At 72.3% G+C, this 106412-nt stretch carries 90 protein-coding genes, 1 tRNA gene and 5 pseudogenes; 48 read left to right on the top strand and 48 right to left on the bottom strand.

The window, feature by feature from the left end; genetic code table 11:
* Positions 1-49: 49 nt before the first annotated feature.
* Together ACFWBB_RS13090 and ACFWBB_RS13085 are read right to left on the bottom strand one after the other, a co-directional pair.
* Entirely contained in the window at positions 50-457 is a 408-nt protein-coding gene (locus ACFWBB_RS13090) for a hypothetical protein (RefSeq protein WP_385270172.1), read from the bottom strand.
* Positions 458-629: 172 nt separating this feature from the next.
* Positions 630-1412, bottom strand: a complete 783-nt coding sequence (locus ACFWBB_RS13085) for a hypothetical protein (RefSeq protein ID WP_385270170.1) — start codon at positions 1410-1412, stop codon at positions 630-632.
* Between the two features lie 540 nt (positions 1413-1952).
* Between ACFWBB_RS13085 and ACFWBB_RS13080 the strand changes: the two genes are divergently transcribed.
* The 3 genes from ACFWBB_RS13080 to ACFWBB_RS13070 all read left to right on the top strand — a co-directional run bounded on the left by ACFWBB_RS13080 (position 1953) and on the right by ACFWBB_RS13070 (position 4411).
* Positions 1953-2720, top strand: a complete 768-nt coding sequence (locus ACFWBB_RS13080) for a transglycosylase family protein (protein WP_385270168.1) — start codon at positions 1953-1955, stop codon at positions 2718-2720.
* Positions 2721-2817: 97 nt separating this feature from the next.
* Positions 2818-3810: a helix-turn-helix transcriptional regulator gene (locus tag ACFWBB_RS13075; RefSeq protein ID WP_385270166.1), complete on the top strand. Its 993-nt coding sequence runs from the start codon at positions 2818-2820 to the stop codon at positions 3808-3810.
* A 385-nt stretch (positions 3811-4195) separates the two neighbouring features.
* Positions 4196-4411: an I78 family peptidase inhibitor gene (locus tag ACFWBB_RS13070; protein ID WP_385270164.1), complete on the top strand. Its 216-nt coding sequence runs from the start codon at positions 4196-4198 to the stop codon at positions 4409-4411.
* A gap of 139 nt (positions 4412-4550) precedes the next feature.
* Here the strand turns inward: ACFWBB_RS13070 and ACFWBB_RS13065 are convergent, their stop codons facing one another.
* Entirely contained in the window at positions 4551-5579 is a 1029-nt protein-coding gene (locus tag ACFWBB_RS13065; RefSeq protein ID WP_385270162.1) for a phosphatase PAP2 family protein, read from the bottom strand.
* Positions 5580-5804: 225 nt separating this feature from the next.
* Positions 5805-7025, bottom strand: a complete 1221-nt coding sequence (locus tag ACFWBB_RS13060; RefSeq protein ID WP_385270160.1) for a hypothetical protein — start codon at positions 7023-7025, stop codon at positions 5805-5807.
* A gap of 361 nt (positions 7026-7386) precedes the next feature.
* On the opposite strand from ACFWBB_RS13060, the gene ACFWBB_RS13055 reads away from it, so the two are divergent.
* Positions 7387-8988 (top strand): MFS transporter, encoded by a 1602-nt coding sequence (locus tag ACFWBB_RS13055; RefSeq protein ID WP_385270158.1) that lies wholly within the window; start codon positions 7387-7389, stop codon positions 8986-8988.
* A gap of 169 nt (positions 8989-9157) precedes the next feature.
* The gene (locus ACFWBB_RS13050) at positions 9158-10348 is read left to right on the top strand and encodes an acyl-CoA dehydrogenase family protein (protein WP_385270156.1); all 1191 of its coding nucleotides are present in this window, start codon (positions 9158-9160) and stop codon (positions 10346-10348) included.
* A gap of 43 nt (positions 10349-10391) precedes the next feature.
* Here the strand turns inward: ACFWBB_RS13050 and ACFWBB_RS13045 are convergent, their stop codons facing one another.
* Positions 10392-10829, bottom strand: coding sequence for a cell division protein SepF (locus ACFWBB_RS13045; protein ID WP_310435202.1), 438 nt, complete (start codon positions 10827-10829; stop codon positions 10392-10394).
* Between the two features lie 313 nt (positions 10830-11142).
* On the opposite strand from ACFWBB_RS13045, the gene ACFWBB_RS13040 reads away from it, so the two are divergent.
* The 9 genes from ACFWBB_RS13040 to ACFWBB_RS13000 all read left to right on the top strand — a co-directional run bounded on the left by ACFWBB_RS13040 (position 11143) and on the right by ACFWBB_RS13000 (position 26603).
* The gene (locus ACFWBB_RS13040; RefSeq protein WP_385270154.1) at positions 11143-12351 is read left to right on the top strand and encodes a DUF5685 family protein; all 1209 of its coding nucleotides are present in this window, start codon (positions 11143-11145) and stop codon (positions 12349-12351) included.
* 1020 nt (positions 12352-13371) lie between these two features.
* The gene (locus ACFWBB_RS13035) at positions 13372-13968 is read left to right on the top strand and encodes an ATP/GTP-binding protein (protein ID WP_385270152.1); all 597 of its coding nucleotides are present in this window, start codon (positions 13372-13374) and stop codon (positions 13966-13968) included.
* A 449-nt stretch (positions 13969-14417) separates the two neighbouring features.
* Complete coding sequence (locus tag ACFWBB_RS13030; protein ID WP_385270150.1) at positions 14418-16202, top strand: FAD/NAD(P)-binding protein; 1785 nt, start codon at positions 14418-14420, stop codon at positions 16200-16202.
* Between the two features lie 43 nt (positions 16203-16245).
* Entirely contained in the window at positions 16246-17322 is a 1077-nt protein-coding gene (locus ACFWBB_RS13025; protein WP_385270148.1) for an LLM class flavin-dependent oxidoreductase, read from the top strand.
* A complete protein-coding gene (locus tag ACFWBB_RS13020; RefSeq protein WP_385270146.1) occupies positions 17319-18689 on the top strand; it encodes an NtaA/DmoA family FMN-dependent monooxygenase in 1371 nt (456 codons plus the stop codon). The genes ACFWBB_RS13025 and ACFWBB_RS13020 overlap by 4 nt, the downstream gene beginning before the upstream one ends.
* A gap of 582 nt (positions 18690-19271) precedes the next feature.
* On the top strand, positions 19272-20180 hold the full coding sequence (locus ACFWBB_RS13015; RefSeq protein WP_385270144.1) for a S1 family peptidase: 909 nt from the start codon (positions 19272-19274) through the stop codon (positions 20178-20180).
* Between the two features lie 326 nt (positions 20181-20506).
* Positions 20507-21589: a S1 family peptidase gene (locus tag ACFWBB_RS13010; RefSeq protein WP_385270142.1), complete on the top strand. Its 1083-nt coding sequence runs from the start codon at positions 20507-20509 to the stop codon at positions 21587-21589.
* A 461-nt stretch (positions 21590-22050) separates the two neighbouring features.
* Entirely contained in the window at positions 22051-25638 is a 3588-nt protein-coding gene (locus ACFWBB_RS13005) for a DNA polymerase III subunit alpha (protein ID WP_385270140.1), read from the top strand.
* Positions 25635-26603, top strand: coding sequence for a hypothetical protein (locus ACFWBB_RS13000; RefSeq protein ID WP_385270138.1), 969 nt, complete (start codon positions 25635-25637; stop codon positions 26601-26603). Before ACFWBB_RS13005 ends, ACFWBB_RS13000 begins: the two co-directional genes overlap by 4 nt.
* Before the next feature lie 21 nt (positions 26604-26624).
* Here ACFWBB_RS13000 and ACFWBB_RS12995 read toward each other — a convergent pair whose 3' ends face one another.
* Positions 26625-26999: a cupin domain-containing protein gene (locus ACFWBB_RS12995; protein ID WP_385270136.1), complete on the bottom strand. Its 375-nt coding sequence runs from the start codon at positions 26997-26999 to the stop codon at positions 26625-26627.
* A gap of 130 nt (positions 27000-27129) precedes the next feature.
* Between ACFWBB_RS12995 and ACFWBB_RS12990 the strand changes: the two genes are divergently transcribed.
* Entirely contained in the window at positions 27130-27573 is a 444-nt protein-coding gene (locus ACFWBB_RS12990) for a MarR family winged helix-turn-helix transcriptional regulator (protein ID WP_385270134.1), read from the top strand.
* 173 nt (positions 27574-27746) lie between these two features.
* Positions 27747-28634: an esterase/lipase family protein gene (locus ACFWBB_RS12985; protein ID WP_385270132.1), complete on the top strand. Its 888-nt coding sequence runs from the start codon at positions 27747-27749 to the stop codon at positions 28632-28634.
* A gap of 75 nt (positions 28635-28709) precedes the next feature.
* Here ACFWBB_RS12985 and ACFWBB_RS12980 read toward each other — a convergent pair whose 3' ends face one another.
* Positions 28710-29768 (bottom strand): lytic polysaccharide monooxygenase, encoded by a 1059-nt coding sequence (locus ACFWBB_RS12980; RefSeq protein ID WP_385270130.1) that lies wholly within the window; start codon positions 29766-29768, stop codon positions 28710-28712.
* A gap of 152 nt (positions 29769-29920) precedes the next feature.
* Between ACFWBB_RS12980 and ACFWBB_RS12975 the strand changes: the two genes are divergently transcribed.
* Complete coding sequence (locus ACFWBB_RS12975; RefSeq protein ID WP_385270128.1) at positions 29921-30382, top strand: GNAT family N-acetyltransferase; 462 nt, start codon at positions 29921-29923, stop codon at positions 30380-30382.
* A gap of 40 nt (positions 30383-30422) precedes the next feature.
* Here ACFWBB_RS12975 and ACFWBB_RS12970 read toward each other — a convergent pair whose 3' ends face one another.
* Complete coding sequence (locus ACFWBB_RS12970) at positions 30423-30560, bottom strand: hypothetical protein (protein ID WP_385270126.1); 138 nt, start codon at positions 30558-30560, stop codon at positions 30423-30425.
* A 140-nt stretch (positions 30561-30700) separates the two neighbouring features.
* Here ACFWBB_RS12970 and ACFWBB_RS12965 point away from each other — a divergent pair, with 140 nt between their 5' ends.
* Positions 30701-31315 carry a class I SAM-dependent methyltransferase gene (locus ACFWBB_RS12965; RefSeq protein WP_385270124.1) on the top strand — a complete coding sequence of 205 codons (615 nt, stop codon included), beginning with the start codon at positions 30701-30703 and terminating at the stop codon, positions 31313-31315.
* A 126-nt stretch (positions 31316-31441) separates the two neighbouring features.
* Here the strand turns inward: ACFWBB_RS12965 and ACFWBB_RS12960 are convergent, their stop codons facing one another.
* Together ACFWBB_RS12960 and ACFWBB_RS12955 are read right to left on the bottom strand one after the other, a co-directional pair.
* Positions 31442-31945 (bottom strand): DUF402 domain-containing protein, encoded by a 504-nt coding sequence (locus ACFWBB_RS12960; RefSeq protein ID WP_385270122.1) that lies wholly within the window; start codon positions 31943-31945, stop codon positions 31442-31444.
* The gene (locus ACFWBB_RS12955) at positions 31926-32855 is read right to left on the bottom strand and encodes a GNAT family N-acetyltransferase (protein ID WP_385270120.1); all 930 of its coding nucleotides are present in this window, start codon (positions 32853-32855) and stop codon (positions 31926-31928) included. Before ACFWBB_RS12955 ends, ACFWBB_RS12960 begins: the two co-directional genes overlap by 20 nt.
* Positions 32856-32951: 96 nt before the next feature.
* Between ACFWBB_RS12955 and ACFWBB_RS12950 the strand changes: the two genes are divergently transcribed.
* Positions 32952-33320: a GntR family transcriptional regulator gene (locus ACFWBB_RS12950; protein WP_385270118.1), complete on the top strand. Its 369-nt coding sequence runs from the start codon at positions 32952-32954 to the stop codon at positions 33318-33320.
* 275 nt (positions 33321-33595) lie between these two features.
* On the opposite strand, the gene ACFWBB_RS12945 is transcribed toward ACFWBB_RS12950, so the two are convergent.
* The 5 genes from ACFWBB_RS12945 to ACFWBB_RS12925 all read right to left on the bottom strand — a co-directional run bounded on the left by ACFWBB_RS12945 (position 33596) and on the right by ACFWBB_RS12925 (position 38241).
* On the bottom strand, positions 33596-34369 hold the full coding sequence (locus ACFWBB_RS12945; RefSeq protein ID WP_385270116.1) for a DUF72 domain-containing protein: 774 nt from the start codon (positions 34367-34369) through the stop codon (positions 33596-33598).
* A gap of 15 nt (positions 34370-34384) precedes the next feature.
* The gene (locus ACFWBB_RS12940; protein ID WP_385270114.1) at positions 34385-35479 is read right to left on the bottom strand and encodes a DUF5925 domain-containing protein; all 1095 of its coding nucleotides are present in this window, start codon (positions 35477-35479) and stop codon (positions 34385-34387) included.
* Between the two features lie 154 nt (positions 35480-35633).
* Entirely contained in the window at positions 35634-36419 is a 786-nt protein-coding gene (locus ACFWBB_RS12935; RefSeq protein WP_385270112.1) for a polysaccharide deacetylase family protein, read from the bottom strand.
* Positions 36416-37414: a glycosyltransferase family 2 protein gene (locus ACFWBB_RS12930; RefSeq protein WP_385270110.1), complete on the bottom strand. Its 999-nt coding sequence runs from the start codon at positions 37412-37414 to the stop codon at positions 36416-36418. The genes ACFWBB_RS12935 and ACFWBB_RS12930 overlap by 4 nt, the downstream gene beginning before the upstream one ends.
* Positions 37411-38241: a glycosyltransferase family 2 protein gene (locus tag ACFWBB_RS12925; protein ID WP_385270108.1), complete on the bottom strand. Its 831-nt coding sequence runs from the start codon at positions 38239-38241 to the stop codon at positions 37411-37413. Before ACFWBB_RS12925 ends, ACFWBB_RS12930 begins: the two co-directional genes overlap by 4 nt.
* 502 nt (positions 38242-38743) lie before the next feature.
* Here ACFWBB_RS12925 and ACFWBB_RS12920 point away from each other — a divergent pair.
* Together ACFWBB_RS12920 and ACFWBB_RS12915 are read left to right on the top strand one after the other, a co-directional pair.
* The gene (locus ACFWBB_RS12920; RefSeq protein ID WP_385270176.1) at positions 38744-38878 is read left to right on the top strand and encodes a hypothetical protein; all 135 of its coding nucleotides are present in this window, start codon (positions 38744-38746) and stop codon (positions 38876-38878) included.
* Between the two features lie 174 nt (positions 38879-39052).
* On the top strand, positions 39053-39859 hold the full coding sequence (locus tag ACFWBB_RS12915) for an SGNH/GDSL hydrolase family protein (RefSeq protein WP_385270106.1): 807 nt from the start codon (positions 39053-39055) through the stop codon (positions 39857-39859).
* 4 nt (positions 39860-39863) lie between these two features.
* Here ACFWBB_RS12915 and ACFWBB_RS12910 read toward each other — a convergent pair whose 3' ends face one another.
* The 4 genes from ACFWBB_RS12910 to ACFWBB_RS12895 all read right to left on the bottom strand — a co-directional run bounded on the left by ACFWBB_RS12910 (position 39864) and on the right by ACFWBB_RS12895 (position 46761).
* The gene (locus tag ACFWBB_RS12910) at positions 39864-41492 is read right to left on the bottom strand and encodes a serine/threonine-protein kinase (protein ID WP_385270104.1); all 1629 of its coding nucleotides are present in this window, start codon (positions 41490-41492) and stop codon (positions 39864-39866) included.
* Positions 41493-41552: 60 nt separating this feature from the next.
* Positions 41553-43268 carry a nickel transporter gene (locus ACFWBB_RS12905; protein WP_385270102.1) on the bottom strand — a complete coding sequence of 572 codons (1716 nt, stop codon included), beginning with the start codon at positions 43266-43268 and terminating at the stop codon, positions 41553-41555.
* A complete protein-coding gene (locus ACFWBB_RS12900; RefSeq protein WP_385270100.1) occupies positions 43265-45103 on the bottom strand; it encodes a tetratricopeptide repeat protein in 1839 nt (612 codons plus the stop codon). The genes ACFWBB_RS12905 and ACFWBB_RS12900 overlap by 4 nt, the downstream gene beginning before the upstream one ends.
* A 149-nt stretch (positions 45104-45252) precedes the next feature.
* A complete protein-coding gene (locus ACFWBB_RS12895) occupies positions 45253-46761 on the bottom strand; it encodes a DUF4331 domain-containing protein (RefSeq protein WP_385270098.1) in 1509 nt (502 codons plus the stop codon).
* Between the two features lie 210 nt (positions 46762-46971).
* On the opposite strand from ACFWBB_RS12895, the gene ACFWBB_RS12890 reads away from it, so the two are divergent.
* From ACFWBB_RS12890 to ACFWBB_RS12880, 3 genes are all read left to right on the top strand, one after another.
* Positions 46972-47514 (top strand): sigma-70 family RNA polymerase sigma factor, encoded by a 543-nt coding sequence (locus ACFWBB_RS12890; protein ID WP_385270096.1) that lies wholly within the window; start codon positions 46972-46974, stop codon positions 47512-47514.
* Complete coding sequence (locus ACFWBB_RS12885; protein ID WP_385270094.1) at positions 47511-48329, top strand: anti-sigma factor domain-containing protein; 819 nt, start codon at positions 47511-47513, stop codon at positions 48327-48329. The genes ACFWBB_RS12890 and ACFWBB_RS12885 overlap by 4 nt, the downstream gene beginning before the upstream one ends.
* A gap of 126 nt (positions 48330-48455) precedes the next feature.
* The gene (locus tag ACFWBB_RS12880; protein ID WP_385270092.1) at positions 48456-48737 is read left to right on the top strand and encodes a hypothetical protein; all 282 of its coding nucleotides are present in this window, start codon (positions 48456-48458) and stop codon (positions 48735-48737) included.
* 35 nt (positions 48738-48772) lie between these two features.
* Here ACFWBB_RS12880 and ACFWBB_RS12875 read toward each other — a convergent pair whose 3' ends face one another.
* From ACFWBB_RS12875 to hmgA, 4 genes are read right to left on the bottom strand one after another with little or no spacing between them, the layout of a single operon-like run.
* Positions 48773-49981 carry a CaiB/BaiF CoA transferase family protein gene (locus ACFWBB_RS12875; RefSeq protein ID WP_385270090.1) on the bottom strand — a complete coding sequence of 403 codons (1209 nt, stop codon included), beginning with the start codon at positions 49979-49981 and terminating at the stop codon, positions 48773-48775.
* 10 nt (positions 49982-49991) lie between these two features.
* Positions 49992-51137 (bottom strand): type ISP restriction/modification enzyme, encoded by a 1146-nt coding sequence (locus tag ACFWBB_RS12870; protein ID WP_385270088.1) that lies wholly within the window; start codon positions 51135-51137, stop codon positions 49992-49994.
* A gap of 25 nt (positions 51138-51162) precedes the next feature.
* Positions 51163-51912, bottom strand: a complete 750-nt coding sequence (locus ACFWBB_RS12865) for a GntR family transcriptional regulator (protein WP_385270086.1) — start codon at positions 51910-51912, stop codon at positions 51163-51165.
* Between the two features lie 26 nt (positions 51913-51938).
* Complete coding sequence (hmgA, locus tag ACFWBB_RS12860) at positions 51939-53291, bottom strand: homogentisate 1,2-dioxygenase (protein WP_385270084.1); 1353 nt, start codon at positions 53289-53291, stop codon at positions 51939-51941.
* 175 nt (positions 53292-53466) lie between these two features.
* On the opposite strand from hmgA, the gene ACFWBB_RS12855 reads away from it, so the two are divergent.
* The 5 genes from ACFWBB_RS12855 to ACFWBB_RS12835 all read left to right on the top strand — a co-directional run bounded on the left by ACFWBB_RS12855 (position 53467) and on the right by ACFWBB_RS12835 (position 59874).
* Complete coding sequence (locus tag ACFWBB_RS12855) at positions 53467-53982, top strand: hypothetical protein (RefSeq protein WP_385270082.1); 516 nt, start codon at positions 53467-53469, stop codon at positions 53980-53982.
* Between the two features lie 97 nt (positions 53983-54079).
* Positions 54080-54697, top strand: coding sequence for a TetR family transcriptional regulator (locus tag ACFWBB_RS12850; protein WP_385270080.1), 618 nt, complete (start codon positions 54080-54082; stop codon positions 54695-54697).
* An 82-nt stretch (positions 54698-54779) separates the two neighbouring features.
* Positions 54780-57017 (top strand): molybdopterin oxidoreductase family protein, encoded by a 2238-nt coding sequence (locus ACFWBB_RS12845; RefSeq protein ID WP_385270078.1) that lies wholly within the window; start codon positions 54780-54782, stop codon positions 57015-57017.
* A gap of 141 nt (positions 57018-57158) precedes the next feature.
* Positions 57159-58607, top strand: coding sequence for a CitMHS family transporter (locus ACFWBB_RS12840; protein WP_385270076.1), 1449 nt, complete (start codon positions 57159-57161; stop codon positions 58605-58607).
* Between the two features lie 19 nt (positions 58608-58626).
* Positions 58627-59874, top strand: coding sequence for an MFS transporter (locus ACFWBB_RS12835; protein ID WP_385270175.1), 1248 nt, complete (start codon positions 58627-58629; stop codon positions 59872-59874).
* A 667-nt stretch (positions 59875-60541) separates the two neighbouring features.
* Here the strand turns inward: ACFWBB_RS12835 and ACFWBB_RS12830 are convergent.
* Positions 60542-60799 (bottom strand): annotated as a pseudogene (locus ACFWBB_RS12830) (hypothetical protein); the annotation flags it as partial.
* Between ACFWBB_RS12830 and ACFWBB_RS12825 the strand changes: the two are divergent.
* The 4 genes from ACFWBB_RS12825 (at position 60798) to ACFWBB_RS12810 (ending at position 65887) form a co-directional block, all read left to right on the top strand.
* Positions 60798-61517 (top strand): class F sortase, encoded by a 720-nt coding sequence (locus ACFWBB_RS12825; RefSeq protein ID WP_385270074.1) that lies wholly within the window; start codon positions 60798-60800, stop codon positions 61515-61517. The pseudogene ACFWBB_RS12830 and the gene ACFWBB_RS12825 sit on opposite strands and share 2 nt — an antisense overlap.
* 306 nt (positions 61518-61823) lie before the next feature.
* Positions 61824-63161, top strand: a complete 1338-nt coding sequence (locus ACFWBB_RS12820; RefSeq protein WP_385270072.1) for an ABC transporter ATP-binding protein — start codon at positions 61824-61826, stop codon at positions 63159-63161.
* Between the two features lie 239 nt (positions 63162-63400).
* Entirely contained in the window at positions 63401-64789 is a 1389-nt protein-coding gene (locus tag ACFWBB_RS12815; RefSeq protein ID WP_385270070.1) for an aldehyde dehydrogenase family protein, read from the top strand.
* Positions 64790-64804: 15 nt separating this feature from the next.
* The gene (locus ACFWBB_RS12810) at positions 64805-65887 is read left to right on the top strand and encodes a Zn-dependent alcohol dehydrogenase (RefSeq protein WP_385270068.1); all 1083 of its coding nucleotides are present in this window, start codon (positions 64805-64807) and stop codon (positions 65885-65887) included.
* Between the two features lie 22 nt (positions 65888-65909).
* Here ACFWBB_RS12810 and ACFWBB_RS12805 read toward each other — a convergent pair whose 3' ends face one another.
* The 4 genes and pseudogenes from ACFWBB_RS12805 to ACFWBB_RS12790 form a co-directional block, all read right to left on the bottom strand.
* Positions 65910-66914: a DMT family transporter gene (locus ACFWBB_RS12805; RefSeq protein ID WP_385270066.1), complete on the bottom strand. Its 1005-nt coding sequence runs from the start codon at positions 66912-66914 to the stop codon at positions 65910-65912.
* A 103-nt stretch (positions 66915-67017) separates the two neighbouring features.
* Positions 67018-67302, bottom strand: a pseudogene (locus ACFWBB_RS12800) (transcriptional regulator); the annotation flags it as partial.
* Between the two features lie 339 nt (positions 67303-67641).
* Positions 67642-68097: pseudogene (locus ACFWBB_RS12795) on the bottom strand (ArsR/SmtB family transcription factor); the annotation flags it as partial.
* Positions 68098-68131: 34 nt separating this feature from the next.
* Complete coding sequence (locus ACFWBB_RS12790) at positions 68132-68764, bottom strand: TetR/AcrR family transcriptional regulator (RefSeq protein WP_385270064.1); 633 nt, start codon at positions 68762-68764, stop codon at positions 68132-68134.
* 89 nt (positions 68765-68853) lie between these two features.
* Between ACFWBB_RS12790 and ACFWBB_RS12785 the strand changes: the two genes are divergently transcribed.
* From ACFWBB_RS12785 to ACFWBB_RS12775, 3 genes are all read left to right on the top strand, one after another.
* Positions 68854-70005 carry an acyl-CoA dehydrogenase family protein gene (locus tag ACFWBB_RS12785; protein ID WP_385270174.1) on the top strand — a complete coding sequence of 384 codons (1152 nt, stop codon included), beginning with the start codon at positions 68854-68856 and terminating at the stop codon, positions 70003-70005.
* 103 nt (positions 70006-70108) lie between these two features.
* Entirely contained in the window at positions 70109-70396 is a 288-nt protein-coding gene (locus tag ACFWBB_RS12780) for a YiaA/YiaB family inner membrane protein (RefSeq protein WP_020128241.1), read from the top strand.
* A gap of 72 nt (positions 70397-70468) precedes the next feature.
* Positions 70469-71095 carry a TetR/AcrR family transcriptional regulator gene (locus ACFWBB_RS12775; RefSeq protein WP_385270062.1) on the top strand — a complete coding sequence of 209 codons (627 nt, stop codon included), beginning with the start codon at positions 70469-70471 and terminating at the stop codon, positions 71093-71095.
* A gap of 18 nt (positions 71096-71113) precedes the next feature.
* Here the strand turns inward: ACFWBB_RS12775 and ACFWBB_RS12770 are convergent, their stop codons facing one another.
* The gene (locus tag ACFWBB_RS12770) at positions 71114-71575 is read right to left on the bottom strand and encodes a MaoC family dehydratase (RefSeq protein WP_385270060.1); all 462 of its coding nucleotides are present in this window, start codon (positions 71573-71575) and stop codon (positions 71114-71116) included.
* Positions 71576-71704: 129 nt separating this feature from the next.
* Here ACFWBB_RS12770 and soxR point away from each other — a divergent pair.
* Positions 71705-72202: pseudogene (gene soxR, locus ACFWBB_RS12765) on the top strand (redox-sensitive transcriptional activator SoxR); the annotation flags it as partial.
* A 546-nt stretch (positions 72203-72748) separates the two neighbouring features.
* On the opposite strand, the gene ACFWBB_RS12760 reads toward soxR, so the two are convergent.
* From ACFWBB_RS12760 to ACFWBB_RS12750, 3 genes are all read right to left on the bottom strand, one after another.
* The gene (locus ACFWBB_RS12760; protein WP_385270058.1) at positions 72749-73816 is read right to left on the bottom strand and encodes an RNA ligase (ATP); all 1068 of its coding nucleotides are present in this window, start codon (positions 73814-73816) and stop codon (positions 72749-72751) included.
* 252 nt (positions 73817-74068) lie between these two features.
* Positions 74069-74779, bottom strand: a complete 711-nt coding sequence (locus ACFWBB_RS12755) for a 3-keto-5-aminohexanoate cleavage protein (protein ID WP_385270056.1) — start codon at positions 74777-74779, stop codon at positions 74069-74071.
* 168 nt (positions 74780-74947) lie between these two features.
* Positions 74948-75550, bottom strand: a complete 603-nt coding sequence (locus ACFWBB_RS12750; RefSeq protein ID WP_385270054.1) for a hypothetical protein — start codon at positions 75548-75550, stop codon at positions 74948-74950.
* Positions 75551-75758: 208 nt separating this feature from the next.
* Here ACFWBB_RS12750 and ACFWBB_RS12745 point away from each other — a divergent pair, with 208 nt between their 5' ends.
* A complete protein-coding gene (locus ACFWBB_RS12745) occupies positions 75759-78545 on the top strand; it encodes a penicillin acylase family protein (RefSeq protein WP_385270052.1) in 2787 nt (928 codons plus the stop codon).
* Between the two features lie 24 nt (positions 78546-78569).
* On the opposite strand, the gene ACFWBB_RS12740 is transcribed toward ACFWBB_RS12745, so the two are convergent.
* A complete protein-coding gene (locus ACFWBB_RS12740; RefSeq protein ID WP_385270050.1) occupies positions 78570-79874 on the bottom strand; it encodes a serine-threonine protein kinase in 1305 nt (434 codons plus the stop codon).
* 222 nt (positions 79875-80096) lie between these two features.
* On the opposite strand from ACFWBB_RS12740, the gene ACFWBB_RS12735 reads away from it, so the two are divergent.
* The 4 genes from ACFWBB_RS12735 (at position 80097) to ACFWBB_RS12720 (ending at position 84163) form a co-directional block, all read left to right on the top strand.
* On the top strand, positions 80097-80861 hold the full coding sequence (locus tag ACFWBB_RS12735; RefSeq protein ID WP_385270048.1) for an SDR family oxidoreductase: 765 nt from the start codon (positions 80097-80099) through the stop codon (positions 80859-80861).
* Complete coding sequence (locus tag ACFWBB_RS12730) at positions 80858-82531, top strand: class I adenylate-forming enzyme family protein (RefSeq protein ID WP_385270046.1); 1674 nt, start codon at positions 80858-80860, stop codon at positions 82529-82531. The genes ACFWBB_RS12735 and ACFWBB_RS12730 overlap by 4 nt, the downstream gene beginning before the upstream one ends.
* A 124-nt stretch (positions 82532-82655) precedes the next feature.
* Positions 82656-83249: a TetR/AcrR family transcriptional regulator gene (locus tag ACFWBB_RS12725; protein ID WP_385270044.1), complete on the top strand. Its 594-nt coding sequence runs from the start codon at positions 82656-82658 to the stop codon at positions 83247-83249.
* Positions 83250-83515: 266 nt separating this feature from the next.
* Positions 83516-84163 carry a tetratricopeptide repeat protein gene (locus ACFWBB_RS12720; protein ID WP_385270042.1) on the top strand — a complete coding sequence of 216 codons (648 nt, stop codon included), beginning with the start codon at positions 83516-83518 and terminating at the stop codon, positions 84161-84163.
* Between the two features lie 374 nt (positions 84164-84537).
* Here ACFWBB_RS12720 and ACFWBB_RS12715 read toward each other — a convergent pair whose 3' ends face one another.
* The 3 genes from ACFWBB_RS12715 to ACFWBB_RS12705 all read right to left on the bottom strand — a co-directional run bounded on the left by ACFWBB_RS12715 (position 84538) and on the right by ACFWBB_RS12705 (position 87294).
* Positions 84538-85752 carry an acyl-CoA dehydrogenase family protein gene (locus tag ACFWBB_RS12715; protein ID WP_385270040.1) on the bottom strand — a complete coding sequence of 405 codons (1215 nt, stop codon included), beginning with the start codon at positions 85750-85752 and terminating at the stop codon, positions 84538-84540.
* Positions 85753-85757: 5 nt separating this feature from the next.
* Entirely contained in the window at positions 85758-86789 is a 1032-nt protein-coding gene (locus ACFWBB_RS12710; protein WP_385270038.1) for a phosphotransferase family protein, read from the bottom strand.
* A 208-nt stretch (positions 86790-86997) separates the two neighbouring features.
* A complete protein-coding gene (locus ACFWBB_RS12705) occupies positions 86998-87294 on the bottom strand; it encodes a hypothetical protein (RefSeq protein ID WP_385270037.1) in 297 nt (98 codons plus the stop codon).
* Positions 87295-87408: 114 nt separating this feature from the next.
* Here ACFWBB_RS12705 and ACFWBB_RS12700 point away from each other — a divergent pair, with 114 nt between their 5' ends.
* Positions 87409-88368, top strand: a complete 960-nt coding sequence (locus tag ACFWBB_RS12700) for an NADP-dependent oxidoreductase (protein ID WP_385270035.1) — start codon at positions 87409-87411, stop codon at positions 88366-88368.
* A gap of 228 nt (positions 88369-88596) precedes the next feature.
* On the opposite strand, the gene ACFWBB_RS12695 is transcribed toward ACFWBB_RS12700, so the two are convergent.
* The 4 genes from ACFWBB_RS12695 to ACFWBB_RS12680 all read right to left on the bottom strand — a co-directional run bounded on the left by ACFWBB_RS12695 (position 88597) and on the right by ACFWBB_RS12680 (position 90923).
* Positions 88597-88947, bottom strand: coding sequence for a DUF202 domain-containing protein (locus ACFWBB_RS12695; protein WP_385270033.1), 351 nt, complete (start codon positions 88945-88947; stop codon positions 88597-88599).
* A complete protein-coding gene (locus ACFWBB_RS12690) occupies positions 88944-89336 on the bottom strand; it encodes a YidH family protein (protein WP_385270031.1) in 393 nt (130 codons plus the stop codon). Before ACFWBB_RS12690 ends, ACFWBB_RS12695 begins: the two co-directional genes overlap by 4 nt.
* Before the next feature lie 84 nt (positions 89337-89420).
* A complete protein-coding gene (locus ACFWBB_RS12685) occupies positions 89421-89936 on the bottom strand; it encodes an NUDIX hydrolase (RefSeq protein ID WP_385270029.1) in 516 nt (171 codons plus the stop codon).
* 87 nt (positions 89937-90023) lie between these two features.
* Positions 90024-90923, bottom strand: coding sequence for a DMT family transporter (locus ACFWBB_RS12680; RefSeq protein WP_385270027.1), 900 nt, complete (start codon positions 90921-90923; stop codon positions 90024-90026).
* 934 nt (positions 90924-91857) lie between these two features.
* Between ACFWBB_RS12680 and ACFWBB_RS12675 the strand changes: the two are divergent.
* Both ACFWBB_RS12675 and ACFWBB_RS12670 read left to right on the top strand, forming a co-directional pair.
* Positions 91858-92577, top strand: a pseudogene (locus ACFWBB_RS12675) (molybdopterin-dependent oxidoreductase); the annotation flags it as partial.
* A complete protein-coding gene (locus ACFWBB_RS12670) occupies positions 92561-93184 on the top strand; it encodes a cytochrome b/b6 domain-containing protein (RefSeq protein ID WP_385270025.1) in 624 nt (207 codons plus the stop codon). The pseudogene ACFWBB_RS12675 and the gene ACFWBB_RS12670, both read left to right, overlap by 17 nt.
* A gap of 149 nt (positions 93185-93333) precedes the next feature.
* Here the strand turns inward: ACFWBB_RS12670 and ACFWBB_RS12665 are convergent, their stop codons facing one another.
* Genes ACFWBB_RS12665 through ACFWBB_RS12650 form a run of 4 tightly spaced genes read right to left on the bottom strand, consistent with a single transcriptional unit; the run spans position 93334 to position 97146 of the window.
* Positions 93334-94362 (bottom strand): L-idonate 5-dehydrogenase, encoded by a 1029-nt coding sequence (locus ACFWBB_RS12665; RefSeq protein ID WP_385270023.1) that lies wholly within the window; start codon positions 94360-94362, stop codon positions 93334-93336.
* 29 nt (positions 94363-94391) lie between these two features.
* Complete coding sequence (locus tag ACFWBB_RS12660) at positions 94392-95150, bottom strand: SDR family oxidoreductase (RefSeq protein ID WP_385270021.1); 759 nt, start codon at positions 95148-95150, stop codon at positions 94392-94394.
* A gap of 31 nt (positions 95151-95181) precedes the next feature.
* Positions 95182-96579 (bottom strand): gluconate:H+ symporter, encoded by a 1398-nt coding sequence (locus ACFWBB_RS12655; protein WP_385270019.1) that lies wholly within the window; start codon positions 96577-96579, stop codon positions 95182-95184.
* Between the two features lie 48 nt (positions 96580-96627).
* The gene (locus ACFWBB_RS12650) at positions 96628-97146 is read right to left on the bottom strand and encodes a gluconokinase (protein ID WP_385270017.1); all 519 of its coding nucleotides are present in this window, start codon (positions 97144-97146) and stop codon (positions 96628-96630) included.
* A 130-nt stretch (positions 97147-97276) separates the two neighbouring features.
* Between ACFWBB_RS12650 and ACFWBB_RS12645 the strand changes: the two genes are divergently transcribed.
* Positions 97277-97978 carry a FadR/GntR family transcriptional regulator gene (locus tag ACFWBB_RS12645; RefSeq protein WP_385270015.1) on the top strand — a complete coding sequence of 234 codons (702 nt, stop codon included), beginning with the start codon at positions 97277-97279 and terminating at the stop codon, positions 97976-97978.
* Between the two features lie 13 nt (positions 97979-97991).
* On the opposite strand, the gene ACFWBB_RS12640 is transcribed toward ACFWBB_RS12645, so the two are convergent.
* From ACFWBB_RS12640 to ACFWBB_RS12625, 4 genes are all read right to left on the bottom strand, one after another.
* A complete protein-coding gene (locus tag ACFWBB_RS12640; protein ID WP_385270013.1) occupies positions 97992-98438 on the bottom strand; it encodes a YchJ family protein in 447 nt (148 codons plus the stop codon).
* Between the two features lie 137 nt (positions 98439-98575).
* Positions 98576-99928 carry a M1 family metallopeptidase gene (locus tag ACFWBB_RS12635; protein WP_385270011.1) on the bottom strand — a complete coding sequence of 451 codons (1353 nt, stop codon included), beginning with the start codon at positions 99926-99928 and terminating at the stop codon, positions 98576-98578.
* A gap of 80 nt (positions 99929-100008) precedes the next feature.
* Positions 100009-103878, bottom strand: a complete 3870-nt coding sequence (locus ACFWBB_RS12630) for a Pls/PosA family non-ribosomal peptide synthetase (RefSeq protein ID WP_385270009.1) — start codon at positions 103876-103878, stop codon at positions 100009-100011.
* Between the two features lie 403 nt (positions 103879-104281).
* Positions 104282-104366, bottom strand: a tRNA-Leu gene (locus tag ACFWBB_RS12625).
* A gap of 207 nt (positions 104367-104573) precedes the next feature.
* Between ACFWBB_RS12625 and ACFWBB_RS12620 the strand changes: the two genes are divergently transcribed.
* Positions 104574-105902: a M20/M25/M40 family metallo-hydrolase gene (locus ACFWBB_RS12620; RefSeq protein ID WP_385270007.1), complete on the top strand. Its 1329-nt coding sequence runs from the start codon at positions 104574-104576 to the stop codon at positions 105900-105902.
* Positions 105903-106068: 166 nt separating this feature from the next.
* Entirely contained in the window at positions 106069-106302 is a 234-nt protein-coding gene (chpH, locus tag ACFWBB_RS12615) for a chaplin ChpH (protein ID WP_385270005.1), read from the top strand.
* Positions 106303-106412 lie beyond the last annotated feature (110 nt).

Raw genomic sequence — 106412 nt, 5'->3', positions numbered from 1 at the left:
CAGCACGGGTGCCGCCCTCCAGTCATGACCCTCCAGTCATGACCGGTGGTCAGAAGGTCCTGCGGGATCCCGGCGGGAGCGCCGCCGGGATGTGGTGCGTCGCGGTGGGTGCGGGCTGCTGGCCGAGCTGCCCCACCCGCTGCCACTGGGACTGCTGCCCGCTCCCGTGCCGTGCGCTCTGCGCCCCCGCGCTGTAGGCGCTGTACGTGCTGCTGAACGACCCCGGGCGGGGTGCCGGGTAGGAGCTCGTGTGGTGCGGGATGTTCCCGAAGGCGGTGAACCCCAGTTCGTCCTCGCCGCTGCGGTCACCCGGCAGTGAACGGAACGTCTTGACGTACTCGGCGTAGAGCGCGTCGTAGATCGGCGTGGCCGATGGGCCGCCCTGGGAGTCCTGCGCCGGGCGCGCGGACGGGATCGACTGGAAGGACGGGCGGCGGGAGACGTCGTAGGTGTGCACGTATGTCCAAACGACGTGGCACTGGAAGAGATGCGGCTGGACGGTCGGCCTGAGGGGTGCGGGGGCTGCGTTCGGACACGGCTCGCCGCGCCGGCGCGACCGGCTTCGACCGCCGTCCGCTCACGCCCTTTCCGCCGCCGTGCGACCGCAGTCCCCGCCCCGGTGGACGAACTCAGGTGCCGGCGAGCGGAAGGGCCGCGCCGACCAACTGCCCGTTGGCCGCGGCCTTGTCCAGCGCGTCCCGCAGCAGGTCCTCCCGGGGCTGACGGCCGATGGAGCCCACCGGCGCCGCGAACATCAGCACCTGCTGGTGCTTGTTGGCGGCGGCCCGCCATCCCTCCGTCACCTGCAACGGCTGGTGCGCCTGCCACCAGGCGATCGGCTGCCCGCCGTTCGCCGAGGGCTGGAGCACCGCGTGCAGCTGTCCCATCGCGAGCAGCACGGACCAGCCGTGCTGCACCGGCGGCACCTCGGTCAGCTGGGACAGGGGCATGAAACCCTGCTCGATGAGCAGCGGCAGGAAGTCGTCACCGGCGCCGGTCGTGCCGGGCCGCACGATGGGCGCGGTGGGTTCGACGACCAGGGCCGGGTGCAACTCCCCTGCGATGAGGACGAGTCCGCTGGTGACACCGAGCACCGCCTGCTCGGGCACGACCTTGTCGGGGTGCAGGTCGACGGTGTCGCCGCTGATGGAGCGGACCGCGCCCTGGAGCTGCTCCTCGGTGACCTGGACGACCTGGGAGGGCAGGCAGGTGGAGTGGGCGAAGGCGAGCACGGCGGTCTCGTCCCCGATGAACAGGACGGTGCTGGTGTGCTCGTTCTCGGAGTCGCCCGGGGTGCGGCAGGACGTGCAGTCGTAACTGCCCGGGGCGTTGTCTCCGGCGAGCAGCCGGTCGGCTTCTTCGTCGCCGATCTCGGCGCGTACCTCGTCGCTGACGTCGAGCATGCGCGGCACGGGTGACTCCCTCGGATGCGGTGCGTGGGCGAGGCGGGTGGCTCCCGGCTCGGTGACCCGGGGCGGTCCCCGGCTCATGAAGAGACAACGGGCGATCTGTGGCCAGGGTCACGCTGGACGGCGAACAGAATCGAACCATCCTGCGCGCGCGGTCACGAAGGGTGCGGAATCCGACACTCAAAGTCAAGTAACGAGGAGGTTACGGGAGTTGATTCGGTGAGCTGACTCACAGGCGATGTGAGCGCCTGGTCGACAAATCAGGAAATGAGCGAACGTAGTGGGTGGCCTGAAATCGTCGCTACCCACGGTAACCATGAACTGGCCTGCGACAACGGGCGGTTGGTTGATAACGACCCGTCAGCTGCCTAGATTGCTCCGCCGTGTGCAACGAGCACCGCCCGGGTACGTCCGCCGGCCGCGCAGAGCCAGACATCGCGCAGCACCACCGCCGGCGGACGGGGCGGAGCGCGCCGACCGCGTCCTTGCGCGGCCGACGTGCCCCGGCCAGGGGGAGACCCGGGTCCGTAGAGAGGGATCTACATGTCCGGATGTGCCGATATCCACACCCGCAGGTCGTCGCGCAAGACTGCGGTCCTCGCCGGGGCGATACTGCTCGCCCCCCTCGGACTGCTGTCCGCGACCGGCGGCGCCTCGGCGGCCGACAGCGGAGTGTGGGACCGCATCGCCCAGTGCGAGAGCGGCGGCAACTGGTCGATCAACACCGGCAACGGCTACTACGGCGGGCTCCAGTTCTCCGCCGGTACCTGGCGCGCGTACGGCGGCACCGCGTACGCGTCGACCGCCGACAAGGCCAGCAAGGCACAGCAGATCTCCGTCGCCACCAAGGTGCAGAACGCCCAGGGGTGGGGCGCGTGGCCGACCTGCTCGGCGCGCGCCGGAGCGTCCGGCAGCGCACCGGAGGGCGGATCGTCCTCCGGCAGGTCGGGTTCCACCGAGTCGAGCTCCGCCAGGTCGAGCTCCTCGAAGTCCGGTTCGTCGAAGTCCGGTTCGTCGAGCTCCTCGAGCTCCTCGAACTCGAGCTCCTCGAACTCGAGCTCCTCGAACTCGAACTCCTCGCGGTCCGGCTCCGGCTCTTCGCAGTCGGGTTCGTCGAACGCGCCGGAGCGCTCCTCGAACCAGACCTCCCGCAGTACGACCCGTGGCGACTACACCGTGCGCGCGGGCGACACCCTCAGCACCATCGCGGCCCGCAACGGGCTGACCTGGCAGCGGGTGTACGCGGCCAACAGGGCCGTCGTCGGTGGTGACCCCGACCTGATCGTGCCCGGCCAGCGCCTCACGCTCTGACTGTCCCCCTCCGCGCCGTCCCCCTTCCGGGACGGGCGGCCCCACCCGGCGGGACGGCCGGGTGGGGCCGCCCCGCCGGGTGGGACACACTGTGCGCATGCTGGAGACCTCCGCCCGCCTGCTGCGCCTGCTGTCCCTTCTCCAGGCCCACCGCGAGTGGTCCGGCGCCCAACTCGCCGACCGGCTGGGCGTCACCGCGCGCACCGTCCGCCGGGATGTGGACCGGCTGCGCGAGCTGGGCTACCCGGTCAACGCGAGCCCCGGCACCGGAGGCGGCTACCAGCTCGGCGCCGGCGCCGAACTGCCGCCGCTGTTGCTGGACGACGACGAGGCCGTCGCCGTCGCGGTGGGACTGCGGACGGCCGCCGGGCAGGGCATCGAGGGCATCGGTGAGACCTCCGTACGGGCGCTGGCGAAGCTGGAGCAGGTGCTGCCGTACCGGCTGCGCCGCCGGGTCGGCGCCCTGAACGCCTTCACCGTGCCGATGCTGAGCGGCCCGCGGTCCTCCGCCGTCGACCCGGCCGTCCTGACCGAGGTCGCCAATCTCTGCCGGGACGCCGAACGCCTCCGCTTCGACTACCGGGGGCACGACGGTACGGCGACCCGCCGTACGGTCGAACCGCACCGCCTGGTGTGCACCGAACGCCGCTGGTACCTGGTCGCCTGGGACCTCGACCGCGCGGACTGGCGTACGTTCCGCATGGACCGCCTCACGCCGAGGCCGCCGCACGGGCCGCGCTTCGAACCGCGCGAGCCGCCCGCCGAGGACCTCGCCGCGTACGTCTCGCAAGGTGTCTCCACGCGCGCGTACGCCACCCGGGCCACCGTCCGGCTCCTCGTGCCGCTGGCCGAGGCCGCCGAACGGATCTCGCCCTCGGCCGGGACGCTGGAGCCCGACGGTGACCGGGCCTGTGTTCTGCGCACCGGGGCCGCGAGCCTCGACGTGATGGTGATCCACGTGATGATGACGGGCTTCGCGTTCGAGGTCCTGGAGCCCGTCGAGCTGGTCGAGGCGATCAGGGCGGCCCGTGACCGGCTCGACGGCGCTCTGACCCGGGCCGCGGCGGCCGGGCGGTCCGGCCGCGCCTAGCCGTACCGGCGCCGCCCACCGGCCCGCGTCCGCCCCTTCGCCGACCCGGTCCCGGGCCCGTTGCCGTCCTGGTACCCGTACGGAGGATGTGTGGGGGAGCCGTGCATTTCCTATGGGCAGTCAGCTCCCGTGATCTTGCCCGGAATCGGAATGCGGTGAGGCCGGGAACGGTTCTCCGCGAACTGCCCGCCGGGTTATTCGGGGAGACCGGACAGCACGCGGGAATTGCGTTCGAATACACGCGGAAGATGCACGGAACCGCTCGTACGTGTGACGGAGTTCGACCGAAACGTATGTCGTGATCCTGTGACAGAAGTGTGACCCGAGTGATCCGTTTCGCCGGCCCGGGGTTCCCGGGGCGGGGCTCGCGGCCTAGCGTTGCGGTATGGCACCGAATCCCACTCCGCCAGCGGAGCCCCAGGACAATCCGGACGGGTATGTCGGCCTCGAGGCCGATCGGGCCGAGCGGCTCGCACGTGAACGGGGGTGGTCGACGGTGCGCTCGCTGGCGCCCGGCACGATCGTCACCATGGAGTACCGCTTCGGGCGGCTGAACTTCGAAGTACGCGACGGGCAGGTGGTCCGCGCCTGGAAGGGCTGAGCCCCCCGAGGTGGTCGAGGCGGGCACGACGAAGGCCCCGGTTCCCGTGTTCGGGAACCGGGGCCTTCGGCTGCGGAACCGGGTTGTGCGTACCGGGGTCCCGCCGTTCGGGAGGCCTGCGTGGAGGCGTCCGTGCAGGTCAGCCGCCGGTGAGGGGGCGGGCCGCCGAGGCCGCCGTACCGCGCGGTAGGCGGTCGGAGTGCGGTGGGCGGCGGCTGCCGACCGGGGTCACCGGCATGCGCTCCGAGCGGGTCGTGTGCGGGCCGGGCGCCAGATAGACCGGCGCGCGCGGCGAACGGGCCGGGGCGGCCGGCTCGCGGACCGCGGAGGCCTCGTCCTGGGCCGTCGCGCCCGCCTTGAACGGTACGGGTACGGCGACGGGGGCGGCCGGAGCCGGGACCCGGCCGTCGTGGCGCTCGCGCCAGCGGTCGCGCAGGTCGAAGATCGCGACCTCGGCGCGGGCGATCAGCGGCTCGCACCAGGGCAGCGCCAGCAGGATCAGCAGACCCGCGGCCCAGCCGAGCACCACGTCGCTGAGCCAGTGCGTGCCGAGGTAGACCGTGGCGAGGCCGACGCCGAGCGAGGTCACCGCGGAGAGTGCGGACAGCCAGCGGCGAGCTCTCGGAGTGGAGGCCAGATACGCCAGGATTCCCCAGGTCACGACCGCGTTGGCGGTGTGGCCGCTGGGGAATATATCGCCACCCAGGCCCATCTCGTTGGAGCCGATGGTGGTCGCGTAGTGCGGTCCGAGCCGGCCCATGCCGAGCTTGGCGGCGCCTACGGTGATGTTCAGCAGCAGCAGCGAGGCGCCGAGCGTGAGCAGCGGGCGCAGGGTGTGCTGCCGCCAGGATCTCCAGCCGAGCCAGGCGGCGACCATCACCGCGGTCGGACCGCGCTGGCCGAGGACGACGTAGTAGTCGACGAACCAGTGGATGCCGGACCACTGCTGGTACGGCCGGAAGAACATGACCAGCCAGTCGAGGCGGACCAGCCACGAGGTGATCACCACGAGCCACACGATCGCCAGGTAGAAGGCCAGGGTCGCGGCGAACAGCGCGATCCGGTGCCTGCTCATCTTCGGCACATCGAGGTGGGCCGGTCGTTCCGGCTCCCGGTCGAGCCTGGCGAACACCCGGTCCAGACGGGTGAGGTTTTGTTCGGTACGCACCTAAACGACGTTACAGCGAGTGAGCTCGGGACCCGGCCGATTCCGCGGGTTTGTGATGACGATGTGATGTGGGATTGCTCTCAGAACGGCGAATATTCCTGTGGAATCAGCAATCGTCGAACACTGTTCCCTTCAATTCCTTTGATCATTCCAGGGGATAGTTTTAGGGAACGTATAAACGGTTCCCCGAAAAGCGGATTCCGCCTATGGGGGGACCCCGGCCGGCTACGGCGGACCGCTGCCGTTCAGCCACCACGCGCCGTACACGGCCGAGGCCACCGCGAGACACCCCACCACCAGCGCCGACCTGGACGTCCGCAGCCGGGTCAGGGCCAGGGCGGGCGGCAGCAGCAGCGGGAAGGCGGGCAGCAGCAGGCGCGGCTTGGAACCGAAGTAACTCGACGCGCACAGGGCGAGCGCCAGGACCACACCCGCGTACACCAGCAGCGGGAGCGGCTGGCGCTGCCGCACGCAGACGACGTACAGCCACAGCAGCAGGGCGACGCCGACGATCAGCCCGAGGCCGGCCAGGGCCGACGGGAACGACGTGAACTTGGCGGCGACGAAGCGGGCGAAGGCGTAGCCGCCGTCGAAGCCGTTGCGCCAGCCCGCCTGGACGTCGAGGTAGCCGAGGGGGCCCCGGCCCGTGCGGTGGCCGGCCCACAGGACGTATCCGGCGGCGCCGAGGGGCGCGAGAAGCATGCCGAGGACGCGGGTCGCCTTCGAGGCGCGCTCGGGGGTGCGCGCGCCGGGCCCGGGCGCCGTGCTGCGGTTTCGCGCGAACGGCACCGCCGGGCGGGCCTCCCCGTCACGGAGGAGGGACGCCACACCTGCCGTCCATACGGCGGCGACCACCGCGAGCCCCACCGGACGGGTGAGGCCGGACAGGGACGCGAGCGCCCCCGCGGTCACCCACCGGCCGGTGACGACCGCGTACAGCGACCAGGCGGCCAGCGCGGTGAAGAGCGACTCGCTGTACGCCATCGACTGCACGATCCCGACGGGCAGGACGGCCCACACCAGCACCGCGCACACCCCGGCGCGGCGCCCGTACACGTGGTCGGCGACCGCGTAGATCCCCCAGGCCGCGGCGAGCGAGGCGAGCAGGGACACGACGAATCCGGCGTCGCCGTAGGACAGCGGGGTCGCCGCGTGCAGAAACCTTTCCAGCCAGGGCAGCAGCGGGAAGAAGGCGAGGTTGGAGTGGACGTCGCCGTTCGGCAGGCGGACCTCGTAGCCGTAACCCAGCTCGGCGACCCTGGTGTACCAGAGGGCGTCCCAGCGGGCGGTCAGCAGCGTGTACGCGTTCTTGTCGCGGGCGGCGCTCCACAGGGCGAGGGCGAGCAGACCCAGGGCGCGCACGGCCGCGTACCCAAGGAGGGCGGGGGCCGCCCGCCGCAGGGTCACGGAACCGGAGGGCACCACGCGCGTCTCAAGATCGGTCACGGGCTCGATTATCGACGGCGTGCTCGGCGGCGGGGACCGCCGGGGCGTCCGGGCCGCCCCGGAACGCGGTGCCGGGAGGGCACGAGGAGGGCACGAGGAGGGCACGAGGAGGGCACGAGGAGGGGCGCGGGGAAGTGACGCGGGGGTGACAGAGGAGTGGCGCGGGAGTGGCGTACGCCACATGGGTTGCCCCGGGACGGTGAGAGGTCCGCCACGTGGCCCTGGCGCGAACTCGCGTACGCTGCGTTCCACTCGTGTTCGTTTGCGCGGGCCGGAGACCACCGCTCCTCTCCGGCCGAGCTGTGGGGAGTCCCCACCCCGTGAGCCCGCCGAACCGAGGGATCACCTGGGAGGTACGTACATGTCCGGGACGACCACGGCCGCCGCTGCGCTGCGCCGTCGGACGGCCGGGGCCGGTGCCCACCGCTGGGTCGTGCTGGTGGTGCTGTGCGTCAGCCTGCTGCTGGTCGCCGTCGACGCGACCGTGCTGCACGTCGCGGTGCCCGCCGTCACCGAGGACCTGCGGCCCGGCGCGATCGAGCTGCTCTGGATCGTCGACACCTATCCGCTGGTCTGCGCCTCGCTGCTGATCCTGTTCGGCACGCTCGGCGACCGGGTGGGCCGCAGACGGATCCTGCTGCTCGGATACGCGCTGTTCGGTGTCGCCTCCGCGCTGGCGGCGTTCGCGGGGAGCGCTCAGACCTTGATCCTGGCGCGGGCGCTGCTGGGCGTGGGCGGCGCGATGATCATGCCCGCGACGCTGTCGATCCTGCGCCAGGTGTTCCCGGACCGGCGTGAGCGGGCGCTCGCGATCGGCATCTGGAGCGCGGTGGCCGCGGTGGGCGCCGCGATCGGCCCCCTCCTGGGCGGCTTTCTCCTCGAGCACTTCTGGTGGGGCTCGGTCTTCCTCGTCAACATCCCGCTGATGCTGGTCAGCCTGCCCGTGGGCCGGCTGCTGCTGCCCGAGTCGCGGGGCACGTCGGACGGCCCCTGGGACGTGGTCGGCGCGCTGATGGCGGCGGCCGGCCTGTTCGGTGTCGTGCTGGGCGTGAAGCAGCTGGGCAGCGGGGAACTCGGGCCGCTCACCGTGGCCCCGCTGCTGGTGGGCGCGTTGCTGATCGTGCTGTTCGTCCGCCGTCAGCGGCGTCGCCGCCACCCTCTGGTGGACCTGGGGATGTTCGGGCGGCGGGCGTTCAGTACGTCGGTGGGCTGCATCGTGCTGGCGATGCTGGCGCTGGTGGGCCTCGAGCTGATCGCCGCGCAGTACCTGCAGCTGGTGCTGGGTCTGTCCCCCCTGGAGACGGGCCTGCGCCTGCTGCCCCTGACCTTCGCCGCGATGGCGGCGGGGCTGGCCGGGGCACGGTTGCTCCGGCAGTTCGGGCCGCGCCGGATGGTGTGCGGGGGGTTCGTCCTCACCGCGTTGGCGGTGCTGACGCTGACCGCGATGGGCGGTTCGGACAACACGGGGCTGCTGCTGTTCGGGTTCCTGCTGCTGGGCTTCGGCCTGGAGACGACCTTGTTCGCGGCGTACGAGTCGATGCTGAGCGAGGCGCCGCCCGAGCAGGCGGGCGGCGCGGCGGCGATCGGGGAGACGTCGTACCAGTTGGGGGCGGGGATAGGGATCGCGCTGCTCGGCAGCGTGATGAACGCCGCGTACGCGCCGGGGCTGAAGTCCGTGCCGGGAGTACCCGCGTCGGCGTCGGACGCTGCGGGGCATTCGCTGGGCGAGGCCTACGAGGTCGCCGGGCGGCTCGGGGGGCCGGCGGGAGCGGCCCTGCGGCGGGCGGCCCGGGACTGTTTCGTGCACGGTCTGCATGTCACGCTGCTGGTGAGCGCGGGGTTGCTGCTGCTGGGGGCGGTGATGGCGCTGCGGTTGCCGCGGTCGATGCAGTGCGAGGTGCCTTCGGCGGAGGTGGAGCTTCCTTCGCCGCGTGAGGTCGTGGAGTCCCGCGTCACCGCGTGAGTCGCCCACCCACGCACCGCCGGTCCGCTGTTGAATCCGGGGTGGGCGTTCCCTGTGGGGGTGCGTCGCCTCGGCGGCCTGCCGAGCGGGCACTGGACTTGCGCGGGGCCGCGTCGTAACGTCTCCGGCGATGGTGTAACTAGCGGTGCTAGTTTTCGGAGGCTCTCCCATGTCCGCGTCCTCTAAGTTGCCGCCCTTCGACCCCGCCGACCCGCTCGGCATCGCCGATCTGCTCGAACCGGAGGATCTCGCGATCCGCGACACCGTGCGGAGCTGGGCGGCGGACCGGGTGCTGCCCCGGGTCGCCGAGTGGTACGAGCGCGGGGAGCTGCCGGAGATCCGGGAGCTCGCGCGGGAGCTGGGCGCCATCGGGGCGCTCGGGATGTCGCTCAGCGGATACGGGTGCGCGGGCGCCAGTGCCGTGCAGTACGGCCTCGCCTGCCTCGAACTCGAAGCGGCCGACTCCGGGATCCGGTCCCTGGTCTCGGTGCAGGGGTCCCTCGCCATGTACGCCGTCCACCGCTTCGGCAGCGAGGAGCAGAAGCGGACCTGGCTGCCGGGGATGGCCGCGGGCGAGATCATCGGGTGCTTCGGGCTCACCGAACCCGATCACGGCTCCGACCCCGCCGGCATGCGGACGTACGCCAGGCGGGACGGCTCCGACTGGGTGCTGAACGGCCGCAAGATGTGGATCACCAACGGGTCCGTCGCCGGGGTGGCCGTGGTCTGGGCGCAGAGCGACGACGGAATTCGCGGGTTCGTGGTACCCACCGGCACGCCGGGGTTCTCCGCGCCCGAGATCAAGCACAAGTGGTCCCTGCGGGCCAGCGTGACCAGCGAACTCGTGCTCGATGACGTGCGGTTGCCCGCCGACGCCGTCCTGCCGGAGGTGACCGGGCTGCGCGGGCCGCTCAGCTGTCTCTCCCACGCGCGCTACGGCATCGTGTGGGGGGCGATGGGAGCGGCGCGTTCCTGCTTCGAGACCGCCGTCGAGTACGCGAAGACCCGCGAGCAGTTCGGGCGGCCGATCGGAGGGTTCCAGCTCACCCAGGCGAAGCTCGCCGACATGGCGGTCGAGCTGCACAAGGGGATTCTGCTCGCCCATCATCTGGGGCGGCGCATGGACGCCGGCCGCCTGCGTCCCGAGCAGGTCAGCTTCGGCAAGCTCAACAACGTACGGGAAGCGATCGAGATCTGCCGGACCGCCCGCACCGTCCTCGGTGCCAACGGGATCTCGCTCGAATACCCCGTGATGCGGCACGCGACCAACCTCGAGTCGGTGCTCACCTACGAGGGCACCGTCGAGATGCACCAGCTCGTACTGGGCAAGGCGCTCACCGGACTCGACGCCTTCCGCTGACCCGGCCCAGGGGGCCGAGGCAGGGCCGGTGAACGGCCCTGCCTCAGCTCTGGTTGAAGAAACCGTCCGTCCGATGCGCGGACGGGTCTCCGTTCACGATCTCCGTGTTGGCGGGGGACAGCAGGAACACCCGGGTGGACACCCGCTCGATCGAACCCCGCAGGCCGAAGATCAGCCCGGCCGCGAAGTCGACGACGCGCTTGGCGTCGCCGGCCTCCATGGCCGTGAGGTTCATGATGACCGGGACGCCCTCGCGGAACAGTTCACCGATCGCCCGTGCGTCCCGGAAGCTGTCCGGGGTGACGGTGCCGATCCGGCGGCCCTTCTCCTCGGCCGTGTCCGTCGCCACCTTCACGCGGGGGTCGGTGACCCAGGCGTCCCCGGAGTCGGTCCCCTCGGAATAGTCGTCGTCGTAGTAACGCTCGTCATCGTTGTCGTCGACGAGGCCAAGCCAGGCACTCGCCTTGCGCACCGATCCCATGGACGCCTCCTCTCACAGCGGTCTTTTCTGCTTTCCGCATTCCCCATGGTCGTCCATGATGCGGATGTCGCGCCAAGTGGTTCGACGCCGCGCGGGGGGTTTGTGACGGTACTGGTGCACAGCGAATACGTCGAGAGCCCGCGTCTCCCAAGGGTCGTACCGCATGTGGCTGCTGACTGTGAGTGAAATATGATTCATTGTGGCGGATGGGTGACGGACGGTGCGTCCGGGTGAACCAAGTACCCCCGTTCCGACATGACAATCGGTCGATAGCATGCGGCAGCTCAATGTCCCAAGGACGACGGGGGTTGTCGTGTTCGGAATCGTCAGGCCATGTGGTCACCGGCTCGGAGAAGGTCTCAGGGCCCAGTGGATGGCGCACCTGTGCGGGCTGTGTCTCGCGCTGCGCGGCGACCACGGGCAGTTCGCGCGGGTCGTCACCAACTACGACGGGCTGCTCATATCCGTTCTGACGGAGGCTCAGGCGGCACGGGTCACGGCCGACGGGTGGCGGCGCACGGCGGGCCCCTGTCCGCTGCGCGGGATGCGCACCGCGTCCGTCGCACAGGGGGAGGGTGCCCGGCTCGCCGCCGCCGTCTCGCTGGTGCTCGCCTCGGCCAAGGTGCGTGACCACGTCGCCGACGGGGACGGGCTGCTGGCGCGGCGGCCCGTCGCCGTCGCCGCGCGCAGGGTCGCCACGAGCTGGGGGAGGGCCGGGGCACGGGGCGGGGCCGCCGTCGGGTTCGACACCGCCGTGCTCGTCGACGCCGTGGACCGGCAGGTCGGCGTCGAGGCGCTCGCCGGGCCCGGCACCCTGCTGACGGCCGTCACCGAGCCGACCGAGACGGCCACCGCGGCCGCCTTCGCACACACGGCTGTTCTGGCGGGCCGGCCGGGCAACGCCGTGCCGCTCGCCGAGGCCGGCCGCCTCTTCGGACGGCTGGCGCATCTGCTGGACGCGGTCGAGGACCGGGAGGCCGACGCGGCGGCCGGCGCCTGGAACCCGCTGACGGCCACGGGCACCCCGCTCACCGAGGCCCGCAGGCTCGCCGACGACGCCCTGCACGGCATCCGGCTCGCTCTGCGCGACGTCGAGTTCGTGGACGGCGGACTCGCGCATCTGCTGCTGGCGCACGAGCTGGGGCGGTCCGTGGACCGGGCGTTCGGCACCCAGTCGTGCGGGCATCAGGCCGAGGGCGCCTTCGGGCCGCCGACCGGCCCGTACGCCCCCCGAGGGCCGGTGGATCCGCACGCGCCCGGCAACCCCTACGGGGGCAACCCCTTCGGCGGTGAGCCGCCGCGGCCCGACAAGCGGGGCTTCTGGGCCGGGTGCGCGGTCGCGCTCGGACTGTGCTGCACCTGCAAGGCGTGCTGTGCCGACGAGTTCGAGGGACCCTGGTCGAGGAAAAGACGCGAGGGCTGGTGCAGCGACTGCGGGGACTGCGGGGACTGCGGGGACTGCTGCGACTGCTGCGACGCGTGTGAGTGCTGCGAGTGCTGCGCCTGCGACTGCTCCTGCTGACTGACTGACGAGACGTCACGGCCCCGGGGTCGGGGGTGCGGGGCCCGGGGTCGGGCGGTCGGGGTCAGGGGTGCGGGGTCCAGTGCCCGGCGCTCGGGGTGCGGCGTCCGGGGTTCGGCGCTCGGGGTGCGGGGCCCAGTGCCTGGCGCTCGGGGTCCGGCGTTCGGCGTTCGGGGTCCGGGGTCCGGGGTCCGGCGCTCGGGGTGTGGGTCCGGCGTTCGGTGCACGGGTCCGCGCTCGGGGTTCGGCGTCCGGAGTCGGGTGGTCGGGGTCAGGGGTGTGGGGTCCAGTGTCCGGCGTCCGGCGTCCGGCGTCCGGCGTCCGGCGTCCGGCGTCCGGCGCTCGGGGTTCGGCGTCCGGGCGCACAGCGTCTGGCAGTCGGCGGCCGGTGCGCGGTGCGCGGGGTCGGCGGTCGGTATCCGGCGCCCGGGGTGCATGGGTCGGCGGTCCGGCACCCGAGGCGCGCGGCGTCCGGCAGTCAGCGTGCGGTGTCCGGGCGGTCGATGCGCAGTGCCTGGCGCGCCCGATGTCCGGCGCTCGGCGGTCCGGTACCCGGCACGCGACGCGCGGCGTCCGGCACTCACCGCGCGGCGTCCGGGCGGCCGATGCACAGTGCCTGGTGCCTGGTGCCTGGTGCCTGGTGCCTGGTGCCTGGCATCCGGCGGTCCGGTATTCGGTGCGCGGCAGTTGGTGTGCGGTGTCCGGCGGTCGATGTCTGGTGCTTGGCACCTGGTGCACGGCGTCCGGCAGCCGACGTGTGGCGGCCGGTGCCGGTGCCCGGGCCCGGCGCCGGGCGCACTGGCACCGGGCACGGTGGCTGGCGGCCGGTGCCCCGGCGGCTGGTGCCCGTGTGCCGTGTGCCGGGCGGGGCGACCGGGTGAGCGGTGGGCTTTTCCGGAACGTATCTCCTGTCGAGGACGCGGACTTCGTACGGCCGTCCAGCGTCACCGGCGGCCGGCCGTTCGCGTGCCGGCAACCCGCGGAGCCAACCGCCGCGGATGCTCGAAAGGATCAGGGATCATGTCCGGGCGCTCTGACAAAACGGTTCCGCTCGCCGTGAAGATCGTGGTGAGCGGCGGGCTCGGGGTCGGTAAGACGACCTTCATCGGCGCCGTCTCCGAGATCGAACCTCTCGACACCGAGGCGCCGATCACCCAGGTGTCGGTCGGGATCGACTCGCTCGAGGGAGTGGAGTCCAAGACGACCACCACCGTCGCGCTCGACTTCGGCCGGATCATGCTCGATCCCGCCATCACGCTGTATCTGTTCGGCACGCCCGGGCAGGATCGGTTCTCCTTCCTGTGGGACGACCTGGTGGAGGGCGCGCTCGGAACGGTGGTCCTCGTGGACACCCGGCGGATAGAGGAGTGCTTCCCGGCCGTCGACTACTTCGAGGCCCAGGGAGCGCCGTTCATCCTCGCGGTGAACCGCTTCGACGGAGCCGAGCGGTTCGAACTGGACGAGGTGCGGGAGGCCTTGGGGCTGAGCGTCGAGGTGCCCGTGCTGGAGTGCGACGCGCGTGAGCGCGGCTCCGTGCGGGACGTGCTCGGGGCGCTGATGGACCGGGTGGTCGGGTTTCGCGCCGCTTCGGGTCGGTCGGCGGTAGGGGCGCGCTGAGCGCCCGGACAGGGTGCGAGGTCTGGCGAAAACGGTGGAAAAGGCGCGAGGCGGCGGTGGAAAAGGCGCGGGACGAGGGGAGGCGCGCATGTGAAGGCGGGGCAGAGCGAGGGGAGATCGCGAGAAAGGCACCCCGGGAGCGGGGGCCGCAGTGGGTCAGCTCAACAGGAACAGGACCACACGCGACCGAAGTCGATGTGGGAGCGGGTGACCAGACACTGCTGCGGATGCATGGGCCAAGTGGAACAGGTCTCCGGTTTTGCGTCAACCGACTTGAGACGTACCGCTCACAGTGTGGACGGCCTTGACAGTGAGGGGAAACGCCCACGTACTCTCGCTGCACGGTCCTGCTGAGGGGCTCGGCCGTATCTGCGCCGCGCGGCGCGCTTCTCATCCGGTGTGTGAAGGCACCTACCCGTGTTCGATCCCAGCTGTCACGGAGCCTTCGCATGTCTTCCGAAACCCTCGACCCCGAAACCCCCGCCACCCTCGTGATCGTCGGGGCCGGGCCGCGGGGGACGGGCCTCATCGAGCGGATCGCCGCCAACGCGCCCGAGCTGTACGCCGGTTCGGGGCTCGACATCCATCTCGTCGACCCGCATCCGCCGGGTGCCGGACGCATCTGGCGTGCCGCCCAGTCGCCGTTGCTGTGGATGAACTCGCACGCCGAGGACGTCACCATGTTCACCGACGAGTCGGTGGAGATGGCCGGGCCGGTGCGGCCGGGACCGACGCTGCACGAGTGGGCCGGCATCGACGGGCAGACCTTCGCCGACCGGCAGATCCAGGGTTCCTATCTGCGCTGGGTGCACGAGCAGGCCGTCGCCGCACTGCCCCCGGAGATCACCGTCCACCACCATCCGGGGCGCGCTCTGCGGGTGAGCGGTCCTCGTGAGGGACGCCAGCGGATATGGCTGGAAGGCCGGGACCGGCCCCTGGCCGCCGATCTCGTCGTCCTCGCCCTCGGTCATCTCGATGCCGAACTCGACGAGGAGCAGCGAGAGTTGGCGGCCTACGCGGGCGAGCACGGGCTCGTCCACCTGCCGCCGGACTTCACGGCCGACAGTGACCTGTCCGCGCTGCCGGCCGGTGAACCCGTGCTGGTGCGCGGCTTCGGGCTGGCCTTCGTCGACCTGATGGTGCTGCTCACCGAGGGACGCGGCGGCCGCTACGAAGGGGACACCTATGTGCCCTCGGGGCGGGAGCCGGTGCTGTACGTCGGTTCGCGGCGCGGAGTGCCGTACCACTCGAAGATCGGTTACGACTGGACCGGTGAACGGCCGCCGCTGCCCCGGTTCCTGGGGCCCGCCGAGATCGACGGACTGCTGGCGCGGCCGGGGGGCTTCGACTTCCGTCGGGACGTGTGGCCGCTGGTGGAGAAGGAGCTGGGCTTCGCCCACTACCACCGGCTGTTCACCGCCCACGCCGAGCGGACCGTGATCGCCTGGACCGACTTCGAGGAGAAGTACGAGGCCGCGTCCGAAGGGGCCGAACGGGAGGCACTGGTGGCCTCCGCCGTGCCCGATCCGCGCGACCGACTCGACCTGGCCGCGCTCGACCGGCCGCTGGACGGCGTCACGTACGGCTCCTTCGAGGAGTTCCAGGAGGGGCTGCGCGGTTATGTGGAGGGCGACCTGGGCCGCCGTCACGATGCCGCCCACAGCACCGACCTGGCCGTGTTCCTGGGGCTGTTGTCCGTATACGGGCAGTTGATCCGGCTCGGTGGCATCGGCTCCTGGTGGCACGGGTTCTTCAGCTACCTCGCCTCCGGGCCGCCCGGACCCCGGCTGAGACAGCTGCTCGCACTGTCCCGGGCGGGGGTGCTGAACTTCGTCGGCGCAGACATGGCCGTACACGCACGTGACGGGGTGTTCAGGGCGTCGAGTCCGACCGTGCCGGGCTTCTCGGTCGAGGCGCGGGCGCTGGTGGAGGCCCGGCTGCCGGAGCCGACGCTCCGGCGCGCCCTCGACCCGCTGCTGCGGGAGCTGCACGCCGACGGCGCCGGCGAGACCCCGGACGGGCTGCTGCGGGTGGACCGCGCCGACGGACGGGTCCTGGACCGGGACGGCCGGCCGCACCCACGGCGCTTCGCGCTCGGGCCGCACACCGACGGCCGTACGCCGGGCGCGTTCACCCGGCCGCGCACCGGGGGCCCCGCGTTCCGGCAGAACGACGCCACCGCCCGGGCCGCCCTGGTGTTCCTGCGGGACCTCGGCGCCGATGCCGTCGGGTGAGCCGGGCCACTTCGAAGCGTCACGGAAGAAAGGGTTCTCCCATATGACCTCATCGCACGGCCGGGGCCGCCCGCTGCACCTGGCCGCCGCCGTCGACCAGCCCGGGGTGTACGACGCCGGTCCCTACGTCGAGCTGGCCCGGCTCGCCGAGCGCGGCGGGCTCGACTTCGTGACGCTGGACAACGCCTTCGCCCGGCCCGGTCCCGACGCCTCGGCCGTGCTGTCCCGGGTGGCGCCCGCCACGCAACGCGTCGGACTGGTGCCCACCGTCACCACCACCCACACCGAGCCCTTCCACGTCCAGGCCACGGTCGCCACCCTCGACTGGGTCAGCCGGGGCCGGGCCGGCTGGCGGATCGACGTCTCCACCACCGAGGGGGAGGCCCGGCTCTTCGGCCGCCGGTACTCCGCGCCGCTGGACGCGCTCTGGCAGGAGGCCGGTGAAGTCGCCGACGTGGCCGCGAAGTTGTGGGACAGCTGGGAGGACGACGCCGAGATACGGGAGGTGCCGACCGGCCGCTTCATCGACCGCGACAAGCTCCACCACGTCGGCTTCACCGGCTCGGCCTTCTCGGTGAGGGGTCCCTCCACCGTGCCCAGACCTCCGCAGGGACATCCCGTGCGCGTGGTCGACGCCACCGAGGAACACGCCCGGGCCACTGCGGCCCGCCACGCCGACGTGGCCCTCGTGCACGCGGCGCGCCCCGAGCAGGCCCGTACCGTCCGCGACCGACTGCGTGCCGACGTGGCCAGGTCCGGGCGCGACCCGAACTCCCTGCTCGTCCTGGTGAGTCTGCTGATCGACCTCGGGGACGGCGAGCACGCCGCCGAACCCGGCCACGGCGGAGGCGGCCCCCGGCAGACGGCGCAGGGCCCGCTCTACCGGGGTGGCCCCGTCGACCTCGCCGACCTGATCTCCTCCTGGTACAAGGACGGCACCGCCGACGGTTTTCACCTCATCCCCGTAGAACCCCGCCGCGATCTGGAACGGCTGGTCAACGGCACGGTGGCGCTGCTCCAGCACCGCGGCCTGTTCCGTACCTTCTACCCGGGCAGCACACTCCGCGAGCACCTGGGGCTGGCCCGGCCCGCCAACCAGTACGTGGGGGGAGCGGCATGAGCGGCCGCGAACCCGGTGGCCCGAGGCCGCCCGGCAAGCACTGCCACCTGGCCGTCCTGCCCCACGCCCAACTCCGCTCGAGCGGGGGGACCGCCGTCCCCGGCGTCGACGACACCACCGTCTGGGCCGGCCCGGACTCGAAGAAGTCGCAGATCGAGTTCTCCTCCTTCGAGCGTCTCGCCCGGACCGCCGAACGTGGTCTCTTCGACTTCCTCCTCCTCGCCGAGGGGCTGCGGCTGCCCGAACACAAGGGCCATGTCCACGACCTGGACGTGGTGGGACGCCCGGAGTCGCTCACCGTCCTCAACGCGCTCGCCGCCGTGACCGAGAACCTGGGGCTGGCCGCCACGGTCGACGCCACCTTCAACGAGCCGTTCGAACTCGCCCGCAGACTGGCCACGCTGGACCATCTCAGCGGCGGCCGGGCAGCCTGGCACGTGGTGACCTCCTCGGACGCCCTGACCGGCGAGAACTTCCGCCGAGGGGGCTACCTCGACCACGCCGACCGGTACCACCGGGCCGCCGAGTTCGTCGCCGCCGCACGGGAGTTGTGGGACTCCTGGACACCGGACGAGGTGTCCCGGCCGTTCGCGCACCGGGGCCGGCACTTCGACATCGCCGGGGAGTTCACCCTGCCGCGCTCGCCGCAGGGGCGTCCGGTGGTGATCCATGCGGGGGAGGACCAGGCGGGAGACCCGGGGGAGGAGGGCCGGGAGTTCGCGGCCGCCACCGCCGACGTCGTCCTCACCCGGCACGGCACGCTGGAGGCCGGGCGGGCCCGTTACGCCGACGTCAAGGGGCGGCTGGCCAGGTACGGACGCGGCCCTGACGAGCTGAAGGTCCTGACCGGCATCACCGTCGTCCTCGGGGACACCGCCGCCGAGGCGCAGGAGCGGGCCGCCATGATCAGACGGCAGCAGGTCTCCCCGCAGAGCGCCCTTCTCGCCCTGGAGCGGCTCTGGGGCGTCGACCTGTCGGCGTACGACCCCGACGGGCCGCTGCCCGGGGTCGACCCGGTGGCGGACCCGCGGCTCACGGGGGGCCGCACCCGGCCCGGCGACACCGTTGCGGTGGTCGGGAAGCTGCGGGCGCTGTCGAAGGAGAAGGGGCTGTCCATCCGGCAGACCGTGATCGAGACGAGTGCCCGGCAGTCCTTCATCGGGACGCCCGAGGCGGTCGCCGCCGACCTGGAGGAGTTCGTGCGCGAGGACGCCGCCGACGGCTTCGTCCTCGTACCGCAGCTCACGCCCGGCGGGCTCGACGAGTTCGTCGACCGGGTGGTGCCGCTGCTCCAGGAGCGCGGTGTGTTCCGTACGGAGTACGAGGGAAACACCCTGCGCTCACATCTCGGGTTGCCTGCCCGGTAGCCCGGTAGCCCGGTGGCCCGGTGGCCTGGTGGCCTGGTGGCCTGGTGGCCTGGTGGCCTGGTGGCCTGGTGGCCTGGTGGCCTGGTGGCCCGGTGGCCCGGTGGCCCGGTGGCGCGGTGGCCCGTAGCCCCGCAGCCCGGTAGGGCATGGGCGGCGCACCCCATGACGACAGGACCGACCGATCGCGTGACGACAGGGCTCACGGCATCCTCTTCGGCCATCCGGGCCCCGAGGATGATTTTGACCGGGTCGTACTGCCTCCGTGCGCCTTTGTGGATGCTTTCCTCCGCCCCTTCCCATCGCCGGGGAACACATAGGACGTGGCGGTCGAGGCAGAGAAGCGCAACCCGGTCTGAGCTGGGGCAAGAGGCTGCAAGAGGGCTCAACTCACGCAGTTCGTCGAAGGTCTGACGGCCGAAAGGCGCCCTTGCGCCGACCGGCCGTTCGGCCGAATACTCCCCCTCAGCGCTTGTCAGGGTCACGGCGTGTCCGGAATCCGGACGAACGTCGGTCCCTGGCTGCGCCTCACGGGCCCCGACCCCACACGACGGGCCCCCGACTTCCCCTGGGAGGGAACGAAACGTGAGGATCAAGCGCACCACCCCCACCACCCCCACGAGCGGTATCTCGAGACGGACCCGGCTGACCGCCGTGGCCACCGGACTCGTGGCCGCGGCCGCCATCGCGATCCCCAGCGCGAGCGCGGACGACACCGCCACCTTCAGTACGGCGCAGCTCAAGAGCGCGAGCACCTCGGTGCTCACCGCTGACGTTCCGGGCACCGCCTGGGCCGTCGACAGCAAGACCAACCGGCTCGTCGTCACCGTCGACAGCACGGTCTCGCAGGCCGAGATCGCGAAGATCAAGGAGCAGGCGGGCAGCAACGCCGGCGCGCTCACGATCAAGCACACGCCGGGACAGTTCAAGAAGCTGATCACCGGCGGCGACGCCATCTACGGTGGCGGCTACCGCTGTTCGCTCGGCTTCAACGTGCACAGTGGCAGCACCTACTACTTCCTGACCGCCGGGCACTGCGGTGAGGTCGCCAGTACCTGGTACTCCAACTCGGGCCAGAGCTCCACCCTGGGGACGAACGTCAGCTACAGCTTCCCGACGAACGACTTCGCGCTGGTGCGGTACACGAACACGTCGGTCGCCCACCCGAGCGCGGTCGGCAGCCAGACGATCTCCAGCGCGGCCACCCCGAGCGTGGGCACCACGGTCTACCGCCGCGGTTCCACCACCGGCACCCACAGCGGCCGGGTCACCGCCCTGAACGCCACCGTCAACTACGGCAGCGGCGACGTCGTCTACGGCATGATCCAGACCACGGTCTGCGCCGAGGGCGGCGACAGCGGCGGCCCGCTGTACGGGGGCAGCGTGGCCTACGGTCTGACCTCCGGAGGCAGCGGCAACTGCACCTCCGGCGGCACGACCTTCTTCCAGCCGGTCACCGAGGCGCTGAGCTACTACGGCGTGAGCGTCGGCTGACGGTCCCGTCCGGCGAGTTCTGCCAGTGAGGGGCGAGCCCCCGTACGCAACCGGCGTACGGGGGCTCGCTCTTGCCCGGAGGCCGGGGCCGGGGCGGGGCCGAGGGACCCATGCGTAGCGTTTGCAGTGCGAATTTTTCTGTGGTGGTCGGGGGTGCCCCGGGGTGGTGAAGGCGCGGAGGGCGCCCGGTGTTCACCCTGTGCGCGTCCCGAGGTCGACCTTGTGCGCTCCCTGTGCGATTCGGAAGAGTGGGCGCCCGTCAACCAGCCTTCCGGCCCGGAGCGGACCCCATCGCCGCCGGGCCGACCCCCACAGGAGGACGCGAGTTGAAGCACCGACGCATATCCGGGCGGCGGCCGGTCATGGCGGGCGCGGGTGCCGCCGCCCTCGTCGCGGCCGGAGTCGCCTTCCAGACTGCGAACGCCAGCGAGCCCGCGAAGACCCCGCAGCCCACCTCTCTCTCGGCCCTCGCGGCAGGAAGGCTCGCCTCGACGCTCGGCCGGGATCTCGGCACCGACGCGGCGGGCACGTACTACGACGCGAAGAGCAAGAGCCTCGTGGTGAACGTCCTCGACGCGGCCGCCGCGAAGACCGTCGAGGAGGCCGGCGCCAAGGCCAGAATCGTCGAGAACTCCCTCGCCGAACTGACCGGCGCCCGTACGACGCTCAAGGCGGACGCGTCCGTCCCGGGCACCGCCTGGGTGACCGACCCGACCACCGACAAGGTCGTCGTCACCGCCGACCGCACCGTTTCCGGCGCCGAGTGGGCCAAGCTCGCCAAGGTCGTCGACGGGCTCGGCCGGGTGGCCGAACTCCAGCGCACCAAGGGTGAGTTCAAACCCTTCCTCGCCGGTGGCGACGCCATCAGCGGCGGCGGCGGGCGCTGCTCCCTCGGGTTCAACGTGGTCGAGGGCGGCGAGCCGTACTTCCTGACCGCCGGGCACTGCACCGACGCCATCTCCACCTGGTCGGACTCCTCCGGCACCGAGATCGGCACCAACGAGGTGTCCAGCTTCCCGGGCAACGACTTCGGTCTGGTCAAGTACACCGCCGGTGTCGACCACCCGAGCGAGGTCGACCTCCACAACGGCTCGGCCCAGCAGATCACCGGCGCCGCCGCGGCCACCGTCGGCATGAAGGTCACCCGCAGCGGTTCGACCACCCAGGTGCACTCCGGCACGGTCACCGGCCTGGACGCCACGGTGAACTACGGCAACGGCGACATCGTCAGCGGGCTCGTCCAGACCGACGTCTGCGCCGAGCCGGGAGACAGTGGCGGCTCCCTCTTCTCGGGCAGCAGCGCCGTCGGCCTGACCTCGGGCGGCAGCGGCGACTGCGCCTCCGGTGGGGAGACGTTCTTCCAGCCGGTGACGGAGGCGCTGTCGGCGACGGGGGCGCAGATCGGCTGACGTACTGATGTGCTGACCTGCTGATGTGTGTGTCGAGGCGACACCGACGAAGGTCCCGCCCCGCACACGAGGGGCGGGACCTCACGCATGCCCCTCGCGTACCTCACGCGTACCCACCGCCGCGCATCGCGGCGCATCACGGCGCATCACGGCGTGCCCTGCGCGCGGCGCGCCCGCGGCGCCGCCGCCGGCAGCGTGACGACGACCCCCGCGCTCGGGTTGGCGGCAGCGTGGCCCGGGGGTCACGGCGTCCTCACCTCGTCGAGGAATGAGCCGGGGAGACCGCTGGGGGAGCTGCCGGGTGGGTCGGCGCCGGTGGCCTGTGTCATGTCCCCGCGGCCGGAATGCGAGGTGTTTCCGCAGGTGGGAGGCGTCCTAACGGTTGTCGTACAGACGTTCGAGAATTGGTCTATGGTGGGGGTGGGGGAGCTGGGAACTGATGTTCGATTATGGAGGTGTGGATGCCAGGGTTCACGCATCTGCACACCGTCTCCGGGTTCTCCCTGCGCTACGGCGCCTCGCACCCGGAGCGGCTGGCCGAGCGCGCCTCGGAGCGGGGGATGGACGCCCTCGCCCTCACCGACCGCGACACCCTCGCCGGCACGGTCCGCTTCGCCAAGGCCTGCGCGAAGGCGGGCGTGCGTCCGCTGTTCGGGGTGGACCTGGCGGTGGCACCCCCCGAGCGGGCGCAGGGGGACGCGTCCGTACGACGGGACAGGCACCGCGCCCCCGTGCGGGGCGGCGCCTTCATCGACGAGTCGACACCCCGTGTCACCTTTCTCGCCCGTGACGGCGCCCGGGGCTGGGGCGACCTGTGCCGGATCGTCACGGCGGCGCACGTGAGCGAGGGCGTCCCGTTGCTGCCCTGGGCCGAGAACCGCGGTGCCGGGCTGACCGTCCTGCTCGGCCCCGCCTCCGACGTCGGCCGCGCGCTCGCCGCGGGCCGCCCGGACCGCGCGGCGAAGCTCCTCGTTCCCTGGCGGGAGGTGTACGGCGACACCCTGCGCCTGGAGGCCGTCTGGCACGGGCGTACCGGCACCGGACCCGGTTCCCTGCGCCTGGCCGCGCGCACCGTCGGCTTCGCCGCCGAACAGCGGATCCGGCCCGTCCTCAGCAACGCCGTCCGGTACGCCGATCCCGGCCAGGGCCCGGTCGCGGACGTCCTGGACGCCGCCCGCCGGCTCGTCCCCGTCGACCCGACGAAGGGGCTGGACTCCGGGGAGGCCTGGCTCAAGGACACGGGAGCGATGCTGGGCGCGGCCGAGCGGATCGTCGAGGCCGCGGGCTACCGGCGCGACACCGCGCACCACCTGCTGGAACAGACGCGGGCGACGGCCGCCGAGTGCCTGGTGGACCCCGAGGACGACCTCGGCATGGGCGCCGTCCACTTCCCCGAGCCGCACCTCGTCGGCGCGGGCCGCCGCACCGCCCAGCGGACGCTGGCCTCCAGGGCGGCGGCCGGGATGGTGCTGCACGGCCACTCCGGGAAGCGCGCCTACTGGGAGCGGATGCACCGGGAACTCGACATCATCGCCCACCACGGCTTCGCCTCGTACTTCCTTACGGTCGCCCAGGTCGTGGACGACGTGAGGGAGATGGGCATCCGGGTCGCGGCCCGCGGCTCCGGCGCGGGATCGCTGGTGAACCACCTGCTCGGCATCGCGAACGCCGACCCGGTCGAGCACGGGCTGCTGATGGAGCGGTTCCTGTCCAGGGAACGGATCGTGCTGCCCGACATCGACATCGACGTGGAGTCCGCCCGCCGGCTGGAGGTCTACCGGGCGATCATCGGCCGGTTCGGCACCGAGCGGGTCGCGACGGTCGCGATGCCGGAGACGTACCGGGTGCGCCACGCCATCCGGGACGTGGGCGCGGCCCTGTCCATGGACCCGGCCGACATCGACCGCATCGCCAAGTCCTTCCCGCACATCCGGGCACGCGACGCCCGGACGGCCCTGGAGGAACTGCCCGAACTGCGGTCGCTGGCACAGGAGAAGGAGCGGTACGGGCGGCTCTGGGAGCTGGTCGAGGCCCTCGACGCCCTCCCGCGCGGAGTCGCCATGCATCCGTGCGGGGTGCTCCTCTCCGACGCCTCCCTGCTCTCCCGTACGCCGGTCATGCCGACCAGCGGCGAGGGGTTCCCCATGGCCCAGTTCGACAAGGACGACGTCGAGGACCTCGGGCTGCTCAAGCTGGACGTGCTGGGCGTGCGGATGCAGTCGGCGATGGCGCACGCGGTCGCCGAGGTGACGCGGGCGACGGGCGAGCGGATCGACCTGGACACGCTGGAGGACGGCGACCCGGCGACGTATCGGCTCATCCAGTCGACCGAGACGCTGGGGTGCTTCCAGATCGAGTCGCCGGGACAGCGGGACCTGGTGGGACGGTTGCAGCCGGCCACCTTCCACGATCTCGTCGTCGACATCTCCCTCTTCCGGCCCGGTCCGGTCGCCGCCGACATGGTGCGGCCGTTCATCGAGGCGCGGCACGGGCGGGCGCCGATCCGGTATCCGCACCCGGATCTGGAGGAGTCGCTGCGGGACACCTACGGGGTCGTCGTCTTCCACGAGCAGATCATCGACATCGTCGCCGTCATGACCGGCTGCGGGCGCGGTGAGGCGGACCGGATCCGGCGCGGGCTGTCGGACCCGGAGTCGCAGGGGCGGATCAAGGTGTGGTTCGCGCAGCACGCGGCGGCCGGCGGATATGACGCAGAAACGATTCGGCGGACCTGGGAGATCATCGAGGCGTTCGGCTCGTACGGCTTCTGCAAGGCGCACGCGGTCGCCTTCGCCGTACCGACCTACCAGTCGGCATGGCTGAAGGCGCACCACCCGGCCGCCTTCTATGCCGGGCTGCTCACGCACGACCCCGGGATGTATCCGAAGCGGCTGCTGCTGGCGGACGCGCGGCGGCGGGGGGTGCCGGTGCTGCCGTTGGACGTGAACAGGTCGGCGGTCGCCCACCGTATCGAACTGGTGTCTGATTCAGAGGGTCCGGGAGACCCAGGAGGTCCGGTGGGGTCAACGGGTTCAGGTGATCCGGGGAGTTCAGGGACCTGGGGACTGCGGCTCGCCCTGTCCGACGTGTACGGCATCACCGAGGCCGAAGCGGCGCGGATCGCGGACGGGCAGCCGTACGCCTCGCTGCTGGACTTCTGGGAACGGGCCCGCCCCAGTCGTCCGCTCGCCACGCGGCTCGCCCAGGTCGGCGCACTGGACGCGTTCGGCGCCAACCGGCGTGACCTGCAACTGCACCTGACCGAACTGCACCGGGGTGCCCGGGGCGCGGGCGGTGGCCAACTCCCCCTGGCGGGTGGGCGCAGGACCGGTTCGGCAGGGCTGCCGGACCTGTCCTCCGCCGAGAAGCTCAGCGCCGAACTGGGCGTGCTGTCCATGGACGCCTCACGCCATCTGATGGACGACCACCGGAGCTTCCTCGACGAACTGGGCGTGGTGTCGGCGCGCCGGCTGCGCGAGACCCGGCACGGCGAGACGGTCCTCGTGGCGGGCGCCAAGGCGGCCACCCAGACCCCGCCGATCCGGTCCGGCAAACGGGTCGTCTTCACCACCCTGGACGACGGCACCGGCCTGGTCGACCTCGCCTTCTTCGAAGACTCCCACGACGCCTGCGCGCACACCGTCTTCCACTCCTGGCTGCTGCTGGTGCGCGGGGTGGTCCAGCGGCGCGGCCCGCGCAGCCTCAGCGTGGTGGGCGCCGCCGTCTGGAACCTCGCCGAACTGCTGGAGGTGCGCCGGGAGGAGGGGCTGGAAGGGGTCGCGGCCCGGCTGGCCGACCCCGGCGGCGTCCCGGACGCGGGGGCCCCTGACGCGGGCGACGACGGCGACGGCCCGGCGCGCAGCCGGCTCGCCGGTTCGGACGGGCTGCCCGCACCGGCGGGCTCGGCCGCCCAGGACGCGATGGAACGGCGTCGCATCCGCATGTCCACGGGGTACGAGATGCACCCCTGGGCCGATCTGCGCCCCGCGGGTGAGGGACCCGCGGTGGGAAGGAAGTTGTGGCACCAGAGTCCGGGGAGTGCGGGATGACCATCCTCTGCGTACGTTTCCAGCTGCCTCCGGCGCACGAGGCCGCCCTGCCGGGGCTGCTCGGGCTGCTGGAGGAGTTCACACCGGTCGTCGAGGCGTTGCCGCCGGACGGGGCACTGGCCGATCTGCGCGGCGCCGAACGGTACTTCGGGCGCAGCGCGGTCGAGCTGGCGTCGGTGATCAGAGTGCGCGCGCTCGCGCTGTACGGGTTCGACTGCGTGACCGGCGCGGGCCCCGGCCCGATGTCGGCCCGTATGGCGCTGCGGACCGCCCGGCCCGGGGTGACCTGCGCGGTCCCCGAGGGTGAGGTGCGGGAGTTCCTCGCCGGCAAGCCCGTCGTCGCGCTGCCCGGTGTCGGTACGGCGACCGCCCGCACCCTGTGCGAGTACGGCCTCGACACCCTCGGCCGGGTCGCCGCCGCACCCCTGTCCACGCTCCAGCGCCTGGTCGGCGCGAAGGCGGGCCGGGAGCTGCACGAGAAGGCGAACGGGATCGACCGCGGCCGGGTCGTCCCGAACGCCGTCTCCCGATCCCTGGCCGCCGAACGCCCCTTCGAGCGCGACGAGCTGGACCCCGACCGGCACCGCCGGGCCCTTCTGGCGGCCGCCGGGGAACTGGGCGCCCGGCTGCGTGCCGTGGAGAAGGTCTGCCGCACCCTGACCCTCACCGTGCGCTACGCCGATCGCTCGTCCACCACCCGCAGCCGCACCCTCGGGGAGCCGACCGCGCACTCGGCGGCCCTGACGAGAACGGCGTACGGCCTGTACGAGGCGCTCGGTCTGCAACGCGCCCGGGTCCGCGCGATCGCCCTGCGCGCCGAGGCGCTCGGTCCCGCCGAACAGGCCTCTCACCAGCTCACCTTCGACCCCGTCGACGAGAAGGTCCGCCGGATCGAGGAGGTGGCCGACCGGGTGCGGGCGAAGTTCGGGCCGGAAGCGGTGAAGCCCGGGACGCTGGCGGCCTGAGGGGCGCCGGCCGCGGCGCGGTCAGTTGGCCCACGGGGGAGTGATCCGGGTCCCGTCGGCCAGCTCCGCCTCCAGACCGATGGACGTGGTGACCCAGGAGAGCGCGGTGCGGTCGGTCGGGTTCTCGACGGCCAGGGTCGCCCCCGGGTTGACGATCACCGTGTCGCCCGCAGTGATCCGCTCGGCGCGGCCGTCGAGCGTGAGGATCAGCTCGCCGACGAGCAGATGGAAGATCTCCTCCCGGTTGACGGTGTGCGCGGGAGCCCTGGTCCCGGCGGGGATCTCGCCCCGCCAGGCGCACAGCTCCTTGCTGCCGGTGCGGGGAGTGGCGTACGAGACGAAGCGGACGCCGTGGATCTCGTGGGTGACGGCGTCGGACGAACGGATGACGGGCACGGGGGCCTCCTGGCGGCTTCTGCCGGATGCGGTGTGGAGGAAACGGTCCAGAAAGTAGTCAAGCTGCTTGACTACTTTGCCTCATGGTCAAGCTCCTTGACCAATCTGTCAAGGATGTTTCAATGCAGACGTGCAGAACTCCGAGGCCCTCGCCCTGTCCGCCGCCCTGCTCACCGCCGCCGGCGAGCTCACCCGGCGCATCAACGACGGGGTCGTCGCCCGTGGGTTCGAGGTGCGGCCCGCCTATGGCTTCGCCTTCACCCGGCTCGCCCCGGGCGGCGCCACGGTCACCGAACTGGGTGTCCACCTCGGGGTCACCAAGCAGGCCGCGAGCCAGCTCGTCGAGGAGCTCGTGCGGAAGGGGTATGCCGAGCGCCGGCCGCACCCCGAGGACGCGCGGGCCCGGCTGATCGTGCTCACCGAGCGCGGCTGGGAGTGCACCCGGGCGGCGGAGGAAGCGGCCGCCGAGGCGGTGCGGGCGTGGTCCGATGTGCTCGGCGAGGGTGAAGTGCGCACTTTGTGCGCTCAGTTGGGGCGCATTGCTCCCAATGGCCCCATTCGGCCCGCTTGGTGACGGCCTATCAGTAGCCAAGGCCGTAGGTGACTACCACTGAAAGTTTTTACTGACGCGTAACTTCACAGTTCAGCTACTCGCCCGTAACTTGACGAGTGAACAGCATCCTCGTGATCCGGGTCACAGGGCGTAAGGCCATCGCACCTCCCCTTGAGCCGCAAGGAGATCACCCGATGCTGCCCTGGAAGCGCGTGCTCGGACCACTCGCCGCACTGCTGCTGGCCGCCACGGCCGCCACCGTCCCCGCCACCGCCGCCCACGCCGACTCCGCCGCCACCGAGACCGCCACCGCCACCGCCTCGGCGAGTGGCTGGAACGACTACGGCTGCAAGCCCTCCGCCGCCCACCCCCGCCCCGTCGTCCTCGTACACGGCACGTTCGGGAACTCGATCGACAACTGGCTGGCCCTCGCCCCCTACCTCACGGTCCGCGGATACTGCGTCTTCTCCGTCGACTACGGCCAGCTGCAGGGCGTCCCGCTCTTCAACGGTCTCGGCCCCATCGACAAGTCGGCCGCGCAGCTCTCCGCCTTCGTCGACAAGGTGCTCGCCGCGACCGGCGCCGCCGAGGCCGACCTCGTCGGCCACTCGCAGGGCGGCATGATGCCGCGCTACTACCTGAAGTTCCTCGGCGGAGCCGCCAAGGTCAACGCGCTCGTCGGCATCGCCCCCGACAACCACGGCACCACACTGGGCGGACTCACCAACCTGCTGCCCTACTTCCCGGGCGCCGAGGATCTGCTCTCGGCCGCGACCCCCGGCCTCGCCGACCAGATCATCGGGTCGGCCTTCCTCACCAAGCTCAACGCGGGCGGGGACACCGTCGCCGGTGTCCGTTACACCGTCATCGCGACCCAGTACGACGAGGTGGCCACGCCGTGGCGCACCCAGTACCTCAGCGGATCCAACGTGCACAACGTCCTGCTCCAGGACCTGTGTCCGCTGGACCTCTCCGAGCACGTGGCGATCGCTCTGTTCGACCGGATCGCCTTCCACGAGGTGGCCAACGCGCTCGACCCGGCCCACGCCACCGCCACCACCTGCGCCTCCGTGTTCAGCTGACGGGCGGATGTTCCGCCGGGGCCTGTCCGACCTGAGCCGCCGGTCAGGCCCCGGAGTCCAGAAGGGAACGGCGGCTCAGCGGCCGTGCCGTCCGCCGGCCGTCGCCCGCCTGCGCACCGACCCGAACAGCAGCGCCGCGCCCAGCGCCAGGACGGCCGCGCCACCCACCACGAGAGACGGGGCGCCGCCGTCGCCGCCGGTCTCCGCGAGGCTCTCGCCGGAACCCGGGCCGGTGCCGGCCGCCTTCGGCTCGTCGGCGCCGGAGGACTGTTCCGCCGTGACCGAGGGCTGCGCTGTGGCCGACGGACCGGCCGTGGCCGACGGCCCGGTGGTCGGGTCCGCCGTCGTGGACGCGTCGTCGTCCCCGTGACCGTGGTGCTCGACCGTCGACTTGTCGGCACCGTCCTCGATCTGCTCCTCGGAGGGCGCGGAAGCGGAGGGCGCGGCACTCGCACCCGTCCCCGCACCCGTGCCCGTCCCGGCGCCCGTGCCCGCGAACGTGACGTCCGAGCAGGAGTAGAACGCCTCCGGGCTGTCCGAGCGCTGCCAGACCGCATACAGCAACTGCCTGCCGGAACGCTCGGGCAGGGTCCCGGGGAAGGTGTAGAAGCCGCCCGCGGCCACCGGGTCGGTGGCCGTCGCCACCGGGTGCGCCAGATCCAGGTCGGACCAGCGCAGCGGCTCGGCCGCGTCGTAACCGGCCTTGGTGAGATAGACCTTGAAGGTGCCCTTGTGCGGGGCGGTCACCCGGTACCTGAAGGTGTACGAGCCGCTGCCCACGCTCGTCGCCGGCCAGTCGGCGCGGGCCAGGTCCAGGCCCTTGAACTCCGCGTTGTTCGCGCTGCACAGGTGGCCGTCCGGGATCAGCTCCTGGTGGCGCCCGTTCGCGTCGCCGATACGGATGCCGTTCCAGTCGTACAGCGCCTGCGTCCCGCCCGCCGCGACCGCGGCCCTGCAGGCGTCCGACTTCGGGCTCTCCGGACCTTCCGCGTAGCACTGCGCGACCCGGCTGACCGGATCGCCCATCGAGCCGTGCGCGGCCGCGGGAGCGGCGGACAGCAGGGCCAAGGCCGGCGGGACCAGTCCGACGGCGGCGACGGCGGCGACGGTGGCGGCCTTGCGGCGTGCGGGCATGGGGGAACTCCTCGGAACCGGAACAGGTGGTGGCCTGATGTGCGCCGGAACCAAGAAACCGCGAAATCACCCGCTCGGCACGGTCCGTGACGATCTTTAGGGTCGCCTTAAGGAAGCGCTGAGACTGGGATCAGGTAGGTAGCGTTCAGGGCATGACGAGCGAGGAGATCCGGCCCGCCACGGCGGCCGACGTACCGGCCGTGAAGGCCGTGACGGACGCGGCGTACACGCACTACATCGAGCGCATCGGACTGGTGCCGCAACCCATGGAGGCGGACCACGCGGCGAACGTGGCCGCGGGAAAGGTGTTCGTGACCGACGGCCCGGCCGGTGGCGCGGTGACCGGCCTCGTGGTCGTCGAGGCGTTCCCGGACCACCTGTTCCTCGACAGCATCGCGGTCCGCCCCGACGCCCACGGCAGGGGCGTCGGGCGGCGGCTGCTGCAATTCGTGGACGCACACGCGCGTGCGCTGGGCCTGCCCGAAGTCAGGCTCCACACGCACGCGATGATGTGGGAGAACCAGAGGATCTACCCCAAGTACGGCTACGAGGTCGTGGAGCGGCGTACCGACGGGCCGTACGACCGCGTCCACTACCGCAAGCGACTCGGCTGAGCGCGGCTCGATGCGCGGGACACGGCGACGCAGGCGGCGGTCAGCCGTCCGGCCACCAGGTGCGGGCGATGTCCTTGCGCACCTCGGGGCGTCCGGCGGGCCGTTGTTCTTCGACCTCGTCGCGGATCCGGCGGGAGTCCGTCTTCCTCAGGGGCTTCTGCACGGTCGTACGGCGCATGGCTGCCTCCTTCAGGAACTACCGTCATCCGCGTTCTCACGGAGGTAGACCCTTTCCGGGAGACTTCCCCATCGGCCCCCGTTCTGTCAGTGGCGGCTGTCACGATTCGAGTGTCAGTGGTAGGTGTCACTCTTGGGCACATGAGCGAAAAGAGTGACGAAACGACTTCGCCCCGTGTCGACTGGGACACGGCCGCGGCCGTCTTCGACGAGGAGCCGGACCACGGCCTGCGTGACCAGGAGGTGCGCGCCGCCTGGGACCGGCGACTGCGCGGCTGGCTGCCGGAGCGCGCCTGTGACGTTCTCGACCTGGGCTGCGGCACCGGCAGTCTGTCGCTCCTCGCGGCCGAGCAGGGACACCGCGTGACGGGGGTCGATCTGTCCCCGCCCATGATCGATCTGGCCCGCGCCAAACTCGCCGGGCGTGACGCGGTGTTCCTCCTCGGTGACGCCGCGGAGCCCCCGGTCGGGGAGCGGTGCTTCGACACCCTGCTCGTCCGGCATGTTCTGTGGACCCTGCCCCACCCCGCCCGGGTCCTGCGGCACTGGCGCGGTCTGCTGCGCCCCGGCGGGCGGCTCGTGCTGATCGAGGGCGTGTGGGGGACCGTCAGCCCGGTCGGCATACCGGCGGACCGGCTGACCGCCCTGCTGGCCCCGCTGACCGACCACGCGCGCGTGGAGCGGCTGTCGGAGGACGCGCAGCTGTGGGGAGGGACGGTGACGGACGAGCGGTACGCGGTGGTGGCGACGGTGTGAGCACCCGGCGGTGGGAGAGCCGGGACCGGGCGAGCTCCCGGCCGGGCAACCTCCCTGCCGTCCGCGCTCCCGGCAGGGCGAGCGCACGGCCGGCCGCCCCTGCCGGGGTCCGGCCGCCTCGTCCTCTCATGCCAGCAGCGACTCCAGGCCGCCCTCGACGGTGGCCAGGGCCTCCAGCTCGTCGAGGGCGGCCATCGCGGCGGCCGCGGCCGCCGGATCCCGCCCGGCCAGCCCGCTCTCCTCGAACTCGTCCTCGTCCAGCCGCCGTACGTCCGTCCCGTCGGCGGATCGCCACAGGTCCAGGTCGAGATCCTCGACGACCAGTTCGCCGCCGGACAGCGCGGCCGGGCGGGTGACGTCGCAGTACCAGCCCTTCAGGGCGCCCGTCGCGTCGCGGACCTCCTTGATCGCGTACCAGCGGTCCCGCCAGTAGTACTCGGTGAAGACGTCACCCGCCTCGAAGCGTACGAAGCCGAAGTCGCGTACGCCGTCACCGGCCCAGGGGGCGCGCACGGCGATCCGGGTGCCGTCGTCGGACAGCAGCTCGGCCGCGTAACGGATCTTCGTCCGGCCGCCTTTGACGAGGACGACGTCCACCGGACGCCTCGCCTCAGCCGAGTTCACGGACATGCCGTACCTCCGTCGCGCTGATCTCGTACCCGAACCACTTGTTGATCGCGAGCATCGGCCCGTTGTCCGCGTCGTTGCCCGTGTACGCCTCCGTGTACCCCGCGGCGCGGGCCCGGTGCAGCGAGTCGTTCTTGACGAGCTTGGCCAGGCCCCGGCCCCGGTGGGTGCGGGCGGTGCCGGTCATGCCGGTGGCGTACCGGCCGGGGCCGTGGGTGTGGGCCACGCTGAAGGCGACGGGGCGGCCGTCGGCCACGGCGACCGAGGTCAGCTCCGGGTCCAGGTGGGGATGCTTCCAGTGCTCGTCGACCCAGGCCCGGTAGTCGGTGAACTCGGTCGCGATGTCACCCGGCTCGTCCGAACCCGCCTCCGCGTCCAGCACGAACAGCGGGCGCGGGTCGTCCGCGAAGTCGGCGGCCGTGCGGAGCTCGACGCCGGGTGGGGGATCCTCGAGCGGCGGCAGCGTGGCGCGGGCCAGGTCCAGGTGGAGGAAGTGAGCGGAGCGGCTCGGCCGGTAGCCGTGTCCCTCGGCGAAGGTCCGGTTGGCCGGCTCGTCCAGGACCCAGGCGAACAGCTTCACCGCGCCGTGGGCCGCCAGATGCTCCTCGGCGGTGCGGACCAGCAGGGTGCCCGCGCCGCGCCCGGTGCGCGCGGGGTCCACGTACACGTTGAGGGACCCCTGGCCGGGCTCCGGGCTGTCCTGGGCGAGGCTCACCTGGGCCGTGCCGATGATCTCGCCGTCCTCCACCGCGACCAGCTTGCGCGCGTGGGCGCCGGGGTGGGACAGGGAGAGGCTGTGCAGCACGGATGCAGGGCTGAAGAACACGTGGGGCAGGGCGAGATGCCGGACCCGGATGAAGCCCTCGACGTCGGCAGACGTGCCGGGCCGCAGATCGCGCACGATGATGGTCATGTGGGTTCACGCTACGGTCGGGCGGCGCCCGTACGCCTCCCCTTTTCGCCGCCCGCCCGCGCTCCCGTTCTCCGGCGGGTGCGGGACAATCGGCCCGTGACCTTGAAGATCCACATCGATGAGAGCGCCGCCCCCTACGAGCAGGTGCGGGCGCAGATCGCCGAGCAGGCCCGGTCGGGAGCGCTGCCGGTCGGGTACCGGCTGCCGACGGTGCGGGGGCTGGCCGAGTCGCTCGGGCTCGCCGCGAACACCGTCGCCAAGGCCTACCGGGCGCTGGAGGGGGACGGGGTGATCGAGACCCGGGGACGTAACGGCACGTTCGTCGCTGCGGACGGATCCGCGGCGGAGCGGGAGGCGGCCGGTGCCGCGCAGGCCTACGCCGAGCGGGTGCTGCGGCTGGGGCTGACCGAGGAGCAGGCGTCAGCCGCCGCACGGGACGCCCTGCGGGCGGCCTACGGGCGGTGATCAGCGGTGTCCCGCGGGCGGTGCTCGGCGGTGTCCCGCGGGCGGTGCTCGGCGGTGTCCCGCGGGCGGTGATCAGCGGTGTCCCGCGGGCGCTGATCGGCGGTGGGCCGTGAGCGGCGAGAGGCGCTGTGCCGTGTCGCCGGGCCGGGTGTGTGCGGCGCTGTGCCGTGTCGCCGGGCCGGGTGTGTGCGGCGCTGTGCTGTGCCGCCGGGCCGGCGTGTGCCTGCGGGACCTGGTGCGTCCGGGTGCCGCAGGCCGGTCGAACGGCGCGGTGCTCAGCGAGGTGTGGCGAGCGCGCCCGGCGTGCGCGTCGCCCGCAGCCCCGCCCGTAGCGCCGTCCGCCCGAACAGTGCCGCGTTCTCCACCGCCGCGCCGCCGGGGTCGTTGTTGAAGTACGCGTACACGTCGGCGTCGTCCGGCCAGGTCGTCGCGATGCGGTCCAGCCAGGTCTCCAGGGCGCGGCGGCCGTAGTGCGGCCAGGGGTGGGCACGGCCCTGGTGGAAGCGGACGTACCCCCAGTCGGTGGTGCGCCACAGCGGGGTGACCGGGCGGGAGCGGACGTCGGCCCAGCACAGGGCCGCGCTCCGTGCCTCGAGGACGTCCCGTGTCCCGGGCGTCCACCACGACTCGTGACGTGGCTCCACCGCGACGCGCGTACCCGGTGGGAAGCACGACAGACAGGCGTCCAGCAGCATGGCGTCGGCCCGCAGGGTGGGAGGCAGCTGGAGCAGCACCGGGCCGAGGCGGGCGCCGAGCCCGGCCGCGTGGCTCATCAGGCGCTGTACCGGCTCCCCGGGGTCCTTCAGCCGCTTGATGTGGGTCAGATAGCGGCTGGCCTTCACCGCGACCACGAAGTCCGGCGGTACGCGGTCGGCCCAGGACGCGAACGTCTCCCGTGAGGGCAGCCGGTAGAAGGCGTTGTTGATCTCCACGGTGGCGAAGTGCCCGGTGTACTCCTCCAGCCACCGCCGCACGGGCACGCCGGCCGGGTACAGGACGCCCTTCCAGTCCTTGTACTGCCAGCCGGACGTGCCGACGTACAGCGTCATACCTCCATCAAACACCTACAGGTACAGTCCCGCGTCCGACCGTCCCCGGGGCTCCGGCAGCGAGGTCGGGGAGGTGCCCCGGCGCAGGGCGTACAGCTCCGCCAGGGTCGCGCCCTCGCGGTCGACGCCCTCCTCGGTGCCGAGCCAGTCCACGGCCTCACGGCGGGTCAGCCGGCCGACCTCGATACGGGCCAGACAGCGGCCGGGGCGCACGACGGCGGGGTGCAGGCGCTCCAGGTCCTCGTTGGTCGTGACCCCGACCAGGACGTTGCGCCCCTGGCCGAGGAGGCCGTCGGTGAGGTTCAGCAGCCGGGACAGGGCCTGGCCCGCCGTGTGCTTGGCCTCGCCGCGGATCAGCTCGTCGCAGTCCTCCAGGAGCAGCAGCCGCCAGCGGCCCTTTCCGCTGCCGTCCTCCTCGCCGATCGCGATGTCCATCAGATAGCCGACGTCGGAGAAGAGCCGCTCGGGGTCCAGGACGCAGTCCACCTGGCACCACTCCCGCCAGGAGCGGGCCAGGGTGCGCAGCGCCGAGGTCTTGCCGGTGCCGGGCGGGCCGTGCAGCAGGAGCAGCCGGCCGGCGATGTCCTCCGGGGTCGTCCCCATCAGCTGGTCCATCGCCTCGGCGACGGGCGCCGTGTAGTTGGGGCGCACCTCGTCCCAGGTGCCCGCGGAGATCTGCCGGGTGGTGCGGTGCGGGCCGCGCCGGGGCGAGACGTACCAGAAGCCCATGGTGACGTTCTCCGGCTGCGGTTCGGGTTCGTCCGCCGCCCCGTCGGTGGCCTGGTCGAGCACCTGTGCGGCCAGTTCGGCGGTGGTCGCGGTGACCGTCACGTCGGCGCCCCGGTTCCAGCGGGAGACCAGCAGCGTCCAGCCGTCGCCCTCGGCCAGGGTGGCGCTGCGGTCCTCGTCGCGGGCGACCCGCAGCACGCGGGCGTGCGGCGGCAGCAGGGTCGCGCCGGAGCGTACGCGGTCGATGTTCGCCGCGTGCGAGTACGGTTGCTCGCCCGTCGCGAAGCGGCCGAGGAACAGCGCGTCGACGACATCGGACGGCGAGTCGGAGTCGTCGACGTTGAGCCGGATCGGCAGAGCGTCGTGCGGGGGTACGGACATGCCGCCATGATCCGGCACAGGGGCGTCCTGCGCACCCGGTTTCCGCAGTGCGCGAGGTACGCCCGGTGGGTCGGTCATGGCGGATATGCCGGATGTGTGGCACGGGTCCGGTCCGTCGTGCGTGGCCCCGACAGGCTCGGGCCGGGGCCACTTCTCACACCGGTCGCCGGAGCCCGCGGGTCCGCCGCACCACCGCGTACCCCTTGGTCAGCGCCCGGTCCCTGGCGAACGTCCGGCCGATCGCCCGGCCGTCGAGGAGCCGTTCGAACTCCTCGGCGTCCGTGGCGCGCCGTACCGTCACCCGCCGCAGGGCGTACGGCCCCTGGGCGCGGCGGGCGAGGGAGTTGCCCACGGCGAGCGCCTGGGCGAACCCGTGTCCGCGCACAGCCGTGCGCACCCGGCGGCTGGAGTAGCCGTACGGGTAGGCGAACGACGCGGGCGGGGCGCCCAGTTCGCCGGTGACGATGTCCCGGGAGCGGATCAGCTCGGCGTCCAGCCGGGCGTCGCCGACCTGGTCGAGCTGCGGATGGGTGTGGCTGTGGCCGCCGATCTCGACGCCGGACTCCGCCAGTCGGCGCACCTGCCGCCAGTCCAGCATGGTGTCCGGGCCGCCGCCGGTGTCGTGGGCGCCCCGGATCCAGCCGGTGGTGACGAACAGGGTGGCCGGGAAGCCGTGTCGCGTCAGCGCCGGGAGGGCGTGCCGGTGCACGCCCTCGTAGCCGTCGTCGAAGGTGATCAGGACGGGGCGGACCGGCAGCGGGCGCCCGGTCCGCCAACGGGCCGCCAGGTCGGCGGTGGTGAGCGGGGTGAGACCCCGGTCCGCGATCACCGCCAGCTGCTCGGCGAACGCCTCGGGTGTGACCGACAGGGTGCGGGTGGCGTCGTCCGGGTCGGCGGTGACCGCGTGGTACATGAGGATCGGCACCCGCGCCCGCGTCATGCGGCCCGCTCCACCTGGTCCACGGAGACCGGCACCACGGCGAACGTCGTCCCCGCCCGCCGTGCCCGCATGCTGCCGACCGCGTATCCGCCGGCCGCCGTCAGCACCCCGGCGACGATCGCGGCCGCCCGCCGGACCCCGCCGGGCCTGGCCAGCAGCTGGTCACGCAGTCCGCGGACCACACCGGCGGGCAGCACCCGGGTGGTGTACCGGCGTTCGGACTCCAGCCCCTTGTCGGCGCCGACGCTGCGGGCGACGAGCGCTTTGGACAGGCCCTCGGCGTAGGTGCGCGTGCGGAAGTACCCGAAGTGCTCACGGGCCTCGGGCACCTTGTGGTGGATCACCGCGCGGTCGTCCATCAGCAGGATGGCGTCGGGTCTCGCCCGGCTGAGCCGGATGCACAGATCCGTCTCCTCGCCGCCCATCGGGCGTTTGCTGCCGTCGCGTCCGATGCCGGTGGCGAAGCCGCCCACGAAGTCGAACGCGGTACGCCGGAACGAGGCGTTGCCGCCGAGGATGTTGCGCACCCGGACCCGGCCGGGCGGCAGGCCCCGGTAGGAGCAGCCCACCACCCAGTCGAACTCCTCCGGGAACCAGTCGGGCCGGCGGCCGGAGGACCAGACGGGCACCGCCCGGCCGCCCACGGCGAGGACCCGGGGATCGGAGTACGGGTCGGCGAAGCGGCGCAGCCAGTCCCGTTCGGCGACGGCGTCGTCGTCGAGGAAGGCGACGATCTCGCCCCCGGAGGCGGCGATGCCGGTGTTGCGGCCGGCCGACAGACCGCGCGGGCCCGCGTTGCGCAGCACCCGCACCTCGCCGGTCTCCTTGTACTCGCGGCTCAGCCGGTCCAGGAGCGTCGGGTTGTGGTCGACGACGAGCAGGGTCTCCAGGGCCGGGTGGGTCTGCGCCCGCACCGAGGCGACCGCCGCGAGGATGTCCTCCCAGCGGTCCTCGGTGTACGCACAGATGACGACGGAGACGTCCATCGTGCTCAAGACACCTCTCCCCGCACCGAGTCGAGCATCGGCGAGCGACGGACCAGGCGGCGCAGCGCACGCCGGTTGGACCGCTCCCCGAGGATCACCCGCAGTACGCGCAGCCCGTCGCGGACGGCGCGCAGGTTGCTGACGCCGTGGATGCGCAGATACTCGTGGCTGGGGATCTCCTGCACCTTCAGCCCGGCCTTGACGACCCGGATGTTCATCAGGGTCTCGACCTCGAAGCCGGTGCAGTCCAGCTCGATCTTGTCCAGGCAGTGCCGCCAGAACGCGTTGTAGCCATAGCACAGGTCGGTGTAGCGGGCGCCGAACTTGCGGTTGACGATGGCGCACAGGACCCCGTTGCCGAGCCGGCGGACGAAGGTCATGTCGTCGGTGCCGCCGCCGTTGGCGAAGCGGGAGCCCTTGGCGAAGTCCGCGCCCGAGACCAGGGCGGAGACGTACGACACGATCTCGTTGCCGTCGGCCGAGCCGTCCGCGTCGACCATCACGATGATGTCGCCGCTGCACGCCTCGAAGCCGGTGATCAGGGCGTCGCCCTTGCCCCGGCCCTGCTGCCCGACGACCTTGACGCCCGGCCACAGTTCGCGCGCGACCTGGACGGTGTCGTCGGTGGAGTTGCCGTCGACCAGGACCACTTCGTGGATCCAGTCCGGCAGGGTCCTGAACACGTAGGGAAGGTTCTCGGCCTCGTTCATCGCGGGGATGACCACGCTCACCGGTGGCGCGATGGCCAGGTGAGAGGAGATGGGCCGGTACTTGCCGACGGTCGACGGTCCTTCGAGATCCTGGCCCGATGTCGCCGGCTGAAGAACGGAACTCATGGGTCTGGTCCCTCTCGTCCGGTGGGCCGCCCGCCCCACGGGCGGCCCGGAATCCACGTCCGGTTCGAAAGGGGGGTTCCTCACCCATGGCGGAGTGATCTCCGCGCAGACACGGGTGAGCTGGCAAAGCTGATCGGCCGCCGGTGAGAAGACGGCAGCCGACCGCGCGGCACGGCCCGGTCACACTTGCGGTCACCGAGCACGGCACCCCCCTACCGCGCTCCCGCCCCGATACCGCCGCGGTCCCTGAGCCCTCCCCTGGAGCCGTTGCCGACGGTCCGATGCGAGTGAGATGTATGACGGTATTGATGATTACGCCCGGATGGCAAGCCCTTGGTATCGCACTTACCTTTTTGTTCGTTTGACCGTTACAGAATGATGCGTCCCCTCGGCAGGAATGCGCACCGAAATGGACACAAGTGTTCCCCGGAGGTCACGGAAACCTCCGGGGAACGGTGGTTCGGATCAGTACCGCAGGGCTCACCGGATCGTCTTGGGAAGCATGTTCGGCGAGCCCGAGCCCGAGCCCGAGCCGGGGCCGGTGACCGCGTTTCAGGTCGCGCCGTTCACCAGGGCCGTGGCCACCTGGGGCGGAGTGGCCGAGGTGTGGCTCGGCAGGTGGGCCGCGCGTAGGTGACACCGCTGGTGATGGAATTGCGCACCGCCGTGTCCGGCGTGGTGGACGCGCCGCCGCCGAGCGAGAGGTTGGCGACCGAGGGGCCCGAGCCGGAAAGTCTTGGCATGGACACTTCCGATCAACGCGCGTAGGCGCTACGACAGTTGTGGCAGAGATCCTGCTAAAGGAGGTTCCATGAGACGTTCCCGACTTGTCGTATTCGTGAGCTCACTCCTCCTCGCCCTCGGCACCGCCCTCACCGGGGCGGCATCGGCGCAGGGCGCCCAACTCGCGGCCACAGGTGGGTATGTGGCGCTGGGGGACTCCTACTCCTCCGGTGTCGGCGCGGGCAGCTACATCAGCTCGAGCGGCGACTGCAAGCGCAGCACCAAGGCGTATCCGTACCTCTGGAACGCCGCACACACCCCCTCGACGTTCACCTTCGCGGCCTGCTCGGGCGCCCGAACGGATGAAGTTCTGGCGAGTCAGCTCGGCGGCCTGAACTCCTCGACCGGCCTGGTCTCCATCACCGCCGGCGGCAACGACGCGGGCTTCGCCGACGTCATGACGACCTGCGTCACCGGCTCCGACAGCACCTGTCTGTCCCGCATCGACACCGCCAGGGCCTACGTCGACTCGACACTCCCCGGCAAACTCGACACCGTCTACAACGCGATCCGCGCCAAGGCGCCCAACGCGCGCGTTCTCGTCATCGGCTACCCCCGCTTCTACAAGCTCGGCACGGTCTGTCCGGGCCTGTCCGAGGCCAAGCGCTCCGCCATCAACAACGCGGCCGACTATCTCGACGCCGCGACCGCCAAGCGCGCCGCCGCCCACGGCTTCGCCTTCGGTGACGTCCGCACCCCGTTCGCCGGCCACGAGATCTGCTCCGGCAGCTCCTGGCTGCACAGCCTCAACTGGCTGAACATCGGCGAGTCCTACCACCCGACCGCGTCCGGCCAGTCGGGTGGCTACCTGCCGGTCCTGAACAGCGCCGCCTGATCCGTCACTCCGAAGTGGAAGGTGAGGGGGAGGCCCCGTCCGTCGGGGTCTCCGTCTCGCAGGTGACGGAGAACGGCACCGAGTTCGACGTCGACTTCACCGGATCCCGCACCTCGACCGCGATCGAGTTCTGGTACGTCCCGCTCTCGGCGTACGTCGACACGATCACCTTGTCCTGCTTGGACTTCCCGCCGCCCGAGGAGAAGTCGAGCGTCTTCCAGGTCTGCCCGGAGAGCTCGCCGTCCTTGGACACCCAGCGGTAGGACACCGTCGCGGGCAACCGTCCCACCGTGATCGTCGCGGTGAACGCGGGCGCGTCGGCGTCCGGCGGCGGACAACTGCCCGAGTAGTCCGTGTTCGCGCCGCTGACGGTGACCGCGACGGTCTGCGCCGGGGCCTCGGAGCTCTCGCTCTCGCTCGGACTCGGACTCGGGCTCGGCGGCTCGCTGCTCCGCTCGCTCGACTCCGGCTTCGTCGGCGGCGAACTCAGGATCTCCGTACCGCTGTCGGTGACCCCGCCGCCGGCGTCACCGCCGCCGCCGTCACCGTGGTTCAGCAGTCCGTAGGTCAGCCCGGCGACCGCCAGGGCCAGCGCCGCCACCCCGGCCACGAGGACCACACCGGCGCGCCGGCTCCGGTCGTCCGGCTTCGCCGAGCCGGTGGTCGCCGGGGCGGCCGTCCAGGACTGGGGCGGGGTGGTGGCCGTCGGTTCCTGGCGGAGCGGCTCGGCCGGTGTGGAGGCCGTCGGCACATACGGCGCGTACGGCGCCGGCGGCGTCGAACGGACCGGGTCGCCGTAGGGCGCGCCGCCCGCGGCGACGAGCCGCAGGTCCTGCTCGGCCCGGTCGGCCGGCAGCCGCTCGGCCGGATCCTTGCGCAGCAGACCCTCGATCACGGGCGCGAGCGGCCCGGCCCGGCGCGGCGGCGGCAGTTCCTCGTCGACGATCGCGCGCAGGGTGCTCAACGGGGTGTCGTAGCGGAAGGGGGAGTTGCCCTCGACCGCCGCGTACAGCAGCACACCCAGCGACCACAGGTCCGACTCGGGCCCGGGCGTGCGCCCCAGCGCCCGCTCCGGCGCGAGGAACTCGGGGGAGCCGATGACCTCGCCGGTCATGGTCAGCGCGGAGGTGCCCTCCACGGTCGCGATACCGAAGTCGGTCAGCACCACCCGGCCGTCGTTCGACATCAGTACGTTCGCCGGCTTCACGTCCCGGTGCAGCACTCCGGCCTGGTGCGCGGCCCGCAGCGCCGACAGCACCTCGGCGCCGATGTGCGCGGCCCGCGCCGGTTCGAGCGGGCCCTCGGCGTCCAGCAGTTCGGCGAGGGAGATCCCGCGCACGATCTCCATGACGATCCACGGCCGCCCGTCCTGGGTGGCCACGTCGTACACCGTGACGACGTTCCGGTTCGCGACCCGGGCCGCCGCCCAGGCCTCCCGCTCCAGCCGGGCGTACATCCGCTCGACGTCCGAGGCGGCCAGCCCGTGCGGCGCGCGCACCTCCTTGACGGCGACCTCGCGGTGCAGCACCTCGTCACGGGCCCGCCACACCGTTCCCATGCCGCCCTCGCCGAGCGGGGTCAGCAGGCGGTAGCGGCCCGCGATCAGACGTTCACTGCCCGGTTCTTCGGACACCGCGCCCCCATTTCGCTCTTCGCATCCGGGCGAAAACCTCCCCAACCCCACAAACGTAGCTCAGCCGAGTACGGATGCCGCCCCCTTGAGCACCAGTCCGGCGCCGAGGGCCACCACGAGGAACGCGGACCACAGGGGCAGGTTGCGGCGGACCAGCGACACGACCGGGTGGGTCGTCCAGCGGGGCTGCCGGTCCAGGAGACCGGTCGCCCGGGTGCCCAGCCTGACGACGGCGAACCCGGCGGCGGTCAGGGTCAGTGCGAGCCCGATGCCGTACGCGACGACGAGCAGCAGCCCGAACCAGGCGTGCCCGAGCGCCGCCGCGCCGACCAGCACGACCACGGCGGACGGACTGGGGACCATGCCGCCGGCGAAGCCGAGGAGGAGCGTGCCGCGCAGGGTGGGGGCGACGGCGTGGGTGTGGGTGCGGCCGCCGTGGCTGTGTGTGTGCGGCCGGCCGTGATCGTGACGGTGGTCGTGGTCGTGCGTGTGCTCGTGGGGCCGGTCGTGATCGTGGTCGTGTGTGGGCTCGTGGTCGTGGCCGTGGTCCTGATGGGCATGGGTGTGCGGGGTGGGGGCGCCGACCAGGGCGAGTTGACGGTCGGGGGTCTTCACGGGCTCGTGGGTGTGGGGCCGGCCGCCGTCGGGGTGCGGGTGGGAATGGCCGCCGTCGGGGTGGGGATGCGGATGGGGGTGGGTGTGGCCGTGCGGACCGCCGGGGTTCCGGCCGCGCCAGGCCCGTCGTGCGAGGCTCGCGCCCGCGAACAGCACCAGCGCGCCGCTCGCGAGGCCGAGCCAGGCGATCACCGACGGCGCCGCGGCCGAACCGGCGGTGACGAGGAGGCCGAGGGCGACGACGCCCAGGGTGTGGGTGACGGTGACCGAGGCGGCGAGCGGGAGGACGTCCTTCATCCGGGCCTTGCCGCCCCGCGCGGCCGCCGTCGCCGCCATGATGGTCTTGCCGTGACCGGGCGCGACCGCGTGCATCGCGCCGAGGCCGATGGCGATCACCAGGGCCAGCGCGGCGAAGCCGACGGTGAGGTGCTGCCGGGCGACCAGGTCGTCCAGGGCCCGCGTCCAGCGGTCGGCGCCACGCGGCAGCACGGACGCGGCCGGCGCGTCCCGGTCCTCCTCCACGAGGGCCGCGCCACCGGGCCGCACCCGCAGGGACGCGGTCGAGGTGTCCGCCGGGGAGGACAGCAACTCCTTGGGATAGCTGGTGAGTTCGCCCGAGACCGACTTCTTCGGTACGTCGGAGCCGGCGAGCGTCATGCGGTCGCCGCGCGCGGTGATCTCACGCCAGCCGGGCCCGGAGGAGACGCCCTCGCTATGGAAGGTCAGGGCGAGGCCGTCCTCGCCGCCGGACACGTCCGACGCCTCGGGCAGCGGAGCGGTCAGCCGGCACTCGACCCGCAGGGTGTTGAGCCCCGCCTGGCCGGGCCGTACGACCGCCTTGCCCGCGCCCGCCGTGAGGGTGACGGCACGACCGTCCACGGTGAGCCTGCTGCCGCTCGCGGCCGTCGCGCACCGCTGCCGGGCCCACTCGGTCATCCCGAGCCGTTCGATGTCCGGCTTCGCCTGGGTCGCCGGGATCTCGGCGAGGTCCTCGACGTGGTCGACGCGGAGTTGTCCCGGGGCGGCGACGAGACCGTCGTAGCGGTTGACGGTGAAGTTGCCGAGGGGGTGCGCGCTCGCGCCGGCGGAAGGAACCAGCACGAGCGCGCAGCCGGCCGTGAACACGGCCGCGCAGGAGGCGAACAGACGACGGGAACTCACTTGCTCGCCTCCAGCGTCTTGAGCGCCGTACGGGCCGCGCGGGCGCCCAGCGGGGAGAAGCCCGGGTTCAGCTTCAGGGCGGCGGCGAGGTGGGTACGGGCGTCGGCGGGGTGGCCGGTGGCCTTCTCGATCACACCGCGGTGGTAGAGGAAGGACGCGTTGTGGTAGCCGGTGGCCGTGGCCTGCCGCGCGTAGGGAAGGGCCTCCGCGTCCTTGCCGTTGACGTGCAGGGCCCAGGCGAGGGCGTCCGCCGTGTGCACGGTGTGCCGGCGGGACCAGTCGTCGCGGGCCGCGCGCAGGGCGGTCGCCCGGTCGCCGTGGTCGGCCGCGGCCAGCGCGGTGTCGAGGTCGGCGTTGACGCCGTTGGCGCGGGCTATGGCCGTCCACGCGTCGACGAGGAGGTACTGGTTCTCGGCCTTCGCCGTGTCACCCTCGCCGCCCCGCGCCTCGTACAGCTCGCCCAGCTCCACCAGCGGTCCGGGGAGCGGGTACCGCTCGACGATCAGCTCCAAGCCCGCGATCGCCTCGGCCTGTCGGCCGCTCGCCGCCTGGGCGCGGGCCCGGCCCTCCAGCGCGGGGAGGTAGTTCTCGTCGGCGGCCAGGGCACGGGCGTAGTGGGTGAGCGCCGTGGTGTAGTCGCCCTGGTTCCAGGCGAGTTGGCCGAGCTGACTGGCGACGTAGGCGATGTCGCCGGGTGAGGTCGAGGCGGCGAGCGCCCGGTCCAGGACCCGGCGAGCGGTGGTGACGTCGCCGCGCAGTTCGTGGACGTACGCGAAGCGGGTGAACACCGGTACGCCCGGTCGCCGTTCGTCGGCCGACTTCACGGCTTCCTCGGCGTCGTCGTAACGGCCGAGCTCGACGAGGGCGTCGATACGGGAGCACAGGGCGCGTTCGCTGTACGGGTTCTGCTTCAGCGTCCGGTCGGCGAAGTCCAGGGCGTGCGCGAAGTCGTGCCGGGCGGCGGCGAGGGCGGCCCGGCCGGCGAGCGCCTGGTCGTTGTCGGGGCGCAGCGAGAGGGAGCGCTTGAGGGCCTGCTCGGCCTGGGGGTAGCGGGAGGGGTCGCCCTTGGTGCGGGCCTGCTCGACGTAGGCGAGCCCGAGGGTGGCCCAGCCGCCGAAGTCCCTCGGCTGGGTGCGGAGGTGGGCCTGGAGCGCGGTGATGCTCGAGTCGAGGTCGCCACTGGCGAGCAGCCCGGGGGAGACCGCCGCCGCGGTCGCCACGGGTACGTTCCGCCCGTCGTGGACCGCCCCGAGCGCGACCGCGCCCGCGGTGAGCGCGACGGCCAGCATCGCTGCGCAGGCGCTGAGCTGAGCGGCCCGCCAGCGACGCCCGGCAGCCCCCGCCCGCCGCACGGCGGCGACCCGCTCGTCGGCGCCGGTCTCGACGTCGGTATCGGCGACGGCCTCGACCTCGGCATGGGCGACGGAGCCGGCCCCGGCCCCCGTCTCAACCTCGGCTACGGCTCCGGCGCCGCCATCGCCATGGACGACGGTGTCGGCTTCGGCGGCGACATGGGCGCCGGCCTCGGCGTCCACATCCGCATCGGACCCGGGCCCGGCGTCGCCATCGGCGACGGTGGCGGTCCCGGCCCCGGTAGCGGACTCGGTGGCGGTACGGGTGTCGGCGTCAGCGGACCCGGGCTTCGCCCCGGTCACGCTCCGCGTGGTGGTGGCTGCCCCGGAATCCGGTCCGGTGGTCCGCACCGGGTGTCCCGGATCCGCGACGGGCCTGCCGGAGTCCGGTTCGCCGGTGGCCGGCTTGCCGGTGGTCGGTGCCGGTCGGGCGGAGGCCCGTCGGGTGGGCTCCGGTTCGCCGTCGTTCGTCCGCGGGGACATGCCCTCTCCTAGGTCGCCTGGGGTCGTTCAGCCTGCTCACACAGGGGCGGCGCGGCCCGCGCCGTGGGGGATTGGTACGCGGGCCGCGCCAGTCGGTGGGGCAGGGCCGGGGAGCGCAGGATTCTCCCCGGCCCGCTCAAGGGGTGGGCCTAGTAGGCCCGCCGCCGCCCGCGCCACCACATCAGGCCGCCGCCGATGAGGAGGATGCCCGCCGCGCCGGCGCCCGCGGAGGACGCGATCAGCGCGGTGTTGCTGTCGGAGCCCGTGAGGGCGTCGCCGAGCTGGCTGCGGACGTCGGCGCCGCTCTTGGCGGTCGCGCCGCGCGAGCCCTCGGTGGGCAGGGCGACGTAGGGGAAGGACTTCTCGAAGCTCTTGTCGTTCTTGTCGACCGCGTCGCCGAGGTCGTTCTTGGAACCGACCAGCTCACCCTCGACGACCTGGAGCGAGGCGTCGATCACGTCGTCGGTGAGGCGACGGCCGTTCGGGAAGCCCGCGTTGTCGCCGTCGAGCACACCGAGCCGCTTGGGGCTGGCGGTCGGCTTGATCGAGGTGTTGAGGCGCAGCTCCTCCGACGGCGTCACGTACGGGGGCTGGTTGAGGCCCTTGACGCCCTTCAGGAACACGTCGACGAGGTCGTTGCGCGGCTCGGTCGGCGCCTTGATCTTGTAGATCGCCTCGATGAGCTTCGGCAGCTCGGGGTTGGTGACGTTCTTCAGGAACTGGCCGTCGTCCTTGGGCTCGGACGCGTTGAACTTGTCCTTGTCCTTGATCGGGTTGACGACCTCGTTGACGAGCGGGCTGCCCAGGCGCGAGACCTGCGTGTAGTAGCCCTCGGCGTTCTCGCGCTGGGTGGTCGACCAGACACCGACGATCGGCTGGTGCTTCGACTCGGTGATCATGTCGGTCGGGAGCTGCAGGGCTATCGAGTTGACGTTGTAGCCCTTGAGCGTGTCGTTGCCGACCTCGGAGAGGTCACCGCCGTACAGCAGGTCGAAGACGCGCAGGTCGAGGAAGAACGGGTCGTCGGCCTGGCCCGCGAAGGTCTTGGCGCCGTTCGGAAGCTTGTAGATCGCGTGGTCGCGCAGCATCGAGTAGTGCGGCATCGACGCCTTGCCCACGTTCGACGGCGCCACCGGCACGTCGTCGGCGAGCTTCGTCTTGTGCTCGACCTTCCCCTTCTTCGACTTGATCAGTTCGAGGTCGTACGTCTGCGTGACGTTCAGGTCGGCGTCGTCCAGGCTCTCGACGACGCCCGTGTTGTAGAGGAACGTCTTCTTGTTCTTCACATGCGTCTTGAAGGTGTAGCGGAAGGTCAGATCCTCCTTCGCGTCACCGTTGTTGTCGATGTGCAGGTCGTACTGGGCGTCCTCGGCGAACGGGAAGAAGTTGGGACCGCCGGCCGGGTCCTCGAAGGGGATCCAGTTCGCGACGATCGTCGTCGTGTCCGGGTGGTCCGGGCTGACGAAGGCGTACACGTCGGTGTTGTCGTACTGCGGCGTGCCCGAGATGAGGGGGGCCTCGCGGTGGCTGGAGGCGTAGGCCGCCCCCGGCGCCAGCGTGGCCACGCCGGCGGCTGCGAGCCCCCCGGCGGCCAACGCACCGCAGACGAGGGTCGCGACGCTCCTGCGTCCGTTGCCGCTCCTGGAGAAAGCTGTCATGCCGTCCGTCCTCTGTGCCAAGTTGCCTGACGGACAGTGATACGGAGCGGAGGGTGGGTTCGGATTGGTCGAAACCAAAAAACTTTTTCTTTCCTGTTCACCCGCGTTTTCGGCCCTCCTTTACGTACCACCCATCCGGAGGTGTGTTCGTTGCGAATGCCTGGTGTGACGGGGCGGCCCGGGTGCGGCGGCCGCAGGGAGGGGGACGGCATGGAGGCGGACGAGCTTCTGGTGCTCGTGGCGGGAGGCGACCAGCGGGCGTTCGAACGGCTCTACGCACTCGTGTCCGGGCCGGTGTTCGGACTCGTGCGCCGCGTCGTCCGGGACCCCGCCCAGTCGGAGGAGGTCGCCCAGGAGGTGCTCCTGGAGGCCTGGCGCTCCGCCGGCCGCTTCGACCCGAGCCGCGGCAGCGCCCTCTCCTGGATCCTCACCCTCGCGCACCGCCGTGCCGTCGACCGGGTGCGCAGCGCCCGTGCGGCCGTGGACCGCGAGCAGCGCGAGGCCGGGCGCTTTCACGACCCCGCCTTCGACCAGGTGGCGGAGGAGGTCGAGGCGGGCCTGGAACGCCAGTTGGTGCGCCGCTGCCTGGACCGGCTGACGGCGCTTCAGCGCCAGTCCGTCACCCTCGCCTACTACGACGGCTACACGTACCGTGAGGTGGCCGACCGGCTCTCGCTCCCGCTGGGCACGGTGAAGACCCGGATGCGTGACGGACTCACGCGGCTGCGCGACTGTCTGGGAAGTGCCGCATGAGTGTGCTCGGCCTGTTCCGCCGCGAGGACCTGCACTCGCTGGCCGCCCCCTACGCCCTGGACGCCCTGGAACCCGACGAACGCCGGCGCTTCGAGAAGCATCTGACGGGCTGTGACCGCTGCTCCGCCGAGGTGCGGGTGCTGGCCGAGGACGCCGTCCGGCTCGCCTGGTCCCAGGCCGCGCCGCCGCCGGCCGCCATGCGTACCCGGGTGCTGGCGGCCGTACAGAGAACGCCGCAGGAGTCCTCCCGCGCGCCGGCGCGAGAGCACGCGCCCCAACTGCCTCCGCACGTCTGGGGCACGCAGCCGCCGCCCGGACGCTCCCGTGCGCCCCGCGCGCGCCGTCCGTTGTTCGTGCCGTTCGCGACGGCCACCGCCGCCGCGGCCCTCGTCGTCGCCTCGCTCTTCGCCGTCCAGGCGGGCCGCAGTCAGGACGAACTGGACGCCGCCCGCGACCAGGCACGTGAGATCGCCCACGTTCTCGCAGCTCCGGACGCGCGGGCGAGCACCGGCAAGGACGCCCGGGGCCGCAGTATCGGAGTGATCGCCTCCGCTCAGGAGGGCCAGGCGGTCGTCACCCTGAGCGGATACGGCGAGCTGCCCACCGGACAGGTGCATCAGCTGTGGCTCATGCGCCCCGACGCGCAACCGCGCTCCCTCGGGCTGTTCGAGGCCGACACACCCCTGGTCGCCACCGGTCTCGAGAAGGCCGCGACGTCACTCGCTGTGACCGTCGAGCCCGACGGGGGATCACCGCAGCCCACCACGCAGCCGGTTGTCCAACTCACCCTGAAATCGGTTGGATTCGGAGAGTGATCGGGGAGGAGTCGTCAACCCCCTTACAGGGAAGGTGAATCCTGAGAGCTCGATACACGTGTGCCTCGACGGGACGATAGGGTTACCCTGCCCGGGCCGGGTGGACTCGTACGGGTGGGGAGTGACATGGAACAGATAACGATGCACAGCAGGGCGAGGGTCCCCGCGATCACGTGCGGCAGCAGCGCGACCAGTTCGCGCCTCGACCGCCATCTCTCGGTGCTGGCGGGTCCCGCCATACCGCAGCGCGAGACGCTCGAGGCGACTTCGCTCATGCGGGAGCTGACCGCGCGTGAGCCGATGCGCGACCACGGCCCGAAGACCACGCGGGCACGGGTGAGCCGTGTCTCGCTCTTCGCGCCCCTGCGCCGACTGCGCCGTTCGCTCTTCGGTGGCAACAAGCACTGACCGGCCGGCGCGCCTTCACGTACTGAGTCCCGCGCTCAGGCGGCCACACCGTCCCGGCGCAGCGCTGCGATCTCCTCGTCCGTCATCCCCACGGCACGCAGCAACGCTTCGGTGTGTTCCCCGAGCGCGGGCACGTCTCCCATACGTGCCTCCGTCCCGCCCGGCAGGGTGATCGGGGGCAGCAGTGCCCGCAGCGGTCCGGCCGGCGTCCCCACCTCCCGCCACCGCTCGCGGGCCGCCAGCTGCGGATGCTCCGCCAGCTCGCGCAGATCCCTCAGGCGTGCGCACGCGATGCCCGCGCCCTCCAGTCGGGCGAGCGCCTCGTCGGTCGTCAGGACGCCCAGCGCCCCGGCCACCAGGGCGTCCGTACGATCCCGGTTCGTCACCCTTGCCGCGTTCGTCGCGTACGCCGGGTCCGTCCCCAACTCGGTTCGGCCCACGACCTGTTCGGCCAGCCGTCGCCACTCCCGGTCGTTCTGCACGGACAGCAGCACCCGTCCGCCGTCGGCGGTGGCGTAGGCGTCGTAGGGCGCGATCACCGCGTGCGCGAGGCCGGTGCGCGCCGGGGGAGTGCCGCCGTGCATCGTGTGGTGCAGCGGATGCCCCATCCACTCCGCGAGCGACTCCAGCATCGACACCTCCACCGGCCCGCCCCGCCCGGTCGTGCCCCGCCGCACCAGCGCCGCCAGCACGCCCGAGAAGGCGTACATGGCCGCCGCGATGTCCGCCGCCGGGATCCCCGCCTTCACCGGCTGCTCCGGCGTCCCGGTCACCGACACAAGGCCCGCCTCGCACTGCACGAGCATGTCGTAGGCCCGCTTGTCCGTGTACGGCCCGCTCGCCCCGTACCCGGAGATGTCGACGGCGACCAGCCTCGGATGCGCCGCGCACAGGGTGGCCGCGTCCAGACCCAGCCGGGCCGCCGCCCCCTGCGCGAGGTTCTGCACGAACACGTCCGCGTCGGCGATCAGCCGCCGTACGACGTCCACGCCGCGCGGGTCCTTGAGATCCAGCGCGATGGACTCCTTGCCCCGGTTGCACCACACGAAGTGCGAGGCGAGACCGCCCGCGGCGGTGTCGTATCCGCGCGCGAAGTCACCGCCGTCGATCCGCTCGACCTTGATCACCCGGGCCCCGAGGTCGGCGAACTGCCGGGTGGCGAACGGGGCCGCGACGGCCTGTTCGACGGCGACGACGGTGAGGCCCTCCAGGGGCAGCGGCAGCGGCGGGGGGCTCTGGTCCATGGGGTGGATGCTAGAGCAGGGCGAACTGGCCCTCCGGGCCCTCCTCGTGGTGGTCGAGGACCGTCGCCGGGCGGCGTGCCGAGCCGGGGACCGGCAGGACGCCCGCCGCGCGCAGTTCCTTCGCCGTGACCGTGTCCGGCACCGTCAGCTCCTCCTGCTGTGCGCGTACCTCCGCGAACAGCGTCAGCACCGTGATCAGTTCCAGGAGTTCGGAGGTCCAGGTCTGCGGCCAGGCGGCCGGGCGGATCGCGGACAGTGTGCCCGGCTCGGGCTCCGCCGTCCGGGTCGCGAACCACTGCTGAAGGACGCGCACCCCGCCCGCCTCGAAGTCCCAGGCCGCCGGCGGGACCGGGGAGACGCGGCCGCCGTCGAGGTGCAGGGTCTCCTCGTCGCGGTCGTAGTGGAGCGTCAGGGGCCGGGTGGGCAGCGGGGCGCGCACGTAGGGGCGGCGGCCGCCGGGGAGCCGGGGGCGCTCGCCGTCGCGGCGGAGCAGCCACAGGGCGCGACGGCCGAGCTCGACGCCCCGGGCCCAGAGCTCGGGGTCCCGGGTGAGCGGGACCGTGAGGCCCGGGCGGACGGCGGTCAGGGTCCAGGCCAGGAAGTCCACCGGATCCGGGGAGTGGCCGAGGTGCTCGAACAGGCCCGGCGCCAGGTTGGGTTCCGCGCCGCCGGGGCGCCGGTACAGGGGGCGGACGCGGCCCGTTCGCGCCAGCGGGATCAGGGAGGTCGCGAGCAGGGGCGGTCCCGGCGGCGAAGGCGTCTCCAGCACGAAGACCTGACGTTCGTCGGCCACCCGCCACAACTCCGGGCGGGCCGCGTCGATCAGCCGGTGGTCGGGGATGAGCCAGTGCTCGTCGAGGGGTCCGGCCAGCACCCGTACGGGGTCCGGGCACCGGCCCGAGGCGCGGGCGAGCTTCTCCGTGCCGCCGGACAGCCCGGGCAGTTGTCCGACCGCGCTGTGCGGGGTGCGGGAGCGCGTCGGCCGGAACAGGGCCTCGCGGTCCGGGCCCTCGGCCTTCATCAGGGCGTCCCAGCGGGCTTTCAGACAAGCCGGGTCGGGATCCGTCGGCCACCCCCGGCCGAGCCGCGGCGGTGCGACGGACCACGGCATGAGGTCCGCCAGCGGCGGCGCGTCGTCGGGCGTCACGCCGGGCATCGTACGACGGGCCGCCCGCCGCCGGTCACGTCGCGTCGAGGGTGACCGTGAAGGAGAAACGGTCACCCCGGTAGTGGATGACGGCCGCGTCGAGGACCCGCCCGCCGGTGTCGTAGGTGACGCCCGTGTAGTGCAGGATCGGGCTGAGCAGCGGGACCCGGAGCAACTGGGCGGTCTCCGGGTCCGCCAGCCGGGCCTCCACCGTGTCCGTGATCCGGCCGATGTCCGCGCCCACGAGGTCCCGCAGCACCTTCGTCATGGGCCTGCCGACCAGGTCGTCGGGGTCGATACGGGCGGCGAGTTCGGGACGGACGTAGTTGCGGGCGTGGTTGGTCGGCTCGCCCGTCTTCGCGTCGCAGCGCAGCCGGTGGTACGTCGCCACCTCGGTCAGGTCGGGGAAGTACTCGGCGACCTCGGCCGGGACGGCCGTACGGCCGTGGTCGAGCACCTGCGTCGTCATGCCGGACTGCTGGGCCACGATCGCGTCCACCGAGCCGAGGAGACGTACCGGAGCGCCCCGCAGCGCCGTCGGCTCGATGAACGTGCCCCGCCGGCGGTGCCGGGTGATCAGCCCCTCGTCCTCCAGCTCCTTCAGCGCCTGCCGCATGGTCAGCACGCTCACCCCGTAGTGCCCGGCCAGCTGCTCCTCGGTGGGCAGCCGGAGCGGGTCCTGCGGTGAGCGGCCGAGTATGGAGGCGCGCAGCGACTGCGACACCTGGTACCAGAGCGGCAGCTTGCGGGTGAGGACGATCGAGTCCGGGGCGAAGGAGGTCACGGGCTATCCGTACCGGTCGGCACCGTTCAGTGCAATGTTGCGTCGGACGTGCCGCCGGACGGACGGAAGTGGCGTTCGAGGCCCTGCCAGACGTCGTCGTAGCGCTGTTGCAGATGGTCCGCCCCGGCCGCCTGCGGGGTGAGGGTGAGCGGCCAGCGGGTCTCGAACATGAACGCCAGCCCGTCGTCGATCTTCTGCGGCTTCAGTTCGGCGGCGCTCGCCCGGTCGAACGTCTCCCGGTCCGGGCCGTGCGCCGACATCATGTTGTGCAGCGAACCGCCGCCCGGCACGAACCCCCCCTTGCCTGCCGTCTTGGCGTCGTACGCGCCCTCGATCAGGCCCATGAACTCGCTCATCACGTTCCGGTGGAAGTACGGCGGCCGGAAAGTGTCCTCGCCGACCAGCCAGCGCGGGGCGAAGACCACGAAGTCGACGCCGGCCAGACCCGGGGTGTCGGACGGGGACGTCAGCACCGTGAAGATCGACGGGTCGGGGTGGTCGTGGGAGATGGTCCCGATGACGTTGAAGCGGCGCAGGTCGTAGACGTACGGCAGATGGTTGCCGTGCCAGGCGACGACGTCGAGCGGGGAGTGGCCGTACGTCGCGCTCCACAGGTGACCGCAGTACTTGTTGACCACCTCGACCGGGCCCTCGACGTCCTCGTACGCGGCGACGGGCGCGCGGAAGTCGCGGGGGCCCGCGAGGCCGTTGGCGCCGATCGGGCCCAGTTCGGGCAGGCGGAAGGGGGCTCCGTAGTTCTCGCAGACGTAGCCGCGGGCCGAGGCGTCCAGGAGGTCGGCCCGGAAGCGGACCCCGCGCGGGATCAGCGCCACCTCGCCGGGCTCGGCGTGCAGCAGCCCGAACTCCGTGCGCAGCAGCAGCCCGCCCTGCTCGGGGACGATCAGCAGTTCGCCGTCGGCATCGCTGAACACGCGCTCCATGGAGGTGTTCGCGTGGTACAGGTGCACGGCAACGCCGGTTCGCCGGGTGGCGTCCCCGTTGCCGCCGAGCGTCCACAGGCCGGACAGGAGGTCCGTGCCGGCCGGCGGTTCGGGCAGCGGGTCCCAGCGCAGCCGGTTCGGGTCGGGGACCGTCTCCGTGAAGGGCCCGGTGCGCAGCGCGCCGTCGTCGACGCGGGCGAACGCCGGGTGCGCGGCCGACGGGCGGATCCGGTAGAGCCACGAGCGGCGGTTGTGGGCGCGGGGCTCGGTGAACGCCGTACCGCTGAGCTGTTCCGCGTACAGGCCGAGGGGGGCGCGCTGCGGCGAGTTGCGGCCGTCGGGCAGGGCGCCCGGTACGGCCTCCGAGGCGTGCTCGTTGCCGAACCCGGAGAGATAGGTCAGGCCCTCGGCCGTCTTGCGTGCGTCCCCGCTGCTCATGATCGCTCCCTCCGGCGCCGTGGATGCGCCTGCTGATTCCTATGCATCACCGTAGGATTGCGTTTTCTCCGGCGCAAGAGGTGCGCCGGTCCTCCTCCTGGAGGACGATCAAGTCGGCCGGAACCAGACCACAGGGGGATCCGCGTTGCCGGTGGGTTGTTCTACGCTCCACCGCATGTCGTGGACGCGCGGAAGCCTCGCCGTGGCCGCGGTCTGTGTCCTGCTGCTGACCGGATCCGCGGGCTGCGGCACCAGTGACGCCCATGAGCGGGGGGACGCGACGACCGTGGCGGCGGCCTCCCCCTCGCCGGTGGGCAGGATCCTTCAGGACACGGACGACGAAGGGCGGCACTACCGCGAGGTGGAGAAGGAGGGGGCGCCCGAGGTCGGTGTCCAGGTCCAGCCCGAGGCCGACGGCAGCTGGGACGTCCGTCTGAAGGTGAAGAACTTCCGGTTCACTCCCACCGGGGCGCGGGCGGTCCACGGCCACGGCGCCGCCCGGCTCTACGTGGACGACCAGCCGGTCGCCGACCTGCGGACCCCGTCCTACCGGATCCCGGCCGGCTACCTCCCGCACGGCACCCACCAGGTCACCGCACGTCTGTACGCGGACGACGGCACGGTGTGGGCGGTGGACGGCAAGCCGGTGCAGAGCATGGCGTACATCACGGCGTCGGAGCCTTCCTCCTGACTCCCGCCCCCGGTCCGGGTCTCCTCGCGTTGAGTGCATCGGGCATCTTTCTCCGTAGTGAGGGGTGAGGTTCACCCGGCCGCGACGGAAAGGCATCATGAGGTCCGTGCCCCAAGCGACATCACTCCGTCGTGCGCCCGTGCAGCGGCGCAGTGCCGAACGTCTGACCAGAATCCTCGACGCCTGCGCCGGCCTGCTCGACGAGGTCGGCTACGACGGCCTGAGCACCCGTGCCGTCGCCGAGCGCGCCGGTGTCCCCATCGGCTCCGTCTACCGCTTCTTCGGCAACAAGCGGCAGATGGCCGACGCGCTGGCGCAGCGCAACCTCGAGCACTACTCCGAGCGCGTCACCGAGCGGCTGAAAGGGGCGCGCCGGGGCGACTGGCGGGCCGCCATGGACGCCGTGCTCGACGAGTACCTGGCCATGAAGCACACCGCCCCCGGGTTCTCCCTCGTCGACTTCGGCAACCAGATCCCGGTCGGCGCCCGGCACGAGGAACCCAACCACCGGGTCGCCGACCGCCTCACCGACCTGCTCTCCGACCACCTCGTCCGCGAGCCCGACGACGACCTGCGGCGCACCTTCCTGATCGCCGTGGAGACCGCCGACACCCTCGTCCAGCTGGCCTTCCGGGTGGACCCGGAGGGCGACCCGAAGGTGATCGACGAGACCCGCGAGCTGCTGCGCGCCTATCTGGCGCGGACACTGGACTGACGGACGCGGCCGACCCCTCCCCAGGAGCCATACCGGTCGGTATGCTCGCTCGGAGAAGGCAATGCCGCCCCCAGGAGGACCCGTGTCCCGCACCGCCCTGCGAATCTGCCCGTTGTGCGAGGCCACCTGCGGGCTGACGCTCACCATCGAGGGGACCAAGGTCACCGGCGCCCGCGGCGACCGGGAGGACGTCTTCAGCAAGGGCTTCATCTGCCCCAAGGGCGCTTCCTTCGGCGCCGTCGACGGGGACCCCGACCGGCTGCGGACCCCGCTCGTGCGCCGGGACGGCGAGCTGCGCGAGGCCACCTGGGAGGAGGCCTTCGACGCCGTGGCCGCCGGGATCCGGCCGGTCGTCGAGCGGTACGGGGCGAACTCCGTCGGAGTCGTCCTCGGCAACCCCAACGTCCACACCATGGCCGGCGCGCTCTACCCGACCGTCCTGATCGCCGGGCTCGGCACCCGCAGCCTCTTCACCGCCTCCACGGTCGACCAGATGCCCAAGCACGTCTCCAGCGGACTGCTGTTCGGCGACGCCAACGCGATCCCCGTGCCGGACCTGGACCACACGGACCATCTCCTCCTCATCGGCGCCAACCCCCTGGAGTCCAACGGCAGTCTGTGCACCGCCGCCGACTTCCCGGGCAAGCTCAAGGCGCTCAAGGCCCGCGGCGGCACCCTCACCGTGATCGACCCGCGCCGCACCCGCACCGCCAAGCTCGCCGACCGGCACATCGCGATCCGGCCGGGCACGGACGCGCTGCTCCTCGCGGCCATGGCGCAGGTGCTGTTCGAGGAACTCCTCGTCGACCTGGGCGAATTGACCCCGCACGTCGAGGGACTCGACGAACTCGCCGAATCCGTACGGGACTTCACTCCCGAGGCGGTCACCGCCGCCTGTGACGTGGACGCCTCGCTCATCCGCGCCCTGGCCCGCGAACTCGCCGCCGCCCCCACCGCCGCCGTCTACGGCCGGATCGGCAGCTGCACGGTCCCCTACGGCACCCTCGCCAGCTGGCTGGTCGACGTCCTCAACATCCTCACCGGCAACCTGGACCGGCCCGGCGGCGCGCTCTTCCCGCAGGCGGCCACCGACCGCACGCCCCGGCCGGCCGGTCCCGGGCACGGATTCCGGCTCGCGCGCTGGCACTCCCGGGTGAGCCGGCACCCCGAGGCCAAGGGCGAACTGCCGCTCTCCGCGCTCGCCGAGGAGATCGACACCGCGACGGCGCAGGGCGAGCCGATCCGCGCGCTCGTCGCCGTGGCCGCCAACCCCGTGCTGTCAGCCCCGGACGGCGACCGGCTCGACAAGGCGCTCGACTCCCTCGACTTCATGGTCAGCGTCGACCCCTACCTCAACGAGACCTCCCGCCACGCCGACGTCGTCCTCCCCCCGCCGCCGCCCTCGCAGAGCCCGCACCACGACTTCGCGTTCAACACCCTCGCGGTCCGCAACCAGGTCCGCTACAGCCGCCCGGCCGTCCCGCTCGAGCCCGGTCGGATGGCCGAGACCGAGATCCTCGCCCGGCTGGTCCTGGCCGCCACCGGGATGCACGGCGCCGACCCGTCCGCCGTGGACGACCTGGTCATCGGCCAGACCCTCGGCAAGGCGGTCGGGGAAGCGCACTCACCCGTGCACGGGCGCGACCCGCAGGAGCTCGCGGCGGCGCTCACCGGCGAGACCGGCCCCGAGCGCCGGCTGGACATGATGCTGCGCCTCGGCCCCTACGGCGACGGCTTCGGCGCCCGCCCGGACGGCCTGGGCCTGGCCCGGCTGCTCGCCCACCCGCACGGCATCGACCTGGGACCGCTGGGCCCGCGCCTGCCCCAGCCGCTGAAGACGCGCAGCGGGCGGATCGAACTGCTCCCGCAGCCGATCGCCGACGACCTCCCACGGCTGCGTGAGGGCATGCGGCAGCGCACGGACGGGCTCGTCCTCGTCGGCCGGCGCCATCTGCGGTCCAACAACAGCTGGATGCACAACGTCCCCGCCCTCACCGGCGGCACCAACCGCTGCACCCTGCAGATCCACCCCGAGGACGCCGAACGGCTCGGTGTGCGGGACGGCGCGCCGGTACGGGTGAAGGGCGCCGGGGGAGAGGTGACCGCACCGGCCGAGGTCACCGACGGCGTGCGCAAGGGCGTCGTCAGCCTGCCGCACGGCTGGGGCCACAACCGCCCCGGGACCCGGCTCAGCCACGCCGCCGCCGACCCCGGCGTCAACGTCAACCAGCTCCTCGACGGCAGCCTGCTGGACCCGCTGTCGGGCAACGCGGTGCTCAACGGAGTGCCGGTGAAACTTGCCCCCGTAGCGGCCCGCTGACCTGAGCAAAGCTGTGACCTGGAGTTCTGCGCTTATTGCTCGCACGTCAACGTCTTGTTAACACCGTTTGAACGGACCTAACGTCAACCCACCGCCAACCCCCAGGTGGGATGTTCAAGGGCGAACGTTAGGTATCCATTCATGTTGACCATCCTCGGCTTTGCCATGATCGCGACCTTCCTGGTCCTGATCATGCTGAAGAAGATGTCGCCCATAGCGGCGCTCGTGCTGATCCCGGCACTGTTCTGCGTCTTCGTCGGGAAGGGCGCCAAGCTCGGTGACTACGTCATCGACGGCGTCACCAGCCTCGCCCCCACGGCGGCGATGCTCATGTTCGCGATCGTCTACTTCGGTGTGATGATCGATGTCGGCCTCTTCGACCCGATCGTCCGGGGCATCCTGAAGTTCTGCAAGGCCGACCCGCTCCGCATCGTCATCGGTACGGCGCTGCTCGCCGCGATCGTCTCCCTGGACGGCGACGGATCCACCACCTTCATGATCACCGTCTCGGCGATGTACCCGCTGTACAAGCGCCTGAAGATGAGCCTGGTCGTGATGACCGGCGTCGCGGCCATGGCCAACGGCGTGATGAACACGCTGCCCTGGGGCGGCCCGACCGCCCGTGCCGCCACCGCGCTGAAGCTCGACGCCAGCGACATCTTCGTGCCGATGATCCCGGCCCTGGCCGTGGGCCTGCTCTTCGTCTTCGTCCTCTCCTACGTCCTCGGCCGCCGCGAGCGCGCCCGGCTCGGCGTGCTGACGCTGGACGAGGTGCTGGTCGACGAGGCGCTGGTCGAGGACGTCGAGGAGAAGGAGACCGAGACGGTCCTGGTGGGCTCCGGCGGCTCCGGCGACGGCCGGACCCCCCTGCGTACGGGCGGCTCCGGCTCGGGTACCGACGCCGACGCGCGGGACGAGGACGAGTCCGTCGACGGGGACGACGACGGTTTCCAGGGCCTCGACCCGCACCGGGCCACCCTGCGGCCCAGGCTGTACTGGTTCAACGCGCTGCTCACGGTCGCGCTGCTGACCGCCATGATCATGGAGTATCTGCCGATCCCGGTGCTGTTCCTGCTCGGCGCCGCGCTCGCCCTCACCGTCAACTTCCCGCACATCCCGGACCAGCGGGCCCGGCTCGCCGCCCACGCCGACAACGTCCTCAACGTCTCCGGCATGGTCTTCGCCGCCGCCGTCTTCACCGGCGTCCTCCAGGGCACCGGCATGGTCGACCACATGGCCAGGTGGATGGTGGACGTCATCCCCGAGGGCATGGGTCCGCACATGGCCCTCGTCACCGGCGTCCTGAGCCTCCCGCTCACCTACTTCATGTCCAACGACGGCTTCTACTTCGGCGTCCTGCCGGTCCTCGCCGAGGCCGGCGCGGCGCACGGTGTCTCGCCGCTGGAGATGGCCCGTGCCTCGCTCGTCGGCCAGCCCCTGCACATGTCGAGCCCGCTCGTCCCGGCCGTCTACGTCCTCGTCGGCATGGCGAAGGTCGAGTTCGGCGACCACACCAGGTTCGTGGTGAAGTGGGCCGCCTGCACCTGCCTGGTGATCCTCGGCGCGGGCATTCTGTTCGGGATCATCTGACCTTCCCATGGGAGAACTCGTGAGGCCCGGCAGGGACCGCGGCTGGCTGCTCCGTCTCGTCATCGCCTTCTGCTTCGCGCAGGGGGCGGTGTCGATGGCCCGGCCCGCCGTGTCCTACCGGGCCCTCGCGCTGGGCGCGGACGAGCGGGCGATCGGCGTCATCGCGGGTGTGTACGCGCTGCTGCCGCTCTTCGCCGCCGTACCGCTCGGCCGCCGCACCGACCACGGCCGCTGCGCGCCCCTGCTGCCCGTCGGCGTGATCCTGATATCCGGCGGCTGTGTGCTGAGCGGTCTCGCCGGCTCCCTCCGGACGATGGCTTTGTGGAGCGGGGTGATGGGCCTCGGCCATCTCTGCTTCGTCATCGGCTCCCAGTCGCTCGTCGCCCGTCAGTCCGCCCCGCACGAACAGGACCGCAACTTCGGCCACTTCACCATCGGCGCCTCCCTCGGCCAGCTGGTCGGCCCGATCGCGGCCGGTGCGCTCATCGGCAGGGACGACATGGCGGGCAGCAGCGCGCTCGCCCTGCTCGTCGCGGGCGCCGGCTGCGCGGTCGCGTTCACCTCGCTGTGGCGCATCGAGCACCGCGACCCGGCGCCCAAGTCCCGTCAGGAGCGCGGCGAGCGCGTACCCGTCGGCCGCATCCTGCACGCCCGGGGCGTCCCGGCCGGCATCCTCATCAGTCTCTCCGTGCTGTCCGCGACCGACATCCTCACCGCCTACCTGCCGGTGGTCGGCGAACACCGGGGCATCGCGCCGTCCGTCGTCGGCGTCCTGCTCAGCGTCCGCGCGGCGGCCTCCATAGCCTGCCGGCTCGTCCTCACCCCCCTGCTGCGGCTGCTCGGCCGGGCGCCGCTGCTCACCGGGACCTGCCTGCTGGCGGCCCTGCTGTGCGCCGGGATCGCGCTGCCGGTGCCGGTCTGGGGGCTGGGGGTGATCCTCGCGATGCTCGGCTTCTGCCTCGGCGTCGGGCAGCCGCTGTCCATGACGACGGTCGTCCAGGCCGCGCCCGACGGCGCCCGTTCCACCGCCCTCGCGCTGCGTCTCACCGGCAACCGGCTCGGCCAGGTCGCCGCGCCCGCCGCCGCGGGGCTGGTGGCCGGGGTCGCGGGCGTGGCCGCGCCGTTCGTGATGCTGGGGGCGCTGCTGCTGGTGTCGTCGGTGGTGGCGGTGCGGTCGCCGGGGGATCCGGGCGGGGACGCGGGAGCGGCGGCGGACGTGCCCCGGCGCCGCTCCGGGCCGGGGTTGCGCCGGTCGAGCGATGTCTGACGGCGCGTCGGGCGGCGCTCCCACCGTCGCGGGCGCCGATGTGAAAGAGAGTCAGGTGCAAGAACGATTTGTATGAAAATCGTCCTGACTCGGAGGAATGCGCATGTCCAGCTCGACGCTCCCGTCCGCCCTCGGCTCCCGCCTCGGCGTCACGGCCCTCACCGTGCTCGCCGCGGCCGGGTTCACCTGCCTCTCGGCACCGTCCGCCGTGGCCGTCGGGGAGGCCGGCGACATCAGGATCCACCGCGAGCAGGTACCCCCGGGCGTCTCCAAGGACGACCCGGTGGCCTGCCGGTTCTACCTCGACGCCGCCAACTTCGGCGAGCTGCCGACCGTCGCCTACACCATCAAGGCACGGCCCCCGGCCCCCGACACCGCCACCGTCACCGGCACCATCACCCTGACCCAGGGCGCCGGGCACACCGACACCCTGGGGCTGGCCGAGGGGTCGTACACGCTCGAGTGGAACATCGCCGCCGCCGGGGACGCCCCGGTCCCCTCGCCCAAGGTGAAGGTCTTCAGGATCAACTGCCCCGAGGGCCGGCGCGGCGGGAACGAACGCCAGAACCGCCCGATCACGGACGACGGCCGTGAGGCCGTCGCGCCGAACGGCCCGGGCGGCGGCGGTCAGGCGGGCGGCGGCCAGAACGGCACCACGCAGAACGGCACCACGCAGCACGGCACCGCCCAGAACGGCACCACGCAGAACGGCACCACGCAGGGCGCCGGCGGGCGGGAGGGCGGCTCCCAGGGCGGCGGCGCCTGGAGCGGTGAGAAGGGTGGCCCGGAGGGCGGCGTGCACGCGGGCGGCGGCGGTCTCGCCGACAGCTCGCAGGCCTTCACCCCGCTGGCCGGAGCCGCGGCCGTCGGCCTGGTGGCCGTCGGTGGATTCGCCTACCTCCGACTGATTCGCCGGCGCACCCATGGTGCCGCGTAGGCGCGTACGCAGGCCCTGGCACCGGACCCGTGCCTACCGCCTCACCAGGACGGCCGTGCTCGCGGTCGTCCTGGTGACGGTCGGGGTCCGGTGCGGGGGACACGACGGCCCGGTCACGGCGGCCCGGGCCGGCGGGACGGCGTCCGGCGCGGTCCGGCCCGGCCCGGCCCCCGGGGGTGAGGCCGACCAGGAGGGCCGGCCGGCGGGGAGGAGGGCGTCCGCGAGCCCAGCACCCCCGCCCCGCCCGCTGCCCCGGTCCCCGGCGACCACCCTGCGCGTGCCGTCCCTGGGTATCGACGCGCCGGTCGTCCCGCTCCGGCTCGGCCCGGACCGGCACCTCGGGACACCCCCGCTCGACCGGCCCAAGCTGGTCGGCTGGTACGCGGGCGGCCCCACGCCGGGGGAGCGGGGGACGGCCGTCGTCGTCGGCCACCGCGACACCAAGACCGGCCCTGCGGTTTTCGCCGGCCTCGCGCGCGTGGCCCGGGGCGCCCGGATCGAGGCCCGGCGCGCCGACGGCCGCACCGCCGTCTACACGGTGGACCGGGTGCGGGTCTTCGACAAGGCCACCTTCCCCGACAAGGAGGTGTACGGCCCGGCCCGCCGCCCCGAACTGCGCGTCCTCACCTGCGGGGGTCTCTTCCGGCACGCGACGGGATACACCAGCAACGTCGTCGTCTTCGCCCATCTGACGACGACCGGCTGACCGCCGCCGGGCCGTGTGCGCCGCCCGCGGCCCGCTGATCCGCCGCCGGGCCGCGCCGCCGTCCAGGGCCCACCGCCGGGCCGCGCCCGCCGACCGTGACCCGGCGGTCCAGGCCGGCTGAACCAGGGAGTCCGGTTTCTCACCAGTCGGACGGGAGCGTCCGATCCGGGCCGGTCTCTTCCCCCCGGTGCGCACGGTCCGTTAACTTCCGTGACTCACAAGCCTCGTTCGACCCGCGCGGGGCAGGTCGGACAGCGAAGTACCGGCCGGGCCCGCCCGGCACACGAGTCCCCGGGAACACTTCTCATGACACGCGCCATCTCGTTGCAGGACGTCACCAAGGTCCACGACCGGGGCGTCCGGGTCGTGGACCGGCTGTCGCTGGACATCGCGCCCGGCGAGTTCCTGGTCCTGCTGGGCCCCTCCGGCTGCGGCAAGTCCACCGTGCTCCGCATGATCGCCGGCCTGGAGCAGATCACGGAGGGCGAGTTACGGCTCGACGGCGCCTACGCCAACGACCTGGCGCCCTCGGGGCGGGACATCGCGATGGTCTTCCAGAACTTCGCCCTCTACCCGAACATGACCGGCCGCGACAACATCGGCTTCCCGCTGCGCATCGAGGCTCCCGGCGCCGACCCCGGCCCGCGCGTGGACGCCACCGCCCGGATGCTCGGCATCGAGGAACTCCTCGACCGGTTCCCCGGCCAGCTCTCCGGCGGCGAACGCCAGCGTGTCGCCATGGGCCGGGCCATCGCCCGGCACCCCTCCGCCTTCCTGATGGACGAACCGCTGTCCAACCTCGACGCCAAGCTCCGCAACCACCTGCGGGCCGAGATATCCAAGCTGACCAGGGAGCTGGGCGTCACCACGGTCTACGTCACCCACGACCAGGCCGAGGCCATGTCGCTCGGCGACCGGGTCGCCGTACTGCGCGGCGGCGTCCTCCAGCAGGTGGGCACCCCCCGCTCGGTCTACGCCCTGCCGCGCAACGTCTTCGTCGCCGCGTTCATCGGCACCCCGCGCATCAACCTCCTGCGCGGCCTGGTCCGCGCCCCGCTCGACGGGGCCATGACGATCAGTCTCGGCAAGCAGGCCCTGCGGCTGCCCGAACCCCACTCCCTGGACCACAAACTGCTGCGCGTGCAGCAGGGACGGGAGGTGATCGTCGGGCTCCGCTCGGAGGCCGTCCGCATCGCCACGCAGGCCGAAGCCCGGCCCGGCGAGACGCACATCACCGGACTGGTGGAGCACGTGGAGTTCCAGGGGCACGAGGTGCTGGTCCACTTCAACACCGGCTCACGGCTCGCGGTCGTACCGGAGCTGGAGGCGCCCCGCCCGGTGCAGCGGTCGCCCCGGCGGCGACGCCGCGAGGGCGGGGTCCTGGGCCGGCTGCGCAAGGGCGCGGGGGGTCTGCGGGCCGGTTCGGTCGGCGTCCTGGACGAGCCGTCGGAGCAGGACCGGCCGCCCGCGTCCCCGGAGGCCCGCCCCCTCGGCGACCTCGTCGTGCGCACCACCCCCGACTTCGACCTCCGGTACGGCATGCAGGTCCCGCTGCTCGTCGACATCGCCCATCTCTTCGTCTTCGACCAGCACGGCGAACGCATCAGCCCGGCCCCGGCCCGGCTGCCGGACCTGGACGAGTGAGCGGGCGCTCCCTGTGGCGTCCGCGCCGACCGGCCGGTGTCCTGGGCACACTGTCCTCGGGCTGCCGTTCCGCGTTCGGTGCCCTCGGGCGCTGTGTGCTTCGGGCGGTCCGGCCGGTCCGGGCGGCCGGTCCGGGCGGCCGGGTCGGTGCGGCCGGTTCGGGCGGGTTCCTCTGGTGCCGGAAAACTAACAACGCTAGTTTAGGTCGTGGACGACGACGCCCGCCCGAAGGGAACGCGATGAAGGCACATGACGGCATCTACCTCGACGGCGCCTGGCGCCCGGCCGCGGGGCGGGATGTGATCGAGGTCGTCAACCCGGTGGACGAGCAGGTGATCGGCCGGGTCCCGGCCGGCGACGCCCGCGACGTCGAGGCCGCCGTACGGGCGGCCCGCGCGGCCCTGCCGGCCTGGGCCGCGACCCCGCCCGCCGAGCGCGCGGCCCGCCTGACCGCCCTCCGGGACGTTCTGGCGGCCCGAAAGGACGAGATCGCCGAGACGGTCACCGCCGAACTCGGCTCGCCGCTGCCCTTCTCCCAGGCCGTCCACGCGGCGGTGCCGATCGCGGTCGCGGGCTCCTACGCCGAGCTGGCCGCGACCCACTCCTTCGAGGAGAGGGTCGGCAACTCGATCGTCCACCACGAGCCGATCGGCGTGGTCGGCGCGATCACCCCCTGGAACTACCCGCTGCACCAGATCGTCGCCAAGGTCGCCCCGGCCCTCGCCGCGGGCTGCACGGTGGTCCTGAAGCCCGCAGAGGACACCCCGCTGACCGCTCAGCTCTTCGCCGAGGCGGTGCACGAGGCGGGCGTCCCGGCCGGCGTCTTCAACCTGGTCACCGGTCTCGGCCCGGTCGCCGGCCAGGCCCTCGCCGAACACCCCGGAGTCGACCTGGTGTCCTTCACCGGCTCCACGGCCGTGGGGAAGCGGATCGCGGCGACGGCGGGCGCGGCCGTCAAGAAGGTGGCCCTCGAACTCGGCGGCAAGTCCGCCAACGTCATCCTGCCGAGCGCGGACCTCGCCAAGGCGGTCAACGTCGGCGTCGCCAACGTGATGTCCAACTCGGGCCAGACGTGCAGCGCCTGGACCCGGATGCTCGTCCACCGGGACCAGTACGGGGAGGCGGTCGGACTCGCCGCCGCGGCGGCCGCCAAGTACGGCGACCGTATCGGCCCGGTCGTCAACGCCAAGCAGCGGGAGCGCGTGCGCGCTTACATCGAGAAGGGCGTGGCCGAAGGAGCCCGGCTGGTCGCGGGCGGCCCCGATTCCCCGCGCGAGCGGGGCTACTTCGTCAGCCCCACGGTCTTCTCCGACGTCACCCCGGACATGACCATCGCCCAGGAGGAGATCTTCGGCCCCGTCCTGTCCATCCTCGGCTACGAGGACGAGGAGGACGCCCTGCGGATCGCCAACGGCACGGTCTACGGCCTCGCCGGCGCCGTCTGGGCCGGCGACGAGGCGGAAGCGGTGGCGTTCGCCCGCAGGCTGGAAACCGGCCAGGTCGACATCAACGGCGGCCGCTTCAACCCCCTGGCGCCCTTCGGCGGTTACAAGCAGTCGGGCGTCGGCCGCGAGCTCGGCGCGCACGGTCTCGCCGAGTACCTCCAGACCAAGTCCCTCCAGTTCTAAGGGAGTCAACCGAACATGGCTGTCCGCGCCGCCGTACTCCCCGCCGTCGGGGCTCCGTTGGAGATCACGGAGATCGACCTTCCCGACCCGGGCCCCGGCCGGGTCCGCGTCCGGCTCGCCGCCGCCGGGGTCTGTCACTCCGACCTGTCCCTGTCCGACGGCACCATGCGGGTGCCGGTACCCGCCGTCCTGGGCCACGAGGGCGCGGGCACGGTCGTCGCCGTCGGCGAGGGAGTCGAGCATCTGGCACCCGGCGCCGGGGTCATCCTCAACTGGGCCCCGTCCTGCGGTGATTGCCACCCCTGCTCACTCGGCGAGGTGTGGCTGTGCGTGAACGCCCTCAACGGAGCCGCGGAGGTGTACGCCCGCACGACGGACGGCACGGACCTGTACCCCGGGCTGAACGTGGCCGCCTTCGCCGAGGAGACGGTGGTCCCGGCCTCCTGCGTCCTCCCGCTGCCGGACGGCGTCCCGCTCACCGACGCGGCCCTCCTCGGCTGCGCCGTCCTCACCGGCTACGGCGCCGTCCACCACTCGGCCCGGGTCCGCGCCGGCGAGACGGTCGCCGTCTTCGGCGTCGGCGGAGTCGGCCTGGCGACCCTCCAGGCGGCCCGGATCGCCGGCGCCTCGACGATCGTCGCCGTCGACGTCTCGCCGGAGAAGGAGCAGCTCGCGCGGGCGGCGGGCGCCACGGAGTACGTCGTCGCCTCGGAGCGGACCGCCCGCGACATCCGCGCCCTCACCGGCAAACAGGGGGTCGACGTGGCCGTCGAGTGCGTGGGCCGCGCGGTCACCATCCGGACGGCCTGGGAGTCGACCCGGCGCGGCGGCCGCACCACGGTCGTCGGCATCGGCGGCAAGGACCAGCAGGTCACCTTCAACGCCCTGGAACTCTTCCACTGGGGCCGCACCCTCTCGGGCTGCGTCTACGGCAACTCCGACCCGGCGAGGGACCTCCCGGTGCTCGCCGACCACGTCAGGGCGGGCCGTCTGGACCTGGGCGCGCTGGTGACGGAGCGCATCGCCCTGGAGGACATCCCGGGAGCCTTCGACAACATGCTGGCGGGCAAGGGCGGACGGGCGCTGGTGGTGTTCTGACGGTGAGTGTCCCCGGGCGGTCTCAGCCCGCCCGGGGGCCGACCTCCCGCTCGTCCCGCGGCTCGGAAACCCCCGCTTCCCCGGCCTCCGCCGCCACCGCCGATTCCGTCGCCCGCGTCTGCGGGACACGTGGCGTACGCGGCCTCGACCGCGACACGGCCACACCCGCCAGACACAGCACTCCGCCGGCCAGGGTGAGCGCCCCAGGCACCTCGCCCAGCGCCAGCCAGGACATCAGGACGACCAGCGCGGGCACCGCGTACGTGGTCGCCCCCATGCGGCTCGCGGTCGTCCGGGCCAGGGCGTACGCCCAGGTGGTGAAGGCGAGCGCGGTCGGGAAGACGCCCAGGTAGACCATGTTGAGCGTGGCGGAGACCGGCGCGTCGGCCGCCTCGTTCACCAGCTGCCCGGCGAACGGCAGACACACCACCGCCCCGATGACACACCCGAACGTCGTCACCTGGAGCGCACTCGCCCGGCCCAGAGCGGGCTTCTGCGCGACGACCCCGCCCGCGTAGCCGAAGGCGGCGAGCAGGCACAGCACCACCCCGAGCACCGACGATCCGCCCTCGCCCGACATCGACAGCCCCACCGCGACCGCGCCCGCGAACGACACCGCCATCCCGGCCAGCAGCCGCGGCGGCATCACGTCCCCGAGCAGCCGCGCGCCGAGCAGGGCGATGAGGATCGGCCCGATGTTCACCACCAGCGCCGCCGTCCCCGCGTCCACCTGCTGTTCGCCCCAGTTGAGCACGACCATGTAGAAGCCGAACCACAGCACGCCCGACACGGCGATCCCGCGCCAGGCGTCCCTCGACGGCCACCCAGCCCGCCGTACGGCGCAGATGACCCCCAGCACCAGTGCCCCGGAGGCCAGCCGCCCGAGCGCCAGCGCCCCCGGCGAGTACGCGTCGCCCGCGCTGCGGATGGACACGAAGGCGGAGGCCCACAGCACGACGGTGACGGTGGCCGCACCGGCGGCGAGCAACTCCGTACGACGTTCGGTACGGCGGGGGCTGTTCATCATGCTCCTCAGGCTAGGAAGAAAAGCGGGCCGAAAGCTCGCGGATTTCGGACGACGGGCCGAGGGGCCGGCACCGGCCCCGAAGCGTCACGGCGGCGCCGAGCGGTCAGCGCAGCGCCCCCGCGCCGATGCCCAGCAGCTCGGCCAGCGCCCGTTCGCCCGCCGCCGTCACCCGCACGGCCCGCTCGGAGCCGATGCGCACGCACCAGCCCGCGTCGAGGGCGTGCCGGCACAGCGCGGCGCCCGCCGCGCCCGCCAGGTGGGGGCGGCGCTCGGTCCAGTCGAGGCAGGCGCGGGCGAGCGGGCGGCGGGTCGCGCGGTCGAGCGCGATGCCACGGTCCTCGAACCACCGCAGCCCCGCCCCGGTCAGCGTGAAACCGGTGGCCCGTTCTCCGGACGCCGGTGCCACCGGACCGCCCGAGCTCAGCCCGCCCGGCCGCGCCGTACGCGCCCGAGCACCCGCACCCGCCTGCTCCGGCCGCGCCCCGGCAACCGCACCCGCTTCGCCCGGCCGCGCCGTACGCGCCCGAGCACCCGCACCCGCCTGCTCCGGCCGCGCCCCGGCAACCGCACCCGCTCCGCCCGGCCGCGCCGTACGCACCTCCGCGCCCGCGTGTCCCGGTCGTGCCGCGGACGCCCCCGCAGCCGCCTGCTCGGGCCGCGCCGTACGCGTCGCCGTATCCGCCTGCTCCGCGCCGGTCGCGCGTGCGTGCGGCTCGCCCGTCGCGCTCAGCAGGCCGTGGGCGGTGAGCGCGTCGGTGACGGTGATGCCGAGCCGGCCGGCGAGGTGGTCGTAGCAGGTGCGGCCGCGGGCCATCGCCGAGCCGGCGCTCACGGCACGCAGGGTGCGTGGCCGACGGGCGGGATGCGGGGCGACCTGGGCGGCCAGGTCCTCCACGAGCTGGGCGACCCGGGTGTCGGCGAGCCGCACGTACCGGTGCCGGCCCTGCCGCTCCTCGGCCAGCAGCCCGCCCGCCACCAGCTTGCTCAGGTGCTCGCTCAGCGTCGAAGCCGCCACGCCCGCGTGCCGGGCCAGCTCACCGGCGGTCCACGCCCGCCCGTCGAGCAGCGCCAGCAGACAGGCGGCCCGCGTCTCGTCGGCGACCAGCCCGGCGAGAGCGGCCAGTCCCGGCACCCGTACGTCCCTGTCGTTCCCCGTGTCCGTGATGCTCACGTGTCCCAGCATGCGCGACGGACACTTCGGCGACCGCCGAACCGTGCTAGGACAGCTGCGCGAACTGCTGGGAGAGCCCGTCCAGCAGGGCCCTCAACCCGGTCTCGAACGCCCGCTCGTCGATCTTCTCCTGCTGCTCGGCGAGGAGGTGGGCCTGTCCGAGGTGCGGGTAGTCGGCGGGGTCGTAGGCGCTCACGTCGTCGACGAAGCCGCCGGCGAACGAGCCGAGCGCCGAGCCCATGACGAAGTACCGCATCAGCGCGCCGATGGAGGTGGCCTGCGCGGGCGGCCACCCGGCGCGGACCATCGCGCCGTACACCGCGTCGGCGAGCCGCAGTCCGGCGGGCCGGCGGCCGGGACCCTGGGCGAGCACCGGGACGATGTTCGGGTGGTCGCGCAGAGCGGCGCGGTACGAGAGGGCCCAGTCGTGCAGCGCGGTCCGCCACTCCCGGCCGTCCTCGAACATCGACAGGTCTACCTGGGCGCTCACGGAGTCGGCGACGGCCTCGAGGATCTCGTCCTTCGTGCGGAAGTGGTTGTACAGCGAGGGCCCGCTGACCCCCAGCCGGGCGGCGAGCCGCCGGGTGGAGACGGCCGGCAGGCCCTCCGCGTCCACGAGTGTCCGTGCGGTCTCGACGATCCGGTCGGTGCTGAGAAGGGGCTTGCGCGGTCGGGCCATGGCGCACATAGTAGGGCTGCGCAGTAAAAACTAGCAGTGCTAATTTAAAGGCGCATGCAAACGGCCTTCCCCTGTGAGGTGATCTCGTGGTGAATCTGGCGCTCAGCGAGGAGCAGGAGGCCGTCCGGCGCCTCGCCAAGGAATTCGTGGACCGTGAGGTCGCCCCGCACGTCGTCGCCTGGGACCGTGCCGAGGACATCGACCGGTCCCTCGTCAAGAAGCTCGGCGAGGTCGGCTTCCTCGGCCTGACGATCGACGAGGAATACGGCGGCTCGGGCGGCGACCACCTCGCGTACTGCCTGGTCACCGAGGAGCTGGGCCGCGGGGACTCGTCCGTGCGCGGAATCGTGTCCGTCTCCCTCGGGCTGGTCGCGAAGTCCGTCGCGGCCTGGGGGAGCGAGGAGCAGAAGCGGCGCTGGCTGCCGGGACTGACGTCCGGCGAGTACGTCGGGTGCTTCGGCCTGACCGAACCCGGCACCGGCTCGGACGCCGGCAACCTCGCCACCCGCGCGGTCCGCGACGGCGACTCGTACGTCATCAACGGAACGAAGATGTTCATCACGAACGGCACCTGGGCCGACGTGGTCCTGCTCTTCGCGCGTTCGACGGACGCCCCGGGCCACAAGGGCGTCTCCGCGTTCCTCGTCCCCACCGACACCCCGGGCCTGAGCCGCCGCGCGATCCACGGCAAACTCGGTCTGCGCGGCCAGGCCACCGCCGAACTGGTCCTGGACGACGTCCGGGTCCCCGCCTCCGCGATGCTGGCGCCCGAGGGCAAGGGCTTCTCCGTCGCGATGTCGGCGCTCGCCAAGGGGCGGATGTCGGTCGCGGCCGGCTGCGTCGGCATAGCGCAGGCCGCCCTGGACGCGGCGGTGCGGTACGCGGGGGAGCGCGAGCAGTTCGGCAGGAGCATCGCCCATCACCAGCTCGTCCAGGAGCTGATCAGCGACATCGCGGTCGACGTCGACGCGGCCCGGCTGCTGACCTGGCGGGTCGCCGACCTGATCGACCGGGGCCTGCCCTTCGCCACCGAGTCCTCCAAGGCCAAGCTCTTCGCCTCGGAGGCCGCCGTCCGCGCCGCCAACAACGCCCTCCAGGTCTTCGGCGGCTACGGCTACATCGACGAGTACCCGGCGGGCAAGCTCCTGCGCGACGCCCGCGTGATGACCCTCTACGAGGGCACCAGCCAGATCCAGAAGCTGCTCATCGGGCGGGCTCTGACGGGGGTTTCGGCGTTCTGAGAAGGAGCGCCCGGGCGTTCTTGGAAGGAGCATCTGAGTCTGAGTATCCGTCTGAGTAGGTGCGCGGATGTGGCGCGGACCATCTCCGCCGAAGCTGGTCCCCATGAGTGACACACCGGTCAAGCAGCAGAGCACGGCGGCGTTCTACGGACAGGCCGTCGCCTCCTTCGGTATCGCCATCGCGGCCACCGCCATCGGCATCTACAACCTCCACACCGACGCCTGGGTGCGCGGCTTCCTGGCGATCGCCGTCCTCTATCTGGTGACCTCCGCCTTCACGCTGGCGAAGGTGATCCGCGACCGCCAGGAGGCCGGACAGATCGTGAGCCGGGTGGACCAGGCCCGCCTGGAGAAGCTCCTCGCCGACCACGACCCCTTCGAAAAGATCTGAGCAGGCACGCTAAGCGAGCGCTCACCTTCGGCGGTATGGTGTAGCTCCTGTACCGAGAGGGGCGAACGAGCGATGAGTACGGCGGAGGAGACGGCCGGCGGCGAGATCGAGCCGTGGGAAGAGGTCACCCCTGACGCGGCCCGGCGACTGCTGGTCGCCGCCGTGGAGGCCTTCGCCGAGCGCGGCTACCACGCGACGACGACCCGCGACATCGCGGGCCGCGCGGGTATGAGCCCGGCCGCCCTCTACATCCACTACAAGACCAAGGAAGAGCTGCTGCACCGCATCAGCCGGATCGGCCACGACCGCGCGCTCGGCATCCTGCGCACGGCGGCCGCCGGCGAGGGCGACGCCTCCGGGCGCCTCGCGGACGCGGTGAGCTCCTTCGTCCGCTGGCACGCCGGACGGCGCACGACGGCGCGGGTCGTCCAGTACGAACTGGACGCGCTCGGTCCCGACGCCCGCGCCGAGATCCTCGATCTGCGCCGACAGGTCGACGCCGAGGTGCGCGGGATCATCGAGGACGGTGTGGCGAGCGGCGAGTTCGCCGTGCTGGACGTGCACGGCACGACCCTCGCCGTGCTGTCCCTCTGCATCGACGTGGCCCGCTGGTTCAACGTGGACGGCCCCCGCACACCCGACGAGGTCGGCGCGCTGTACGCCGACCTCGTGCTGCGGATGGTGGGCGCGGCGAAGTAGCGCCCACGGAGTGTCGTGTCAGAGGTAGTAGCGGGACACCGACTCCGCCACGCACACGGGCTTGTCCCCGCCCTCGCGCTCCACGGTGAAGGCCACGGCGACCTGGACGCCGCCGGTGACGTCCTCGACGCCGGTGATCGTCGCGGTGGCGCGCAGCCGCGAGCCGACGGGTACCGGGGCGGGGAAGCGGACCTTGTTGGTGCCGTAGTTGACGCCCATCTTCACGTTCTCGACCTTGATCAGCTGCGGGCCGAAGAGCGGCAGCAGGGAGAGCGTGAGGTAGCCGTGCGCGATGGTGGTGCCGAAGGGGCCGGTTGCGGCCTTCTCCGGGTCGACGTGGATCCACTGGTGGTCCCCGGTGGCCTCCGCGAAGAGGTCGACTCGCTTCTGGTCGACCTCCAGCCAGTCGGTGTACCCCAACTGCTCGCCCACCGCCGCCTTCAGGTCGTCGGCGGACGTGAAGATCCTCGGCTCTGCCATGTCTGCGGCCCTCTCGCGTCACTCGCTGCCCATGTCACCATGTCATAGGTCTAAGCAACTGCTTAGCATGCTCGGGTGCGGGGTCGATGTCAACGGACCCCCGGTGTGGCGATGGGTAGGCTTCGAGGGGTGCCCCAGATTCCCGAGAAGGTCCACGAGCTCACGGTCGGCCAGCTTGCCGCGCGCAGCGGTGCCGCCGTCTCCGCCCTGCACTTCTACGAGTCGAAGGGGCTGATCGGCAGCCGCCGGACGGCGGGCAATCAGCGCCGCTATCACCGTGACACGCTGCGTCGCGTCGCCTTCGTCCGCGCGGCGCAACGCGTCGGCATCCCGCTGGCCACGATCCGGGAGGCTCTCGCCGAACTCCCCGAGGAGCGCACGCCCACCCGGGAGGACTGGGCCCGTCTCTCGCGCGCGTGGCGCGCGGAGCTCGACGAACGCATCAAGCAGCTCAACCGTCTCCGTGACCACCTCACCGACTGCATCGGCTGCGGCTGCCTCTCCCTCGCCACCTGCGTCCTGTCCAACCCGGACGACGCCTTCGGCGAACGAGGCTCCGGCTCCCGCCTGTTGGTGGAGCAAACCCCACGACAGTCCGCCACGCGGGGACAGCCCGCCCCGACGGAGCGGCCTGCCGCTCCAGGACACCCTGCCGAGGCGGACCGGCCTGCCCCGACACACCGGCCTGCCACGGTGGAGCGGCTTTCCGCGGTGGAACTGAGCGCAGGAGGGCCGAGCGCCGGGGGACCGACGGCCGACTGCTGCTGAACCGGGGCCCCGCCCCTCGGGCCCCGGCTGCGGCCCACCAGGCCATAGCCCCCGGCCTCTGGCCGCGGCCCCTGACCTCCTGGCCGCCAGCCGCCAATCACGGTTCCCCGGCGGCTGACCCCCGACCTGGGCCTCTGGCCACGGGTCACCGTCCCCGGCGGCTGGCCACCGTCCGGGGCCTCTGGCCGCGGCCCCTGACCTCCTGGCCGCCAGCCGCCAATCACGGTTCCCCGGCGACTGACCACGGGCCACCGTCCGCGGCCTTTGGCTACGGGCTACCGGTCTTCCGGCCACCGCCCCCGGCCCACGGGTCGCCGGGACACGGGCTTTTGGCCCCTCCGGGACGGCGCCCTGGCCCTGGGGCGGCCCTTGGCGTCGCCCCACCCAGCCGCCGGGATCCCGACCTCACTCGTACTCGGTGCCGCCCTTGCGGGTCAGGTATGCGCCGCTTACCGCCTTGGCGATCGCCCTTCCTCCTGTCACCGGGCTGTGGCGCTCGACGGCCGGCCGGATCACCACGCCCTCGCGCAGGTGCAGCCCGCGTCCGGAGACCGTCTCCCGGCCCGTGGCGATCTCCAGGACCCGACCGCTGTCGTACGGGCCCTCGAACAGGCGTGGGACCAGGGGCAGTTCGCCGTCAAGCAGTCGCGCCGCGTCCAGCCAGCGCACCGTGCCGTCGATCTCCGCGGACACGTCGAACACCGCGTATCCGAGGGTGTCGCGCCGGCCGTCCGCGCCGTACGTCAGGTCCTGTACGCCCGCTCCGTACACCTCCCCGAAGACGCCGATCCGGCGCGCGCCGACCCGCTCGGCGAGGCGGGCCGCGGCCTCGGGGACGCCGTGGCCGCGTACGGCCCGCCAGTACAGGTTCCCCGGGTCCTCCCGCAGGGCGAGGGACTTCGCGCCGAAGCCCTTCGAGGACACGTACACCCGCTCCTCGTCCGCGACATACGTCAGCAGGCACGCCGAGCCGTGCAGTTTCTCGGTCAGGACCACCGGTTCGCCGGGTTCGAAGAGGCCGGGGTAGCGCTGGATGTTCTCGATGTCGACCCACGGCAGCAGATCCGGCGCCGCCTCGACCTCGCCGTTCATCTTCGGAGGGATCGGCGGCACCCACTTGACGATGCCCAGCCGCTCCGCGAAGTCGGTGCCCTCCGCCGCGGCCAGCGCCAGGTCGACCTCGGCCAGCGCCTTCGGCCGGCACACGATCCCCTGCGACAGCTCGCCCCGTAGCCGCACCGCCTTCACCCGGTCCGACCCGCTGCCCGCCAGCCGCCCGGTCAGCCCCAGCTCCTCCACCAGCCCGGTGGGGAGCACCGACTGCTCGGGGATGTACAGGGCGGCCTCGCCGGTGCGGTACGCGCCCTTGGCGACGACGGCCCGGTACAGGCCGACCTGGGCCAGTTCGAGGGCGTCGGCGTTGGGGTGCTCGTGGACGGTCAGCACTTCGGCGGTGACGCGCAGCGTCGACATGAGGGGCTCCTTCAAGTCCTCGAACAAAAAGCTCAGTTGGCTTTCATCGCACCCAATTCTCCCGGTCGGAAAGCGATGGAGCGAGCCGATTGGCGGCTGGTAGCGTCACTCTCTTCGGCCGACGGCGACACCGTCGCGCACGGAGTCCGGACGGGCCCGCTCCCGTGTCCTCGGCCGCCCTCGCCACCGCCCCGTCGGCATCGGCACGGTCTTCGACGGCTCCGCCGGCCTGCCGGAAGGCGAGCGCCGGGCTCACCCGTACCGGGTCAGTGCCTCCGCCACCAACCGAGCGTTGGACACGGCCCGTTCCCCGTCCGGCAGGGTCAGCGTGTCCTCCAGACCCATGCGGGTCGCCAGGCCCAGGCGAGCGGCCAGCCGGAACACCGGCCAGGCGCCGCCGTCCTCCCCGTGCAGCAGGACCGGACGGCCGAACGCGCTGCCGAGCCCGGTCAGGAGGGCGTGCGCGGTCGACTCGGCCGTGTCCGGGACGCTGTCCGTCACCTCCGCGAGCACCCGCAGCACCTTCGGGGCGAGGGGCGAGCGGGCGAACCGCGCCGCCCCGTCCGTACCTGACCAGATGCCGGCCTCCACGCCCACGCCCCTCGCGAAGAGGGCGGCGGCCAGCTCCTCCGCGCCCGGCTCGTGCCAGTTGACCGAGGCGTGGTCGGGCAGCACAGTCCAGTCGCGCACCTGGGCGAGCCGGGCCGCCGGGTCCGGCTGGGCCCAGGCGCCCGTGGTCACGCCGACCGGCACCGCCACCCGCGCCCGTATCGCGTCGAGGGTCGCCGCGACCAGCCGCGGTGACATCGTGTCCTGTCCGCACGGTGTCTTGGGATGGACATGGACATCCGTGGCCCCCGCCGCGACGGCCTCGGCCGCGGCGTCCGCCATCGCCTCCGGCGTCAGCGGGACGTACGCACCGTCCGCCGCGCCACGCGCTCCGTTGAGACAGACCTGCACCATGCCCCGATGGTGACACCCGCCACTGACAACGGCGCCGGTCGAAGGGAACCCGATGAACCGGAACGAATCGGCCCGGATCGCAAAATCGGGGGTGCGGCATCCCCGGCGCACCCCCGCCGAGCTCGCAGGCCGGCCGCGGGCCGGCCTTGGGCAGAGTTCAGGCCGGTGTCAGGCCGACACCAGCAGTCGTCCGCCCCTGGCGTACGCCAGGGCCTCGGGCGTGAGCACGGGGCGCGGTACGAGAATTCCGCAGTCCGCGCAGACCGGACCCGCCGACGGTTCGTGATCCAGGTCGTACTTCCAGGGCAGCCGCTCGCCGCCGCACACCGGGCAGCCCGAGCCCGGAGCGCGCTTCAGCGCGGCGATCAATCTGCGCAGGACCTCGGCCAGCGGCTCAAGGGGGTGCAGCCGGGGATCGTCGCACCAGGCCACACCGAAACCGCCCCAGGTCAGCCGGTGCCAGTCGTCCACGGTGCCGGGCCTGCGCAGCCCGTCGTGCTTCTCCTTCTTGCGGCGCTCGGCGAACTCGACCTCGTAGGCCAGCCACACCGCCCGCGCCTCCTCCAGCTCGTCCAACGCGGCCACGAGCCGCGCCGGATCGGGGGAGCGGTCCTCCGGACCGAACCCGGCACGGGAGGAAAGATGGTCCCAGGTCGCCCTGTGCCCGTAAGGAGCGAACCGCTCAAGGCACTTGCGCAGCGAGTACCGCCGCAGCGCCAGATCGCAACGCGGGTCTCGCACCTGTCTCGCCAGACTCCGGAAACCGGCCATCGCCTTGCACCTCCGTCACATCTGTACCTGTACTTCGGTCACTTCGGCGTCGTCGTACGGACGTCGTCGAATAGACGTATCGACATGCGATTCGGCTCCATCCGATTTCCGAAGACCTCCACCTGCCGAAAACTTGACGCATGTTCATCTTCAATCCCGGGGATACCGGCGGTAACCTTCCGGCCACCCCCGTCGCTAGGAGCAGCCGATGCCTCGGCGAACCCCACGCAACACTCTCGACAGACTGAGAACTCCCGGCAGATTCCCCGGGTTCCTGAAGACCGCGTCCGTATGCGCCCTGATCGCCGGTCTTTTGTCGCCCATTACCCAAGTGGCGACAGCCGCCGAGGTCACCGCCGCGAACGACTACTGCGGCGGCCAGTGCTCCGACATCCTGCCGCCCGGCGAGAACGGCAACGCCACCCTCGCGCAGGTCCTCCTCAACCAGGCCTTCGGCACCCAGCCCGACCATGCCGAGGACCAGCTCGGCCCCTACGCCAACCTGGCCAAGGGCTACCCCACGCTCACCAACGCCACGATCAACACGTTCTTCAACGACGCGTCGTTCGGTGTCGCCTCGGATCAAGTCGCCTCCACCCTGAGTCCCGCGGGCCGCAGCGACGTGACGATCGTCCGCGACAAGAAGACGGGCGTACCGCACATCACCGGTACCACCAGATACGGCACCGAGTTCGGTGCCGGGTATGCGGCGGCCCAGGACCGGCTGTGGCTCATGGACGTCTTCCGGCACGTCGGCCGCGGCCAGCTCACCGCCTTCGCGGGCGGCGCCCCCTCCAACCAGGGTCTCGAGCAGCAGTTCTGGCGCAACGCTCCGTACACCGAGGCAGACCTCCAGGCCCAGATCGACAACGCCGTCGCCACCAACGGCACCCGCGGCCAGCAGGCGCTCGCCGACGCCAACGCCTACCTCGCCGGCATCAACTCCTACATCGACGCCTCCGACAGCGGCCGCTACTTCCCCGGTGAATACGTTCTGACGGGGCACAAGGACTCAGTCACCAACGCCGGCACCATCGACCATTTCAAGATCACCGACCTGGTGGCGCTGGCCTCGGTGATCGGCGCGCTCTTCGGCTCGGGCGGCGGCGGAGAGGTCAACAACGCGGTGTCGCTGCTCGCCGCGCAGGAGAAGTACGGCGTGCAGCAGGGCAGCGAGGTCTGGGAGGCGTTCCGTGAACGCAACGACCCGGAGGCCGCGCTCACCCTCCACAACGGCCAGAGCTTCCCGTACGCCGCCAAGCCCGCGAGCCCGCAGGGCGAGGCGCTGCCCGACACCGGCTCGGTGACCGCGGAGCCGCTGGTCTACGACGCCACGGGCACCGGGGGAGACGCCACGGCCTCCGCCACCTCGGCCACGGCGACCGCGACCGCCCTCAGTTCGGCCAGGCGAGGCATGTCCAACGCCCTCGTCGTCAGCGGCCAGTCCACCGCGAGCGGTCACCCGATCGCCGTCTTCGGCCCGCAGACCGGCTACTTCGCCCCGCAGCTGCTCATGCTCCAGGAGATCCAGGGCCCGGGCATCAGCGCCCGCGGTGCCTCCTTCGCGGGCCTGAGCATGTACGTCGAACTCGGCCGCGGCCAGGACTACGCGTGGAGCGCCACGACCTCCGGCCAGGACATCATCGACAGCTACGCGGTCGAGCTCTGCCAGGACGACTACCACTACCTGTACCACGGCACCTGCACGGCCATGGACGTGGTGGAGCAGAAGAACGCCTGGAAGCCGACCACCGCCGACGGGACGGCCGCCGGCTCGTACACCATGCGCGTGTACCGCACGAAGTACGGTCCGGTGGAGTACCGGGCGACCGCGGGCGGCAAGAAGGTCGCCTACACGACCCTGCGCTCGTCCTTCATGCACGAGGCCGACTCGATCATCGGCTTCCAGATGCTGAACGACCCGGACCACGTCAAGAGCCCGCAGACCTTCCAGAGCGCGGTGCAGCACATCAACTACACCTTCAACTGGTTCTACGCCGACTCCGCGCACACCGCGTACTACAACAGCGGCGACAACCCGGTGCGGGCGAGCGGTGTCGACGCCGAGTTCCCGGTGTGGGCGCAGGCGGCGTACGAGTGGAAGAACTGGGTGCCGGCCACCAACACGGCCGACTACACCCCGGCCTCGGCGCATCCCAACTCCATCGACCAGGACTACTACATCTCCTGGAACAACAAACAGGCCCTGAACTACTCGACGGCCTCCTGGGGTGACGGCTCGGTCCACCGCGGCAACCTGCTGGAGGACCGGGTGAAGAAGCTGGTCGCGGCCGGCGGCGTCACGCGCGCGTCCCTGACGAAGGCGATGGCGGACGCGGCGCTCGCGGACCTGCGGGCCGAGGACGTCCTGCCCGACCTGCTGAAGGTGGTCAACAGTGCCACGGTCACCGACTCCACGGCCGCGGCCGCGGTGACCAAGCTCCAGGCCTGGCTGACGGCGGGCGGCAGGCGGACGGAGACGGCGGCCGGTTCGAAGACGTACGCCGACGCCGACGCGATCCGCATCCTCGACGCCTGGTGGCCGCTGCTGGTGAAGGCCGAGTTCGCGCCCGGCCTCGGCACCGGCCTGTACACGGCGCTCACCGCGAACCTGCCGATCGACGAGACCCCGTCGGCCGCCCACGGCCCGACCGGGGCGCACGCCGGCAGCTCCTTCCAGTACGGCTGGTGGAGCTATGTCGACAAGGACGTCCGGGCCGTGCTGGGCGAGACGGTACAGGGCGGGCTGACGCAGAAGTACTGCGGCGGCGGCACGCTCACCGGCTGCCGGGACATCCTCATCAGCTCCCTGAAGGAGGCGGCGGGCAAGACCGCGGCCCAGGTCTACCCGGGCGACACCCTGTGCGCGGCGGGCAACCAGTGGTGCGCCGACTCGATCGTCCAGCGCACCCTGGGCGGCATCAAGCACGGCAACATCAGCTGGCAGAACCGGCCCACCTTCCAGCAGGTGGTGGAGTTCACCTCGCACCGGTAGTTCCTGTGGCGGCGGGCCGCGCCCCTAACGGATCCGGCCCGCCGCCAGCACCAGCCGCGCCAGCTCGGGGTGCACGATGTCGCTGTGCGCCCCGGCGGGCGCCCCGCCGCGCCGGACCACCGCCGCCGCGTCGACGTTCACGCACCCCGACGTCGGCAGCGGCCCGGACAGCGCGTCGGCGAGCACGCACGCGTGCGTACCCGGTACGGCCTGCGCCCCGTCGTGCCCCATGGCACCCCACTTGGCGCCCAGCATCTCCCCGACGAGTCCCTGAGCGTCGCCCGCCATCCGCGAGGCCAGCGGGTACATCGTGCTCAGTGCCTGGTCGAACCGCGAGTAACAGCACACCAGGGGGCCGTCGATCCGGTTCTGCTGCCCCTGGAGCACGCCGCCCGCGCGCGTGTCGTGCGGCAGCCGCGCGGCGAACGCGTAGTGCGAGAAGGCCCCTTGGAGCAGCGTCACCGACTTCACCGTGCGCACCCCCTCCGGCAGCCCCCGCAGCGCGAACGACACCAGCCGCGCGCCGAAGCTGTGTCCCACCAGATGCACCCGGGCGGCCGGCGCCACCGCCGCCAACCGCCCCACGAGCGGCCCGAGTCCACGCTCGCCCACCGTCCCGGCGCGCCGCTTCATCGCGTAGTACGTCGCCTGCCGCAACAGCTCGTGCGCCCCGTCCCACGGGCTGGGCAGCGCGAATCCGGCGGCTTCCGGGGCGGATTCGAGGCCCGCCAGGGCCCGCGCGAACTCCTCGCAGGCCACCGCCGTCGGGCAGGAGAACATCTCGGGCTCGTCCTGCGGCACCCCCTTCGCCAGCGTGTCCGCCCCGAACAGCGCCTGCGGTCCCGGCGGCACCACGTCCACCAGCAGCCGCACCAGCCGCCCGAACTCCTCCAGTTCGGCCTCCTCGGCGGGCCGCTGCTCCAGCAGCCGCGCGATCCGGTCGACCACCGTGGCCCGGCCGGGGAACGTCTCGAGGAGCGCGTGACGGGTGTCCCCGTCCAGCGCCGGGCGCCGGACCACGGTGGCCGCCGCGGAGCGCGGGAAGTCGGGGATCGGCTCGTCCGGGAACCGCATCGACGGCCACACCACGCCCACGTACCCGATCCTCGCCGCCGGGGCGAGCGCGGGGACCGGTGCGAAGAAGCGGCTGCAGAGCAGGGTCGCGCCGGCGCGGTCGCTGTTCCAGCCGTGCGAGAAGACGATCAGGTCACGGACCCCGCGCCGTCCCACCCCGGCCAGCAGCCGGTCCCGCTCGCCGGCGTCGCCGTCCCCGTCGGCATCGAAGGTCAGTTCCCAGTAGGGCGTCACGCTCATCGCCGGATCCGCCATGAAAGACCCCCTCGTCCCGCGAAGCGATGCGCCAGGATGGGGGCATCGTCCTGCGAACGGGGTCAATTGGCCATACATCACGGCTCGTCCGTACAAGAGGCGATCATGTCATGTCCATCCGGAACCGGACGTCGATCCGGGGTGGCCCTTCCGCCGGAACATACCGACTGGTTAGTCTGGCGGTAGAGCCGATTCGTACCGCAGTCGCGTCGAAGGAGACCGATGGTGGAAGCCGTGCAGGATGCCGGAGTGGTCGTGACCGGAGCGGGGGGCGGTATCGGGGCCGCGCTGGCCCGCCGCTTCGCCGCCGAGGGGGCCCGGGTCGTCGTCAACGACCTGGACGCGGACCGGGCGCGGGCGGTCGCCGACGAGATCGGCGGGATCGCGGTCCCCGGCGACGCCTCCACGATCGTCGAGCAGGCCCGGGAGGCGCTCGGCGGCACCGTCGACGTGTACTGCGCCAACGCCGGGGTCGCCTCGGGCGGCTCGGAGTCGGCCGAGGAGGCCGTCTGGGCGCTCGCCTGGGACGTCAACGTCATGGCCCATGTCCGGGCGGCCCACGCGCTGCTCCCGGACTGGCTGGAGCGCGGGCAGGGCCGGTTCGTCTCGACCGTCTCCGCCGCCGGGCTGCTCACCATGATCGGCGCCGCCCCCTACAGCGTCACCAAGCACGGCGCGTACGCCTTCGCCGAGTGGCTGTCGCTGACCTACCGCCACCGGGGGGTCAAGGTCCACGCGATCTGTCCCCAGGGTGTCCGCACCGACATGCTCGACGCCACCGGCAGCGCGGGCGACCTGGTGCTCAAGCCGACCGCGATCGAGCCGCAGGACGTGGCGGACGCCCTGTTCAAGGGGATCGCGGAGGACCGTTTCCTGATCCTGCCGCACCCCGAGGCCGCCGCGTACTACCAGCTGCGGGCCGGCGATCCCGACCGCTGGCTGTCGAACATGAACCACCTCCAGCAGAAGTGGGAGGCCGCCGAATGAGCGCGCCCGTCTCGCGTTACGCGGCCAAGCCCTGGGTGGCCCTCCTCGACGAGGCCCAGCGTGGCCCGATCGACCCCGCCGACTCCCTCGTGCACGCCTTCCGCAGGTCCGTCGCCGAGGCCCCGGACCGCCCCTGCCTCGCCTACTTCGACGGCCGGCTCAGCTACCGCGAGGTGGACGAGCTCAGCGACTCAGTGGCCGGTCACCTCGCCGCCCGCGGCCTGGAGCCCGGCGACCGGGTCGCCGTCCTCCTGCAGAACTCCCCGCACTTCGTCCTCGCCCTGCTGGGCGCCTGGAAGGCGGGCGCGACGGTCGTCCCCGTCAACCCCATGTACAAGTCGGGGGAAGTCGCCCACGTCCTGCGGGACGGCGAGGTGGCCGCGCTGATCTGCTCCGACCGGGCCTGGGATTCGTATCTGCGCCAGACGGCGGCCGACTCGCCCGTGCGGATCGTGCTCACCGGCTGCGAGCTGGACTTCCAGACGCGGGGCGACGCGCGCGTGCTCACCTTCGAACGCCTCCCGCAGCCGCCCGACACCGACGACCTCACCGCCGTCGCCCGCGCCGGCCACAAGGCGCCGGAGGGCCGCGACCTCGCCCCCGCCGACATCGCCCTGATCAGCTACACCTCGGGTACGAGCGGTGCCCCCAAGGGCGCCACCAACACGCACCGCAACATCATGTTCAACGCCGAGCGGCAGCGCACCGGGCTGCGTCTGCCCGAGGCGCCCGTCTACTACGCGCTCGCGCCGCTGTTCCACATCACCGGCATGGTCTGCCAGCTCGGCGCCTGTCTGAACAGCGCGGGGACGCTCGTCCTGACGTACCGCTTCGAGGCGGGCGTCGTCCTGGAGGCGTTCGCCGAGCACAAACCGCACTACACGGTGGGCCCCTCCACCGCCTTCATGGCGCTGGCCGCCCATCCCGGCGTCACCCGGGACCACTTCGCGTCCTTCGTGAACATCTCCTCCGGCGGCGCGCCGGTGCCGCCGGCCCTCGTGGAGAAGTTCCGGGCGGGCTTCGGGCCGTACATCCGCAACGGTTACGGGCTCACCGAGTGCACCGCGCCCTGCGCCTCCGTCCCGCCCCAGCTGGAGGCGCCGGTCGACCCGGCCTCCGGGACCCTCGCCGTCGGCGTGCCCGGCCCCGACACGGTCGTCCGCATCGTCGACGACCAGGGTGCCGAGGTGCCGTTCGGCGAGCAGGGCGAGATCGTCGTGCGGGGTCCGCAGGTGGTCCCCGGCTACTGGCGGCGGCCCGAGGCCACCGCCGAGACCTTCCCCGGCGGCGAGCTGCGCACCGGTGACATCGGGTTCATGGACGAAGAGGGCTGGCTGTACGTCGTCGACCGCAAGAAGGACATGATCAACGCGTCCGGCTTCAAAGTGTGGCCGCGCGAGGTCGAGGACGTGCTGTACACCCACCCTGCCGTGCGCGAGGCGGCCGTCGTGGGGGTGCCGGACGGCTATCGCGGGGAGACCGTCAAGGCGTACATCAGCCTGCGTCCCGGCGCCGACACGGATGCGGATACGCTCGCGGCCTACTGCAAGGAGAGGCTGGCGGCCTACAAGTATCCGCGCCAGGTGGAGATCCTGCCCGACCTGCCCAAAACGGCGAGTGGGAAGATCCTCAGGCGGGAGCTGCGTTCCCGCCCGCACGACGGTCGGTAGTACGACGTCCGGGGTACGGCGGCCGGCGGTACGACGATCCGTATCGAGTCGGTCAGCAGCAGCTCAGCAGCACGACAGCCGGTAAGGCTCGCCGATAAGGCATCGAGGAAGGCAGGTGGCGGCAGTGCCCAGGACGACGGACGGTGACGGGACACCCGTGCCGCAGCGGCTGCTGGCCGCCGCCACCAGGCTCTTCGCCGAGCAGGGCTACGACCGCACCTCGGTGCAGGAGATCGTGGAGGCGGCCGGCGTCACCAAGGGGGCGCTGTACCACTACTTCGGCTCCAAGGACGACCTCCTGCACGAGGTGTACGCGCGTGTGCTGCGCGTTCAGCAGGAGCGTCTCGACGCCTTCGCCAACGCCGACGAGCCGATCGAGAAGCGGCTGCGGGGCGCGGCGGCGGACGTCGTCGTCACGACGATCGAGAACCTCGACGACGCGATGATCTTCTTCCGCTCGATGCACCACCTGAGCCCGGAGAAGAACAAGCAGGTGCGCGCCGAGCGCCGGCGCTACCACGAACGCTTCCGTGCCCTCGTCGAGGAGGGCCAGCAGGCCGGTGTCTTCTCCACGGCGACCCCGGCCGACCTGGTCGTGGACTACCACTTCGGGTCCGTCCACCACCTGTCGACGTGGTACCGGCCGGGCGGGTCGATGGGGCCGCAGCAGGTCGCCGATCACCTGGCCGACCTGCTGCTGCGGGCCCTGCGTCCCTGAGACCGTCACCTGGAGTTCATGGGTCCAGGGTCTGTTGCGAAAGCCTCGGACGCCCGGACCCGGCCGCCCAGTCAAGGACGCCCGAAACCGGAAGCCCGGACAGGGCCGTCCGGCAGAGGCCAACGGCTCGGGTCGGCGCCACGGGCACTCCCCAAGCTCGCGGCGATGGGACGTCTGAGAGGGCCGCTCCCCGGAAATTCCCGAGTTCCGCCGGGAGCTCGGAGATAGCCTCAGCACTGCGAATCGTCCAGCGGGGAGGGCAGGGCATGCGAGGACAGGACTGGATCGAACGTGCGGGAGAGCTGTTCGAAGCGGCGATGTTCGGCGGGGACGCCTCCGCGCTGGACCGGTCCGATGACGCCCTCGACGCGATCGAGGCACCGCTCTCCATGGCGCGGGGAAAGGTATTGCACGTCCGCTTCCTGAACGACCGTGAAGAGAACAGCCAGGAACTGGTGCACTTCGAGCGCGCGGCCGAGTTGTACCAGCGTCTCGGTGACGCGTCGGGTGAGGCGGACGCGTTGTTCTGGGTCGGCTGCTGGTATCAGGTGGTGAAGGGCGACGGCGCCAACGGCAGGCCGTACTTCGAGCGGTCGTACGAGCTGGCGAAATCCGTCGACGACCGGATGACGATGTCCTACGCGATACGCCATCTCGGCTTCGCCGACAAGGACGCAGGCCAATTCGATCAGGCCCGCGAGCGGTTGACCGAATCGGTGACGCTGCGCCGGGAGATCGGCTTCAGGCCGGGGGAAGCAGCCGGCCTGGTGGCGTTGGCCTACCTCTCGGCCGAGACCGGCGACCGATCGGCCGCGCTCCACCACCTCGACGAGGCCGAGTCGGTTGCCGAGGGGTGCGGTGCCAAGGCCGTGTTGGGGTGGATCGAGCAAGCCCACACGCTCATCCGCTCCTAGGGTCTGTGGGAAGTGCTGGTCACAGCCACTCGTGAGGACTGCGACCAGCACGGTCGCCTCGTAGCGGACGGCAAGCTTGTCGTACCTCGTGGCCACGGCCCGGTGGCGCTTGAGGCGGTTGATCCCACATTCGGCCGCGTGGCGCTCGCGGTGGTCGGTCTTGTCGGACTTCGGCGGCCGACCGCCCCGGGAACCTAGTTTTCTGACGGTTGCGGATTCGGTCCGCCGCGCCACAGCCGCGAGCACCTGGACGCCGTCGCCGCCGAACTCGACGGCCGCCCACGCAAAACGCCCTGCGGACGGGGTGTTGCAACGACTCTTGAACTGAAGGACGCCGGGGCTCTCCTGAAGCCACCCGCCGTTGCGGGTCGCCTTTACAGGTACTTCTTCAACTCCCGTCGCGCCAGCGACCGCTGGTGCACCTCGTCCGGCCCGTCGGCGATCATCAGCGTGCGGGCTCCGGCGTACAGCTCGGCCAGGGGGAAGTCCTGGCTGACGCCGCCCGCGCCGTGCAGCTGGATCGCGCGGTCGATGATGTCGACCACCGCGCGAGGCGTGGCGATCTTGATGGCCTGGATCTCGGAGTGGGCGCCCCGGTTGCCGACGGTGTCCATCATCCAGGCGGTCTTCAGTACCAGCAGCCGCAGCTGCTCGACCGTCACGCGCGCGTCCGCGATCCAGTTGTGGACCACGCCCTGCTGGGCCAGCGCCTTGCCGAAGGCGTCGCGGGAGACGGCCCGGCGGCACATCAGCTCGATCGCCCGCTCGGCCATGCCGATCAGCCGCATGCAGTGGTGGATGCGGCCCGGGCCGAGCCGGGCCTGCGCGATGGCGAAGCCGCCGCCCTCCTCGCCGATCAGGTTCGTCACCGGTACCCGCGCCCCGTCGAAGACCACCTCGGCGTGACCGCCGTGGGAGTGGTCCTCGTAGCCGAAGACCTTCATGGCCCGCTTGACCGTGACGCCCGGTGTGTCGCGCGGGACCAGCACCATGGACTGCTGACGGCGGGGATCGGCGCCGTCCGGGTCCGTCTTGCCCATCACGATGAAGATCTTGCAGTCCGGGTTCATCGCCCCGGAGATGTACCACTTGCGGCCCGTGATGACGTAGTCGTCGCCGTCGCGCTCGATGAGCGTGGTGATGTTCGTGGCGTCGGAGGACGCCACCTCCGGCTCGGTCATCGCGAACGCCGAGCGGATCTCGCCCGCCAGCAGCGGCTCCAGCCACTGCTTCTTCTGCCGCTCGTCGCCGAACTGGGCGAGCACCTCCATGTTCCCGGTGTCCGGGGCGGCACAGTTCAGGGCCGTCGGCGCCAGCTGGGGGGAGCGGCCGGTGATCTCGGCCAGCGGCGCGTACTGGAGGTTCGTGAGGCCGGCGCCGTGCTCGGCGTCGGGAAGGAACAGGTTCCACAGGCCCTGCCCGCGCGCCTGCGCCTTCAGCTCCTCGACCACGGCCGGGGTGTCCCACGGCGAGGCGAGCAGCGCGCGCTGCTCCTCGGCGACGGGCTCGGCCGGGTACACGTACTCGTCCATGAAGGCGAGCAGCTTGGCGCGGAGCTCCTCGGTGCGTGCGTCGAACGCGAAGTCCATGCCGGTCAGCCTTCCTGCAGAGTGGTCAGTCCGTGCTCGATGAAGACGGGGACGAGCTCCCCGATGCGGTCGAAGCCGCGCCCGACCGTCTGGCCCAGCGTGTACCGGTAGTGGATGCCCTCCAGGATCACGGCGAGCTTGAACCAGGCGAACGCCGTGTACCAGGAGACCGCCGAGACGTCACGCCCCGAGCGGGTCGCGTACCGCTCGATCAGCTCGGCCGGCGACGGGTGCCCGGGGGCCGAGGCGGTCGTGGAGATGGGCGAGTCGGGCAGTTCCAGGGGCATGCTGTACATCACCAGCAGCCCCAGGTCGGTCAGCGGGTCGCCGAGCGTCGACATCTCCCAGTCGAGGATCGCCGTGATCGTGTCGTCGGCCCCGATCAGGACGTTGTCGAGCCGGTAGTCGCCGTGCACGACGGCCGGCGCGGGTGAGTGCGGCAGCCCGCGGCCGAGCGCCGCGTGCAGCTCGTCGATCCCGGGCAGGTCGCGGCTGCGGGAGGCGTCCAGCTGCTTGCCCCAGCGGCGCAGCTGCCGGTCCAGGAAACCCTCGGGCCGGCCGAAGTCGGCCAGGCCCACCGCGGCGGGGTCCACCGCGTGCAGCTCCACCAGTGTGTCCGTCAGCGAGAGCACCGCGTCCCGGGTGCGCTGCTCGCCGAGCGGGACGAGCTCGTCGGCGGTGCGGTAGGGCGTGCCCTCGACGAACTCCATGACGTAGAAGGGCGCCCCGGGCGCGGCCCCGTTCTCGGGGTCCTCGCACAGCAGCACCGGGCGAGGCACCGGCACGCTCGTCGGGTGCAGGGCGCTGATCACCCGGTGCTCGCGCCTCATGTCGTGCGCGGTGGCCAGGACATGGCCGAGCGGGGGCCGCCGCACGACCCACTTGGCCGCGCCGTCGGAGACCGCGTAGGTGAGGTTCGACCGTCCGCCCTCGATCAGCCGGCCGGTGAGAGGGCCGCCGACCAGACCGGGACGCTCACGCTCCAGCAGGGCACGCAGCCGGTCGAGGTCGAGTCCTGGCGGGTGGTCGGGGCTCATGCGTCGCTCCTACGGGCGGGACGGGGAATCGGCACGCACACCATGATGCCGACCGGTCGGTATGCCGTCCAGTGGTCACGCCCAACGTGATCGGGGCCACGATAGGGCGACGGCTCCCCGGGGAGTACCCGGGGAGCCGTATCGGGGCGGTTTCAGGCCGCCCGGGCCGTCGCCTTCCGGCCGGTCGGTGGTCGTATCGGCAGTCGCCTCAGTGGTCGTCCCAGTGTCCTTCGTGCTCGGCGTGCCGGTGGCCGTCGTGCAGGTAGTCCATGTGGTCGCCGTGCCGCACGCGCGGGTGCCCGCAGTCCTCGCCGTGCCGGTGCTCGTGCCCGTCGTGGGCCACGTGCCCGCCCGGCTCGCACTCGTCCCAGTGGCCGCCGTGCTCGCGGTGCAGATGCCCGTCGTGGGCGTAGTCGACGTGGTCGCCGTGGCTGACCCGGGTGTGTCCGCAGTCCGGACCGTGGGTGTGGGTGTGGGCGGAGTGCTCGACATGGAGGGTGGTCATGGGGTGCTCACCTTCGAAGCTGCGCGTGATGACGTCGGCCAGGCTGCCACGCGAACTCCGCATATCGGCTCATTCGGCTTGCGTGGCGTACGGGGACCCCGGAGGGTCGGACCCATGAAGGCCATCAGCTACTCCCGCTACGGCGGCCCCGAGACGCTCGTGTACGGGGACGTCCGCGAGCCCAGGATCGGACCCGACTCGGTGCTGGTGAAGGTCCGGGCGGCGGCCGTGAACCCCGTCGACTGGAAGGCCCGCGAGGGTCTTCTGGACCCGATCCTCGACGCCGTCTTCCCGGTGGTTCCCGGCTGGGACGTCTCCGGCGTCGTCGTTCAGCTCGGGGTGTCCGTCGTGGAGTACGCCGTCGGTGACGAGGTGATCGGCTACGTCCGCGAGGACTTCCTGTCCCGCGGCACCTTCGCCGAGTACGTCGGCGCCCCGGTGCGCACGCTCGCCCGCAAGCCGCGCAACCTCACCTGGGAGGAGGCCGCGGGCCTGCCGCTGGCCGGGCTCACCGCCTACCAGGTGCTGACCAAGGCCCTCCAGGTGAAGCGGGGCGAGACCGTTCTCGTGCACGCGGCGGCGGGCGGCGTCGGCTCCATCGCCGTACAGCTCGCCCGCCATCTGGGCGCCCGGGTGATCGGCACGGCGAGCGAGACCAACCACGACTTCGTGCGCTCGCTGGGCGGTGAGCCGGTGACCTACGGCGAGGGGCTGTCGGAACGGGTGCGGGGACTGGCCCCCGAGGGCGTGGACGCGGCCTTCGACACGGTCGGCGGCGACACACTGAAGGTCTCCGCCAATCTGGTGGCCCCGGAGGGACGCCTGGTGTCGGTCGCCGACGGGGACGTCGTCGGGTACGGCGGCCGGTACTACTGGGTCCGGCCCGACGCCGAGGATCTCACCCGGTTGTCGGAACTCGCCGAACAGGGCGTGGTGTCCGTACACGTCTCCGAGACGTTCCCGCTGGAGCGCGCGGCGGACGCCCACCGCCTGAGCGAGCAGGGCCGCACCCGGGGCAAGATCGTGGTGACGGTCGACTGGTCGGACGAGAGCGCCGAGGGCGCGGAGCGGTGAGTGGAGGCGGCGACGAGAGGGCCGGAGGCCGGAGCGGTGAGGCGAGCGGGCGCCGGGCGAGGCTGTGGACCGCGGGCGGGGGCGCGGTGAGGCGGGGGGCGAGGCTGTGGACCGCGGGCGGGAGAGCGGTGAGGCGAGGGAGGCACCGGCCGAGGTCCTGGACCATCACGGGCGGGGCGGGGCGGGGCGGGGCGGGGCGCGGGGAGGGGAGGCGCGCAGGCCGAGGTCCTAGACCACCACCAGCGCCGCGGCGCACACCGCCGTCGCCACCGTGCACAGGACCGCCGCCGTGGCGTGTCGCGGGGCGAGCGCCTCCGGGCTCGCCGTGGCGGACAGGGCGTGGATCCGGCGGTGGGCGAGCAGCAGGAAGGCCAGCCACAGTCCGCAGCACAGGCCGCAGGCGACGATCCCGGAGACCGACACCCCGCCGTGCAGCGCCGCCTTGACGGCGAGTACGGCGGCCACGGTGCTCGCCAGGGTGGTGCGCCGCCAGGCGAGCCGGGTCCGTTCCGGCTGAAGACCGGGGTCGCGCTCGGGCTGAGGGCGGGGGTCACGCGCCGACCGGGCCTCCCCGCTCACCCGTCCCACCCCACCAGCACCACGACGACCATCGCCACGGCCACCACCGCGATCAGCACGCCCAGCAACGCGGGGAAGCGGGACGCCGGCAGGTCCTCGCCCCGGCGCATCGCCCGCTCGCAGCGTATCCAGTGGTTGACCGCGCGCAAGGAGCACAGCACGCCCGCGGCCAGCAGCGCGAGCGCCAGCCCGACCCGCGAGCCCCAGCGCAGGTCCGGCAGGAACTGGTCCACCGCGAAACCCCCGCCGATCAGCGCGAGCGCGGTGCGCAGCCAGGCCAGAAAGGTTCGCTCGTTCGCCAGCGAGAACCGGTAGTCGGGCGTGCGGCCCTCCTCCCGGACCTGCTCGGGAGCGAACCACAACCGGACGTTCTGTACGAACTCGATCACCTGAAGGACCCTACCCGCCACCCACCGCCCGGCCGGATCCCGATGCCCGGCGCAGCGATGCCCGCCCTGCTCGGCTCGCCCTGCTCAGCCTCTCGCCCGGTGCTGCCTGAGCCGCTCGTACGCCGCGAGCCCGTCCGGTACCCACTCCCAGACGGACAGTCGCCGTTCGATCTCCTCCTCGGGGAGGAAGTCGTGCCAGGCGACCTCCTCCACCTGAGGGTCCACCGGCAGATCGCAGCGGACCTCGTAGACGGCCGACCACCAGCTCCCCGCGGCGCCGGCGTCGTAGAGGAACTTGAAGAGGAACTCCGGGCGGGGCAGGCCGCTCACGCCCAGCTCCTCCTCGGCCTCGCGCAGGGCGGCGTCGTCGTAGGCCTCGCCCGCGCCGACCACCCCGCCGACGAACATGTCGTACAGCGAGGGGAAGACCAGTTTGACCGGGGTCCGGCGGTGGACGAAGATCCGGCCCTCGGCGTCCCTGGCGCGGACGAAGACACAGCGGTGGCGCAGTCCCTCGGCGTACGCCTGCCCACGGGGGGACTGTCCGACGACCACGTCGTTCTCGTCGACGATGTCGAGGATCTCGTCAGCAGCGCTCATGGGCCCATCCAAGCAGGCCCGTCCAAGCAGGCCCGCCGACGGTGCCGACGGCTCCGGCCCTGACGGTGGTTACGGCTACGGCTACGGCTACGGCTGCTGGGGCTGGAGGTCCGGGACCTTTTCGCTGGGCGCCGCGCCCCGCGGCATCGCCGGGTGCAGTCCGAGGAGCACGATGCCCGCGACGATCGCCGCCAGCCCCGCCGCCTCCCAGGCCAGCGCGCCGGTGTCGGTGCGGAGCCGGTCGCCGAGGAAGCCGACCCCGCAGATGATCCCCGCGAGGGGCTGCGCCGCGGTCAGCGCGGGCAGCGACATGCGCAGCGGCGCCGTCTCGAACGCGCTCTGGACCAGCACCAGGCCGGTCACGCCCAACGCGAGCACCGCGTACGGCTGCCAGCCGGTCAACAGCTCGCCGAGGCCGCCCGCGCCGAAACGCTGCCCGCTGACCCGGGTCAGCGCGTCCTGGACGCCGTACAGCAGACCCGCCGCGAGGGACAGCAACACAGGGCCGGAACTCAGCCGGGAGCGCTTGGCGTACGTGGTGAGCAACAGGGCCAGTCCGATCATCACCCCGATGATCAGCCAGTGCCGCAGGGGATCCGAGACCGCGCTGCCGCCGCGTGGCTCGCCGGCCACGATGAAGGTGCTGACCCCGCCCGCGAGCAGGACCAGGCCGGCCCAGCCCTGACGGCCCAGCGGCTGTTTTGTCTGGTGCCGGGAGAGCGCGAGGGCGAAGAGGAGGTTGGTCGCGAGCAGCGGCTCGACCAGGGAGATCTCGCCCTGACCCAGCGCGATCGCGCCCAGCGCCATGCCCGCCACCATCAGGCCGATGCCGCCCAGCCAGCGCGGCACCTTCATCAGGTCCAGCAGCAGCCGGGGGGAGAGGAAGTCACCGAGGGGCGCCTGCTGGGCCGCGTTCTGCTGGAGTACGAACCCGAAGCCCAGGCAGCAGGCGGCACTCACGGCGAGAACCAGAACCAGAACCGACACGCTGCCTACCTCGATCATCCGGTCGGACCACGGACGGGATGCGTAGTGGCCGACTGTAGCGTCCCAGCGCCCTCCGTGCCCCTGGGAGTGCCCGTAACCATGCGCTCCGGACCCGCCCGGAACGCTGCTTCCGGGAGTACCCGGAACCGGGCGTTCGACTCCGCCGCGGCACCCGTGCACAGGGCCGGGGGTACGCGCGGCGGCCTATGGCCATGGTGTGCGGTACGGGCGGGCCGCGCCATGGCGTACGCCACACCGGGGCGACGGGTCACCGGCGGCAGGGGGTCCCACCAGGGCCGGTCCGCCACCAGATTCCCGCTACCTCGCGGCGGTCGACCCCTGTCCACACCCCCGAGCCCTGGTCGTACCCGGACCGCGCCCCCATCCGGTCTATCCTCGCGGCCCGCGCCGGTGCGCTCGGCCTGAGAGCGAGGTAAGAAGTCATGACGGAATTCTGACGGCCACCCGGGATACCTGGCCCCCACGGCCTCCCGAGTGCTCGAATGGAAAGGTGAACCCCGAACCACCCAAGCCGGCCGAACCCCCCGAGCCGCCCAGGGCACCCGACCCGGCCGAACCCCCGGACCGGGCGAAGGCCTCCGGGCCGCCCGAGACCCCTGGGTCGGCCACGGCCTCCGGCCCGGCCAGGGCTGCTGGCTCCGCCAGGGCATCCGAGTCGGCCGAACCATCGGAGCGCGGCAGGGCCTCCGGGCCGTCCGGGGCCCTTGGGTCGGCCACGGCCTCCGGTCCGGCCAGGGCATCCGAGTCGGCCGAACCATCGGAGCGCGGCAGAGCCTCCGGGCCGTCCGGGGCCCTTGGGTCGGCCACGGCCTCCGGCCCGGCCAGGGCCCCCGAGCCGGCCACGGCCTCCGGGTCGGCCAAGGGCCCCGGGTCGGCCGAAGCCCCCGGGCCGGCCGAGGACCGAGGGGCCGCCGCCGAAGGGCCCGCGGAGCGTGGCGCGCCCGTCGGGCGGCGGGTCTTCCTCGGTACGCTCGCGCTCGGCGCCCTCGGGGTCGTCGCCGCGCCCCCGCTCCAGCGCGCGGCGGAGGCCTTCCTCGGCAGTGCCGCCGACAAGGACCCCACCGGCCTCACCGGACTGCTCCCCAACGGCGGCGGCTTCCGCTACTACTCGGTGACGTCCTCGGTCCCACACAAGAACGCCACGGACTACCGCCTCACCGTGGACGGCCTCGTCGACCGTCCCGCCGCCTACACGCTGGCCGACCTCAGGGCCCTGCCGCAGACCCGGATGGTCAAGGACGTCCAGTGCGTCACCGGCTGGCGGGTGCCGGGCACGCCCTTCGAAGGCGTCCGGCTGTCCGCCCTGCTCGACGCGGCCGGGGTCCACGCCGACGCCGGCGCGATCCGCTTCACCTGTTTCGACGGCGCCTACACCGAGAGCCTCACCCTCGCCCAGGCCCGCCGCGCCGACGTCCTGGTCGCGCTGCGCATGCAGGACAAGGACCTCGGCCACGACCACGGCGGGCCCGTCCGCCTCTATGTGGCGCCCATGTACTTCTACAAGTCCGCCAAGTGGCTCTCCGGCATCACCGTCACCGAGAAGGTGAAGCCCGGCTACTGGGAGGACCGCGGCTACGACGTCGACGCCTGGGTCGGCCGTTCGAACGGACGGGACGATGACCCTACGAGCTGAGGCGCCGCCGGCGACCACCGAGATCCCCCGCTTCACCCGCGCCGAACGGTGGGTGCACCGCACCACGGCCCTGCTGATGGGCGTGTGCGTGCTGACGGCGGCCTTCCTGTACATCCCCGAGTTCGCCCAGCTCGTGGGGCGCCGCGACCTGGTCGTCCGGGTCCACGAGTGGGCGGGCCTGGCCCTTCCCGTGCCCGTCCTGGCGGGCCTCGCCTCCCGCGCGTTCCGCGCCGACCTGAGGCACCTCAACCGCTTCGGCCCGCACGACCGCCGCTGGCTGTGGGCCGCTCTGAACCGGGACAAGCGCCGGGAGTCGCGTCCGGCGGCCAAGTTCAACGCCGGACAGAAGGTCTACGCGGCCTGGATCGCCGGGGCGACCCTCGTGATGCTCGGCACGGGCCTGCTCATGTGGTTCACCCACCTCACCCCGATCATGTGGCGCACCAGCGCGACGTTCGTCCACGACTGGCTCGCCCTCACGATCGGCGTCGTCCTGGCCGGCCACATCGGCATGGCCCTGGGCGATCCGGAGGCCCGCCGCGGAATGCGCACGGGCTCGGTGAGCCGGGAATGGGCCCGCCGTGAACACCGCCTGTGGCGTCCCTGACCGCCCCCGTCACAAGGGCCTCCGTCACCCGGGCCTCCGTCACCCCGGCTCCTTTTCGCCCGGCCCCTTTCGCCCGGCCCCTCTTCCCCCGGCCCCTCTTCCCCCGGTCCCGCCGTCAGCCCGACCTGCCCCCGATGCCCCGATGCCCCTCAACTCCCGAAGTCCAGCAGCACCTTGCAGGAGCGGCCGCGGTCCGCGGCGAGGGCGAACGCCGACTCCGCGTCCCGCACCGTGACCACGGCGCTGATCAGCGCGTCGAACGCGGGCTCGACCGCGAGCAGACGCAGCGCCGCGTCGAACTCCGTGTCGAAGCGGAACGCCCCGCGCAACTCGATCTCCCGGCTGACCACGAGGTTCCCGGCGAAGGGGCTCTGGCCGGGCGGCAGCATGCCGAGCTGCACGACGACCCCGCCGCGCCGCACCAGCCGAAGGCAGGCGTGGAGCCCGGCGGCCACCCCGGACGCCTCGACGGCCACGTCCGCCTCCGACGGCCACCCGGGGTCCGCCGGATCATCGGCCCGTACGACGGTGTCGGCGCCGGCGGCACGCGCGTACCCGAGCGCGGTGGGCAGCGGGTCGGTCACGGTCACCCGGGCCGCGCCGGCCGCCTTCGCCGCCGCCACCACCAGGCAGCCGATGGGCCCGGCGCCGGTGACCAGGACATGCCGTCCGGCCACCGGCCCGGCCCGCCGCACCGCGTGCAGCGCCACCGACAGCGGCTCGGCCAGCGCGGCCCGGCGCGACGGAAGCCCTTCCGGGAGCGGCCGCAGCTGCCCGGCCGGGACGACGATCAAGGCCGCGAACCCGCCCTGCACATGGGGTGTGCGGGCCGCGCTGCCCAGATAGCGGGTGTCCCGGCAGATGTTGCGCCGCCCGTCCGCGCACTCCGGGCACACCCCGCACGGCGTGGCGGGGTGCACGGCGACCGACGTGCCGGCGGGGGGACCCGAGGGGGAGGGGGAGCCGTACGCGACGGCCGTCCCCACCACCTCGTGCCCCGGCACCATCGGCTCCGTCAGGCGGAAGTCACCGACCCCGCCGTGCCGCCAGTAGTGCAGGTCGGAGCCGCAGATCCCACCGTAACGGACGGCGACGAGCACCTCACCCGGTCCGGGCACCGGCGGTTGCAGTTCCCCGACGCGCAGGTCGCCCCGACCGTGGATCACACAACCGAGCATCCGCCGTCACGTCCCCTCTAACCCACTGGTCAGAGCACACTCGTCATACCCCCGTCGACGTACAGCACCTGTCCGCCGACGAAGTCCGCCGCGGGCGAGGCGAGGAACAGCACCCCGCCCACCAGGTCCTCGGTGCGGCCCCACCGCCCGGCCGGAGTGCGGCGCCGCACCCAGGCACTGAACTCCTCGTCCTCGACGAGGGGCCGGGTCAGCTCGGTCTCGATGTAGCCGGGCCCGAGGCCGTTGACCTGGACGCCGTACGGTCCCCAGTCCGCGCACATGCCCTTGGTGAGCATCTTCAGCGCGCCCTTGGTGGCCGCGTAGGGCGCGATGCCGGGGCGGGCCACCTCGCTCTGCAGCGAGCAGATGTTGATGATCTTTCCTCGGCCGCGTTCCGTCATCCGGCGAGCGGCCTCCCGGCCCACCAGGAACGCGCTGGTGAGGTTGGTGTCCAGCAGCCGGTGCCAGTCGGAGTCGGTGAACTCCAGGAGCGGGGCGCGTAGTTGCATACCCGCGTTGTTGACCAGGATGTCGAGCGGGCCGACCCGGTCCTCGATCTCCGCGATCCCGGCACGCACCGAGGCGCCGTCGGTGACGTCGAACGCGCCGGTGTGCACCTCGCCGGGCAGTCCGGCGGCCGCCCGCTCGAGGCGGTCCGCGTCCCGCCCGTTGAGGACCACCGTGCAGCCGGCCTCGGCGAGGCCCCGGGCCAGGGCCAGGCCGATGCCCCGGCTGGAACCGGTGACCAGGGCGGTCCGGCCACTGATGTCGAACAGGTGGTGAGTCATCCTCGTACTCCTTCCCGCTCTCGCCGTACCGCTATATGACCAGTGAGAGGAGCAGGACCAGACCGCCGCCGACCACGGAGATGATGGTCTCCATGACCGACCAGGTCTTGATGTTCTGGCCGACGGTGAGCCCGAAGTACTCCTTCACCAGCCAGAACCCGGCGTCGTTGACATGGCTGAAGAACAGCGAGCCGGCGCCGATGGCCAGGACCAGCAGCGCCGTGTGCGTGGTCGACATGTCGGCCGCGAGCGGCGCGACCAGGCCGGCCGCCGAGATCGTCGCCACGGTCGCCGAACCGGTCGCCAGCCGGATGACCACCGCGATCAGCCAGGCCAGCAGCAGCGCCGGGATGGACCAGTCCTTGGAGATGTCCAGGACCATCCGGCCCACACCGCAGTCGATCAGCGTCTGCTTGAAACCGCCGCCCGCGCCGACGATCAGCAGGATGCCCGCGATGGGCGCGAGCCCCTTCTCGACCAGCCCCGAGATCCGGTCCTTGGCGAACCCGGCGGGCCTCAGCAGGGTGAAGATGCCGACGAGCACGGCGGTGAGCAGCGCGATCAGCGGGGATCCGACGACGTCGAAGACGCGCTGCACGGTGTGCTCGGGGTCGTCCACCACGATGTCGACCAGCGCCTTGGACAGCATCAGCACGACGGGCAGCAGGATGGTGGCGAGGGTGGCGCCGAAGCCGGGCCGCTTCTCCAGGTCCTCGGAGGGCCGTTGGGGAATCATGCGGTCGGGGGCGGGGACGTCGACCCAGCGGGCGGCGACCCGCGAGAACAGCGGACCCGCGACGACGACCGTCGGTACGGCGACGAGTACGCCGAGCGCCAGGGTGACACCCAGGTTGGCGCCGACCGCGTCGATCGCGACCAGCGGGCCGGGGTGCGGCGGGACGAGGCCGTGCATCACCGAAAGACCGGCCAGCGCCGGGATGCCGATCCGCATCAGCGAGTAGTTGCCCCGCTTGGCGACCATGAGCACGACCGGGATCAGCAGCACCACGCCGACCTCGAAGAACAGCGGCAGTCCGATGACGGAGGCGATCAGTACCATCGCCCACGGCATGGACCGGCCGCCCGCTCTGGCCAGGATCGTGTCGACGATCTGGTCGGCGCCGCCGGAGTCCGCGAGCATCTTGCCGAGGATCGCGCCCAGCGCGATCAGCACGCCCACCCCGGCGACGGTGGCGCCGAGCCCGGTGGTGAACGAGGCGATGGCCTTGTCGAGCGGCGCCCCGGCGAACGCGCCGAGCGCGAGCGAGCCGATGGTCAGCGCCAGGAAGGCGTGGAGCTTGAACCTGGTGATGAGCAGGACGATCACAGCGATGCCCGCCAGAACGGCGATGCCCAGCTGCGCGTGGCCGGCCGAGGTGATCGGCTCGACGGTGTCCGCTGCCAGCAGCTCGGCGTTGAGTCTGGTCACAGGGGAGTCCCTTGCGGTGATGGGGATGAGGGAGGGGAGTGAAAGGGGTCAGGCGACCGGGTCGGGAAGCGCGGCGAGCGCGGCCACGGCCCGCCCGGTGATCGCTTCGGGGCTGCCCGAGACATCGACGACGACGCCCGCCTCGTCCGCCTCCAGGGGCTGGAGCGTGGCGAACTGGGAGTCCAGCAGTGCGGTCGGCATGAAGTGACCCCGCCGGTGCGCCATGCGGTCCTCGATCAGCGCGCGGTCGCCGGAGAGGTGCACGAACACCACTCCGGGGGCCGCTGCCCTGAGCCGGTCCCGGTACGACCGCTTCAGCGCCGAGCAGCTGACCGCCCCACCGAGTCCGGCCCGCTCGTCGGCCCAGGCGCCGATGGCGTCGAGCCACGGCCACCGGTCGTCGTCGTCGAGCGGGGTGCCGGCCGACATCTTGGCGATGTTGGCCTGCGGGTGGAAGTCGTCGCCCTCGGCGTAGGGGACGCAAAGCCGGGCGGCGAGCAGGGGACCGATGGTGGTCTTGCCCGTGCCGGCGACGCCCATCACCACGACGACGTGGGGGGTACGCATCTCTGCCTCGCTGTCTTCCTCGACACCTGATGTCGAGCACACTGAAACCGATTAGGTACGACTAATTCAAGAGTCTGTGACTAATAAGTCTGACTTTTTGGCTCAGTGATCTACCCCGTACTCTGAGTGCATGACCACACCGGGCCGGGGTCTGCACGGCCGAGTACTGGACACCCTGGGCCCCGCCATCACCGCGGGTGAGTACCCGCCGGGCAGTGTCCTGCGCACCGACGAACTGGCCCAGCGCTTCGACGTCTCCCGCTCGGTGATGCGCGAGGCGGTCCGCGTGCTGGAGTCCATGCACCTGGTCGAGTCCCGCCGCCGCGTGGGCGTGACGGTCCGCCCCAGGGCCGAGTGGAACGTCTACGACCCGCAGGTCATCCGCTGGCGGCTGGCCGGCGCCGACCGCCCCCGCCAGCTGCGCTCGCTCACCGTCCTGCGCTCGGCGATCGAGCCGGTCGCGGCGGGCCTGGCGGCGAAACACGCCACGGCGGAGCAGTGCGCCGAGCTGACGGAGTGCGCGCTCGGCATGGTGGCCCACTCACGCGGCCACCGGCTGGAGGGGTACCTCGTCCACGACGTCGCCTTCCACCGGGTGATCCTCGCCGCCTCGGGCAACGAGATGTTCGCCCGCCTCGGCGACGTCGTCGCGGAGGTCCTGGCGGGCCGCACCCATCACGAGGTCATGTTCGAGGACCCGGACCCGGCCGCCGTCACCCTCCATGTCCAGGTCGCGGAAGCGGTCCGCGAGGGCGACGCGGCCCGCGCGGAGCAGCTCACCCGGGAGATCACCGTCGGCGCCCTCCAGGAACTGGACATCCTGGCGCCGTAACGCGCGCCCTGCGTTACTCGGGAAACTCCCCGTCCACGTACACCCACGCCCCGGCCACTCGCTCGAACCGGCTGCGTTCGTGCAGCGCGCCGCCCCGGTAGGACGCCCGGAACTCCACGGTCCCGGTCGGGTGGAAGGCGGTCCCGTCCGCCGTCCCGAGGATCTCCAGACCAGTCCACCGCATGCCCGGGTCGAGCTCGAGCCGCTCCGGCCGCGTCCGCGGGTGCCACGTCCGCAGCAGATACCCCGTGTCGCCCCGCACGAAGGCGCTGTAGCGCGACCGCATGAGCGCCTCGGCGGTGGGCGCCGCCACCGTGTCTGCTTCGCCGCCCGCGTGATAACGCCCGCAGCACGCCTCGTACGGCTCGGGGAGCCCGCACGGACAGCCGGCGGGCGCGGCGGCGGAGGCGGGGACAGCGGCGGAGGCGCGCTGTCGCGGACGGGCGGTACGTCGGGCCATGCCCCCATTGTGCCCGCCCCACCGTCCACGCCCTCGAGGGCCCGCGCCTCGAAGGGACGCGGGAACTGCGCGACCGGCTCCTCCGGGCCCACGGGCTGATCACCGGGCCGGTTCGTCACCGCAGTCACAGCGGAGCGTCACGCCGACGCCGCGCCCCGGCCCACCGAGGGGACCGGCAGCGGCGGCAGCGCCGTTCCGTACACCCACGCCTCGAACAGGTCGTCCAGCGGTTCCGGCGCGAACCGTGTCGCGTGTGCGACGAGGGTCGACGTCGTCACCACCCCGCCCCGGTGCAACGCGAGCCAGGCGCGCAGCATGTGGAAGAACGCCTCGTCGCCCAGCGCGCAGCGCAGCGCGTGGACGGTGACCCCGCCGCGCTCGTAGAGCCGGTCGTCGAACATCGACTTGCGGCCCGGGTCGGCGAGCCGCAAATCCTGCGGCAGCGAGGACAGCGACCGGTGCGCGGCGGCGGCGAGCTGCTGCGCGCTGCGCCCGCCCGACCGCTCCGACCACAGCCACTCCGCGTACTTCGCGAACCCCTCGTTCAGCCAGATGTGCCGCCAGTCGGCGATGGACACGCTGTTGCCGAACCACTGGTGCGCCAGCTCGTGCGCCACCAGCCGCTCCGAACCCCGCGCGCCGTCCACGTGGTTGGCGCCGAACAGCGACAGCCCCTGGGCCTCGACGGGGACATCGAGCTCCTCCTCCGTCACCACGACCGCGTACTCGTCGAACGGGTAGGGCCCGAAGAGCTGTTGGAAGAGGTGCATCATCCCGGGCTGGCGTGCGAAGTCCCGCGAGAACTCCGCCAGCAGCTCCGCCGGGAGGTGCCCGTGCTGGGGGACGCCCCCGAGCCCCGGGTCGCCCAGCAGGACGGTCTGGTACTTCCCGATCGACAGGCCGACCAGATAGCTCGACGTGGGCGCCGACTGCTCGTACACCCACGTGGTCGTCGAGGCCTTCGTGGTCCGCGTCAGCAGCCGGCCGCCCGCCACCACCGAGTACGCCGACGGCGTCGTGACCGATATCAGGTACGACGCCTTGTCCGCGGGCCGGTCGTTGCACGGGTACCAGGAAGGCGCCCCGACGGGCTGGCTCGCCACCAGCGCCCCGTCGCCGAGCTCCTCCCAGCCGATCCCGCCCCACGGGCTGTTCACCGGCTTGGGATTGCCCGACCACTGCACCTCGACGGTGAAGGCGGCCCCGGCGCGCAGCGGCTTCGCGGGCTGGACCCGCAGCCGGCCGCCACGGTGGGTGTAGTGCGCCGGCCGGCCGTCCACCCGGACCCGGCCGATCTTGAAGTCGGCCAGGTTCAGCTGGAACTCGGGCAGCGCCGAGCGTCCCACGATGGCGTTGATCCGCGCCGCCCCCGACAGCCGGTTCGGGCCGGGCCGGTAGTCCAGCGTGAGCTCGTAACGGTGCACCCGGTAACGGGAGTCACCGTTCGCCGGGAAATACGGATCCGGCCCGACCGTCTGCTGAACTGCCACTTCCCCGTCCGCTCCCTGACCTGTGCTCGAACCACCCGCCGCCGGTGCACCGCTCCTCGCCGACTCCGGGTAGCCCCTTCTCAGGGACGCCATGCCTCGATCGGGTTGCCGAGCCAGCGGGTGTCGTCCGGGACGGACTCCGCGGCCATGACGAGCGACGCGGGACCCAGGGTCGTACGGGCCCCGACCGTGCTGCCGGGCAGCACGATCCCGCCAGGGCCCAGCGTGGCACCCTCACGGAGGACCACAGTATCCGTCCGCAAGATCCGGTCGTGGAAGAGGTGAGTCTGCAGGACGCACCCGCGGTTGACCGTGGCCCCGTCTCCCAGCGTCACCAGGTCCGACTCGGGCAGCCAGTAGCTCTCCACCCACGCGCCCCGGCCGATGTGTGCGCCGAGCCCCCGCAGCCACGCCGTCATCACCGGCGTCCCCGGTACCGCGCCCGCCAGCCACGGCACGGCCACCACCTCCACGAAGGTGTCCGCCAGCTCGTTGCGCCACACGAAGCCGCTCCACAGCGGATGCTCGCCGGCGCGGTGCCGCCCGACCAGCAGCCACTTGGCGACGATCGAGACGACGGCCGCCGCGCCCCCCGCCCCGAGCAGTACGAGCCCGGACAGCAGCGGTGCCCAGGCGCCCAGCGCGCACAGCCCCGCCACCGTCAGCACGGCCAGCCCCGCCGAGCAGAACACCGGCACGATCCGGCACAGCTCAACCAGGGCGCGCGCCCACAGCAGCCGCGCGGGTGGCTCGTACGTCCGGCTCTGGTCACCGCCGGTGGTGTTCCGCGGCAGCTTCACCGGCGGCAGCCCCAGGTACGAGCTGCCCTTCTTCGCCTTCTTCGGCGTCGCCGACAGCACACCCACCAGGCCGCCGTCCGGCACGCTCCGGCCCGGCGCGGTCATCCCCGAGTTGCCGAGGAACGCCCGCCGCCCGATCTCCGCCCGCCCGATCCGCATCCAGCCGCCGCCGAGCTCGTACGGCGCGGTCAGCGTGTCGTCGGCCAGGAACGCGCCCTCACCGACCGTGGTCAGGCTGGGCAGCGCGAGGACGGTCGACACCTCGGCGCCCTTGCCGATCCGCATCCCCAGCAACCGCAGCCACACCGGCGTGATCAGCCCGGCGTACAGCGGGAAGAGGGTCTCGCGCGAGTGGTCCATGAGCTGGGTGACGGTCCAGGCCTGCCAGCCGATCCTGCTGTGCGTGGGATGCGTGCCCTCGCGCAGACCGAGGCTCAGCAGCCGTACGGCGATCAGCAGCAGCACGGCGTACGCCAGACCGAAGGCGAGGGTGGCCGGGACCAGGGCGAGCGCGGCGCCCCGCAGGGCTTCACCGAGCCCGCCGCCCGGGGTCACGAACCGGCTCGCCACCAGCAGGGCCGCCCCGGCCGCCAGCACCGGCAGCGAGGTCAGCGCGAGACCGGACAGGCCGTACGACACACGCCACCACGTGCCCCGCGCGGGCCGTTCCTTGGGCCAGTTGCGCTTGGCCTTGCCGAGCTTGACCGCGGGCGCGCCCGCCCACCGCTGACCGGTGGGAACCTGACCCGTGACGGCCGAACCCGGCGCCACCTCGGCCCGCTTGCCGACCCGGGCGCCGGGGAAGAGCATGCTGCGCGTGCCGACGACGGCGTGCGCGCCCACCTTGACCGTTCCCATCTCCAGCCGGTCGCCGTCCAGCCACCAGCCGGACAGGTCCACCTCGGACTCCACGGCCGCGCCCCGGCCCAGCTTCAGCATGCCGGTCACCGGCGGGAGCGAGTGCAGGTCCACGTCCGGCCCGACCTTCGCGCCCAGAGCCCGCGCGTAGCGCTCCAGCCACGACCCGGTCAGCGAGGTGGCCCCGCTGAACTCGGCCAGCCGCTCCGCCGTCCACAGCCGCAGATGGACACCGCCACCGCGCGCGTACCGCCCCGGCTGCACACCGCGCAGCAGCAGCCGCGCCCCGCCCGCGGCGATCGCGAGCCGGCCGGGCGGGCTGAAGAGCAGCAGGGCGGCCGATCCGACCAGCCACCACGGGGCGGTCGGCAGCCAGGAGTACGCGGGCAGCAGGTTGCCGAGCGCCGCCAGCGGCACCGCCCAGCGCAGCCCGAGCAGGGTGAACAGCGGAGCGAGCAGCAGCAGCTGGAGCACCTTGGCGCGCGCGGGCACCGGGGCGATGACGCGGGCCGCCCCGTCGCCCTGGGCGGATCCCTCCAGATGCCGGGCCAGCTTGCGCAGGGTGGGCTGCTGGTAGATGTCGAGGACGGCCGCGCTGGGGTAGCGGGTGCGCAGCCGGGTCGTCAGCTGGGCGGCGGCGAGGCTGCTGCCGCCGATCGCGAAGAAGTCGTTGCGGGCACTGCCCACGGGGATGCCGAGAACCTCCGTCCACTGCTCCGCGAGCCACGCCTCGGTGCCGTAGAGCTGCTCGGCCGGGCCGCCGGTCTCCAGGCCCTCCAGGGGCCAGGGCAGGGCGTTGCGGTCGACCTTGCCCGACGTCCGGGTGGGCAGGTCGTCCACCGGCGCCAGCAGCGGCACCAGGGCGGCGGGCAGCTCGGCGCGCAGCCGCTGCACGGCTGCCGCCTGGTCCCAGCCGTCCTGCGTCACGACGTACCCGACCAGGAGCTGGTTGCCGCTGCGGGCGGTCCGTACGGCGGCGGCGGCCCCCGCGACCCCGGGCAGCGCCTGGAGGGCGGCGTCCACCTCGCCCAGCTCGATGCGCCGGCCGCCGAGCTTGATCTGCTCGTCGGCCCTCCCGAGGAAGACGAGCCCGTCGGCGTCGGCGCGCACGAGGTCACCGCTGCGGTACGCCCGCTCCCAGCCCAGCGACTTCAGCGGCGCGTACTTCTCCGCGTCCTTCTCGGCGTCGAGATACCGTGCGAGCCCGACCCCGCCGATCACCAGCTGTCCGCTGCCGCCCAGCGGCACGGGTTCCCCGGCCTCGTCCACGACGGCCAGTTCCCAGCCCCGGAGCGGCAGCCCGATCCGGATCGGTTCCTCGCCGGACATCAGCGAGGCGCAGGCCACCACGGTGGCCTCGGTCGGCCCGTACGTGTTCCAGACCTCGCGCCCCTCCGTCACCAGCCGCTGCACCAGCTCGGGCGGGCAGGCCTCACCGCCGAAGATCAGCAGCCGTACGTCGTTGAGGGTCTCGGGCTCCCACAGAGCGGCCAGCGTCGGCACCGTGGAGACGACCGTGATCTCCTGCTCGACCAGCCAGGGCCCCAGATCGGCGCCGCTGCGAACCTGCGAGCGGGGCACCGGCACGAGACAGGCCCCGTACCGCCACGCCAGCCACATCTCCTCGCAGGACGCGTCGAAGGCCACCGAGAGCCCGGCCATGACCCGGTCGACGGGGCCGATCGGCTCCTCGGTGAGGAACAGGGCCGCCTCGGCGTCCACGAAGGCGGCGGCGCTGCGGTGACTGACGGCGACGCCCTTGGGCTTCCCGGTGGAGCCGGAGGTGAAGATGATCCAGGCGTCGTGCTCGGTGCCGGGCCGGGCGGCGGCGGGCCCCGCGGACGTGCCGTGGACGGTGATCTCGTGCCCGGCGCCGACGACGGCCCGCACGTCCGCCTCCCCGAAGACCAGGTCGGCCCGCTCGTCGGGGTCCTCGGCGTCCACCGGGACATAGGCGGCGCCGGCGGCGAGGACGGCCAGGACCGCCACGTAGAGGTCGTTGGTGCCGGACGGGACGCGGACGCCCACCCGGTCGCCGAGCCCGACCCCGGCGGCGGCGAGCCGGCGCCGGAGGTTCTCCACCTCGACGGCGAGGGCGCGGTAGGTGAGGGTCGTGCTGCCGTCGTCCAGGGCGAGCTCGTCCGGGAACGACCGCACGGACGCGTCGAAGACGTCGACGAGGGTGCGCGCGGAGGCGGCGGGACCGCCGGAGAAGCGGGCGGTGTCACCGAGTTGAGCGTGGATTTCATCGTCGAGCAGGCCGAGAGCACTGCTCTCGTGAATGGCTGCCATCGGTCCTCGCGTCTCGAGCCCGGAAGCCTCCGGGGCGCCGGCGGGCCCGCAGGTCTGCCTGGGGTTGTCCGGTCCAGCTCCGTAACAAGCCGGAAATTTTAGTACGAAGCTAGGCTCGTCCGCTCGCTTCGGCCACTCGGGGAGGCGTCCGGAGAGGCGAGGAAGATCGTCTGCGAGGCTCTGACCTGCACGGTCCGCGGGGAGGCGAGATCTGCCCCACATCGGCGGGAAGGGCCCTCGGGGAGCGGCACAGACAGGGTGACGGGGCAGCGCAACACGGCGGCACAGGGGGCGGTGAGGCAGCCGTACGCAGCGGTGCGGGGCGGGCGACGGGGGTGACTGGGGGCGAGAAACGCAGAAAGGGTGGCCCGGCCACTGGCCGGAACCACCCTCACTGGTTCTGTGTCCGAGGGGGGACTTGAACCCCCACGCCCGATAAAGGGCACTAGCACCTCAAGCTAGCGCGTCTGCCATTCCGCCACCCGGACAAGGTGTCTGTCGTGCGGGGTTTCCCTCGCGGCGACGTCGTAAACATTACCAGGCTTTCCGGGGTGCCCGATCACGGGCGATCGCCCCGCCGGGTCCGGCATCCCGCGTGAACGGCGTGTGACGGGCCGGGACCGGTCTTGGGCGCGACCCGGGGGGAGAGGGAGGATGAGGGGGACCCACCAGCAGTGACAGCGGGAGGAACCAGCGTGAGCGCGACGGACGACACGGCCAGGAGCGTCACCGGCGAGGACGAGGTCGTGGACCTCTGCCGCGAGCTGATCCGGATCGACACCAGCAACTACGGCGACCACTCGGGCCCGGGCGAGCGCACGGCGGCCGAGTGGGTCGCCGAGAAGCTCGCGGAGGTCGGACTCGAACCGGAGATCTTCGAGTCGCACCCGGGCCGCGCCTCCACGGTGGCGCGTATCGAGGGCGAGGACCCGTCCAGGCCCGCGCTGCTGATCCACGGTCACCTCGACGTCGTACCGGCCAACGCGGTCGACTGGACCCACCACCCCTTCTCCGGCGAGGTCGCCGACGGATGCGTGTGGGGCCGGGGCGCGGTCGACATGAAGGACATGGACGCGATGACGCTGGCGGTCGTCCGCGACCGGCTCCGCTCGGGACGCAAGCCGCCCCGCGACATCGTGCTCGCGTTCCTCGCCGACGAGGAGGCCGGCGGCACCTACGGCGCCCGGCACCTCGTCGACAACCACCGCGACCTGTTCGACGGCGTCACCGAGGCGATCAGCGAGGTGGGCGGGTTCTCGTTCACCGTGAGCGAGGAGCGGCGGCTCTATCTCATCCAGACGGCCGAGAAGGGCATGCACTGGATGAAGCTGACCGTGGCCGGAACCGCCGGACACGGCTCGATGATCCACCGGGACAACGCCATCACCGAACTGTCCGAGGCGGTCGCGCGGCTGGGCCGGCACACCTTCCCGGTGCGGGTCACCAAGACGACCCGCGCCTTCCTCGACGAGCTCGGCGACGCGCTCGGCACCCAGCTGGACCCCGAGGACATGCAGTCGACCCTCGCCAGGCTGGGCGGGATCGCCAAACTGATCGGCGCGACCCTGAGCAACACCGCCAACCCGACCCAGCTGGGCGCCGGCTACAAGGTCAACGTCATCCCGGGCGAGGCCACCGCGCACGTCGACGGGCGGTTCCTGCCGGGGCACGAGGACGAGTTCCTCGCCGACCTCGACCGGATCCTCGGCCCGAAGGTGCGCCGTGAGGACGTGCACTCCGACAAGGCGCTGGAGACCTCCTTCGACGGGGCGCTGGTCGAGGCGATGCAGTCCGCTCTGCTCGCCGAGGACCCGACCGCCAAGGCCGTCCCCTACATGCTCTCCGGCGGTACGGACGCCAAGTCCTTCGACGACCTCGGCATCCGCGGCTTCGGCTTCGCCCCGCTGAAGCTGCCGCCGGAGCTGGACTTCGCCGGGATGTTCCACGGCGTCGACGAGCGGGTCCCGGTGGACGGGCTCCAGTTCGGGGTCCGGGTGCTCGACCGGTTCATCGACGCGTCCTGAATTGTCCCGGTGAAACGAGCTTTCACCGGGCGAGGAAAATCGGCCGCCTGTACGGGCGCGACTGGGAAGAGTGAATGCGAGGATAAGCGCGTAGCCTCATTAATTCCCCCTCGTTACTGGTGATGCGATCCGCTGCTTGGGATCGCATTGCCAACAAGGAGGAATAATGATCAAGAAGGTCGTCGCTGCTGCGGCTGCCACTGGTGGGCTGGTTCTCGCGGGCGCGGGTCTGGCTGTTGCCGATGCCGGTGCCCAGGGTGCCGCCGTGCACTCCCCGGGTGTCCTCTCCGGCAACGTGATCCAGGTGCCCGTGCACGTCCCGGTGAACGTCTGCGGGAACACGATCTCGGTGATCGGACTGCTGAACCCCGCCTTCGGCAACACCTGTATCAACAACTGACGTCGACCCGCTGAGGGGTCGTCCACACCGTCGGCCCCGGAGCGCGCGCCATGCGCTCCGGGGCCCCCCCGGGTTTTTTTCCGAAGGAAAATACGAAGAAGTAGAAAAAC

Origin of the sequence: Streptomyces sp. NPDC060000, from assembly GCF_042737375.1 — a bacterium.
Taxonomy (GTDB): domain Bacteria; phylum Actinomycetota; class Actinomycetes; order Streptomycetales; family Streptomycetaceae; genus Streptomyces.
Note: the sequence above shows the minus strand (reverse complement) of the source record. Positions and strands in the feature narration are given on the sequence as shown.

Coding starts and splice junctions, on each gene's coding strand:
- ACFWBB_RS12750 (WP_385270054.1), bottom strand. CDS start 75,550: ATGGCCGGTTTCCGGAGTCTGGCGAGACAGGTGCGAGACCCGCGTTGC.
- ACFWBB_RS12985 (WP_385270132.1), top strand. CDS start 27,747: ATGCTGCCCTGGAAGCGCGTGCTCGGACCACTCGCCGCACTGCTGCTG.
- ACFWBB_RS12820 (WP_385270072.1), top strand. CDS start 61,824: ATGACACGCGCCATCTCGTTGCAGGACGTCACCAAGGTCCACGACCGG.
- ACFWBB_RS12960 (WP_385270122.1), bottom strand. CDS start 31,945: ATGTCCGTGAACTCGGCTGAGGCGAGGCGTCCGGTGGACGTCGTCCTC.
- ACFWBB_RS13025 (WP_385270148.1), top strand. CDS start 16,246: ATGACCTCATCGCACGGCCGGGGCCGCCCGCTGCACCTGGCCGCCGCC.
- ACFWBB_RS12740 (WP_385270050.1), bottom strand. CDS start 79,874: ATGGCGGATCCGGCGATGAGCGTGACGCCCTACTGGGAACTGACCTTC.
- ACFWBB_RS12855 (WP_385270082.1), top strand. CDS start 53,467: ATGTCGTGGACGCGCGGAAGCCTCGCCGTGGCCGCGGTCTGTGTCCTG.
- ACFWBB_RS12940 (WP_385270114.1), bottom strand. CDS start 35,479: ATGTCCGTACCCCCGCACGACGCTCTGCCGATCCGGCTCAACGTCGAC.
- ACFWBB_RS12980 (WP_385270130.1), bottom strand. CDS start 29,768: ATGCCCGCACGCCGCAAGGCCGCCACCGTCGCCGCCGTCGCCGCCGTC.
- ACFWBB_RS12760 (WP_385270058.1), bottom strand. CDS start 73,816: ATGTCGACGCTGCGCGTCACCGCCGAAGTGCTGACCGTCCACGAGCAC.
- ACFWBB_RS12935 (WP_385270112.1), bottom strand. CDS start 36,419: ATGACGCGGGCGCGGGTGCCGATCCTCATGTACCACGCGGTCACCGCC.
- ACFWBB_RS12715 (WP_385270040.1), bottom strand. CDS start 85,752: ATGGACTTCGCGTTCGACGCACGCACCGAGGAGCTCCGCGCCAAGCTG.
- ACFWBB_RS12840 (WP_385270076.1), top strand. CDS start 57,159: ATGTTGACCATCCTCGGCTTTGCCATGATCGCGACCTTCCTGGTCCTG.
- ACFWBB_RS12780 (WP_020128241.1), top strand. CDS start 70,109: ATGAGTGACACACCGGTCAAGCAGCAGAGCACGGCGGCGTTCTACGGA.
- ACFWBB_RS12710 (WP_385270038.1), bottom strand. CDS start 86,789: ATGAGCCCCGACCACCCGCCAGGACTCGACCTCGACCGGCTGCGTGCC.
- ACFWBB_RS12645 (WP_385270015.1), top strand. CDS start 97,277: ATGACCACACCGGGCCGGGGTCTGCACGGCCGAGTACTGGACACCCTG.
- ACFWBB_RS12630 (WP_385270009.1), bottom strand. CDS start 103,878: ATGGCAGCCATTCACGAGAGCAGTGCTCTCGGCCTGCTCGACGATGAA.
- ACFWBB_RS12945 (WP_385270116.1), bottom strand. CDS start 34,369: ATGACGCTGTACGTCGGCACGTCCGGCTGGCAGTACAAGGACTGGAAG.
- ACFWBB_RS12880 (WP_385270092.1), top strand. CDS start 48,456: ATGGAACAGATAACGATGCACAGCAGGGCGAGGGTCCCCGCGATCACG.
- ACFWBB_RS12720 (WP_385270042.1), top strand. CDS start 83,516: ATGCGAGGACAGGACTGGATCGAACGTGCGGGAGAGCTGTTCGAAGCG.
- ACFWBB_RS12975 (WP_385270128.1), top strand. CDS start 29,921: ATGACGAGCGAGGAGATCCGGCCCGCCACGGCGGCCGACGTACCGGCC.
- ACFWBB_RS13020 (WP_385270146.1), top strand. CDS start 17,319: ATGAGCGGCCGCGAACCCGGTGGCCCGAGGCCGCCCGGCAAGCACTGC.
- ACFWBB_RS12745 (WP_385270052.1), top strand. CDS start 75,759: ATGCCTCGGCGAACCCCACGCAACACTCTCGACAGACTGAGAACTCCC.
- ACFWBB_RS13045 (WP_310435202.1), bottom strand. CDS start 10,829: ATGGGATCGGTGCGCAAGGCGAGTGCCTGGCTTGGCCTCGTCGACGAC.
- ACFWBB_RS12810 (WP_385270068.1), top strand. CDS start 64,805: ATGGCTGTCCGCGCCGCCGTACTCCCCGCCGTCGGGGCTCCGTTGGAG.
- chpH (WP_385270005.1), top strand. CDS start 106,069: ATGATCAAGAAGGTCGTCGCTGCTGCGGCTGCCACTGGTGGGCTGGTT.
- ACFWBB_RS13050 (WP_385270156.1), top strand. CDS start 9,158: ATGTCCGCGTCCTCTAAGTTGCCGCCCTTCGACCCCGCCGACCCGCTC.
- ACFWBB_RS12875 (WP_385270090.1), bottom strand. CDS start 49,981: ATGGACCAGAGCCCCCCGCCGCTGCCGCTGCCCCTGGAGGGCCTCACC.
- ACFWBB_RS12705 (WP_385270037.1), bottom strand. CDS start 87,294: ATGACCACCCTCCATGTCGAGCACTCCGCCCACACCCACACCCACGGT.
- ACFWBB_RS12670 (WP_385270025.1), top strand. CDS start 92,561: ATGACCCTACGAGCTGAGGCGCCGCCGGCGACCACCGAGATCCCCCGC.
- ACFWBB_RS12900 (WP_385270100.1), bottom strand. CDS start 45,103: ATGTCCCCGCGGACGAACGACGGCGAACCGGAGCCCACCCGACGGGCC.
- ACFWBB_RS12825 (WP_385270074.1), top strand. CDS start 60,798: ATGGTGCCGCGTAGGCGCGTACGCAGGCCCTGGCACCGGACCCGTGCC.
- ACFWBB_RS12790 (WP_385270064.1), bottom strand. CDS start 68,764: ATGGCCCGACCGCGCAAGCCCCTTCTCAGCACCGACCGGATCGTCGAG.
- ACFWBB_RS12700 (WP_385270035.1), top strand. CDS start 87,409: ATGAAGGCCATCAGCTACTCCCGCTACGGCGGCCCCGAGACGCTCGTG.
- ACFWBB_RS13005 (WP_385270140.1), top strand. CDS start 22,051: ATGCCAGGGTTCACGCATCTGCACACCGTCTCCGGGTTCTCCCTGCGC.
- ACFWBB_RS13075 (WP_385270166.1), top strand. CDS start 2,818: ATGCTGGAGACCTCCGCCCGCCTGCTGCGCCTGCTGTCCCTTCTCCAG.
- ACFWBB_RS13070 (WP_385270164.1), top strand. CDS start 4,196: ATGGCACCGAATCCCACTCCGCCAGCGGAGCCCCAGGACAATCCGGAC.
- ACFWBB_RS12755 (WP_385270056.1), bottom strand. CDS start 74,779: ATGGTGCAGGTCTGTCTCAACGGAGCGCGTGGCGCGGCGGACGGTGCG.
- ACFWBB_RS12890 (WP_385270096.1), top strand. CDS start 46,972: ATGGAGGCGGACGAGCTTCTGGTGCTCGTGGCGGGAGGCGACCAGCGG.
- hmgA (WP_385270084.1), bottom strand. CDS start 53,291: ATGAGCAGCGGGGACGCACGCAAGACGGCCGAGGGCCTGACCTATCTC.
- ACFWBB_RS12665 (WP_385270023.1), bottom strand. CDS start 94,362: ATGCTCGGTTGTGTGATCCACGGTCGGGGCGACCTGCGCGTCGGGGAA.
- ACFWBB_RS13055 (WP_385270158.1), top strand. CDS start 7,387: ATGTCCGGGACGACCACGGCCGCCGCTGCGCTGCGCCGTCGGACGGCC.
- ACFWBB_RS13080 (WP_385270168.1), top strand. CDS start 1,953: ATGTCCGGATGTGCCGATATCCACACCCGCAGGTCGTCGCGCAAGACT.
- ACFWBB_RS12920 (WP_385270176.1), top strand. CDS start 38,744: ATGTTCGGCGAGCCCGAGCCCGAGCCCGAGCCGGGGCCGGTGACCGCG.
- ACFWBB_RS12970 (WP_385270126.1), bottom strand. CDS start 30,560: ATGCGCCGTACGACCGTGCAGAAGCCCCTGAGGAAGACGGACTCCCGC.
- ACFWBB_RS12775 (WP_385270062.1), top strand. CDS start 70,469: ATGAGTACGGCGGAGGAGACGGCCGGCGGCGAGATCGAGCCGTGGGAA.
- ACFWBB_RS12805 (WP_385270066.1), bottom strand. CDS start 66,914: ATGATGAACAGCCCCCGCCGTACCGAACGTCGTACGGAGTTGCTCGCC.
- ACFWBB_RS12770 (WP_385270060.1), bottom strand. CDS start 71,575: ATGGCAGAGCCGAGGATCTTCACGTCCGCCGACGACCTGAAGGCGGCG.
- ACFWBB_RS12640 (WP_385270013.1), bottom strand. CDS start 98,438: ATGGCCCGACGTACCGCCCGTCCGCGACAGCGCGCCTCCGCCGCTGTC.
- ACFWBB_RS12685 (WP_385270029.1), bottom strand. CDS start 89,936: ATGAGCGCTGCTGACGAGATCCTCGACATCGTCGACGAGAACGACGTG.
- ACFWBB_RS13035 (WP_385270152.1), top strand. CDS start 13,372: ATGTCCGGGCGCTCTGACAAAACGGTTCCGCTCGCCGTGAAGATCGTG.
- ACFWBB_RS12870 (WP_385270088.1), bottom strand. CDS start 51,137: ATGCCCGGCGTGACGCCCGACGACGCGCCGCCGCTGGCGGACCTCATG.
- ACFWBB_RS12815 (WP_385270070.1), top strand. CDS start 63,401: ATGAAGGCACATGACGGCATCTACCTCGACGGCGCCTGGCGCCCGGCC.
- ACFWBB_RS12925 (WP_385270108.1), bottom strand. CDS start 38,241: ATGAGTTCCGTTCTTCAGCCGGCGACATCGGGCCAGGATCTCGAAGGA.
- ACFWBB_RS13030 (WP_385270150.1), top strand. CDS start 14,418: ATGTCTTCCGAAACCCTCGACCCCGAAACCCCCGCCACCCTCGTGATC.
- ACFWBB_RS12650 (WP_385270017.1), bottom strand. CDS start 97,146: ATGCGTACCCCCCACGTCGTCGTGGTGATGGGCGTCGCCGGCACGGGC.
- ACFWBB_RS12735 (WP_385270048.1), top strand. CDS start 80,097: ATGGTGGAAGCCGTGCAGGATGCCGGAGTGGTCGTGACCGGAGCGGGG.
- ACFWBB_RS12850 (WP_385270080.1), top strand. CDS start 54,080: ATGAGGTCCGTGCCCCAAGCGACATCACTCCGTCGTGCGCCCGTGCAG.
- ACFWBB_RS12955 (WP_385270120.1), bottom strand. CDS start 32,855: ATGACCATCATCGTGCGCGATCTGCGGCCCGGCACGTCTGCCGACGTC.
- ACFWBB_RS12895 (WP_385270098.1), bottom strand. CDS start 46,761: ATGACAGCTTTCTCCAGGAGCGGCAACGGACGCAGGAGCGTCGCGACC.
- ACFWBB_RS12660 (WP_385270021.1), bottom strand. CDS start 95,150: ATGACTCACCACCTGTTCGACATCAGTGGCCGGACCGCCCTGGTCACC.
- ACFWBB_RS12915 (WP_385270106.1), top strand. CDS start 39,053: ATGAGACGTTCCCGACTTGTCGTATTCGTGAGCTCACTCCTCCTCGCC.
- ACFWBB_RS13000 (WP_385270138.1), top strand. CDS start 25,635: ATGACCATCCTCTGCGTACGTTTCCAGCTGCCTCCGGCGCACGAGGCC.
- ACFWBB_RS12965 (WP_385270124.1), top strand. CDS start 30,701: ATGAGCGAAAAGAGTGACGAAACGACTTCGCCCCGTGTCGACTGGGAC.
- ACFWBB_RS12885 (WP_385270094.1), top strand. CDS start 47,511: ATGAGTGTGCTCGGCCTGTTCCGCCGCGAGGACCTGCACTCGCTGGCC.
- ACFWBB_RS12730 (WP_385270046.1), top strand. CDS start 80,858: ATGAGCGCGCCCGTCTCGCGTTACGCGGCCAAGCCCTGGGTGGCCCTC.